Annotated in this window: 101 protein-coding genes and 1 pseudogene (2 of these 102 running past the window's edge); 72 read left to right on the top strand and 30 right to left on the bottom strand. The window is 48.8% G+C overall.

Going from position 1 to position 115,343, the window contains the following annotated elements:
• The 4 genes from NYE33_RS23445 to NYE33_RS23430 form a co-directional block, all read left to right on the top strand.
• Positions 1 to 530 carry the 3' portion of an HD domain-containing protein gene (locus NYE33_RS23445; protein ID WP_076246019.1) on the top strand. 85 nt of this gene lie to the left of the window's left edge, so only the last 530 of its 615 coding nucleotides appear in the window; its start codon lies off the left edge, out of view; its stop codon occupies positions 528 to 530.
• Between the two features lie 402 nt (positions 531 to 932).
• Complete coding sequence (locus NYE33_RS23440; protein WP_341067837.1) at positions 933 to 1,682, top strand: hypothetical protein; 750 nt, start codon at positions 933 to 935, stop codon at positions 1,680 to 1,682.
• A gap of 219 nt (positions 1,683 to 1,901) precedes the next feature.
• The gene (gene tnpB, locus NYE33_RS23435) at positions 1,902 to 3,041 is read left to right on the top strand and encodes an IS200/IS605 family element RNA-guided endonuclease TnpB (RefSeq protein ID WP_340945740.1); all 1,140 of its coding nucleotides are present in this window, start codon (positions 1,902 to 1,904) and stop codon (positions 3,039 to 3,041) included.
• Between the two features lie 268 nt (positions 3,042 to 3,309).
• Positions 3,310 to 3,441, top strand: a complete 132-nt coding sequence (locus tag NYE33_RS23430; RefSeq protein ID WP_256703943.1) for a hypothetical protein — start codon at positions 3,310 to 3,312, stop codon at positions 3,439 to 3,441.
• Between the two features lie 81 nt (positions 3,442 to 3,522).
• Here NYE33_RS23430 and NYE33_RS23425 read toward each other — a convergent pair whose 3' ends face one another.
• Positions 3,523 to 3,747 (bottom strand): hypothetical protein, encoded by a 225-nt coding sequence (locus tag NYE33_RS23425; RefSeq protein ID WP_341067835.1) that lies wholly within the window; start codon positions 3,745 to 3,747, stop codon positions 3,523 to 3,525.
• A gap of 98 nt (positions 3,748 to 3,845) precedes the next feature.
• On the opposite strand from NYE33_RS23425, the gene NYE33_RS23420 reads away from it, so the two are divergent.
• Positions 3,846 to 4,235 (top strand): DUF5071 domain-containing protein, encoded by a 390-nt coding sequence (locus NYE33_RS23420; protein WP_341067833.1) that lies wholly within the window; start codon positions 3,846 to 3,848, stop codon positions 4,233 to 4,235.
• Positions 4,236 to 4,254: 19 nt separating this feature from the next.
• Here NYE33_RS23420 and NYE33_RS23415 read toward each other — a convergent pair whose 3' ends face one another.
• Entirely contained in the window at positions 4,255 to 5,682 is a 1,428-nt protein-coding gene (locus tag NYE33_RS23415; protein WP_341067831.1) for an aldehyde dehydrogenase family protein, read from the bottom strand.
• A 173-nt stretch (positions 5,683 to 5,855) separates the two neighbouring features.
• Between NYE33_RS23415 and NYE33_RS23410 the strand changes: the two genes are divergently transcribed.
• The 6 genes from NYE33_RS23410 (at position 5,856) to NYE33_RS23385 (ending at position 10,061) form a co-directional block, all read left to right on the top strand.
• Positions 5,856 to 6,518, top strand: a complete 663-nt coding sequence (locus tag NYE33_RS23410; protein WP_341067828.1) for a TetR/AcrR family transcriptional regulator — start codon at positions 5,856 to 5,858, stop codon at positions 6,516 to 6,518.
• A gap of 9 nt (positions 6,519 to 6,527) precedes the next feature.
• On the top strand, positions 6,528 to 6,872 hold the full coding sequence (locus NYE33_RS23405; RefSeq protein ID WP_341067826.1) for a YojF family protein: 345 nt from the start codon (positions 6,528 to 6,530) through the stop codon (positions 6,870 to 6,872).
• 38 nt (positions 6,873 to 6,910) lie between these two features.
• A complete protein-coding gene (gene bshB2, locus NYE33_RS23400; protein ID WP_341067825.1) occupies positions 6,911 to 7,618 on the top strand; it encodes a bacillithiol biosynthesis deacetylase BshB2 in 708 nt (235 codons plus the stop codon).
• A 109-nt stretch (positions 7,619 to 7,727) separates the two neighbouring features.
• Positions 7,728 to 8,270 (top strand): GNAT family N-acetyltransferase, encoded by a 543-nt coding sequence (locus NYE33_RS23395; protein ID WP_341067823.1) that lies wholly within the window; start codon positions 7,728 to 7,730, stop codon positions 8,268 to 8,270.
• 51 nt (positions 8,271 to 8,321) lie between these two features.
• Complete coding sequence (locus NYE33_RS23390; RefSeq protein ID WP_171719522.1) at positions 8,322 to 8,630, top strand: hypothetical protein; 309 nt, start codon at positions 8,322 to 8,324, stop codon at positions 8,628 to 8,630.
• A gap of 99 nt (positions 8,631 to 8,729) precedes the next feature.
• Positions 8,730 to 10,061, top strand: coding sequence for a serine hydrolase domain-containing protein (locus NYE33_RS23385; RefSeq protein WP_341067820.1), 1,332 nt, complete (start codon positions 8,730 to 8,732; stop codon positions 10,059 to 10,061).
• 81 nt (positions 10,062 to 10,142) lie between these two features.
• On the opposite strand, the gene NYE33_RS23380 is transcribed toward NYE33_RS23385, so the two are convergent.
• Positions 10,143 to 11,522 carry an MFS transporter gene (locus NYE33_RS23380; protein ID WP_341067818.1) on the bottom strand — a complete coding sequence of 460 codons (1,380 nt, stop codon included), beginning with the start codon at positions 11,520 to 11,522 and terminating at the stop codon, positions 10,143 to 10,145.
• 113 nt (positions 11,523 to 11,635) lie between these two features.
• Between NYE33_RS23380 and NYE33_RS23375 the strand changes: the two genes are divergently transcribed.
• The 5 genes from NYE33_RS23375 to NYE33_RS23355 all read left to right on the top strand — a co-directional run bounded on the left by NYE33_RS23375 (position 11,636) and on the right by NYE33_RS23355 (position 15,865).
• A complete protein-coding gene (locus tag NYE33_RS23375) occupies positions 11,636 to 12,517 on the top strand; it encodes a LysR family transcriptional regulator (RefSeq protein WP_341067816.1) in 882 nt (293 codons plus the stop codon).
• A 15-nt stretch (positions 12,518 to 12,532) separates the two neighbouring features.
• Positions 12,533 to 13,207 (top strand): bacillithiol biosynthesis deacetylase BshB2, encoded by a 675-nt coding sequence (gene bshB2 / locus NYE33_RS23370; protein WP_341067813.1) that lies wholly within the window; start codon positions 12,533 to 12,535, stop codon positions 13,205 to 13,207.
• Between the two features lie 48 nt (positions 13,208 to 13,255).
• A complete protein-coding gene (locus NYE33_RS23365) occupies positions 13,256 to 13,729 on the top strand; it encodes a MarR family transcriptional regulator (RefSeq protein WP_042137278.1) in 474 nt (157 codons plus the stop codon).
• Between the two features lie 151 nt (positions 13,730 to 13,880).
• Positions 13,881 to 15,116, top strand: coding sequence for an MFS transporter (locus NYE33_RS23360; RefSeq protein WP_340945710.1), 1,236 nt, complete (start codon positions 13,881 to 13,883; stop codon positions 15,114 to 15,116).
• 140 nt (positions 15,117 to 15,256) lie between these two features.
• A complete protein-coding gene (locus tag NYE33_RS23355; protein WP_042137280.1) occupies positions 15,257 to 15,865 on the top strand; it encodes a sugar O-acetyltransferase in 609 nt (202 codons plus the stop codon).
• On the opposite strand, the gene NYE33_RS23350 is transcribed toward NYE33_RS23355, so the two are convergent.
• The 3 genes from NYE33_RS23350 to NYE33_RS23340 all read right to left on the bottom strand — a co-directional run bounded on the left by NYE33_RS23350 (position 15,862) and on the right by NYE33_RS23340 (position 18,706).
• On the bottom strand, positions 15,862 to 16,536 hold the full coding sequence (locus NYE33_RS23350; RefSeq protein WP_341067812.1) for a LutC/YkgG family protein: 675 nt from the start codon (positions 16,534 to 16,536) through the stop codon (positions 15,862 to 15,864). The two genes, NYE33_RS23355 and NYE33_RS23350, sit on opposite strands and share 4 nt — an antisense overlap.
• Positions 16,533 to 17,894, bottom strand: coding sequence for a LutB/LldF family L-lactate oxidation iron-sulfur protein (locus tag NYE33_RS23345; RefSeq protein ID WP_418793857.1), 1,362 nt, complete (start codon positions 17,892 to 17,894; stop codon positions 16,533 to 16,535). The genes NYE33_RS23350 and NYE33_RS23345 overlap by 4 nt, the downstream gene beginning before the upstream one ends.
• A gap of 62 nt (positions 17,895 to 17,956) precedes the next feature.
• Positions 17,957 to 18,706 carry a (Fe-S)-binding protein gene (locus NYE33_RS23340; RefSeq protein WP_042137285.1) on the bottom strand — a complete coding sequence of 250 codons (750 nt, stop codon included), beginning with the start codon at positions 18,704 to 18,706 and terminating at the stop codon, positions 17,957 to 17,959.
• 168 nt (positions 18,707 to 18,874) lie between these two features.
• On the opposite strand from NYE33_RS23340, the gene aldA reads away from it, so the two are divergent.
• The gene (aldA, locus tag NYE33_RS23335; protein WP_256703944.1) at positions 18,875 to 20,320 is read left to right on the top strand and encodes an aldehyde dehydrogenase; all 1,446 of its coding nucleotides are present in this window, start codon (positions 18,875 to 18,877) and stop codon (positions 20,318 to 20,320) included.
• A 65-nt stretch (positions 20,321 to 20,385) separates the two neighbouring features.
• Here aldA and NYE33_RS23330 read toward each other — a convergent pair whose 3' ends face one another.
• Positions 20,386 to 20,805, bottom strand: a complete 420-nt coding sequence (locus NYE33_RS23330) for a GNAT family N-acetyltransferase (protein ID WP_042236440.1) — start codon at positions 20,803 to 20,805, stop codon at positions 20,386 to 20,388.
• A gap of 215 nt (positions 20,806 to 21,020) precedes the next feature.
• On the opposite strand from NYE33_RS23330, the gene NYE33_RS23325 reads away from it, so the two are divergent.
• The 10 genes from NYE33_RS23325 (at position 21,021) to ltrA (NYE33_RS23280) (ending at position 29,525) form a co-directional block, all read left to right on the top strand.
• Entirely contained in the window at positions 21,021 to 21,764 is a 744-nt protein-coding gene (locus NYE33_RS23325; protein WP_197073119.1) for a metal ABC transporter ATP-binding protein, read from the top strand.
• Positions 21,757 to 22,599, top strand: a complete 843-nt coding sequence (locus NYE33_RS23320) for a metal ABC transporter permease (protein ID WP_144026133.1) — start codon at positions 21,757 to 21,759, stop codon at positions 22,597 to 22,599. The genes NYE33_RS23325 and NYE33_RS23320 overlap by 8 nt, the downstream gene beginning before the upstream one ends.
• The gene (locus NYE33_RS23315; protein WP_341067807.1) at positions 22,596 to 23,519 is read left to right on the top strand and encodes a metal ABC transporter substrate-binding protein; all 924 of its coding nucleotides are present in this window, start codon (positions 22,596 to 22,598) and stop codon (positions 23,517 to 23,519) included. The genes NYE33_RS23320 and NYE33_RS23315 overlap by 4 nt, the downstream gene beginning before the upstream one ends.
• 220 nt (positions 23,520 to 23,739) lie before the next feature.
• Complete coding sequence (locus NYE33_RS23310; protein WP_445669790.1) at positions 23,740 to 24,471, top strand: SDR family NAD(P)-dependent oxidoreductase; 732 nt, start codon at positions 23,740 to 23,742, stop codon at positions 24,469 to 24,471.
• 225 nt (positions 24,472 to 24,696) lie between these two features.
• Positions 24,697 to 25,245, top strand: coding sequence for a GNAT family N-acetyltransferase (locus NYE33_RS23305; RefSeq protein ID WP_341067804.1), 549 nt, complete (start codon positions 24,697 to 24,699; stop codon positions 25,243 to 25,245).
• A 170-nt stretch (positions 25,246 to 25,415) separates the two neighbouring features.
• The gene (locus NYE33_RS23300; RefSeq protein ID WP_341067803.1) at positions 25,416 to 26,171 is read left to right on the top strand and encodes a carboxymuconolactone decarboxylase family protein; all 756 of its coding nucleotides are present in this window, start codon (positions 25,416 to 25,418) and stop codon (positions 26,169 to 26,171) included.
• A gap of 22 nt (positions 26,172 to 26,193) precedes the next feature.
• A complete protein-coding gene (locus NYE33_RS23295) occupies positions 26,194 to 26,349 on the top strand; it encodes a hypothetical protein (RefSeq protein WP_179093565.1) in 156 nt (51 codons plus the stop codon).
• Positions 26,321 to 26,689 (top strand): SDR family NAD(P)-dependent oxidoreductase, encoded by a 369-nt coding sequence (locus NYE33_RS23290; protein ID WP_144026134.1) that lies wholly within the window; start codon positions 26,321 to 26,323, stop codon positions 26,687 to 26,689. Before NYE33_RS23295 ends, NYE33_RS23290 begins: the two co-directional genes overlap by 29 nt.
• Positions 26,690 to 26,782: 93 nt before the next feature.
• On the top strand, positions 26,783 to 27,640 hold the full coding sequence (locus NYE33_RS23285; RefSeq protein WP_076245856.1) for an aldo/keto reductase: 858 nt from the start codon (positions 26,783 to 26,785) through the stop codon (positions 27,638 to 27,640).
• 493 nt (positions 27,641 to 28,133) lie between these two features.
• A complete protein-coding gene (gene ltrA / locus NYE33_RS23280; protein ID WP_081969805.1) occupies positions 28,134 to 29,525 on the top strand; it encodes a group II intron reverse transcriptase/maturase in 1,392 nt (463 codons plus the stop codon).
• A 70-nt stretch (positions 29,526 to 29,595) separates the two neighbouring features.
• Here ltrA (NYE33_RS23280) and NYE33_RS23275 read toward each other — a convergent pair whose 3' ends face one another.
• Positions 29,596 to 30,585 (bottom strand): NADP-dependent oxidoreductase, encoded by a 990-nt coding sequence (locus tag NYE33_RS23275; RefSeq protein WP_341067800.1) that lies wholly within the window; start codon positions 30,583 to 30,585, stop codon positions 29,596 to 29,598.
• 171 nt (positions 30,586 to 30,756) lie between these two features.
• Between NYE33_RS23275 and NYE33_RS23270 the strand changes: the two genes are divergently transcribed.
• Both NYE33_RS23270 and NYE33_RS23265 read left to right on the top strand, forming a co-directional pair.
• Positions 30,757 to 31,344 (top strand): TetR/AcrR family transcriptional regulator, encoded by a 588-nt coding sequence (locus NYE33_RS23270; RefSeq protein WP_341067798.1) that lies wholly within the window; start codon positions 30,757 to 30,759, stop codon positions 31,342 to 31,344.
• A gap of 46 nt (positions 31,345 to 31,390) precedes the next feature.
• Positions 31,391 to 31,816: a MaoC family dehydratase gene (locus NYE33_RS23265; RefSeq protein ID WP_039307901.1), complete on the top strand. Its 426-nt coding sequence runs from the start codon at positions 31,391 to 31,393 to the stop codon at positions 31,814 to 31,816.
• A 6-nt stretch (positions 31,817 to 31,822) separates the two neighbouring features.
• Here NYE33_RS23265 and NYE33_RS23260 read toward each other — a convergent pair whose 3' ends face one another.
• Positions 31,823 to 32,971: an epoxide hydrolase family protein gene (locus NYE33_RS23260; RefSeq protein WP_341067796.1), complete on the bottom strand. Its 1,149-nt coding sequence runs from the start codon at positions 32,969 to 32,971 to the stop codon at positions 31,823 to 31,825.
• A gap of 141 nt (positions 32,972 to 33,112) precedes the next feature.
• On the opposite strand from NYE33_RS23260, the gene NYE33_RS23255 reads away from it, so the two are divergent.
• The 8 genes from NYE33_RS23255 (at position 33,113) to NYE33_RS23220 (ending at position 41,123) form a co-directional block, all read left to right on the top strand.
• The gene (locus NYE33_RS23255) at positions 33,113 to 35,368 is read left to right on the top strand and encodes an excinuclease ABC subunit UvrA (protein WP_341067795.1); all 2,256 of its coding nucleotides are present in this window, start codon (positions 33,113 to 33,115) and stop codon (positions 35,366 to 35,368) included.
• 536 nt (positions 35,369 to 35,904) lie between these two features.
• Positions 35,905 to 36,342, top strand: coding sequence for a hypothetical protein (locus tag NYE33_RS23250; protein ID WP_341067794.1), 438 nt, complete (start codon positions 35,905 to 35,907; stop codon positions 36,340 to 36,342).
• 32 nt (positions 36,343 to 36,374) lie between these two features.
• A complete protein-coding gene (locus NYE33_RS23245) occupies positions 36,375 to 36,704 on the top strand; it encodes a low molecular weight protein tyrosine phosphatase family protein (RefSeq protein ID WP_042236460.1) in 330 nt (109 codons plus the stop codon).
• Positions 36,705 to 36,751: 47 nt separating this feature from the next.
• On the top strand, positions 36,752 to 37,456 hold the full coding sequence (locus NYE33_RS23240) for a class I SAM-dependent methyltransferase (protein WP_042137305.1): 705 nt from the start codon (positions 36,752 to 36,754) through the stop codon (positions 37,454 to 37,456).
• Positions 37,457 to 37,693: 237 nt separating this feature from the next.
• Positions 37,694 to 38,932, top strand: coding sequence for an FprA family A-type flavoprotein (locus NYE33_RS23235; RefSeq protein WP_340786127.1), 1,239 nt, complete (start codon positions 37,694 to 37,696; stop codon positions 38,930 to 38,932).
• Between the two features lie 16 nt (positions 38,933 to 38,948).
• Complete coding sequence (locus tag NYE33_RS23230) at positions 38,949 to 40,163, top strand: NAD(P)/FAD-dependent oxidoreductase (RefSeq protein WP_341067793.1); 1,215 nt, start codon at positions 38,949 to 38,951, stop codon at positions 40,161 to 40,163.
• 26 nt (positions 40,164 to 40,189) lie between these two features.
• The gene (gene rd, locus NYE33_RS23225; RefSeq protein ID WP_039307922.1) at positions 40,190 to 40,372 is read left to right on the top strand and encodes a rubredoxin; all 183 of its coding nucleotides are present in this window, start codon (positions 40,190 to 40,192) and stop codon (positions 40,370 to 40,372) included.
• A gap of 40 nt (positions 40,373 to 40,412) precedes the next feature.
• A complete protein-coding gene (locus NYE33_RS23220) occupies positions 40,413 to 41,123 on the top strand; it encodes a Crp/Fnr family transcriptional regulator (RefSeq protein ID WP_042137310.1) in 711 nt (236 codons plus the stop codon).
• A gap of 67 nt (positions 41,124 to 41,190) precedes the next feature.
• On the opposite strand, the gene NYE33_RS23215 is transcribed toward NYE33_RS23220, so the two are convergent.
• A complete protein-coding gene (locus tag NYE33_RS23215) occupies positions 41,191 to 42,099 on the bottom strand; it encodes a ketopantoate reductase family protein (protein ID WP_042137312.1) in 909 nt (302 codons plus the stop codon).
• A gap of 163 nt (positions 42,100 to 42,262) precedes the next feature.
• Between NYE33_RS23215 and NYE33_RS23210 the strand changes: the two genes are divergently transcribed.
• From NYE33_RS23210 to NYE33_RS23200, 3 genes are all read left to right on the top strand, one after another.
• Positions 42,263 to 42,841 (top strand): TetR/AcrR family transcriptional regulator, encoded by a 579-nt coding sequence (locus tag NYE33_RS23210; protein WP_341067792.1) that lies wholly within the window; start codon positions 42,263 to 42,265, stop codon positions 42,839 to 42,841.
• A gap of 13 nt (positions 42,842 to 42,854) precedes the next feature.
• On the top strand, positions 42,855 to 43,217 hold the full coding sequence (locus NYE33_RS23205) for an NUDIX domain-containing protein (RefSeq protein ID WP_341067790.1): 363 nt from the start codon (positions 42,855 to 42,857) through the stop codon (positions 43,215 to 43,217).
• A 97-nt stretch (positions 43,218 to 43,314) separates the two neighbouring features.
• The gene (locus tag NYE33_RS23200; protein WP_042137318.1) at positions 43,315 to 44,226 is read left to right on the top strand and encodes a glycerophosphodiester phosphodiesterase family protein; all 912 of its coding nucleotides are present in this window, start codon (positions 43,315 to 43,317) and stop codon (positions 44,224 to 44,226) included.
• Between the two features lie 131 nt (positions 44,227 to 44,357).
• On the opposite strand, the gene NYE33_RS23195 is transcribed toward NYE33_RS23200, so the two are convergent.
• Together NYE33_RS23195 and NYE33_RS23190 are read right to left on the bottom strand one after the other, a co-directional pair.
• The gene (locus tag NYE33_RS23195) at positions 44,358 to 45,509 is read right to left on the bottom strand and encodes a serine hydrolase domain-containing protein (RefSeq protein ID WP_341067788.1); all 1,152 of its coding nucleotides are present in this window, start codon (positions 45,507 to 45,509) and stop codon (positions 44,358 to 44,360) included.
• Positions 45,510 to 45,685: 176 nt separating this feature from the next.
• Positions 45,686 to 46,648, bottom strand: coding sequence for a helix-turn-helix transcriptional regulator (locus NYE33_RS23190; protein WP_336100404.1), 963 nt, complete (start codon positions 46,646 to 46,648; stop codon positions 45,686 to 45,688).
• Between the two features lie 100 nt (positions 46,649 to 46,748).
• Here NYE33_RS23190 and NYE33_RS23185 point away from each other — a divergent pair, with 100 nt between their 5' ends.
• The 3 genes from NYE33_RS23185 to NYE33_RS23175 all read left to right on the top strand — a co-directional run bounded on the left by NYE33_RS23185 (position 46,749) and on the right by NYE33_RS23175 (position 48,327).
• A complete protein-coding gene (locus NYE33_RS23185) occupies positions 46,749 to 47,228 on the top strand; it encodes a GyrI-like domain-containing protein (protein WP_042137324.1) in 480 nt (159 codons plus the stop codon).
• Between the two features lie 24 nt (positions 47,229 to 47,252).
• The gene (locus tag NYE33_RS23180) at positions 47,253 to 47,717 is read left to right on the top strand and encodes a hypothetical protein (protein ID WP_042137326.1); all 465 of its coding nucleotides are present in this window, start codon (positions 47,253 to 47,255) and stop codon (positions 47,715 to 47,717) included.
• A 118-nt stretch (positions 47,718 to 47,835) separates the two neighbouring features.
• Positions 47,836 to 48,327, top strand: coding sequence for a pyridoxamine 5'-phosphate oxidase family protein (locus NYE33_RS23175; RefSeq protein WP_042137328.1), 492 nt, complete (start codon positions 47,836 to 47,838; stop codon positions 48,325 to 48,327).
• Between the two features lie 90 nt (positions 48,328 to 48,417).
• Here NYE33_RS23175 and NYE33_RS23170 read toward each other — a convergent pair whose 3' ends face one another.
• Together NYE33_RS23170 and NYE33_RS23165 are read right to left on the bottom strand one after the other, a co-directional pair.
• Positions 48,418 to 49,152, bottom strand: coding sequence for a hypothetical protein (locus tag NYE33_RS23170; protein WP_336100402.1), 735 nt, complete (start codon positions 49,150 to 49,152; stop codon positions 48,418 to 48,420).
• A gap of 761 nt (positions 49,153 to 49,913) precedes the next feature.
• Positions 49,914 to 50,507 (bottom strand): TetR/AcrR family transcriptional regulator, encoded by a 594-nt coding sequence (locus tag NYE33_RS23165; protein ID WP_042137331.1) that lies wholly within the window; start codon positions 50,505 to 50,507, stop codon positions 49,914 to 49,916.
• A gap of 218 nt (positions 50,508 to 50,725) precedes the next feature.
• On the opposite strand from NYE33_RS23165, the gene NYE33_RS23160 reads away from it, so the two are divergent.
• A complete protein-coding gene (locus NYE33_RS23160) occupies positions 50,726 to 51,835 on the top strand; it encodes an NADH:flavin oxidoreductase (RefSeq protein ID WP_341067785.1) in 1,110 nt (369 codons plus the stop codon).
• A 109-nt stretch (positions 51,836 to 51,944) separates the two neighbouring features.
• Here the strand turns inward: NYE33_RS23160 and NYE33_RS23155 are convergent, their stop codons facing one another.
• Entirely contained in the window at positions 51,945 to 53,171 is a 1,227-nt protein-coding gene (locus tag NYE33_RS23155; RefSeq protein ID WP_042137335.1) for an MFS transporter, read from the bottom strand.
• Positions 53,172 to 53,213: 42 nt separating this feature from the next.
• Entirely contained in the window at positions 53,214 to 54,008 is a 795-nt protein-coding gene (locus NYE33_RS23150; RefSeq protein ID WP_042137336.1) for a TrmB family transcriptional regulator, read from the bottom strand.
• Positions 54,009 to 54,302: 294 nt separating this feature from the next.
• On the opposite strand from NYE33_RS23150, the gene NYE33_RS23145 reads away from it, so the two are divergent.
• Together NYE33_RS23145 and NYE33_RS23140 are read left to right on the top strand one after the other, a co-directional pair.
• Positions 54,303 to 55,106 carry an AAA family ATPase gene (locus NYE33_RS23145; RefSeq protein WP_341067783.1) on the top strand — a complete coding sequence of 268 codons (804 nt, stop codon included), beginning with the start codon at positions 54,303 to 54,305 and terminating at the stop codon, positions 55,104 to 55,106.
• A 181-nt stretch (positions 55,107 to 55,287) separates the two neighbouring features.
• A complete protein-coding gene (locus NYE33_RS23140) occupies positions 55,288 to 55,716 on the top strand; it encodes an NUDIX hydrolase (protein ID WP_341067779.1) in 429 nt (142 codons plus the stop codon).
• A 426-nt stretch (positions 55,717 to 56,142) separates the two neighbouring features.
• Here NYE33_RS23140 and NYE33_RS23135 read toward each other — a convergent pair whose 3' ends face one another.
• The 3 genes from NYE33_RS23135 to NYE33_RS23125 all read right to left on the bottom strand — a co-directional run bounded on the left by NYE33_RS23135 (position 56,143) and on the right by NYE33_RS23125 (position 58,763).
• Positions 56,143 to 57,075, bottom strand: a complete 933-nt coding sequence (locus tag NYE33_RS23135) for an AraC family transcriptional regulator (RefSeq protein WP_076245882.1) — start codon at positions 57,073 to 57,075, stop codon at positions 56,143 to 56,145.
• Positions 57,076 to 57,096: 21 nt separating this feature from the next.
• Positions 57,097 to 57,948: an aldo/keto reductase gene (locus tag NYE33_RS23130; RefSeq protein WP_042137343.1), complete on the bottom strand. Its 852-nt coding sequence runs from the start codon at positions 57,946 to 57,948 to the stop codon at positions 57,097 to 57,099.
• 266 nt (positions 57,949 to 58,214) lie between these two features.
• The gene (locus tag NYE33_RS23125; protein WP_340945647.1) at positions 58,215 to 58,763 is read right to left on the bottom strand and encodes a TetR/AcrR family transcriptional regulator; all 549 of its coding nucleotides are present in this window, start codon (positions 58,761 to 58,763) and stop codon (positions 58,215 to 58,217) included.
• A gap of 231 nt (positions 58,764 to 58,994) precedes the next feature.
• On the opposite strand from NYE33_RS23125, the gene NYE33_RS23120 reads away from it, so the two are divergent.
• From NYE33_RS23120 to ppsA, 7 genes are all read left to right on the top strand, one after another.
• Positions 58,995 to 59,393: a cupin domain-containing protein gene (locus NYE33_RS23120; protein WP_340945645.1), complete on the top strand. Its 399-nt coding sequence runs from the start codon at positions 58,995 to 58,997 to the stop codon at positions 59,391 to 59,393.
• Between the two features lie 28 nt (positions 59,394 to 59,421).
• A complete protein-coding gene (locus tag NYE33_RS23115; RefSeq protein WP_340945641.1) occupies positions 59,422 to 60,402 on the top strand; it encodes an aldo/keto reductase in 981 nt (326 codons plus the stop codon).
• Between the two features lie 44 nt (positions 60,403 to 60,446).
• Positions 60,447 to 61,481, top strand: coding sequence for a zinc-binding dehydrogenase (locus tag NYE33_RS23110; protein ID WP_340987125.1), 1,035 nt, complete (start codon positions 60,447 to 60,449; stop codon positions 61,479 to 61,481).
• A 260-nt stretch (positions 61,482 to 61,741) separates the two neighbouring features.
• Entirely contained in the window at positions 61,742 to 62,344 is a 603-nt protein-coding gene (locus tag NYE33_RS23105) for a lysozyme inhibitor LprI family protein (RefSeq protein ID WP_052421871.1), read from the top strand.
• Positions 62,345 to 62,721: 377 nt separating this feature from the next.
• Positions 62,722 to 69,117 (top strand): rhamnogalacturonan lyase family protein, encoded by a 6,396-nt coding sequence (locus NYE33_RS23100; protein WP_341067774.1) that lies wholly within the window; start codon positions 62,722 to 62,724, stop codon positions 69,115 to 69,117.
• A gap of 751 nt (positions 69,118 to 69,868) precedes the next feature.
• Positions 69,869 to 71,140: a BNR-4 repeat-containing protein gene (locus tag NYE33_RS23095; RefSeq protein WP_341067771.1), complete on the top strand. Its 1,272-nt coding sequence runs from the start codon at positions 69,869 to 69,871 to the stop codon at positions 71,138 to 71,140.
• 278 nt (positions 71,141 to 71,418) lie between these two features.
• A complete protein-coding gene (gene ppsA / locus NYE33_RS23090) occupies positions 71,419 to 74,031 on the top strand; it encodes a phosphoenolpyruvate synthase (RefSeq protein WP_341067768.1) in 2,613 nt (870 codons plus the stop codon).
• A 47-nt stretch (positions 74,032 to 74,078) separates the two neighbouring features.
• Here the strand turns inward: ppsA and NYE33_RS23085 are convergent, their stop codons facing one another.
• Positions 74,079 to 74,567, bottom strand: a complete 489-nt coding sequence (locus NYE33_RS23085; protein WP_052421872.1) for a MerR family transcriptional regulator — start codon at positions 74,565 to 74,567, stop codon at positions 74,079 to 74,081.
• A gap of 125 nt (positions 74,568 to 74,692) precedes the next feature.
• On the opposite strand from NYE33_RS23085, the gene NYE33_RS23080 reads away from it, so the two are divergent.
• Together NYE33_RS23080 and NYE33_RS23075 are read left to right on the top strand one after the other, a co-directional pair.
• Positions 74,693 to 75,826: an NADH-dependent flavin oxidoreductase gene (locus NYE33_RS23080; RefSeq protein ID WP_042137355.1), complete on the top strand. Its 1,134-nt coding sequence runs from the start codon at positions 74,693 to 74,695 to the stop codon at positions 75,824 to 75,826.
• A gap of 2 nt (positions 75,827 to 75,828) precedes the next feature.
• Complete coding sequence (locus tag NYE33_RS23075) at positions 75,829 to 76,149, top strand: ABC transporter substrate-binding protein (RefSeq protein WP_042137356.1); 321 nt, start codon at positions 75,829 to 75,831, stop codon at positions 76,147 to 76,149.
• Positions 76,150 to 76,312: 163 nt separating this feature from the next.
• Here the strand turns inward: NYE33_RS23075 and NYE33_RS23070 are convergent, their stop codons facing one another.
• Positions 76,313 to 76,675 carry a YmaF family protein gene (locus tag NYE33_RS23070; RefSeq protein ID WP_341067765.1) on the bottom strand — a complete coding sequence of 121 codons (363 nt, stop codon included), beginning with the start codon at positions 76,673 to 76,675 and terminating at the stop codon, positions 76,313 to 76,315.
• Positions 76,676 to 76,776: 101 nt separating this feature from the next.
• On the opposite strand from NYE33_RS23070, the gene NYE33_RS23065 reads away from it, so the two are divergent.
• From NYE33_RS23065 to NYE33_RS23050, 4 genes and pseudogenes are all read left to right on the top strand, one after another.
• Complete coding sequence (locus NYE33_RS23065; RefSeq protein WP_341067763.1) at positions 76,777 to 77,046, top strand: hypothetical protein; 270 nt, start codon at positions 76,777 to 76,779, stop codon at positions 77,044 to 77,046.
• 428 nt (positions 77,047 to 77,474) lie between these two features.
• Positions 77,475 to 78,633, top strand: a pseudogene (locus NYE33_RS23060) (IS4 family transposase).
• A 170-nt stretch (positions 78,634 to 78,803) separates the two neighbouring features.
• On the top strand, positions 78,804 to 79,727 hold the full coding sequence (locus NYE33_RS23055; RefSeq protein ID WP_042137362.1) for an alpha/beta hydrolase fold domain-containing protein: 924 nt from the start codon (positions 78,804 to 78,806) through the stop codon (positions 79,725 to 79,727).
• A gap of 98 nt (positions 79,728 to 79,825) precedes the next feature.
• Positions 79,826 to 80,176 carry a hypothetical protein gene (locus NYE33_RS23050; RefSeq protein ID WP_341067761.1) on the top strand — a complete coding sequence of 117 codons (351 nt, stop codon included), beginning with the start codon at positions 79,826 to 79,828 and terminating at the stop codon, positions 80,174 to 80,176.
• Positions 80,177 to 80,265: 89 nt separating this feature from the next.
• Here the strand turns inward: NYE33_RS23050 and NYE33_RS23045 are convergent, their stop codons facing one another.
• Entirely contained in the window at positions 80,266 to 81,564 is a 1,299-nt protein-coding gene (locus tag NYE33_RS23045) for an alpha-glucosidase/alpha-galactosidase (RefSeq protein ID WP_336100381.1), read from the bottom strand.
• Positions 81,565 to 81,746: 182 nt separating this feature from the next.
• Here NYE33_RS23045 and NYE33_RS23040 point away from each other — a divergent pair, with 182 nt between their 5' ends.
• Together NYE33_RS23040 and NYE33_RS23035 are read left to right on the top strand one after the other, a co-directional pair.
• The gene (locus NYE33_RS23040; protein ID WP_197074374.1) at positions 81,747 to 82,610 is read left to right on the top strand and encodes a helix-turn-helix domain-containing protein; all 864 of its coding nucleotides are present in this window, start codon (positions 81,747 to 81,749) and stop codon (positions 82,608 to 82,610) included.
• Positions 82,611 to 83,214: 604 nt separating this feature from the next.
• On the top strand, positions 83,215 to 87,141 hold the full coding sequence (locus NYE33_RS23035) for a collagen binding domain-containing protein (RefSeq protein ID WP_341067758.1): 3,927 nt from the start codon (positions 83,215 to 83,217) through the stop codon (positions 87,139 to 87,141).
• Between the two features lie 130 nt (positions 87,142 to 87,271).
• Here NYE33_RS23035 and ltrA (NYE33_RS23030) read toward each other — a convergent pair whose 3' ends face one another.
• The 4 genes from ltrA (NYE33_RS23030) to NYE33_RS23015 form a co-directional block, all read right to left on the bottom strand.
• Positions 87,272 to 88,663 (bottom strand): group II intron reverse transcriptase/maturase, encoded by a 1,392-nt coding sequence (gene ltrA, locus NYE33_RS23030; RefSeq protein ID WP_081969899.1) that lies wholly within the window; start codon positions 88,661 to 88,663, stop codon positions 87,272 to 87,274.
• Between the two features lie 464 nt (positions 88,664 to 89,127).
• A complete protein-coding gene (locus NYE33_RS23025) occupies positions 89,128 to 89,613 on the bottom strand; it encodes a hypothetical protein (protein WP_341067755.1) in 486 nt (161 codons plus the stop codon).
• A 55-nt stretch (positions 89,614 to 89,668) separates the two neighbouring features.
• Complete coding sequence (locus NYE33_RS23020) at positions 89,669 to 90,430, bottom strand: hypothetical protein (protein ID WP_042137370.1); 762 nt, start codon at positions 90,428 to 90,430, stop codon at positions 89,669 to 89,671.
• A gap of 37 nt (positions 90,431 to 90,467) precedes the next feature.
• Positions 90,468 to 91,034 (bottom strand): papain-like cysteine protease family protein, encoded by a 567-nt coding sequence (locus NYE33_RS23015; RefSeq protein ID WP_341068738.1) that lies wholly within the window; start codon positions 91,032 to 91,034, stop codon positions 90,468 to 90,470.
• Between the two features lie 296 nt (positions 91,035 to 91,330).
• Between NYE33_RS23015 and NYE33_RS23010 the strand changes: the two genes are divergently transcribed.
• A complete protein-coding gene (locus NYE33_RS23010) occupies positions 91,331 to 92,989 on the top strand; it encodes a DUF6138 family protein (protein ID WP_341067752.1) in 1,659 nt (552 codons plus the stop codon).
• Between the two features lie 175 nt (positions 92,990 to 93,164).
• Positions 93,165 to 94,094 carry an NAD(P)/FAD-dependent oxidoreductase gene (locus tag NYE33_RS23005; protein ID WP_341067749.1) on the top strand — a complete coding sequence of 310 codons (930 nt, stop codon included), beginning with the start codon at positions 93,165 to 93,167 and terminating at the stop codon, positions 94,092 to 94,094.
• Here the strand turns inward: NYE33_RS23005 and NYE33_RS23000 are convergent.
• Complete coding sequence (locus NYE33_RS23000; protein ID WP_341067746.1) at positions 94,078 to 94,857, bottom strand: ankyrin repeat domain-containing protein; 780 nt, start codon at positions 94,855 to 94,857, stop codon at positions 94,078 to 94,080. The two genes, NYE33_RS23005 and NYE33_RS23000, sit on opposite strands and share 17 nt — an antisense overlap.
• Before the next feature lie 159 nt (positions 94,858 to 95,016).
• Between NYE33_RS23000 and NYE33_RS22995 the strand changes: the two genes are divergently transcribed.
• The 3 genes from NYE33_RS22995 to NYE33_RS22985 are packed head-to-tail and all read left to right on the top strand — an operon-like array spanning position 95,017 to position 97,316.
• The gene (locus tag NYE33_RS22995) at positions 95,017 to 95,772 is read left to right on the top strand and encodes a TetR/AcrR family transcriptional regulator (RefSeq protein ID WP_341067745.1); all 756 of its coding nucleotides are present in this window, start codon (positions 95,017 to 95,019) and stop codon (positions 95,770 to 95,772) included.
• 27 nt (positions 95,773 to 95,799) lie between these two features.
• Positions 95,800 to 96,546, top strand: a complete 747-nt coding sequence (map, locus tag NYE33_RS22990; RefSeq protein WP_341067743.1) for a type I methionyl aminopeptidase — start codon at positions 95,800 to 95,802, stop codon at positions 96,544 to 96,546.
• A 23-nt stretch (positions 96,547 to 96,569) separates the two neighbouring features.
• Positions 96,570 to 97,316: a cyclase family protein gene (locus NYE33_RS22985; protein ID WP_341068735.1), complete on the top strand. Its 747-nt coding sequence runs from the start codon at positions 96,570 to 96,572 to the stop codon at positions 97,314 to 97,316.
• A gap of 376 nt (positions 97,317 to 97,692) precedes the next feature.
• Here the strand turns inward: NYE33_RS22985 and NYE33_RS22980 are convergent, their stop codons facing one another.
• On the bottom strand, positions 97,693 to 98,979 hold the full coding sequence (locus NYE33_RS22980; protein ID WP_336100366.1) for an MFS transporter: 1,287 nt from the start codon (positions 98,977 to 98,979) through the stop codon (positions 97,693 to 97,695).
• Between the two features lie 31 nt (positions 98,980 to 99,010).
• Positions 99,011 to 101,233: a B12-binding domain-containing radical SAM protein gene (locus NYE33_RS22975; RefSeq protein WP_341067741.1), complete on the bottom strand. Its 2,223-nt coding sequence runs from the start codon at positions 101,231 to 101,233 to the stop codon at positions 99,011 to 99,013.
• A 387-nt stretch (positions 101,234 to 101,620) separates the two neighbouring features.
• Between NYE33_RS22975 and NYE33_RS22970 the strand changes: the two genes are divergently transcribed.
• Positions 101,621 to 102,709, top strand: a complete 1,089-nt coding sequence (locus NYE33_RS22970) for an NAD(P)/FAD-dependent oxidoreductase (protein ID WP_076245915.1) — start codon at positions 101,621 to 101,623, stop codon at positions 102,707 to 102,709.
• Here the strand turns inward: NYE33_RS22970 and NYE33_RS22965 are convergent.
• Positions 102,693 to 103,604 (bottom strand): ketopantoate reductase family protein, encoded by a 912-nt coding sequence (locus tag NYE33_RS22965; protein WP_341067739.1) that lies wholly within the window; start codon positions 103,602 to 103,604, stop codon positions 102,693 to 102,695. The genes NYE33_RS22970 and NYE33_RS22965 overlap by 17 nt on opposite strands.
• A 147-nt stretch (positions 103,605 to 103,751) precedes the next feature.
• On the opposite strand from NYE33_RS22965, the gene NYE33_RS22960 reads away from it, so the two are divergent.
• The 5 genes from NYE33_RS22960 to NYE33_RS22940 form a co-directional block, all read left to right on the top strand.
• Positions 103,752 to 104,303, top strand: a complete 552-nt coding sequence (locus NYE33_RS22960) for a TetR/AcrR family transcriptional regulator (RefSeq protein ID WP_341067737.1) — start codon at positions 103,752 to 103,754, stop codon at positions 104,301 to 104,303.
• Between the two features lie 140 nt (positions 104,304 to 104,443).
• Positions 104,444 to 109,258, top strand: coding sequence for a sugar-binding protein (locus tag NYE33_RS22955; protein ID WP_341067735.1), 4,815 nt, complete (start codon positions 104,444 to 104,446; stop codon positions 109,256 to 109,258).
• Positions 109,259 to 109,424: 166 nt separating this feature from the next.
• Positions 109,425 to 112,181, top strand: a complete 2,757-nt coding sequence (locus tag NYE33_RS22950) for an alpha-mannosidase (protein WP_341067733.1) — start codon at positions 109,425 to 109,427, stop codon at positions 112,179 to 112,181.
• 13 nt (positions 112,182 to 112,194) lie between these two features.
• The gene (locus NYE33_RS22945) at positions 112,195 to 114,003 is read left to right on the top strand and encodes a sensor histidine kinase (protein WP_341067732.1); all 1,809 of its coding nucleotides are present in this window, start codon (positions 112,195 to 112,197) and stop codon (positions 114,001 to 114,003) included.
• Between the two features lie 4 nt (positions 114,004 to 114,007).
• Positions 114,008 to 115,343, top strand: the 5' portion of a protein-coding gene (locus tag NYE33_RS22940) for a response regulator (RefSeq protein WP_341067729.1). 293 nt of this gene lie beyond the right edge of the window; the window shows 1,336 of its 1,629 coding nt (coding positions 1-1,336); its start codon is at positions 114,008 to 114,010; its stop codon lies off the right edge, out of view.

Here is a 115,343-nt window from a genome sequence, read left to right as displayed (position 1 = left end):
ATTATCATTGTCAGCGGGTAGCCAAGATTGCTCTAAGCTTAAGAAAAGAATTGTTCCCGGATGAAGGTACAATGGACGATATCATGTATGTTGCCTCAATCTTCCATGACGTTACCAAAGGAATTGAACCCCACCAGGAGACCGGCTCTGTTCTGGTCAAGTCACTGCTGAAGGATGAATGCTCCCCGGAGCAGCTGGAATTCATATCTGATATTATTGCATTACATAATATTCGCAATCATGAGGAGCTCCCGTACTACATAAAGCTTGTACAAGATGCTGATATGCTGGATCATTTCGGAACCATGGATATATGGATGAAATTCTTCCATAGTGCGCATGAAGAGGAGAATGTATGGGATACTATCCGGTTCTGGGAGAGTGAAGAGTTCGATAATTATCTTAAGAAGTCACGAGGTCAGCTGAATTTCGACCGCTCGAAGCAAATTTTTGATACTAAGCTGAAGTTTGAGCTGCAGTTCCAGGAACGTTTCAAGGCAGAGTGCAATGGAGAAGTAGATTTCAACTAACGAAGCAGATAAAACAGCAGGTACCCCGGAAAATTTTCCACAGGTGCCTGCTTTTTTATGGCTGTAGACAACAATGTTGTATGTTTTACAACTTTGATTCATGGGTAACCGTGGGTTTGGAAAGATTGTTGTATAAAATACAAGAATAATCCTGCTAAGTCGCTTAAATAGGGTGAAATCCTGCCTTTTATACAACAATTTTGGATTTGGGCTGATATTACGAGGAAAATGTTGTATTCTGTGCAGGATTTTATAAAAGTCACCAGATCTCTGCTACAGAAAGTCGATGATTCAAGGAATTTTGCAGGAAATAATTAACTTATTGCCGAATTTACTGGTTTGGGCTAATCCGGCGTACAGCCAGGGGCAGCTTACATACAATGGGGGAAGGAATTCGAACATATGAAAAAGATTGTATTACTGCTCATCACGCTGTTGCTCATGATTGGGCTGGGGTATCCGGGAGGCACCGGACAGGCAGCGGCAGCCGCAGCACCGAAGTACACGGAGATTTCCACATTTGTGGACGGGACACTTATGATCTCGGCATCCAAGTCTGTACTCGTCAATGGTTTGGCTTATGTACCTGTGAAGCTGCTGAATCAGATTCCCGGCTTTACCGTTGCTACCGCAGCCTCTGTTGTGACCCTCACCGGAAGTAAGGGAAGCGCAAAGTTGAACAAGGACAACTCCATACTCTACAAAAACTCCAACTATGTCGCGTTCAAAACACTGCTTAAGCTTGGAGCCATAGACGGCAAATATGCCACCAGTTCGTATTCGCTGTTCATCTGGAGTACGGAAGAAGGCAAAATAAAGAGCAACAGTATGCTCTACGCCATCAGCAAGCTGCCAGGAACAATGGGCCAGGCTGTGGGCAAGAAGGTCTATCTATATGCACATCCCGGCAGCCACTGGGTGACAGATGTTCAATACGAGGATGATACCAATACTTCTACGTTCACCATGCTGAGCGAAGCTGGACTAACCTGGACGCTGGATCTGGACGACAGTGAGATCGACACGTTGTACACGGAAGAGAATCTCTTTGCTTTCAAAGAGAATTTCAACGGTGATTCGGCATGGGCTGTAAATGCAAAGATTCCGGACAGCCCTTTTAACAAAAAGTTGTCAGAATTCCCCCACTTCTAAAGTGGCTGGATTAATGACAACGGTTTGGACTTGGATTTTAAAGGGATTTCGGTTATGCTAGGGAAAGCGAATGTATGTTCCTGTAATGGTCTTGTCCGATTTGTTCGTGGATTGCGTCCATGGTTGATTTGGCCAGCCGGAACTTTGTTCTATTTTGCGGACTCGCCTTCGGGTTGAACAGCAAATCGAAGGCGCACCACGTACATAGGAGGCATTCTTGTGCTCAAAGCATTCAAATATCGCCTGGAACCCACAACACAGCAGGCGGAACTATTCGCCAAAACCTTCGGCTGCGTACGCAAAGTCTACAATCTCATGCTCCATGACCGCATCGAATCGTACCAAAAGCATCAAGAAACTGGTGAGAAAATCAAGTTCAAGGCACCCGCGCAATACAAAAATGAATTTCCCTTTCTTAAAGAAGTCGATAGTTTAGCTCTGGCTAATGCGCAACTCCACCTGAATACCGCCTACCGCCACTTTTTCCAGCAGCCCGCCTCTGGTTTCCCCAAGTGGAAATCCCGCAAAAATCCCGTTCAATCCTACACCACGAATAATCAAAAAGGAACGATTGCAATTCAGGCGGGTCGCTATCTGAAGCTGCCCAAAATGAAGCCGGTACGTATCAAACTACATCGACAACCGGAAGGGGTGATCAAGTCAGCGACGATCTCCCGCACCGCATCCGGCAAGTACTTTGTCTCCCTGCTGTGCGAAACGGACATTCCGCCCAAACCCCAAACGGGTTCGGTGATCGGGATTGATCTCGGTCTTGCGCATTTTGCAATTTTCTCGGATGGAACAAAGGTACCGAATCCGAGAGTTCTCGCCCAAACCGCCGCTACCCTAGCGAAAGCGCAGCGCAAACTATCGCGCCGGGCGCAGCAGGCGAAGAAGGACGGACATCTGCTCAGCGAGAGCCGCAACTACCAGAAGCAGCGAATTCTGGTCGCCAAGCTGCATGAAAAAGTGGCCAACCAACGAAATGACTTTCTGAACAAACTCAGCACGGATCTCGTCAACAACCACGATGTGATCAGTGTGGAGTCGCTGAATGTCAAAGGGTTGGTTCGGAATCGCAGACTTGCCCGGTCGCTTCATGACGTCTCGTGGTCAAGCTTTCTATCCAAACTGACCTATAAAGCGGCGTGGTACGGCAAACAAGTCGTACAGGTGGACCGCTGGTTTCCTTCGAGCCAGCTGTGCTCGGCTTGTGGGCATCCAGGCGGGAAGAAGGCGCTCCACATCCGGGAATGGAGCTGCCCCAGCTGCGGTGTCCACCATGACCGTGACGTCAATGCGAGCTTGAACATTCGAACCGAAGGGCTTCGCCTGCTGCAAGGCACAGGAGTGCGTTAACTGGACCCCGAACCGCAGGGACTGCGGGGATCGCTTGGGTAGGGCGCTGAGCAGATGCGAAGGGAGGGGAAAAGCCGCTCCCTCCATTTGCTTAAGCGCGCAATAAATCTGACCGCTGCTCACGGATGTACGCCGTTTGAGCAAGTCCGGGTTGTTTCCAAGAAGCCGCCACCTCTATAGGTGGGGGTAGTTCACGAATCCTAGAACAGCTTATCCCAGCAGTGATGCCGTATGGGCTGCTATCCGGGATGAGCGGATCATTACCGACATGACGTTTGAACAAGTCTATCTGTCATGGGGAGAGCCCGACAGCTATAATGAAGATTTGGGATATATTGTTTACGGCCATCAATATCTGTATTTCGTTAATAACAAGCTGAAATATTATTATGAGCTGTAGATGATTGCGCCTAAGTCATTCGTAAATGGTACTACACTGAAAAAGCCTCACCGTTGAGGCTTTTTCTTTTGTAATATAAAACTAAGAATTCTGCAGGGACTGGTTGAATTTCAACCTTTGTTCATACCCGTGAATATAGTTGAAGCCTGAGTGAGTTAACTCACCTGAATTAGCATAACCGGCTTCGTGAATATGGGTCAGGGTAATCTTGAAATCTCTTTCGTCCATACCTATTTGGTTGAAGCGGGGTTCCTTCTCTTCTTCAAGCAACTTCAGAATCTGATATACCGGGTCCGTACGTAGCAATTCATTCAGCTTCCTTCCTGTAAGCAATATGGCTTTAGCATATGCATAAGGAGGGATGTTGGTGACCAACTAATTCTAAGAAGGGGGAAAATAAATAAATGAATGATTCGTTCACTCTATTGCCAAGAGACAAACACGATTTTGAGCGGGTACACGATCTGAAGAAGCTGGATAAAAAGGACCTCATCCCATTCATCCCGGAGTTGTTACAATGGCTGCAGGATATAAACTGGCCTATAGCAGAAGAAATCTCCAATTTGTTACTGACGGTTCCTAAAGAGACGGTTCCATACATAGAGGAGGTTCTAAACGGAGGAGATGACATATGGAAGACATGGTGCCTAGAGTGTTATGTTAGCCAATTGCCTGAGGAATTCAGACATCCATTAGAGAAGCAGATTCAGCGAATAGCCTATAACCCAACCAAGGGTGAGGAACTTGAAGAAGTCCATATTACAGCAAGAGAATTGCTCAAGGATTTCAGCTGAATTCCTTGAGCAATTGTAATTATTGCATACCGTGGCCCGTAATCGTCTTTGTCTCCAGACATTCCGCAATACCATATTCCCCGTATTCTCTGCCAAGCCCTGACTGTTTGTAACCGCCGAAGGGGGCTTTCATTTCCGGGCTGGCACCATTAATGCTCACAACACCTGCAGCAATTCTGGAGGCAACCCGGTTGGCCTGATCCAGGTCCGTGGAATGCACATAGGCCCCAAGCCCATAGTTGGTGTTATTGGCGATAGCAATCGCTTCTTCCACGGTCTTATAGGTGAGAACCACTAATACGGGTCCGAAGATTTCCTCTCTGGCAATCGTCATGTCCTCCGTAACATTTACGAACAAGGTAGGTTTAACGAAATAACCATGTTCTAACCCCGCAGGCCGGCCGGTGCCTCCGGTCACCAATTCTGCGCCTTCATCAATACCCGTCTGAATATAGCGCTGTACGTTCAGGAACTGCTTCTCCGTAACAATAGGGCCAAGCACCGTGTCTTCCTCCCAGGGATTGCCGATCTTCACTGCCCCGATAGCTGATTGTGCCAGCTGCTTCACTTCCTGGAGACGATGCTCCGGGACAAGAAGGCGTGTACCTGCTACGCAAGCCTGCCCATTATTCATAAATCCTTGAGCTACCGCTACTGGAATCACTTTGGTGTAATCGACATCATCCAGAATTATGTTAGGTGACTTACCGCCGAGTTCCAACGTAACCCGTTTCAGCGTTTCTGCTGCACCTTTCAGGATTTCTTTGCCGACACGGGTCGATCCGGTAAAAGAAATAAGCGCAACATCCGGATTGCGGGTGAATTCAGCACCCACGGTATGACCGTAACCATTCACGACATTAATGACTCCTTTGGGGAGTCCTGCATGGTGGAAGGCTTCCGTAATTCTTTCGGTCTGCAGGGCACTAAGCTCACTCGGCTTGATGACAACCGTACATCCCGCAGCAATGGCAGCCGCAAGCTTCGCCGTGATTTGTGAATAACTTGCATTCCAGGGCGTAATGATCCCGACGACACCGGCAGGCTCAGAGACTACCTTGGCAGAAGCGATATAACGGACAAACTCAAAGTTGTCCAGCGCCTGCTTCGTATCGAGGAAATTAGCGGCAGCCAGCTTCACGCGGCCGATGGCTGATTTTGTCGGGGCGCCATATTCCATAATATTCGCTTCCGCCATTGCATCCATATTCGCCAGTACAGCATCATGCAGCCGCTGTAGCATTTCACTACGCTCTTCCACAGAAGTCCGAGAGAAGGTTGCAAAAGCTTCCTTAGCCGCAGCAATAGCCAGTCGGGCATCCTCTTCATTACCGAGTACAACCTGACCTATCACTTTTTGGGTAGCCGGGTTGATCAGCCGCTGAATCTCCTTCCCTTGCGGTTCGATATACTCGCCATTCACATACATGCGATCCAATGTAAACATGTAGACATTCTCCTGTTCTTAAGATGGGATAGTATGAAGACGAGGAAATAATATCACGATAAGTAATCAAAGTAAACAATAAGCGCATAAAGTGTCTATAATGTTTATTTTGTTTCTTGCTATGAGATTTTCATGTATAATGGGTTCACTGGCCAACAGGAGGAAAAAACAGTATGTCCTTAGACCCAAAGAAGTCCCAGGCGCAAAGCAAGCTATTGAAAAAAATCATTCCAGCCGTTATGAAGGATGGCTTCCAGCAGCTGAAAATGGAAGAAATCGCGAAGCTGATGGATGTCAGCCGTGCGACTATGTACAAGCATTTCTCCTCCAAAGAAGAGGTCATTACTGGTGTAGTGTACATTTTTGTGGACTACATAGATCAATTGAAGCTTCCTTCCGTGCAGGTGGAGGAAGAATTCCTCGGGGTTTCTTTTCAGCAGCTGTTTGAGCAGTCAATTTCGCTCGCCGGTAAAATATCTGAGGTGTTCCTGAAGGAGCTGCAGAGCGCTTACCCGGAGCTGTCCGACAGCCTGAGGTCGGCATTATTGCAGCGCGAGCAGCAATCGCTGGAATTCTACCGCCATGGTATAGACAAAGGCATATTCCAGCCGCTCAACGAAAGGTTCATTCTGCTTCAAGATGAGCTGCTGCTGCGCGAGATTATGAATACGAAATATTTACTGCAGAATCAGACCTCCATTCAGCAGGTGCTGACGGACTATTATCACTTCAAGAAAATCCAGCTGTTCCGCCCGGAGAAGATGGGGCTCATCGATGATCATCTGATCATTCCGGTCATTAATCATGTCGCAGAGAAATACAATCGTACACTGTAGGAGGACAATATGCAGCTAATTCACCCAAAAGATATCCAAACTCAAATCGACCGGTTCACCGGTCAGGACCTTTATATACACCTGGAGCTCACAACTGGTGCTTATGCCAGTCACATTGACAGTTCGCGTCCGCCGGGATCGGCGTTCATCAGTAATGCACTTACCCGCTACACGCACGGCTCAATTTCGGGAACAGGTCCTTACCGGGTCGGCCTGAAGACAGAGCAGGGCTGGATTTATGCGGAAGGGCTTACCCATGTGGATGAGAACGAAACTGAGCGGCTAATCCTGGCCGGACATGATAATCAGGGCAAGCTGATTGTGGCATTGCAGCTTAGCCGGAACCCTTTTTAATGCAAATGGAGGATCAAGCAGCCGTGAATAGCAGACCTATGCGAAATAAGAAGATCTTAGTTGTACTTCCCCATCCCGATGATGAGGCGTACTTTGTATCCGGAACCTTGGCTATGTACATTGAAGAAGGGGCTGAGGTTACTTATGCTTGTCTGACCCTCGGCGAGATGGGCCGCAACATGGGGGTTCCATTAATAGCGAACCGGGTTACCCTGCCGGTGATCCGTAAGGAGGAGCTCGCTGCGTCCTGTCAAGCAATAGGAATTCAGGACTTAAGAATGCTCGGCTTCCATGATAAAATGATCGAGTTCGAAGACCCGGATCTGCTGGATAGTCAGCTTATGAAGCTGATTCAGGAACTGGCTCCTTCGCTAGTCATTACCTTTTATCCGGGGTACAGCGTTCATCCTGATCATGATGCCACCGGCGCTGCTGTTATTCGGACCATTGACCGGTTACCTCTGACAGAAAGGCCAGTTGTACATTGCTCCGCTTTCTCTAACAATCATGAGAAGATGATCGGGAAAGCGGATGTAACTATAGATGTGACCTCATTCCTCGCTGTGAAGATTAAGTCCATTCTATCGCACAGCTCCCAGTTCCAGGAGGACAAGCTTCTTGGCGGACGCGATATAACAGATGCTGTAATCCGCAGCAAATTCGGCACTGAACGCTTCTGGACCTATTCATTCGAGGAGCATGATACGACTAACTGGATTGGAGAATTGCTGTGTGCGCAGACATAAGTGCTAAGTACATAGAACAAGTTTCCGTTACCGAACCGGACTATATAGCCGTTAATCTCGAAGACGCAGTGAATTATGTGATGAATTTAGCTGGATAGGAGTGTTACTGATGACAGAACAACAAGTGTACATACGGTTTCCTGAGGATACAGATGCTGTTGAGCTGATGGCGATGTACAAGCGCAACCGGGAGTTTTTTGAAGAGCATTCGCCGGACGTTCCTGATGAGTTCTATACAGAAGAGTACCAGCGCGACAAGATTGCACAGTATAAGGAAGACAGGGCAGAGGACGAAAGATACGATTTTCTGGTATGTCACAAGGCAGATCACCGGATTATCGGCACCGTAGGGTTGTCTTTTGTGGTGCGGGGACCGCTGCAGAGCTGCATGATCGGGTACAGCCTGGATAAGGATTATAACGGAAAAGGCTACATGACTGAGGCTGTGAAGCAAGTAGTGGACTATGCCTTCGAGGAGCTGAAGTTCCACCGGATCACAGGGGAAGCTTCCCCCGCAAATCCCGGATCGATCCGTGTGCTGGAGAATGCCGGGTTCCACAAGGAAGGAATTGCCCAGCGCAACGTGAAAATCAGGGGAGTATGGGAGGATCATCAGATTCTGGCCATTCTCAATCCGTCAGATCTGATCTAACAGAAGTTATGCAGTCATAGCATTCATATTCTTAATTTCGGAGGTTCATCTATGAGTCAGCGTTTGCGTATCACCCGTTCGATGCAGGAAGGCAATGCAGAGCAAGCCATTACTTTGGAAGAGTGCACACAGTATTTTGCAGACAAACCCGATTTCTCGTATTCACAAGTCTTAACCGTAAAAGGACCCGAGAGCACGATGTCCATTGATGGTGACTTTTTCATGTGGAGCTATGAAGGGATGGAGTTTCCTTTCCGGTTGTACATGGGAGATCTGTACGTAGCCCTTTCCACAGAAGCCATAGTTCCTGTAATGCTCGAGGTTGCCACCGCCCTGCGGGCTGACGTAGTTGAAGGGTAGCTTAGGGAAAGTTCAGGTTAATCTGTTTATTACACATTAAGTAACCCCTGGTGATGTTATATTTATCCAATGAATACGGCACATTTAGGGGGCAATTGTATGAATACCTATCGGACGATCGAAAGTGCGTTGCACGCGATGTTAAGCGAATTTATTGAGAATGGACCGTTTACGGGATTAGCTATAGGAATTGTTAAAGATAACGAGGTTATCTTCACAGGTGAGTATGGAACAGCCAATGTGGCGACAGGCGAGCCAGTGGATAGCAGCACTTTATTTCACCAAGCTTCTGTCTCCAAAACATTCGTAGTTACGGCTGTTATGCAGCTGGTGGAACGCGGACAGTTAGAGCTGGATTCGCCCGTCAAGAACTATCTTCCTTATTTCAAAATGGAGGATGAACGTTATCTTCAGATTACTGTAGGGCAGCTGCTCAACCATACCTCCGGCATGCCGGATGAAGAGGATTATGCCTGGGACCGGCCTGAATACGATGAAGAGAGTCTCGAACGGTACGTGAAAAGCGTCAGCCGTCACAAGCTGCTGAGCGAACCCGGCACTCATTTTGCTTATAGTAATATCGCTTATGAGATTCTGGGAGATTTGATCGCCAAGGTCAGCGGTCTGAGCTTTGAGCAGTATATGAATGAGCATATTCTTGAACCGGCGGGGATGACATCCAGTTCATTTCTGAAGCAGGAGGTGGAAACGGCTCTGGCCGCTCCTCATGTGCTGAACAATTCAGCAGGGTACGGCCCCGGCGTAAGTGAGGTGTTTCCATACAACAGGGCGCATGCCCCCAGTTCCACGCTGTATACCAACGCCCAAGATATGTGCCATTATATGCTGATGCAGCTGAGCCAGGGGAAGGCCAAGGACCGGTATAATGCCTTACAGCCCGGCAGCTATGATCAGATGTGGAATCCTACTATGGCTACAGGCTGGGGACCTGAGCATGAGCAGGTCGGGCTGGGATGGTTCCTGGGCCAATATAAAGGGTTCCGGATTCTCTCGCATTCCGGATGGGATACCGGCTTTCTGAGTGACCTGATCCTGTTCCCGGATGACAATATAGGCATCTCTATAATGACCAACTGTGACTATGTATGGCTGGGCAGCGTAACCTACCCAATCCTTGATCTGCTGCTGGGTTCAGATATTAGTCAGCTCAAGCAGTCGATGGCACATTTCGTTGCCAAGGTTGCTGTAACCAATGGAGTCGATAAAGCACTTGAAGAATACCAGCGTATCAATAGTTTGGAGCAAGATAAGTATTATTATGTTGATTTTGAATTTGTTCGCGTTTCGGATACTTTAAGCTGGAGGGGCCACCGTGAAGAAGCTATCCGTGTTCTTACCTGTGCCGCCGCAATCTTCCCTGATAGTGAATCTGTTTCAGGCAGGCTGAAGGAGCTTATGGCAGAAGTGTAGACATTTGCAGATACTTAATAAGAACCTATCAAGGCCCCTCCTACAGCCACAAGGACTGCGGAGGAGCCTTTTTATAAGATTCTATAGTTGCTGCACTGAATCCATACGCCGCCAGCCCATGTACACCAGAGACAGGGCAACAACGGTGAGGATGATCCCCAGTACCCGGAATCCTTCGAAGCTGAACTGATTCCCCATCACGATGCCGATCAGCAACGAAGAGAGGATGGTCCCGAAGTATCTGGACGTACTGAATAATCCGGAGGATACGCCGATAATGTCTTTGGGGGAACTGTTGAACAAGGCGGCTTGCATCGCGACATTGTTCAATCCGTTACTGATTCCGAAGGCCGCCAGAGCGAGGCATATGCTGATCAACGGAGATGACGGATTCAACATCACGATCCATACTGACCCGAGTGTCATAAGGATTGCGGATACTACCATGGCTGGCCTTGGACCTGACACATCAATCCATTTCCCAGCCAGCGGAGAGACAACCAGTGAGCATAAACCCAGACTTAACATAAGAATTCCCGTGTGGAACTCGCTGACATGACGAACCAGCTGCAGGTAAGACGGCAAGCCGAAAAAGACAGAATAAAACAGAAGATTAACCAGCATGAACTGGAGATTGACCCAGGTCAGCGCCGGATAGCTCGCGAAAGTCCGCAGCGGAATAAAGGGTGATTTGGCGAAGAGCTCATGCCGCACGAAGACTGCAAGGAGAACTAGTCCGGCCAGGCCGGCTATAACATTGAATAAGGAGACATGTCCGGAGGATTTGGCAGACAGCAGTTGAGCTAGCAGGGCAACCAGACCTACAGAGAATAGCAGAATACCAGCTACATCCATACGGTTCATCCATTGGCGTACAGACAGCTTATTGGCAGCGGCCGCCAGCGGCTGGTCCTTCGGAATAGTCCTCCAGGCTAACACGAAGCTTGCCGTCACAAAGGGAACATTGATGAAGAAGATGGACGACCAGCCCCATAAGTGAATCAGTACCCCTCCGATAAAAGGCCCAATGGCTGCGGCTCCCGATGTGAACATAGACAGAACAGACAGCGCGGTAGCCTGCTTCTCCGTAATATGCACCCGTACAATGGCCATTCCTACCGCCACCACCATACTGGTTCCAACGGATTGTACAATCCGGAATACGATTAGCCACCCGAAGCCCGGGGCCAACGGAGCTAATATTGAAGCAACGAAGACGATAACCAGCCCGGTAAGAAAGATGGTCCTGCGTCCGAATATATCACTGGCTTTGCCCATGACAGGTTGAGCAACCGCGCTGGCAATATAGAATGAGAAGATAATCCAGGAGACTACGGTGTAATCAAGCTGGAAATGATGCTGTAATCGTGGTATAGCCACAGAAACCATTGAAGAGTTGAGCGGGTTTAGCAGGATTCCCAGCCCGACGGATATCATTAACCACCAGCTGCGGGTATTCATTGTAATTTCCCCCTATCATTGCGTTAGGGATATCGTACTTGAAATGGGTTATTTACTCCAACGCATTTTATGTTATGATTTCATAGACTTGAGGGAATGAATGGAGGCGGGTTATGGAACTTCTTCAATTGCAATATTTCATCGCAGTGGCCCGTTTGGAGCATATGACCGAAGCTGCGCTTACGTTGCATGTGACTCAGTCCTCACTCAGCAAGACCATCCAGCGCCTGGAAGAGGATCTTGGGGTTCCCTTGTTTGACCGGACCGGGAGGAAGCTGCGCTTAAATGAGTCCGGCTGCAGATTTCTTCCGCGTGCGGAGAAGGCCTTGTTTGAATTGGAGCAGGGGAGGCAGGAGCTTAGAGATCTGTCCAGTCTGGAGCCGGATACACTTGAATTAGCCGTCACTACCGCGAGCACATTGCCTAATATCCTCCGGGAATTCCGCAAAAAGCTGCCGGCTGTCCATTTTCACGTACAAATGCTGTCCATGCAGGAGATGATTACCCTTCTTCGAAGGGGAGAGGTCGATTTCTGTTTGTCCTCACCTCCGGTATGGGGAGAAGATATGGAGTGTCAAATCGTCTGCACCGACCCGATCTATGTTGCCGTTCCAGCGGGACACCGTTTGGCAGGCCGCCAGAGCTTATCGCTAATAGAGCTTAAGGATGAATGGTTTGCCGGTGTGAAAAAGGGCTACGGGATTCGTGATTTGGTGGACTCCGTATGCCAATCCGCAGGATTTACCCCACAGTATGTGTATGAAGGGGATGAACCGGCAAGGCTCGTCGCCCTGGTGGAAGCCGGGATCGGCTTAGCCTTCATACCCGGCACGGCCAAGAATGCCCAGGATAATATAGTGTTGATCCCTGTTGAGGATCAGGGACTGGTCAGGGAGATCGCCTTGTTATGGCATAAGAGCCGCTACATTTCACAGGCTGGACGGATATTCCGTGACGTCGTTATTGAATATTTTGATGGAAACAATGAAGAATGAAGGGGGCTGTGAGCCATGGATATTAATCAAGCTGAACATAAGCGCGTGCTAGTTGTATTTCCGCATCCCGATGATGAAGCCTTCGCTGCTGCAGGGACCCTGGCAAAGTACATAGACAGTGGTGCCGGGGTGACCTATGCCTGTCTGACCTTAGGGGAGATGGGACGGAACATGGGAATCCCGCCATTCGCGAACCGGGTTACTTTGCCGGAGATCCGCAAGGAAGAATTGATAGCCTCCTGCCGTGCGATTGGCATACAAGATTTAAGAATGCTTGGTTTCCACGATAAAATGATCGAATTCGAAGACCCGCAGCTCCTGGATAATACACTGCTGGTACTGCTCGAGGAATTGACCCCGTCACTCGTCATTACCTTTTATCCCGGCTATAGTGTCCATCCCGATCACGATGCCACCGGAGCCGCTGTCATCCGGGCGGTCGGCAGGCTCCCGTCTGCGAAGCGGCCAATAGTTCACTGCATTGCGTTCTCCAGCAACCATGAGCAGATGATCGGCCCGGCGGATGTGAACGTAGACGTGACTGCATTCCTAACGAAGAAAATGGCCTCGATTCAGGCCCACCGTTCGCAATATCAAGCGGCGGAGCTTGTGGGAAGCCGGGAGCTGACTGCGGAGGAGATTCAAACCCGGTTCGGACGGGAATCCTTTTGGACCTACCGGATGGAATAAGTGCTACAATAATAATGTTAATGCACTAAGGCGTCGGGAGGGCAGGCCATGAACAAAGAAGAACAGGTCCTGATGAATTTCAGGGATTTATTTAACAAGCTGAGCTGGCTGAATAAATCCAAGATGGAAGAGAGTCTTAAGGGGTACAAGCCCTCTGAGGTACATTGCATCGAATATATCGGGCAAAATGCGGATTCCAACGTGACCATACTTGCGGAGCATTTTTATATGACTAGAAGTGCTATAAGCAAAATAACCAAGAAGCTCATGGAAAAGGGCTATATCGAAAGCTACCAGAAGCCGGATAATAAGAAAGAAATCTATTTCAGGCTTACGAAGCAAGGGGAAGCGGTCAGCAAAGTCCATGAGGAGCTGCACCAGGAATTCCGCGAGCGGGATAAAGCTGTATTCGAGCAGGTAACCGAGGAGCAATATGACAACATGCTTGGCTTCATTGAGAAGTATAGCAGGCATTTGGATGCAGAAATCACAAAACTCGGTACAGATTTGAAATCGGAATGAATTGAATACTGATAATGAAACCTCAGGCAGCCGGGCTCTTTCGAGAACGGTTGTCTTTTTTATTGTATTTTTGTTGACGAGGAAACAAAAATGCAGTAGGATGATTATGTTTCCTAGGAAACATAATCATGACGTTTGAGGGGAGAATTACATGTTCAAATCCAGATCACACTCTACACAGAACACAGAACAAACCGTAGACAGACACGCTTTAATCTTCGGCCTTATCTCTGTATTTCTGTGCGGAATAGGCTTCACTATCATAGCGCCTGTCGTTCCATTCTTAGTGCAGCCGTATACCGATAATCCGGGAGAACAAGCGGTAATGGTTACGCTGCTGACCTCCGTTTATGCATTTTGCGTATTTTTTGCGGCCCCGGTACTTGGAGCACTAAGCGACAAATACGGCCGCCGTCCATTGCTCTTAATATGCCTGTTAGGTTCTGCGATCGGGTACTTTATTTTTGGTATAGGAGGAGCCCTGTGGGTACTGTTCGCCGGTCGGATCATAGAAGGTATAACAGGCGGGAGCATCAGCACGATCTTTGCCTATTTTGCAGACATTATTCCACCGGAGCAAAGAACCAAATACTTTGGCTGGGTGAGTGCGGTCGTAGGTGCAGGCACCATCATTGGCCCGAGTGTAGGCGGATTACTTGCCAAGTTTGGCTATGCTGTACCGATGTATTTTGGAGCGGCCATTACTTTATTGAATGTTATCTACGGATTCTTCTACATGCCGGAGAGTCTGAGCAAGAATAATAGACTGCAAGAGATTACCTTTGTTAGACTGAATCCATTCTCACAGCTGGCCAGTCTGCTCTCCATGAAAAACTTGAACAGGCTGCTTATTTCCGCCTTCCTGCTCTGGATACCTAATGGATCTATGCAGGCTGTGTTCTCACAATTCACAATGGATTCCTTCAGCTGGAAACCGGCAATCATCGGACTAATGTTCTCCATTATGGGTTTTCAGGATATCCTGTCGCAAGGCTTCATCATGCCCAAGCTTCTGAAGAAATTAAGTGATCAGCAGATCGCCGTACTTGGAATGGTCTCGGAGATTATAGGCTATGGGTTCATTGCCGTCTCGTCACTCTTAGCGTTCTATCCGCTTTTCATCGTTGGAATGTTCATCTTCGGCTTTGGTGATTCGATCTTCGGGCCTTCGTTCAACGGGATGCTATCCAAGTCTGTCGATTCGAGTGAACAAGGGAGGATTCAAGGCGGCAGCCAATCGATTCAGGCGTTGGCCAGGATGATCGGGCCTCTCATTGGGGGGCAAATCTATGTATCGCTTGGTCATTCTGCGCCTGCTGTTATGGGGATCATCCTAATCGCAGCGGCAATACCGGTTCTATACAAGAGAACGCATGTAACAATGTAAAATGTCTTGCAGCCCCGCCAATCAGTGGGGCTCTTGTTCTTCCTATATAATTATGGTATAACTTATTATAAGTCATTTAATAAGTGGTGATTGAGGTGCAGGTCGGCCGATTACTCTACAAGAAAAGGCAGGAACAAACAATGAACCAGAAAGAAAGAATGCTTGCAGGTCTCCCTTATAAAGCTTGGCTGGATGGATTAACGGAAGAGAGAACAGCTGCCAGACTGATGGTCCATCAGTTCAATCTGCTCCGTCCTGATGAAGAAGAGGAGAGAGCAGCACTGATCCGGAAGATTATCGGCAAGACAGGAGAGGTAATTCATATCGAAGCGCCCTTCCACTGCGATTATGGAACCAACATCTCTGTGGGGAATAATTTCTATGCTAATTTCAACTGTACTATTCTTGATGTCGGCAGAGTCGTCATCGGTGATAATGTCATGTTTGCTCCGAATGTATCGCTCTATACCGCAGGACATCCCGTCCATCCCGATTCCCGGAATTCAGGCTATGAATATGGGATCGCTATAACGATCGGCAATAATGTCTGGATCGGCGGCAACGTGATCGTGAATCCGGGCGTAACCATAGGTAACAATGTAGTGATCGGGGCTGGCAGCGTGGTGACCAAGGACATTCCCGATAACGTGATAGCAGTAGGCAGCCCATGCAGAATTATCCGTGAGATCACCGAGGAAGACCGGAAATTTTATTATAAGGATAGAGAATTTGATGTTACGGATTACTAAATAAGCACATAGGTAGCTCTCAGCGGTCCATGCACACCCACCACGAGTTTCATTTCGATATCGGCGGAATTGGAGGGGCCGGAGATGAAATTAATTGATGAGCCCACCGGCTCACCGGCTTGAATTCTCCGGTTAAACGCTGCTGCTGCCTGAGTAGAACGGAGCACAAGCCTCTGCCGCTCAATCACCGCAATATAATGGGCAGGCAGGAAGTGAAGGGAGCGGCCCTGATCCGGGCGGCTCTCTACCACAACCGTTCCGGACTCAGCCAGCGCACAGTCGGCGAAGATAATCGCTGTATTCGCTGATTCAGCCCGCATAACATTCTCCTCTCTTCCTGCTGCTTCCTCCCACACGGCGGCATCCGGGAACTCCAGCCCGTATTCGGCAAACCGGGGATCTCCGGAAGTCATAACCAGCCCGCCGCCCTTCGCTTCTATAAGATCATCCAAGGTCCGCTGCAGAATCTCCGGATTCGATTCAATCACTTGAGTGTGAATGAAGAAACACTGCTCCTTAAGAATCTCTACCAGATCATCGTTAGTTAGCTCGCCATAGTTGTCCGGAATCAAGTCCTGTATAACAGGCCGCTGAACATTAGTCTTACGTTCCCGGCCCAGCTTAGCGGCAATTGTATTCAGAAAAGCCTCCTTATTCGAGGATACTGTCATTGCTCTGACCCTCCTTTACGTTTCTCCATCCATGCCCGGAAGCTGTCCTGCTGCTTGACGGGCTGCTTGAGGTCGCGGGCATGAATCCAGCCGTGAATCAAGGCTGGTCCTCTTACGATTCGCCCCTGTTTACTCATCAATCGGCTGGCGGAGTGTGCTAACCGCAGGGTCCGGCCGAATAGGGCAGGGGAGGACAGCAGCCGGCTGGCCGCTTTCATCTGAAGCCTGTCTGCGGCGCCGGTTCTTCGCTGCCCGACAATGTTCTGCCGGTGCATGATCAGCTGCTCATGCAGCGGAATCTTCACCGGGCAGACATCTGTACAAGCACCGCAGAGACTGGAGGCAAACGGCAGCTCCTTATAGTCATCGTACCCGCCAAGCAGCGGAGTGATTACCGCACCGATCGGGCCCGGATAGATTGATCCGTAGGCATGCCCGCCGATATGGCGGTAGATCGGGCAGACATTAAGGCAAGCACCGCAGCGGATACACTGCAACGCCTCGTTAAATTCACTTCCCAGAATATCGGACCGGCCGTTGTCGACAACAACCAGGTGGAATTCCTCGGGACCATCTGTCTCTCCGGCTGCAGAAGGCCCCAATACGGTAATGTAGCTGGTTAATTTCTGTCCGACGGCACTGCGGCAGAGCAGGTTATCCAGAACCTCCATTTCCTCCATGGTCGGGACAATCCGTTCCATACCCATCACCGCAATATGGGTCTTCGGAATGGCAGCCGTAAGATCACCATTGCCCTCATTGGTCACCAGATTGATCGCTCCCAGATTAGCTATGGCGAAGTTGCAGCCCGTAATCCCGACTTCAGCTTCCAGGAACTTCTGCCGCAGAACCGTCCGGGCGAATCCGGCCAGATTCTCCGGGGTTTCATCTCCCGTATATCCGAGCTTCTCTGAGAACACCCGCCGGATTTGTCTCCGGTCTTTATGCAATGCGGGAGCGACGATATGCGAGGGCGGGTCCCAATCATCCATTTGGAGGATATACTCCCCAAGATCCGTCTCAATCAGCTCACAGCCGGCTTCGATCAGGACATGGTTCAGCTCAATTTCCTCCGTGACCATAGATTTGGATTTTACAACCTTTTTAGCCTGCTTGCGGACGATCACATCTCTTATATAACTGCTGGCTTCTTCTTTGGTAGCTGCAAAATAAATATGGCCGCCTTGTCGCTCAACATTATCTGCGAGCTGGCCGAGATAATAATCCAGATTCTGCAGGGTATGCTGGCGGATAAGCTGGCCTGCGTTACGCCACTGCTCCCAATCCCCTAGTGCGGTGGCGGCAGACAGACGTCTAGTCTTGAGACTGTCCTGCGCAGAACCGACAGCATTTCGCATGAATGAATCCCCAAGACCTTCTGTAGTCCGTTCGCTGAAATTACGTTTATCGGTTTGCAGGCTCAAGTCCGGCTTCCTCCTCTGCTAACAACAGGCTGATGCTGATTCAGCACTTCAGCAATATGCATAATCTTGACAGGCTCACCCTTGCGGGACAGACGACCCCCGATATTCAGCAGGCAGCCCATATCTGCACTAATCAGAATATCAGCTCCGGTATCCTTGATACAGCCGCATTTCTCGTCCACCATCTGCTCGGAAATCTCGGGCATTTTGACCGAAAAGGTTCCGCCAAAACCGCAGCAGTTATCGCTGTTCTTAAGCGGCTCCAGCTGCAGTCCTCTGACGTGTTCAAGCAGCTGATATGGAGTTTCCTTCTCACCCAGCAGTCTTGTCATATGGCAGGAACGGTGGTAGGTGGCGGTTCCTTCAAGGCTTGCACCAACATCAGTGACGCCAAGCACCCTGACGATGAACTGCGTGAACTCATAGGATTTCTCCTTCAAAGCAACCGCTTTCAATTCCCACTGCGGATCACCTTTGAAGATCTTCGGGTATTCATGGAACATAGCAATGCAGGAGCCGGAAGGACCCACGACATATTCGGAGTTCTCGAAGGCAAGCATCATATTCTGCATGGCGAGCTTCGAATCCTTCAGATAGCCGCTGTTGTAAGTGGGCTGCCCGCAGCAGACCTGCGAAGCCGGGAAATCGATCTCACAACCCAGCCGCTCAAGGACTTCAACCATAGCAATACCGACCTCCGGGGTCATAAGGTCTACTAAACAAGTAGAGAAAATACTGACTTTCACAGCCGATCCCTCCAATCAATGTAACCCTATATTCATAGCTTAACTCAAGAAGTCAATGAAAAACAACATAAAAACAAATAGTAAATGTGAATCTTATTGACAATAAATATTGATAGCGTTTACACTATGGTTGGCAATTGTAATAATCTACCTTGAGGGGGAGAAACAGTGACCAAGCATTTGATGTATATCGATGGCCAATTTACGGAATCCGAAGGCAAAGAATGGATCGAAGTAACCAACCCGGCAACAGATGAAGTAATCTCACAGGTTCCCAAGGCTACAAGGAATGATGTCATACGTGCCATTAATGCAGCGGAAGAAGCCCAATTAGCCTGGGAGGAATCTCCGGCCGTCGAGAGAGGCAGATATTTGCATGCCATTGCAGACGGGATACGCGCGGAGGCGGACAGCATCGCCAGGCTGATCTCGGAAGAAGTAGGCAAGACATTGGAATTATCTGCGGTAGAGGTTAACTTTACAGCGGATTATTTGGATTATATGGCGGAATGGGCACGGCGTTATGAAGGGGAGATCGTTCAGAGCGACCGTGATAATGAGAATATTTTTGTGTTTAAACGGGCAATTGGTGTAACGACAGGCATCCTGCCCTGGAATTTCCCGTTCTTCCTGATCGCGAGAAAGATGGCTCCGGCGCTGATTACCGGCAATACGATTGTCGTCAAGCCAAGTGCGGAATCCCCGAACAATGCCGTGGCCTTCAGCCGTATTGTTGATAAAGCCGGCCTGCCCAAAGGGGTATTCAACCTGGTAACAGGCAGAGGCGGAGAAGTAGGCCATGAACTGGCCAGTAACCCGAAGGTCGGAATGGTCAGTCTTACAGGCAGTGTACCCGCCGGACAAAAGGTGATGGAGGCGGCCGCCGAGAATATCATCAAGGTCAGTCTGGAGCTGGGCGGCAAGGCACCGGCGATTGTCATGAAGGATGCCGATCTGGACCTGGCGATCAAAGCGATCGTAGATTCCCGGGTGATTAATACAGGCCAAGTCTGTAACTGTGCAGAGCGCGTCTATGTACATGAGGGCATTAAGGATGAATTCACCTCCCGCCTGGTTGAAGCTATGAAGGCAGTGAAATACGGAGACCCGCTCAAGGATAAGGATATTCATATGGGGCCGCTGATTAATAAGGCCGCACAGGAATCGGTTCAACAGAAGGTAGACCGTGCAGTACAAGAGGGGGCTACAATTGCTCTTGGCGGTAAAAAGGTAGAAGGTGCAGGCAGTTTCTTCGAGCCGACGGTCATCACGAATGCCACCAACGACATGGAGATTGTGCAGGATGAAATCTTCGGACCGGTTATCCCGGTCATTTCGTTCTCCACCCTGGATGAAGCGATCGCGCTTGCCAACGACAGTGAATTCGGCTTAACCTCGTCCTTATATACCCAGAATTTGAATGTCGCTATGAAAGTAATCAAACGTCTGAAATACGGAGAGACCTACATTAACCGCGAGAATTTTGAAGCGATGCAGGGCTTCCACGCAGGCTGGAGAAAGTCCGGGATCGGCGGTGCCGACGGCAAACATGGACTGAACGAATACCTGCAGACGCACGTAGTCTATCTACAGTATGACAAGTCAGTTAACTAAATGAACTCATAATTCTCGCAGATATAATAAATGCTCCCAGGCAGTGTGGGAGCATTTTTGCGTGGTTATTCAAGACTTTTCTTCAAATAATATTTCGTCTGGCCTTCCTGGGGACAATTATGGATCTCCCCGAAGACCTCGTACCCCAGCTTCTGATAAAAGTGCGGAGCCTGCCAGCTCATGGTAGTTAATTCACTCACCTTACAGCCGTGCGACCGGGCTCTGTCTTCCAGCTCCTTGAGCAGTATTCCGCCTAGTCCGTTGCCTCTATAGGCGGGATCGACGGCCAGCAGGTGAACATTTAGAATCTTCCAGACCATATCACCGGTAATGCCTCCTACATATGTATCACCTTCATAAGCTGCCAGCGAGATCACTTCGCGCTCATAAGGCGGAATGCTGTCATCCATCCGCCGGCTATGCTCCTCCAGTAATCCCGATATTTCCTGACTGTTCTGCTCCAGGTTCAAATCTGCGATTCTCAACCCAATCACTCCTTCTGCTGAAATTGTAACACAAATTTAAATTATTATTGACAATTTGCCCGCAGTTAAATATATTGTTCATAAGACTAAATGTTTCCCGCAGGAAACAATTATGTATTCAGAACTTATTGTTTCATTCAGGAAACAAAGAATATTCAGACTCATAATTACGTCATATTTCAGACAGCTATTAGCAGATAAGGAGTTAGCATATGATCGAGATTAAAGACCTAAATGTTGATTATTTCGGCAGTTCAGCACTGGAGAATGTGAATCTCGAGATCCCGTTCGGGCATACGGTGGGGATCATCGGACCGAATGGCGCAGGGAAATCAACACTGATTAAGGCATTATTAGAAGTGATTAAGAAGAGAACTGGCTCGGTCAGGGTTGAGGGCAGGGATATTTCGGAGTACAAACGGAAGATTGCCTACGTGCCGCAAAAAAATGATATTGATCTCACGTTTCCGATCACGGTGAAGGATACGGTGTTGACTGGAACCTACCCGAACCTGAGAATCTTCCAGCGCCCCGGCAAAAAAGACCGGGAACGGGCCGAGGAATGTATGGCGATGGTGGATATAAGCGATCTTGCGAATAAACAAATCAGCAATTTATCCGGCGGACAGCTGCAAAGGGTCTTTATTGCCAGGGCACTCGCCCAGGGAGCGGACGTTTTTTTCCTGGATGAACCGTTTGTCGGGATCGACATGGTCAGTGAGAAGATTATCGTGAATCTGCTTAAGCATCTTCGTGAAGAGGGCAAAACCATTCTCGTCGTTCACCATGATCTGCATGAGGTGGAAGAGTATTTTGACAAAATTATTATCCTGAATAAAAAACTGATCGCCTTTGGAGATGTGAAAGATACCTTCACTACCGACAATATCCGCGCAGCATATGGTGCCTCCTTGGGCAATGTGATCATCAAAGGGGCAGGAGGGACCGAATATGATTAATTATATGTCAGACTTGTTCAACATCCCGGTCTATGCGCTTAACGCCGGCTTATCCGCCATCATCCTGGGCATTGTATCGGGGGCGCTGGGCAGCTTCATTGTTCTCCGGAAGATGTCGCTGATGGGCGATGCTTTATCTCATGCTGTACTGCCTGGTGTAGCCTTGTCCTACATACTGGGGATCAACATCCTGCTGGGCGCATCCCTGTTTGGCCTGCTGGCCGCAATCCTTATCCAATTCATTACAAGCCGCAGTACGATCAAAAGCGACACCTCTATCGGCATTATACTCAGTTCATTTTTCGCCCTGGGGATTGTCCTCATTACTTTTGCCAAAAGCGGTCTGGATCTGACTCATATTCTGTTCGGGAATATCCTCGCCGTTCCGCAGTCTGAGTTAACGCAATCTTTCATCATCATGCTCGTTGTGATTGCCATTATTGTATTGCTGTATAAAGAGCTGCTGATCAGCTCGTTCGATCCGGTAGTTGCCAAGGCTTATGGTTTAAAAACAGGCTTCTATCATTATCTGCTGATGATGCTGCTGTCTGTAGTTACGGTATCCTCGTTATCGCAAGTGGGGATTGTGCTTGTCATTGCGATGCTGGTGATCCCGGCAGCCACCTCCTATTTATGGACCCATACGCTGATCCACATGATTGTATTAGCCTCTGCGGTGGGGGCGGTATCGGGAATTGTAGGTGTGTATCTCAGCTTTGGCTTTAATCTCCCGACAAGTGCCACGATAGTACTGGTGGGTGTGAGCCTGTTCGCGGTCTCCTTCATACTGTCACCCAAAAATAATTTCTTAAGGAAAGGGCTGAAGCAAGGATGAAACAACTCAAATGGCTATCCTCTATCGTACTGATCTCACTGCTCGCTGCTTGTTCTAATACTAATGAGGGGGAAGCGGGTGAGGATAAGCTGCAGATTGTTGCCACGTACTCCATCATCGCAGATATGACCGAGAATATTGTCGGGGACAAAGCTGAAGTATACAGTATGGTTCCCATCGGAACAGACCCCCATATGTATGATCCATTACCTGCCGATACGGGCAAGGTGTCCAGCGCAGATTTGATTTTCTATAACGGCCTGAATCTGGAGACGGGAAAAGGATGGTTCCAGGACCTGCTGAAGGTGACGAACAAGAATGAGGTTGCCTTTGCTGTCTCCGATGAAGTGACCCCGATGTATCTGACTGAGAAAGGCAAGGAAACGCAAGTGGACCCCCATGCCTGGCTGGATATCCAGAATTCCATTAAGTACGTGGATGTGATCACCAAACGTGTAATTGAACAGGATCCGGACAACAAGGAGTATTATCTTAACAATCAGACAGCCTACGTGAAGAAACTGAATGAGCTGGACCAATACGCCAAAGAGGAAGTAAATAAGATCCCGCAGGAACAGCGGATTCTTGTTACCAGCGAAGGGGCATTCAAGTATTTCTCGAAGGCTTACGGCTTCGAATCTGCTTTCATCTGGGAGATTAATACGGACAGCCAGGGGACGCCGGAGCAAATGAAACGGATCATTAGTATTATTGAAGAGAATCAGGTGCCTGCGTTATTCCTGGAGACGAGCGTGAATCCCAAGACGATGGAGACCATCTCTAATGAGACAGGAGTGCCCATACATTCTAAGATCTTCACTGATTCTTTAGCTAAAAAAGGGGAAGACGGCGACACCTACATTAAGATGATTCAATGGAATATCGACAAGGTCATCGAAGGGTTGTCACCTGATAAATGAAGGTAAGGCACATGAAGAGTGTCCAAAAAGCGGAATCCGCTGCTTGGAACACTCTTTTTAGGTTTCATGGTTTGCTGCGGATGCCCGCTTTGCGAGGTGTTTTGCGGACATTATTACATGAACTGCAAGCATTCCGTTATGGATATGCCACGCCTAGTCTCGTATAATCAACTGGTGTACTGCATTTTACTTACGAGAAATCGGGCAGGAGGTGAGCCTGTTGGAGAGTCGATGGGCTATAGTTACGGGTGCTGACCGGGGCGTTGGGCTGAGTCTGGTTAAGGCACTGCTGGAGCAGGGTTATCATGTGTTGGCCGGGCAGTATCTGCAGGAGAGCAATGAACACTTGGAACAGCTGAAGGCAAGCTATGAAGAGCAGCTGCAGGTGCTGAACCTGGATATAAGCAACGCAGAAAGTGTACAACAAGCGGTCGCGGCTATTGCAGCTTACACGGACCGGGTGGACATACTGATTAACAACGGGGCGATTCTGGGTGATATGAGCAAGACGATTCAGGATACGCTGGATTTTGATGAAATGGAGCAGGTCTTCCGGGTGAACACGCTAGGCTCGCTGCGGATGTCGAATGGCTTAATTGATTCTATTCTCCGGAGTGACAGCAAGCTGATCGTTAACATTTCATCAGAAGCAGGCAGTATTGGAACCTGCTGGCGCAACAGCTGGTACGCTTACTGCATGTCCAAGGCCGCGCTAAATATGCAGTCTCAATTAATTCAGAATCAGATTGCGGCGCAGGGCGGCAAGGTTATGGTTCTCCATCCGGGTCATGTCCAGACTTATATGCAAGGAAAGCTGGATATAACCGGAAGCCTCACCGCTGATGAATCAGCCGGGTCTATTCTGCAGCAGATCGCGAATCGCCTGAAGTCGGATTACAAGCAGCAAGAGCTTACTCTGATTGACTATGCCGGTAATACGCTGCCCTGGTAAGTGGTGAAGATCCAATTTCATTTTAAAATCCTGCACAAATTGCAACAATGTGCTCATTTTTCCGGCACCAATCCGCCATTGTTGTATGAAATGCAGCATTTCTTCGCTTCCCAGCGGCTAATTATAGAAGAAACTTGCCTGAAGTTTAGCTTTCGGGCTTTTTTAATGGGATCGTATAATATGAAGCTGAGAGCCCGTCAGCAATTATATGTGGAGGTGTGTGTAATGGCAGAACAGAAGTACAGGCCGGAGGTAAGCATTGAACCTTGGGATGCCGGAGATTTCGGATTGCTGCAGCAATTGAATTCTCCCGAGATGACAGTGTTCCTTGGAGGACCGGAGACGGAGGAGAAGCTCCTGTCCCGTCATAAACGTTACTGTGAGATTGCCGGAACTGGAACAGGGAGAATGTTCAAGATCCTGTTGCAGCCAGAGCTAGAAGTAGCCGGCAGTGTAGGTTACTGGGATCAGACTTGGCATGGGGAACCGGTGTATGAGATCGGATGGAGCGTGTTAACTGCTTTTCAAGGGCAAGGTATAGCTGCAGAAGCAACCGTTAAGGCCCTAGCTAGGATCCATTCAGAGCAGAAGCACAAGTATATTCATGCTTTCCCCAAAATCAGCCATCCTGCTTCTAACGCCATTTGCAGTAAGCTTGGCTTCACATTTATGGGTGAATGTGATTTTGAATATCCTTTAGGCACGATGATCCGGTGTAACGACTGGAGAATAGCTCCGGACCTGAAAGTTAATTTTAATAGACATTTTCGTTAAAATAGTACATTACTGTACTTTTTAGGCGAAATCATAAATTGTATTATAAAGAGACTCAAGTATAATAATAGACATGAATTCATTTAAATAAAGGGTTAGCCAACTTGTTTGGTTGACCCTTTTTGGCGGAAGAATAATAAGCGTCCAGAAATAATCAGGAGGAGTACACAATGGAGATTACAGATGCCGCAAAGAAATACCACGAAAGAATGTTTCCGGGCTACGAATCCAAGCTTCAAGTAACCGATCCCGAGTTTATCGAGCGGTTTGATAATTTTGCATTTGATGAAGTGGTTCATCAGGATGATTTGGATGACCGGACCCGTATGATGGCCATTCTATCTGTATTAATCGGCTGTCAGGGAATCGATGAGTTCAAAGCTATGCTGCCCGCAGCCCTGAACTTTGGCGTTACACCGGTAGAAGCCAAGGAAATAGTCTATCAGTCCGTCGCTTATCTCGGTATTGGCAGAGTTCTTCCTTTCCTGCATGTCCTGAATGATGTATTGACTGCGGGAGGTGTGGAGCTTCCTCTACCGGGGCAGGCCACAACCACTATGGAAACGCGTCTTAAAGCGGGGATTCAGGCGCAGGTGGATATTTTTGGCGAGAGCATGCAGGAGTTCTGGAAATCAGGACCGGAGGAGAGCCGGCACATCAATCAATGGCTTGCGGCTAATTGCTTCGGCGACTACTATACCCGGCAAGGACTGGATCTCAAACAAAGAGAGATGATTACGTTCTGCTTCCTGTATGCCCAAGGCGGTTGTGAACCGCAGGCGACCAGTCATGCCGCAGCCAATATGAGGCTTGGAAATGATAAGGAGTTCTTGATCAAGGTCATTTCTCAATGCCTGCCTTACATCGGTTATCCGCGCAGTCTGAATGCGCTGCGGTGTGTGAACGAAGCAGCAGCGAAATCATAGTTAACAGGAGGATAGAATGATTATGCACAAAAGAACATGGCTGATTACAGGTGTCAGCAGCGGGTTTGGTTATGTGATGACGCAGCAGCTCCTTGAGCAAGGGGACAAGGTAATCCTATGGCGGACAGGTTGCCTTCCCGGGCAATTCAATGTACCATGCTACCAAATTCGGCATTGAAGGCTTCTGTGAATCTGTGGCCCAGGAGGTCGCTGCTTTTAACATCGGGATTACACTCGTAGAACCGGGAGGAGCCCGTACCGAATTCCGCTATGGCAGCGCACAGGTTGCTTCATTAATGCCAGAATATGAGGGGAATCCTGCGCACGGCTTTTTGAGCATGCTGGACGGTTCGAATGGACTGGCTCCCGGCGATCCGGCGCGTATGGCTGCCCGTATTATCGAGAGTGTGAACGTAGAGCCTGCACCGATGCGTATGGTGTTAGGCTCCCAGGCATTGGCCGCCACCCTGTCGACCCTTATTAAGCGTGTTGCTGATTTTGAGAAGCAGACCGACTAGGCTGCCTCAACGGACTTTCCGGCTGGTGAATAACCGGCACTAATCAGACGGGGTTAAAATCACTTGTAACTATTAACTTTGGAGGAATTACAAATGGAGTATGTAACGTTAAACAACGGAGTACAAATGCCGATTCTGGGCTATGGAGTCTATCAGATTTCAGATCACGCGGAATGTGAGAAATGTGTGCTGGATGCCCTAAGCGTAGGCTACCGTTCCATTGATACCGCACAAGCTTACCGGAATGAGGAAGCCGTTGGCCGTGCTATTAAGAAGAGCGGAGTTCCCCGGGAAGAATTGTTTATCACAACCAAAGTATGGATCTCTAATGCAGGCAATGAACAAGCTAAAGCTTCTATTGAAGAATCCCTGCGAAAGCTGCAGCTGGATTATTTGGATCTGGTCCTGATTCATCAGCCGTTTGGGGATTACTACGGAACGTACCGTGCATTAGAAGAGCTGTATAAGGCCGGTACCCTCAGAGCAATTGGTGTAAGTAATTTCTATCCGGACCGATATATCGACCTTGTGCAGTTTACTGAAGTAGTGCCGGCTGTAAATCAGGTGGAGACCCATGTCTTCAACCAGCAGGTCAAAGCTCAGGAAATCATGGAGAAATACCATACGCAGATTGAATCCTGGGGTCCTTTTGCCGAAGGGAAAAATAATTTGTTCACCAACACCACCTTACAAACGGTGGCTGATCAATATCATAAATCCACGGCCCAGGTGGCGTTGCGCTATCTGATTCAGAGAGGCGTGGTAGTCATTCCCAAAACAGTTAGCCGAAACAGAATGGAAGAAAACATGAATGTATTTGACTTCGGACTGACGCCGGAGGACATGGCTAAGATCGCTGCACTCGATACAGGCGAAAGCGCATTTTTCTCCCACTACGATCCGCAAGTCGTTGAGAACCTCACTGGCTACGGGAAACAGGGTCTAGAATAAAACGCAGATCCAGTATAGATAGCCAGACATGGGCAGTTAAAAGAGAAGGGCAGCTTCTTAACGGGAAGCTGCCCTTCTTTTAGTACGCCCAGCATGGGCGTCATCTTTAGGGTGAAAGTCCCGAACGGGGGCTGGCGAGCGCCTACCGTTAGCCAAGGGCAAGGGTGTCCACCGTGAGGTGGAATCTGAAGGAAGCCGGAGGCAAAAGCACGGGCCAAGGTACACGAACTGGATTTGAGGCTGTGTCAGTCGGATGAGTCACCTAAACATGACGAAATCCAAAGCCGCCAAGGGCTGGCGCGGTATACTCCAGTGGTCGCGGGCAGACAGATGACGTTCTTATCTGGGGAGACCTGTCAGATAAGCAAGAAAAAAAAACTTGTAACCGTAGCTGAGAGGCTGCGCTGAACTGGCAGGAGTCAGCAGAAGCCATAGTACGTAAGCTGTTGCAACAATTTACGGAAGGGCTGAACCGAAAGGAGAGAGGAAAGCGATGCGTTCGCATGAAGAGCAACGACAGCAGAATATCTCGCAAGGGAGCTTGCGGCAAAGAGAAGCGGTGAAGCCGTCAGGGTATGCCGGAGCGCCGAGTTCTTCGTCGGCACAAGTCGTCCCTTCCTCTCGCGAAGACCAGAACAACTTGCTGGAGCAAATGCTCAAAGGAGATAACCTTCGACTCGCTTACAAACGAGTGGTGCAAAATGGAGGAGCGCCCGGTGTGGACGGTGTAACGGTAGCGAATCTACAAGTTTACCTGAATACGCACTGGACATCGGTGAAAACTGAACTTCTGACGGGAACTTACAGACCTGCGCCAGTCAAACGGGTGGAAATCCCCAAACCTGGAGGCGGTGTACGGCAGCTAGGCATCCCGACTGTGATGGACCGTTTCCTCCAGCAAGCACTTTTACAAGTCATGAACCCGATCTTTGACGCACAATTCTCGTGGTACAGCTACGGCTTTCGGCCGGGGAAGAGCGCGCATGACGCCGTTAAACAAGCCCAAAGATATATCCAAGGCGGCCTCAGATGGGTCGTGGATTTGGATCTGGAGAAATTCTTTGACAAGGTAAACCACGACATGCTAATGGCAAGAGTGGCGCGGAAAGTGGAGGACAAAAGAGTGCTGACGCTAATCCGTGCTTACTTAAACGCCGGAGTTATGGTGGATGGAAAATGGGAGCGTAGCCGGGAGGGAACGCCACAAGGCGGTCCGCTTAGTCCGCTTCTAGCAAACATTCTATTGGATGATCTGGACAAGGAACTGACCGGGCGAGGTTTGCGATTCGTACGCTACGCGGACGACTGTAATATCTTTGTGGCGAGTAAACGAGCAGGCGAGCGTGTCATGGAATCGGTAAGTCGGTTTGTAGAAGGAAAGCTAAAACTGAAAGTAAACGGGGAGAAAAGTGCGGTAGCGAGACCTTGGCACCGAAAGTTCTTAGGATTCAGTTTCCTGAGCCAGAAACAGGCAACGATTCGGATTGCTCCGAAGAGTCTCGCAGCTTTTAAAGGGAGAATTCGAGAGCTAACGAAACGTACCTGGTCCATTTCCATGGAAGAAAGGATTTACCGACTGAACCGCTATCTGATGGGTTGGCTCGGTTATTTCCGTCTAGCCTCGGCGAAGACACACTTCCAAACACTGGACCAGTGGATTCGGAGGAGACTTCGAATGTGTCTGTGGAAACAGTGGAAACGAGTACGTACACGAATCCGCGAGCTTCGAGCACTCGGGGTTCCAAAGTGGGCTTGTTTTAAGATGGCCAACTCGCGGCGAGGCGCGTGGGAAATGTCCCGGAACACGAATAACGCCCTTTCGACTTCCTATTGGGAAGCAAAAGGGCTGAAGAGTTTACTTTCACGCTATCTGGAACTTTGTTAACCTTTTGGAACCGCCGTATGCGGACCCGCATGTACGGTGGTGTGAGAGGACGGGGGCTTGCCGCCCCCTCCTACTCGATTATTTCTTTTGAAATCACAATTTTTCCCCGTCTGGGTTGTTTCTCGCTTGTGCGGTACGCTTCAAATAAACCTTGAGTGGTAAATGGATACCTATGATCTACATGAATGTTGAGCTTCCCCTCCTGCATGTGAGTGGAAATTACATTAAGATCATCCCGGTTTGGACGGGCACGGAAAAATAGCGAGTCAATATTGCGAACGCCTGGATAGGTTCCAATACCGAAAGAGGTTATGGAAATATATTTCCCGCCATCCTTTAATATGTCATAGCTATAATCCCCGAACTCGCCTGGAAGTCCAGTTTCTAATTCTTTTTTCCCTAGCATAGCTGTATCAAGAACCATATCTACAGGTGCGGATAACCTTGTCACGAAATCCGGTTGTGAATAATAGTCAATGACTTCATCTGCGCCTAAACCCAGGACAAAGCCATGATTATGCTCTCTTGCAGTTGCAATTACATAAGCACCATAATGTCTGGCTAATTGAATGGCCGCATGTCCAACACCACCGGCACCCCCATGAATGAGAATACGCTGACCTGGCTGAAGCTTACCATGCTCAAAAAGTGCCTGCCAGGCCGTCAAGGCTACCGTAGGCGCAGCAGCGGCTTCTTCGAAGGATACATTGTCCGGTATCATCGTTAAGGTATCCTCATCGGCAGCCACTTGATCCATATAAGAGCCTCCACGGACCATCCCCATAACGCGGTCACCTGCTTTAAAGTGCTGTACCCCCGTACCCACACCTCTTACAACACCGGCAACATCACCTCCAAGAAAATACGGGAATTGAATGGAAAATTGCCCGCCTACCGGGCTCTGTAATAGCTCACCCGAACGTAAATGATTATCTCCAGGGTTAATTGAGGAGGCATACACCTCCACCAGTACTTGTGTCTCTTTAATTGCAGGAACAGCTAGTTCATACTCTTCAAAAGACTCAGGGATTCCAAAGCCGGTTATACCCATTGCTTTCATAGCGCAGCCTCCATTTGTATTATTGAACATTCGTTGAAAAACCAACGTTTGTTTGTTAAAATCACATTACAAAAAAGCAGAGAATTGTACAATCCCCAAAGCGATCCCTTATGTTGATTAATCAACACACACCTTAGAAATGTTCAATTCTGACTCATGAAGGAGAAATATATGGATAGACGTATACAGAAATCCAAACAGGCTATTATGGATGCTTTTTTAGCATTAATGTCGGAAACAGATATTGAAAATATCACTGTAAATAAAATTGCTGAGCTGGCCAATGTTAACCGTGGAACGGTTTATTTACATTTTCTAGATAAATATGATCTGCTTGATCATTGTTTGGAAGAACAAATTAACCGCTTAATCGACAAATGCGCGCCTGACAGTGAGGTTACCGGTAAATTCACTTCGAAATCCACATTGCTTCGGGTTTTTGAATATTTGGAACAGAATTCCGGGTTGTATTCTAAGATGCTGAGAAACCGGGGAGTACCTGCTTTTAGAAATCGTTTGCTTGTCGTTGTCCGGGAAAGTCTTAGCAGACAATTCGATTTAATCGCTGCCGGGCCAAATTTCAACAAGGAAATAACCGTACAGTTTCTAGCTTCTGCGGTAATAACCTCTTTCGAATGGTGGATTAGCAATTCTATGCCTTATCCAGCTTCAGTGATGGCTGAACAGATATGGGCATTATTAGACCGGACGATGATTAGTTTGCCCCTGTCTAACCAAAATTCCGGATCTGTGATATAATCCTACTCTAAAATAAACGAGCAAAATTACTTCAAGAGGTGCAATCATGCGGTTTCATGAATTTTATATCGGACAAGTATTTAGAACCAAATCTCTAACCTTATCGAAAGAGGATATCACCAGATTTGCCGGCGAATTTGATCCGCAGTATATGCATCTGGATGAAGAGAAGGCAGCGCAAGGCCGATTCAACGGAATCATTGCTTCAGGAATTCAGACCCTGGCTGTGTCGTTTAAGCTGTGGGTGGAGACAGGCAGTTATGGGGATGAGGTTATTGCCGGAACTGCGATGAACAACATTAAATTCATGCGCCCCGTCTATCCGGGTGATGAATTATATACCATGGTTGAAGTGACCGGGGTAGAAGAGAAGCGGAATGGAACAGGCCTGGTTACGGTGTTATTATCAACGTTCACCAGCTCAGACGATCAGGTTTTTGAGGGCGAGTTGTCTGTGCTGGTGAAACAGTGAAATCTTTTATCCTCTTAATGCTCTGAAGAATTCACGGATGTCTTCAGCCAGAGGCGCGGGATCTTCCATGGCTGTGAAATGTCCGCCGCGGGGCATGGTTGTCCAGCGGGTGATATTCAGATTGCGGTCAGCCCATTCCCGGGGCGGCAAGGCGACATCTCCCGGGAAAATAGCTATTCCGGCGGGCACCTCAATGCGCCCCAGAGGCGGCAGTGAATGTGTGTTCTCGTAATAGATATTCGCTGTTGACCCTGCTGTATGGGTAACCCAATAGATCATAATATTCGTAAGCAGTTCATCCTCGCTAAAGCTGTTCCTTAGGTCACCCTTGCAATCACTCCATGCATGGAATTTCTCAATAATCCAAGCTGCCAATCCTACAGGTGAGTCGTTCAGTCCGTAGGCAAGCGTCTGTGGCTTCGTCGATTGAATCGACATGTACCCGCCTTCATCAGCCATCCATTGCGAAGTATTCTTGATGTACAGGAGCTCTTCTTCAGACAGCCCTGACTTATCCTGCACAGCCAGAAGATTCCGGATGATGCCGATGTCGGTAAGATGTATGCCGGTCAGAAGTTCAGGATGATTGAATGCCAGATACCGTGTAACACCAGAGCCGATATCTCCGCCTGCCGCAGCGAATTTCGGGTAGCCCAGATGTTCGGTCATTAGTCTGGCCCACAGCTCAGCAACATAGGCATTATTCACACCAGCGCGTTTCAGGCCATTAGAGAAGCCGAATCCGGGCACGGAAGGGACAATGACATCGAAGGAGTCTTCGGGATTCCCGCCATAACGTTCAGGGTCCGTAAGCATAGGGATAATCTTCTCGTATCGCACAAAGCTGTCCGGCCATCCGTGCGTAAGGATAATTGGCTGCGGATTAGGCCCTTTGCCGCGCTCGTGCACGAAATGCACATCGATTCCATCGACGTTACAGCGAAAATGTGACAAGCGGTTCAACTCGGCTTCTCTGGCACGCCAGTCAAACTGCTCCCGCCAATACGTAACGAGCGACCGTAAATAACTCTGATCCGAACCCCGTTCCCAGTCAGAACCCTCTAATGGATCGGGCCAGCGGACATGATCCAGTCTGTATTTCAGATCTTCAAGGATTTCATCAGACACATGGATTTGAAACCGTTCAATCGGCATATTGCTCTCTCCTTAAGTGTATTAGCTACAGCAACGATATAACTATAATATATCTTTTCAAAATCATGAGGCAATGCCGTAAACAAAAGCTAAGGATAATAGAAACAAAAGAAATCTATACCACCTGGAGGGATGCTAAGCATGAACGAAATGAATCAGGAGTATATCGTGATATCCGGTGCAAGGGAGAACAATCTTAAGAACGTATCCTTGCGTATCCCGAAACGAAAAATTACCATCTTCACCGGAGTATCCGGCTCCGGCAAGTCATCCATCGTCTTCGATACGATTGCTGCTGAATCCACGCGGCTGCTGAACGAGAACTTCAGCATGTTCGTGCGAACCTTCCTTCCGCGTTATCCGCAGCCGGATACAGACGGGATCGAGAACCTGAGCATGGCTGTTATCGTAGATCAGAAGCGGCTGGGCGGCGGTTCTCATTCCACGATGGGTACGATAACCGACATCTCGCCTATTCTCCGTCTGCTGTACTCCAGGGTGGGACAGCCCCATGTAGGCGGAGTGAACATGTTCTCGTTCAACGATCCGCAAGGGATGTGTCCCGAATGTAACGGGATCGGCCGCAAGCTGGGGGTCGATATGAGCCGGGCCGTGGACATGTCCAAGTCGTTGAATGATGGAGCCCTCATGCTGCCGGATTATGCAGTCGGCGGCTGGGATTGGAACATGATCGTGCAGGCGGGTGACTTCGATCTGGACAAGAAGCTAAGCGAATATTCAGATGCGGAGCTGGAACAGCTGCTGCACGGCAAGGCCAGGAAAGTGAAGATGGATTTTGCCGGGAAGGCAACTAACATTACGGTAGAAGGTGTTATTGAGAAGTTCACGGGCAAGTATATCAAACAGGATGTGAAGACCAAATCTGAGCGTACGCAAAAAATGGTCGCCCCGTTCATCACCGAAGGCACCTGCTCCAGCTGCCATGGAGCAAGACTTAGCCAGGCTGCGCTCAGCTGCCGGATCAATGGAAGGAACATTGCGGAGCTGTCCGCTATGGAAGTCGGGCAGCTTATCCGCACCATCCGGGAGATAGAGGAACCTGCCGCAGCTCCGGTCGTCAAGTCGCTGGCGGAGCGGCTGCAGCATCTGGTCGATATCGGGCTGGACTACCTGACGCTGGACCGTGAGACCGATACGCTATCCGGCGGAGAATCACAGCGCGTCAAGATGGTGAAGCATCTAAGCGGCAGCCTGGTGGATGTCACCTACATCTTCGATGAGCCCAGCGTAGGTCTGCACCCGCGGGATGTCCACCGGTTAAATGAGCTGCTGGAGAAGCTTCGCGACAAAGGGAATACCGTCATTGTCGTTGAACATGATCCCGATGTTATCAAGCTGGCGGATCATATTGTCGATGTCGGGCCTCACGCCGGCAGCCGGGGCGGTAATATTGTTTATGAAGGCAGCTTCCAGGGGTTGCTGGAATCAGGAACGCTGACAGGCACTCATATGAAACGTCCGCTTCAGCTGAAGCAGGATTGCAGGGCGTCTTCCGGCAGGCTGTCCATCCAGAATGCCTCTCTGCACAACTTGCAGAATGTAAGTGTGGATATTCCTACAGGAGTACTTACAGTGGTAACAGGTGTCGCAGGCTCGGGCAAAAGTACGCTGATTAATGATGTCTTCCTCAGTCAGCATCCGGATACGATCGTTATTGACCAATCGGCGATTGGCGTCTCAACACGCTCCAATCCCGCTACCTACACGGGGATTATGGATGATGTCCGCAAGGCTTTTGCCGCAGCCAATAAGGTAAATCAAGGGCTGTTCAGCTTCAACTCCAAGGGCGCCTGCGAGAATTGCCAGGGACTTGGTGTCGTGTACACAGACCTTGGTTTCCTCGACAGCGTGAAGCTGCCCTGCGAAGTGTGCGGAGGCAGACGGTTCAAGGAGGAAGTGCTTGCCTACAAGCTGAACGGCAAATCCATTGCCGAGGTGCTGGAGATGACTGTTGAACAGGCTCTTGAGTTCTTCCAGCTCAAAGAGGTGGTGCGCAAGCTTCAGGCTATGAGTGATGTGGGGCTAAACTATATTACACTCGGCCAGCCGCTCAGCACGCTCTCGGGCGGAGAATGCCAGCGCATTAAGCTGGCCAGCGAGCTGCATAAGAAAGGCAGCATCTATGTGATGGATGAGCCGACGACCGGCCTGCATATGTCCGACATCGGCCACCTCATGGAGATCATGAACCGGCTGGTGGATGCCGGCAATACGGTGATCGTCATCGAGCATAATCTCGATGTGATCAGCCAGGCAGACTGGATCATTGATATGGGACCGGACGGAGGCAGTAAAGGCGGCGAGGTCATATTCGAGGGCACACCTTCGCAGATTGTTCTTGCGGAGCATTCGATTACGGGAAGATATTTGGCGTAGTTATCGTCTGGAACCCGCATATAATGCGGGTTTTTCTTTATAATGCTATAAATTATTATAGATAACCCCATCTTAAGAGCCAGAAATGAGATTGACCGTAGATAAATAGAAAGATACCATAGAGTTGATGCAATCACCTTTTCTTGGAAATGTGGTTATGTTAGACGTTAACACATGAAGTATAATTCTATTTCACTAAATAAATCGAACTTAAAAATGTCCTGCTCTTTAGAAGCCTACGCCTTCAAATCTATTGAGAGTAAGTAACTAATGTGGAGTCCATAGCAAATAACTGTACTTCGTACAGTTAAATCATGGAGATAAACCTGATTTGACGGTTTAATTGTATTCTGTACAACTAAAAATAGCGGAAAGTCTTCTCTTACGAAATATGATGATTCTAATTGTAGAAAATACAATTAAAACACTCTCAACGCAATAATCGATCGCTTTAGTTGTACATAATACAGTTAAAGCTTACGTGCATGCTCGTTACGGCCAGCCTGCAGTTCAAGCAGGGAATAGGAGGAGTGATAATGTCTAATTACATTGTAAAAATCATACCAAAGCATGAGAAAACCATCCCCGGCGAAAAAGAGAGAAATGCAATTAAAAATCAAATGAGATTAATGACCGTTAACAAAGAAATAAGTGAACAGCTATATAATGAAGTAACATTTATAGATAGTGGATCGAATTTTGAAGGGATTAGATGCAATCATTGTATGACGTATTTACAACCCGATTGGTGGGCTGAGCAAATGGATACAAAAAGCTCCAACCAGTTTAATGATTTATCAATAATTTCACCTTGCTGCGCCTCGGCCTTATCATTAAATGAATTGTATTATATTTGGCCAATGGGTTTTGCAAAATATGTTATTGAGATCATGAATCCCGAAGAAGATGAAGTGATTAGGATTGAACAATTCATAGAAAATATAAACTACAAATTAATAAGAGCGCATTACTAGAAATCCCAAAGTAAATATAGAGGCGATACAACATTAAACTACTCTTTATCTGCAGCCGGAATAAGTGGCGCAGTTTGACTGCTGAGAAGATTTTTGACGGATATAACGGTTACGAAGCAAGGTCGGCAGGCACGGAAGAAGGAGCAAGAATACAGGTGACCGAAGGACATATCGGATGGTCGGATCTGATATTCGTAATGGAGAAGAAGCATACAAGAAGGCTAAGGGACAAATTTGCAGACTCCCTAAGGAACAAACAGGTAATCTGTCTTGATATCCCGGACGACTATAGATTTATGGATGAAGAACTAATAGAAATCCTGAAATCCAGAGTATCCGAATATATTGAAGTTCCTGAATAAAGCAAATACAGAATGAAGTGGAATCGTTGAAAGCGTAAGGTGAACCAATGGACAGAATAGCCAACATCAGATCCGAAGAGAAGAAATATCATGATGACTGTTACGATACATACGACTTATTCAAGCCAGGGTCCTGGCTTCACAGGCCTGTTAAGACGGTGATCAGCCTTTTAGAGGAATATAAGGAGCGGGAATACTTAAGTGTGCTGGATTTGGGATCGGGGATCGGCCGGAACAGCATTCCTATCGCTGAATCTTTGAAGCACAGAAATGGTAAAGTGGTATGCGTTGACCTGCTGGAATCGGCTATAGATAAACTATATCATTACAGTAAGGAATTTGGAGTTGAGCAATACATAGTGGCAAGGTTATCCGATATTGAACAGTTCACCATTGAACCAGATGAGTATGATATTATCGTAGCCGTATCTTCTTTAGAGCATATCAGTTCAGAGCAGGCACTGGAGCGGAAACTGCAGGAAATGAATGCCGGTACGAAACAAAATGGAGCGAATTGTATTATTATCGCGTCGAACATTCATGAAGTTAACCTCGCACAAGCGGAAGAACTCGATCCCATGTTTGAAGTGAATCTAACTACGGCAAGAATGTTCGAGCTGCTGGATCAGCAGTATGCCGGCTGGGAAGTTGAGCAACGCTTCGTAAAACCGCTGGAATATGAAATCAGCAGAAAAGGTGAACCTGTCAGGCTGACTTCGGATTGTATAACGTTTGTGGCTAAGAAGAGCTGATCTCATGGGGATTGGCTTTTTATTTTGAACGCTGACTTGCAAGAGAAATTTCATTATTTCTGTCCAACTGTGACCATACGCACCACCCCTTCTGTTCAATCGTCTACATTAAAAGTATACGGTTGAGTTGTTTCATAAACTTCCGGAATTTGATTTGAATCCTCCTTTTTGTACGGCAGCCGTAATAGAATGAGGTTGCTGATAAGGATTATCAATCAAACATTGGAGGTTAACAAAATGAGTACACAATTCAAACAAATCGCCGGGGATACTTACTGGGTAGGCAAAATAGATAACCGTCAGGTTCCGTTCCACCGCCTGATTCTGGCTAAAGGAACAACCTATAATTCCTATCTGTTAAAAACGGGCAAGCCGACCGTGATTGATACGGTAGATATGGAGTTCGGCCGTGAATATGCCGAGTGTCTCGCCGGTATGATTGACCTCATGGATATTCATTACATCGTAATTAACCATACGGAGCCCGACCATTCCGGCGGCCTGGCAGCCCTTGCATCCCAGGCGCTAAATGCCACGATCGTGTGCACGGAAATCGCTGTGCCGGAACTGCAGGAAATGTATAAGCTGCACAGCCGGAACTTCCTGGTCGTTAAAGATGGCGATACGCTGGATATCGGCGGGAAAACTCTGCTGTTCAAAGAAACGCCGTACCTTCATACTGCCGAGACGATGATCACGTATTGTATCGAGGATCAGATCCTGTTCCCCTGCGATATCTTCAGTACACATGTAGCTGTGGAGAATCTGTTCAGTGATGAAGCGGGATTTGATATCACCGAAGATTACAAGGGCTATTATGCCGCCATTATTCATCCGCACAGAAGATATGTAAGAACACTGCTGGAAGCGGTCAAGGATCTGGATATCCGCATGATTGCCCCATCCCATGGATTCCTGATCCGGGAGGATATCCGTAAATTCATTGATCTGTACGCCACGATGAGCCGCGAAACAACTCAGGGTAAAAAAGCAGTCATTGTATATACCACCATCAAGAACAGCACGAAGAAAATGGCCAAAATCATTCAGGATTGCCTGCAGGAGAATAATATTGGAACAGAAGTCTGGGATGCGGATAAAAGCAGCACTGCGGATATTCTGAACAGCATTGCTTCTGCAGACGCGGTCTTTATCGGCAGCTCTACTAAATATGCGGACATGATCGGTAACCTGGAGGATGTGCTGAAGGAGCTGCAGCATATGAATCTGGAAGGCAAGCTTGCGGCATCTTTTGGCTCGTACGGCTGGAGTGGAGAAGCCATCGAGGTCATTCAGGACTATCTGAACGGAACGAATATGACCGTGCAAAGCACTTCGGAGGTCATCAAAACCACCGGCATGACACATGTTGAATTCCCGGTTAGAGTAAGATTCTCCCCTAAAGAGCCAGAGAAGGTCCAGAAAATTAAAAATGCGGCTGAATTTGTATCGGATCTGCTGCTGAGCTCAATTTAGGGAGGAGGAACAACTTATGACGAAGCATTATGTAATTGTTGGCGGCGGCGTATCCGCCGTCCATGCAGCCAAAGCAATCCGCGATCAGGACGCGGAAGCAGAAATATCGATTCTAGGTGAGGAAAGCGGGCTACCGTATAACCGGATTAAGCTGACCAAAGGCCTGTTCACCGACCTGCACAGCGAGAAGGTGCTGATCAAGAAAGAGAAGTGGTACCGGGATAACCGTATAAACGTCAAGACCTCAACCCGGATCACCTCGATCCAGCCGGATCGCCGGATGGTAGAGACAGAAGACGGCCAGCGGGTGGAGTATCATAAGCTGCTGTTGTGTATGGGCGCGAAGAACCGCGCACTCTCTATCGAAGGTGCCGGACTTCACAATGTCCATACTATCAGAGACATGAACGATGCGGACCGGTTAAAAGATAGTCTGCAGGATGGAAGCCGCGTAGCCGTAATTGGCGGAGGTGTCCAAGGCATCGAGACGGCTTGGGCCTTGTTCGAAGCAGGTTACGAGGTAACCGTGATCGAAGCAGCCCCGTCCCTGATGGGCAGACAGCTGGACGGGCACTCCTCCAGCCTGCTTAAGGAGACTCTGGAACAATCCGGAGTGAAGGTGATTCTGCAAGCAGGAGTAACCTCTATTACGGGTACAGACTATGTTACCGGGATTACGCTGGACGATGGTTCTAATCTCCCGTGTGACCATGTTGTATACTCTATCGGAATTGTCCCGAACACGGCGCTTGTAAGCGGATCGGCTATACAAGTCCGGAACGGCATTATTGTAAACGAACAATTGCAAACCAGCGATCCGAACATCTTTGCTGCCGGTGATGTTGCTGAAATTAACGGGCATGTTGAAGGACTATGGGGCGGTGCAATAGAACAGGGAAGGATTGCCGGCAGCAACATGGCTGACAGTCTGACCATTTACCGCCGAGCGGTTCCGGTTACTTTGTTTAATGCTTTTGGGATTTCTCTGTTCTCCATTGGCAACACAGATGAACGGCAATGCGATGTGGCGGTCAGCGGAGAAGAGAATGGCGCCTATACGCGGATCTATGTGAAAGTTAATACAATCACCGGTGCGTTATCCTGGCAAGGAGCCGCCGCCTCCCTGGCGTATAAGTCGGCTGTAGAACAGGGGATCAGCCTGACCGGAATTCATCTTGCCGGCAATAACATAGAAGCCATTATGGCTGAAGTACAAACCCGATTGAACTAAAAACAAACTATTAGGAGCTGAGAAGAATGAAGAAATACATCTGTACACCCTGCGGCTATATCTATGACCCGGCAATAGGCGATCCTGATGAGGACGTAGCCGCCGGCACCGCGTTTGAAGATTTGCCTGAAGACTGGGTATGTCCGGTCTGCGGAGAGGATACAAGTCACTTCGTAGCAGTTGAAGATAAGAAATCTGTTACTCATTAGAGTAAACAGCTTCTAAATACTACATTTCAGGGGGAACGGTATGAAAGAGCACTCCTGCCAGCACGCCGCAGAACCTTGTACACGCAAGGTACCGATTTTTGCTGCATTGACGGACGATGACCTCACCAGAATTAGCGCCATGATTAAGCACCGCAAGTTTACCAAAGGTCAGCCGTTAATTCTTGAAGGGGCGCCGTCAGATACGCTGTACATTATTCAACAGGGGCATGTGAAGCTATCCAAAATGACTCCTGAAGGCAAGGAACAAATCCTGCACATTCTGACGAATGGGGATTTCTTCGGAGAGCTCAGTATTTTTAACAGTGATGAGCTTAGTAATTTTAACGCATATGCCCTGAAAGACACTAATATTTGTATGCTGACCCGGAATGATATGGAGCATTTAATGACGGATAATCCGGAGATCTCTCTACGGCTGCTGAAAAGTGTAACCAAAAGACTCGCCCATACGGAGAATCTGGCGCAGAGCCTGGCGACCAAAGATCCGGAGATCCGGATTGCCTGCATGATCATGGAACTCAGTGACAAATACGGCAAGCGGCATGGAAGCCGTATTCATATTGATCTTCCGCTGTCCCGTGAAGAGCTGGCTAGTTATGTCGGGGTGACCCGCGAGACCATTAGCAGGAAGTTCTCCAGGTTTGAGGATTCGGGCCTGATCAAGCTGATTGGTAATAAACAGATGGTGCTCATGGATCCGGCCGGTGTGGAGAAGTATATGGGAAATTGAATCATAATAAAAGCGGCATTTCCACCAGTAGATAATGGGGAGATGCCGCTTTTTAAGCATGAAATAGTTAGGATGTAGTCTGCTGCAACAATTGTCCATCCCCAAACGCTATGTCCAGCAGCATAATCTCTGCTCTTCTGCTGACAGCCTGATTCCCCAGCTTAACATCAATGATGAAGTCATTGCTCAGCATCTGGCGGTACCGGGCGATAATGTCCTCTTCCGGCAATTCAGCCATCTGTTTCGTTTCCGGCGGGATGACCTGTATTCCGGACTGCTCAACTTGCCTAATATTGCGTTTAATATCAGCAGCAAGCTTGCTCAATGTACTGTCGCTTCTTGCAGTCTCCAAATCCACCATACCCGTACCATCCTCCGTATAAAAGTGCTTGTTGACTGCTGCCAGGGCAGCGTGTGAGATATGGAAGGCCTTTATATCCGGTTCGATTATATTAGTTAGACCTGCCTGATCAAGTAGTCCGGCAAGACGATTCACTCTTTCGGTCGTCTGTCCATTGATTTCACCAAATATAGTCCCTTGCCCAGGCTCCGTTCCAAACTGGGCGTAGAGCACACCGTCTTTGAGGTCTCCGCCAGCACCAGGGAAGCCTGGGAGCAGCCGCTCGCCTACGATTTCAAGCCAGGATTCATAACCTACCGTGTTGGTCAACGTAATAATGGTTTGGCTTCTGTTATTCTTAATCGCCTCAAGAGCAGACTCCGCCTGATCATACCGGACCGGAACAAAGATGAAATCATAGATGTCATCGTTATCGAGCTCCGCAATTACCTTCACCGGAATTTGCTGTATCGTGCCTTTCTCATTGTATTGCAGACCCTTCTTCTGGAGGGCATTCAGCCGCTTGCCCCGGGCCAGTAAGGTAACGTCAAGTCCTGACCGTGCGAACCGGAGTGCGTACACACTGCCAATCACTCCAGCGCCAACGATTAATATTCTGTCTGATTGTATATTCAAGTTCATCTGTCCTTTCAATTAGGTAACACACATTGTTTAAACAACACATGTCTGATACGATTGATGATAGTCCGGCATCCTGTTGAATTCAATCGGCAGACTCGGGGATAAGTCGGTTAAACAACATAGATTAAGATTTGATGTCTAAGAGGGGAAGTTAGCGATGGTTAACCAGATAGATCCAAGGGTTGTGCGCACAGGGCAGCTGATCAGAGAAGCCTTCCGTGAGTTGCTGCGGCTGAGAAGCTTCGATACAATCACCATCAAAGATATCGCAGAGAGAGCTACCATTAACCGCGCCACATTTTACACTCATTACGAGGATAAATATGCGTTGCTGGATGAAATCATCGAACAGGCTTTCCGCAAGATGATTCCCGGACCCGTGGAGCATGCGCTGGAGTTCACAGATGAAATATGTAACGAGCTGATCCTTATGACTTACCGGTACATTTTGGATTTTTATGAGATCTGCCGGATGGATTCCAAATCGATTGCTACGCTGGTGGACGAGAAGATCAAGCAGCTGCTGCAGCAGATTATTGAGCGCATTTTTGTAAAAGGAGATCATCCCCATACAGCAGACCCCAATCAGACAACAATCCTGGCGGCCATGACAGGGTCAGCGATCTATAGCGCAGCGTATCAATGGTTCAAAGCCGGGGAGAAGGAACGGACGGATCTGCTTGTTGATCTGGTACGCCCCTATGTGATGAACGGTCTGGGCCTACATTATATATAACAATAAGCTGCTCGTGTTCAGGCACAGGGACTACCCGCAAGCTGGTGTGCAGGTTCCTGCCGGGACTGTAGAATCGGGCGAGAGTGTAGTAACGGCATTATTCCGGGAGATACTGGAGGAATCAGGAATAACGAAGGATGAGCTGCGGCTAGTCAAGCATTTGAAGACGTATCTGTACTACGCGGCGTATAAACAACAACATCATGAAAGACATGTGTATCAGTTAGAGTTAATTCAAGAGCGCCCGGCCCGGTGGGAACATACTATAGAAGCATCCGGAGAAGATTCGGGTCTAACCTTTGAATATTTCTGGATTCCGGTACATGAAGATGAACTCGCCGGCGGGCAGGGAGACGGTTTAGAATTATGCTGTTAGATTGCGCTGTAATTAAAAATGTGGATTTCAATGACCCTAACTGTTAATATAATAATATTTGCAAAAGTTAAGGTTACAGGAAAATGAGGACGACGGAATGAAGAAGATTGTCAGCCATAAAGCTTATTTTATCGGAATGCATGTACTAATATTTATCCTCTTATTTACAACACTGTACGCTTCCTTCCCGGCCATCCGGGTTAAAGTGAAAGAAATCATCGATCCGGCGGAAAAAGTATATACGATCGCCCACCGTGGTGCGTCCGGATATGCTCCGGAGAACACGATGCCGGCCTTCGAGCTGGCGCGTGAAATGGATTCCGACTCGATTGAGCTGGATATCCACCTGACCAAGGATCAGATTCCTGTTGTCATCCATGATGATACAGTCAACCGCACGACCAATAGCAAAGGGTATGTAAGGAACATGACGCTGGAGCAGATCAAACAGCTGGATGCCGGATCGTGGTTCAATAAGGCGTATCCGATGTTTGCCAGAGAAATATATGCAGGGACCACCATCCCCACCCTCGATGAGGTATTCGAAACCTTTGGCAAAGAGATCAGCTATGTTCTTGAAATCAAGGAATCAACGCCGAAGATTAATATTGAAGTCCTCTTGAATGAATACATTAAGAAATATGATCTGGAAAAAGTAGTGGCCATACACTCTTTCAGCGCAGCCAGTCTGCGGAAGTTCCATTCCATCAACCCGGATATTCCGTTGTACCAGCTCGTATGGAATGATTATACCTCGGTAAGACTTACTGAAGCTTATCTGGCAGATGTGAAGTCCTATGCTGTCGGCATCAGCCCGAATTTCCAGGGGACCAGCGCGTCTTATGTGGCGCAGATAAAGCGGGCGGGACTTAAGGTCATGCCCTATACCATTAATTATCAGCTCAATATGGATAAAGCTTATTCTTGGGGTGTAGATGGAGTCTATACCAATTTTCCTGACCGTTTCCATGAAGTCATTGAGACGAACAGGAAGAACGCGAACTGGTAACTTAGCAGAGCGTGTGGAGAGAGCGTAGTGAAAATGCGAATTTCTCATTTCATAGCACAGGGTCCAATTCTTGTTCTTAACGGAGCAAGAGTTGGACCCTGTGTGTATATTGGACAAGAAGAGCAGGTTTCTTACAACGAACTAAACACAATATTACGCAGCTTGCGAGTGACCGGCAGTGTGCCGGCATCTTTTTTCTGGATCATGAACAGGAAGGTCAGGCCGTCCTGCGGACTGTTGGTGAAATAAGCTCCCAGCCAGCCGTCCCAGCCGTATTCACCCTGGCCGCCGATCACTCCGGCTTTTCCGGTGTCTTTCAGGATACGCATCTGGTTGCCATAGCTATACCCCTGCAGGGAATGCCAGGTATCGAAGCCTTTTTGCTGCCCATCGCTTAGAACAGCTGTAGTCATATATTGAACGGTTCTAGGCTTGAGCAGCTGAACGCCGTTCAAGCTGCCCTGGTTCATCAGCATGGTGGTGAACTTGGCAGCATCGTCAATCGTTGAGACCAGGCCCGCTCCGCCTGACTCGTAGGCCGGTTCCCGGTCCATATGATGGTAGATGCCCAGATGGCTCTCCGCATACAGCTTCAAGCCGCCTTCGCCGTCCTCCTGGTAGACTCTGGCCAGGCGGTTTCCTTTGTCTTCAGGCAGCCAGAAGCCGGTATCCTGCATTTGCAGCGGGCTGAATATTTCCTTCTGCAAAAATTCTCCGTACCGCATGCCGCTAACCGCTTCCACAATGGCTCCCAGAACATCCGCTGAGGTCCCGTACTGCCAGAACGAACCCGGCTCGAACGAAAGCGGGCCTTCACCCAGACGGGTGGCGAATTCCATGGTGCTCATCCGGTTATCGCCGTGCAAGCGGCTGTCCAGCTCCTGGAACAAAGCCTCCGTATGCAGAGCGGCTTTGTCTGTTCCTCCTCCGTATACCAGTCCCGAGGTCATATTCAGCAGATCATGAATGACAACCTCCCGGCTGACAGGCACCAGTTCTCCGTTCTTTTCGACCAGCTGGTTCTTGAACCCTGGAATATAACGGCTTACCGGATCGAACAAATCGATCTGTCCGCGCTCAAGCAGCAGCATGATGGCGGCAGATGTAACCGGTTTCGTCATCGAGTATAGACGGAAGATCGAATCCCGGGTGATAGGACGTCCCGCTTCGACATCGGCTAAGCCGTCTTCGTGATAGAACACCTCGCGGCCGTCCTTGATGACCATCAGGTTCGCACCTGCAATTTCCTGGTTACCGATACTTGCACTCAATGTTTTTTTCAATAGGCTGGTTGTGTTTGAATCTAGCATGTTTCTAAAGTCTCCTTTTCCGGATAAGTTCCCTGAAGCCAAATAAGATATTGTCATTACACTCCTTGAAAATTTTAAACTCTTTTGGACAGGTTGTATAGAGGCCAGAATTTCAATCTGAATATCCGGTACATTTGGTGGCACACTGATTATAGGTATAATAAACGCAGTCTCTCTTTTAACCCTTTCCAGATTTCCTCCGGCGCTTCCTTAAGTCTGATATCCCCGCCCAGGAAAAGCAGCCAGTTTATGATTTCCGCCAGTTCGTCGGGCATATCCGCATGGATATACGTCTTGAGAATGGCTGTGCTCTGGTAAGGATTCGTATAGGAGAGCGATACCTTCAATGGATGATATTTTTTGAATTGGGCAATCGCCTTGGGGCCGAGTTCAAGAACGAGGTTGACTTCTTCTTCCTGACTCTTCAGTTTTTCCAGGATCTTTTTCCTGCTTAATCTTTTTTTATCCGGATTTAGGACAACATCGGTGACTTGGTCCACAGGAATAATCCGCTTCCTTTCATCGTTTAAGTCGAAGGCCTCGATCAGCCACTGGCTTTTCTCACGATAGAGGCGCAAAAGATAAACGGGATAAGCTTGGATGATCCTCGCTACTTCGCTGGAAATCAGCAAATAGCGGTCCACCAGCAGGATCTGGATCAGCTTCTCCAGCATGGGGTGGGGGAGATCAGACAGATCAAGCAGGTCAGGATTGTTCGGGTTGGTCCCTTCAAACAGCAGAATTTGATTCAGAAGAAACAGGTCCTCCTGCTGGTTCTCCGAGACGAGTCCGAGTAATTTTTCCGTTAGAGACTGACGGCTCTTGAGATAAGGGAGCTGCCCGTTTCTTGTGGCCATGAAGGCAATGAACAGGGCTTTGAGCTCATTATCTGTAAACCGGACCACGGGAAGGACAGAATTGCGCATCACAGAATACCCGCCATCCCGTCCAACTTCAGCGACAAGCGGCATCCCCAGCGCCTCGATTTCCCGGATATCCCGAATCGCAGTCGAACGGGAGATATTAAATTCCTGCATGATTTCAGTAATAGTAAAGTGGGCCCGGTTGTTAATATACCGCATGATCACATTTACCCGTTCAACTTTTTTCATCGCGTCTCCTAAACAGTTTCATTTTATGACATGATTTAAGACTATCATATACATATCAAGACAAGAAGACAAATTTCAAATACAAAGGATGGTTGCAGACATGGCAAATTACACGTTAGAGGAAAAAGACAGCTTCATCGTTATCGGCTTGGGCACGGAGCTTAAGAGCGATTACACGGACTATGCAGGTATTAACAAAGAAAAGTCAGACTTCTGGCAGGCCGTCAGTGAAGATGGAAGGCTCGATAAGTTGAAGGCGATGGCCGTGAACGACTATATTTTTGCCGTGAGTGAAGCGGTGAACAACAAAATGATGTATTATGCGGGTGTCATGACCGAAGCAGCTGCGCCGGAAGAGGCCAGAGTTATCCAGTTTCCTAAGGGTAAATACCTGGTGGTTAGAGGGGAAGCGGCAACGGCTGATGAACTGAATAATAAGCTCGCCGGAGTTGCTTTTGGTCAAGCTCTGCCGGAAGCGAAGGATGTCGCCTATGTGGGCGGGCCCAATACATCGGTTGAGATGGGGCAGCAGGATGGACAGGTTGTAGGTGAAATGTGGATTCCTGTTGTAAGTAAATAACGGGTTAGCCGAGGAGGAAGTGCAATGTCTTATATCGTTGATTTCAAAGAGGTGTCTACGGCCGGCTTGGAGTCGTCACCTGTAGTGGATGCACTTGCAGGATTGCGTGCGAATGAAGCGCGTTACTTCATGAATAAGTACAAGCATGAGTTCACGGTTGTCCCGGCCAGCGAAAGCCAGGAGACCCTGGATTATGTGAATGGAATTCTGAAAAAAGAACGTGATCTTGAATTTTCGGCCAAGCCTTTGGAGACCTCGCGGTTTCAGGTAGAGAATATCCGGTTTGCTTACGTCTTTTATGAGGACGGACTGGCGCTTAACGTGATGTATACCGTGGATGATCCCAAGAAGCGGGCTGTCGGATTCAAGCTCTCTGAGGGCATGGAGATTCCCAAGGAGCTGGAGACAAAGTTCAAATTCGCCAGGCAGAAGTCTAAGCTGGCCGGAACGATCCGGGGCTCGTTCTTCGTCATCAAAGGCGAATACTGAACCAGCTGATAAAGCTGTGACTGAACCGTTAAAGATAGGTTTTCGCCTAATCGGGTTAATAATAGGTACGCATTTGGATATCCTATTCCCATAACCCGGAAGAAACGAGGCGATAAGCATGTCAACTTTGGATAAAAGTCATCAGGAAGCTGTCGAGACGGTCAGAGACCTTATCAAAGGGATTGATACAGCGATGTTCACGACGATCTCACCCGAAGGCCTGGTATCCCGTCCCATGAAGACACAGGAAGTCGAGTTTGACGGAGACCTGTGGTTCCTGACCAAGAAGGACACCAGCAAGTTCGATGAGATCCTCCATGATCCGAGGGTTAATGTTGTGTATGCTGACAAATCCTATGTCTCCATCCGCGGAACCGCCAGGATTGTCGAGGATCTGGAGAAGAAAAAAGAATTCTGGAGTGCAGGCTATAACACGTTCCTGAAGACCACCTATGATGACCCGAACGTGATCCTGATTCAGGTTCATGCCGAAGCTGCTGAATACTGGAAGAGCGGTAATCTGGCCGAGATGGCGACTTATATGTTCAAACGAATCACCAATCGGGACACAGAGAAGTCGGATCTGAACAAGACGGTTGAATTGGAATAACGGAATCAGCGGAATCCGTCAATTCCCCACCTCGACCACACATTTTTTAAAGTTGAAGGCTATTAATACTTCAGACTAAAAGAAGGAAGCTCATAATGAGTTTCCTTCTTTTGTAATCTCTATTTTAAACGGCTCTAATTTCCCATTAACAAATGCATATCTAATGATTGCATCCCCTAAATAATTACCTGTTGAAATCTGAATGGGTAGCTCCGCAATAAGCTGATTATCCTTTATTCCAAATCTCAATATATTCTGAACCGTCGGTTGCTCAAACCAATCGTTTGAATCGCTCTCACTGAATTCAAATAAGTGCTCCTGACCATCAACTGAAACTGTATACTGTCGAATTTCCTTATCTGTTTTTAGATCAACGTTAAGATTGCTTAGAACGAATTCTCTTGGATCTGAAACTGATATTTCTGTAAAATCTGATTTAAGCACATGCACTTCCGAATCATGTACTCCAGTCCCTGCGCCTTTTGTCAGAACAATGACAATTTCATCTTCTCCATCTGCATCTAAATCAATGACCGATATTTGAGGATAGAAGGAGGGGTTCGTTACATTGATCCAATTGAATGTTTTCGTTTCTCCATTTATTACAACATCTAATGACGAAAATATGTCTTTTTGTGATTTTTCTTGAACACCATAAATAGCAATTTTCTTATCTAAAGTCTCGGATAGTAGTGTATTGGGAATTGATGTAGCTGGTGTTGACGCATTTCCATCAATCTTTACCGGACTTGAAGACTGATTATTTGCCCCACATCCGGATAACAAAATAGCTCCTACCATTGTGACAATCATGATTTTTTTCAAAAATATATCCTCCATTTACATTTTTTTAAGTATATACATTCTTATAATTCAATAAGTTTAAAAAATGTATTTTGTTTTTTAAAAAAAAGTAACATTTCAATTTACGCTTACTTGTAATTGCCAGAAAAGATGGCTGTTTTTCCGCCTTAGAGCCGGTAGGTAAAAAGAAAAAGACTTTCCCCTGAAGGAAAGTCCTTTTAGTGTGTACGATAGAGAATCTAACCTCAAGCCCCAACCGACACCATGCCCCATTGTGGTAAGTGTAGTCATAATAGGAGTCGCAACAACTGATTCTATACCGGTGAATGGGGAGTCTTAGGTAAGGAAGGAAGAAGTAAGGAAGTAAGGAAGAAGTAAGGAAGTAAGGAAGAAGTAAGGAAGTACTGTAAGCATAAATGTTGTACGTTTTACAACTTTGATTCCTGGATTGCCGGGTGTTCGGGAGGATTGTTGTATGAAATACAAGAATATTCCACCAAGGTTGCTTGAAAAAGGAAATATGTTGTATTTTGTACAACAATCTTGGTTTTGAGCCGATTTATCCAAGAAAATGTTGTATTCTGTGCAGGATTTGATAGCACTCGCTCCCTCCTAACGTAAATCAAGGTGATCTATCTACCGTGTGCGCGACAACCTTCACCATTCAGCGATTATGTATCTCGATATTGCCCCACAACGTCGGCTCAATATAAACAGCGGCAGCCCAGGACATGATTTTCACGTCCGAGGCTGCCGCTGATTTTACACCTGGGCCAGTCTGATTAGGAAACTTGCGGATTGAACATGGGGAATCCGCCCGTGATCAGCGGCATGACCCGCTCCGCAAGTTCGGAGGGAGACTCCGCTCTTCCTTCCACATTCCAGCGGTAGGTTACGCCGTATAAGGACCAGCTTAGCAGGGTGGCCGCAGTGGCAAGCGGCTTCGAATCTGCAGCTGAGTCTGATTCGCAAATAAGCTGCAGGATAAGCTTCTCAAGATGCAGCTTGATATTCTCCTCAAGCAGGAGCGCTACGGAATCATATCTTTTGAAGCAGCGGTGGCTGGTTTCATGATAGTTACATAAGGCTACGATGAGCTCCTGAAGCGTCTTTTCGGTCAACGGTCCTGTTGCATCGACTTTATGGAGGACCATATTCGTAAAGGCGTCTAACAAAAAGGCTTCGAACAGCGCATATTTATCCTGGAAATGTGCATAAAAGGTGGTCCGGTTAATAGTGGCTGCTTTGGTAATATCGCCGACGGTTATCGAATTGAAGTCCATGATATTCAATTGCCGGATGAAGGCATCCAGAATTAATTGACGGGTCCGAATCACCCGCGGGTCGTTCGGGTTGGGGGGGAGTATGCCAGCCATCCAAGGAACACCCCTTTCAGTAGAGAGTAGAATCCCTTTATTATAATCACCTTATTGGCAGACAACAAATAGGATCTGCCAATACGACAGTTTTTCCGGCTTCTAGCTTAAGCAACAACTTGGGCAGATTGTTGGTTGAAAGGGGGACTGGAGCTTGTTACTATTGCATTCATACCCCGCTTTGAGAATAATCATACAATCTACAGGAGGCGTTAACCATGGCTAAACAGCAGGAGCAAATTCATTCACTGGAGACCTTATTTGAACCTTATACGGTTCAACAATTAAATATACCCAACCGGATCGTAATGTCACCGATGGCGCGTGCTTTTGCACCTGAGGGTATTCCAGGGGAGGATATGGCAGCGTATTACCGCCGCCGCGCTGAGAATGGGGTGGGGCTGATCATCACCGTTGGTATGATTGACCATCCGGCGGCGAGCAGTGATCCGGGACTTCCTAATCTGTTTGGCGAAGCCGCTCTGAGCGGCTGGCGTGAAGTCGTCAGACAGGTTCATGAGGCCGGCGGGATTATTTTTCCACAATTGTCACATATGGGAATGATTCGTTCCACAGGTTCCCAGCCTTACCCGGATGCACCATCGATCGGGCCATCAGGCCTCGATATGCAAGGGAACAAGATAAGCGAGCCGATGACAGAAGAAGAAATTGCCGGCGTCATTCAAGCCTATGCCGATGCGGCAGTGAATGCACAGCAGGCTGGCTTCGACGGGATAGAGCTTTCCGGCGGCCACGGCTTGTTGATTGACCAATTCTTCTGGGAACAAACCAATCAGCGGACGGACCGCTATGGCGGCGATTTCCTGAAGCGCACCACATTCGCAGCCGAAGTTGTCGCGGCCGTCCGCGCTGCAGTCGGACCGGATTATCCGATTTCCATCCGGTTGTCCCAGTGGAAAATGACTGATTACACGGCGAATCTGGTAGATACACCCGAGCAGCTGAAGCAATTCCTGGATGTGCTGGTACAGGCCGGCGTGGATATTTTCCATATCTCGACCCGCCGGTTCTGGGACCCGGAATTCGCGGGCTCGGAGCTGGGTCTCGCCGGATGGGTGAAGAAGCTCACCGGGAAGACAACGATTGCTGTTGGTTCCGTAGGCATGGACAATGATCCCGCTGAAGGCGGGGAAGCGGATCATCAAGGGATGGATGAACTGCTGAAGCGGCTGGACAATCAGGAGTTCGATCTGGTAGCCGTCGGACGCGCGCTGCTGGGTGATCCGGCATGGGCAAAGAAAATCCGCGAGGGCAGGGTGGAGGAGATTCAAGCCTTTACTCCTGAGGCGGCTGCCCAACTGTATTGAAGCATAGAGTGTCTATAAACGCACAAATAAGGCTGCCCTTGGGCAGCCTTAACTTTATTTTATTTAGACCATTATCTACAGGTGAATAATTTCCAATATCAGCTCTCTATTACCCTTTCTCCGCCATATAGGTCTTCTGCGTCCGGAGGACCGGGAAGAGCCAATACATCCAGACAACGGTGATGACGAGTGTACCAAGCCCGCCAATAACTGTCGCTGGTACGGCACCGACCAGACCGGCCATCGTACCGGACTCGAATTCGCCCAGCTGGTTCGAGGTGCCGATGAACAGGGAGTTGACGGCGTTGACCCGGCCCTGCATCTCTTGCGGTGTGTTGACCTGAACCAGCGTGGAACGGATTACGACGCTTACGACGTCGGAGGCGCCGATGAGGAACAGCGCGAAGAGCGAGAGCCAGAAGCTGTGGGACACCCCGAACAGAATCGTCGCCAAGGCGAATACAACGAGGGAGGCGAACAATGTCTTGCCGATTGCTTTCTCCACCGAATATCGGGTTAGAATCAGCGAGACAAGGATCGCCCCGACCGCTGGCGCAGATCGCAGCAGCCCCAGACCGAGTGAGCCGGTCTTCAGGATATCCTCGGCGAAGATCGGCAGCAGAGCAGTCGCACCGCCAAGCAGCACGGCGAACAGATCAAGCGAGATAGTGCCGAGAATGATTTTGCGGGCAAAGACAAACTTCAAGCCGCTGAGGAACGTGTCCATATTGACGGCGTCCAGCTTCTTCACGAAGTGAACGGTCTTGACGAAGAAGATGAGCACGGTCGAGATCAGCAGCGCTGCCAGTGAGGCAATGTAGGCAGCGGCAGTACCCCAAACGACAAGCACTCCTCCAAGTGACGGGCCGACGATCATCGCGGTCTGCATTGCGGAGGCAGACCAGGCTGCGGCCTTCGGCAGCTGTTCCCGGTCCACGATGTCCGGCACAAGCGCAGCAGAGGCTGGGCCTTCGAAGGTACGGCAGGCGCCGAGAATGGCGGCGGCGACCAGCAGATGAAGCGAGCCCAGCCAGCCTTGCAGACTGCCGAGGACGAGCAGCAGGACAACTACGCTCTCCATCAGCTGGCAGAGGTAGACGATGGTCCGGCGGTCGTACCGGTCAGCGGTCTGTCCGGCCGGCAGTGTCAGCAGGAGCATCGGCAGGAATTGCGCCAGGCCGACAAGACCCAGCTGGAAGGCGCTGTCAGTCAGCGCGTACATCTGCCAGCCAATGGCGACAGACAGCATCTGAAAAGCGCTGGTCGAGAATATCCGTGCGATCCACAGGTGCAGGAACGAGCGGTTATGTAGTACGGACGAGCCTTTTGTATTCAAAACATGTCATCCTTTCTAATTCACAGGTATACATTAAATTCATTACATGCCGGAGTTCTTCGCATGCATCTCGGGATGCTCCCGCCGGATCAGTGCATAATCCTTCCCGTACCGGTCCTCCAGCTCACTGGCAAAATCTTTCTCGATCCGCATCATCACAACATCGTGGAAGTACGAGGTCTGCAGTACGTTCAGCACCGCCGGGTGGTTGCTCTCCAGCGCCGATACCGGCGCGTGCCGGCTGAAGCTACCGATGACCGCCGTTTCCTTATCCAGCAGCATGGAGAAATTGCGTGTCCGGTGCGGTCCCCCCGGCGGCACACTATGTACGATGACATGTTCAAGCTCTGTCGGCGTTTCACCGATGACCATGAGATGAACGGCGGTACCCCGGTGCTCGGCTGAGAGCAGCGATTCCTCGACCCAGTGCAGATCCTCTGCCCAAAGATCGACCAGAATCTCCTCTCTGGCATTGGCGGCGAGGCGGCGGATCGCCAGATCCACCTGCTGATCTCCTTTCCAGTTACTGAAGAAGGGCGGCGTATCCGGCAGGGTAGTCAGCTCACTCTCCAGTAAGCGGGCAGTGCGTTCGAACTCCGATTGCAGCAGCTTCACAACTTGCCCGATTGGGATTGCAGCGAAGGTAATCGGATCACCTTCCTCAGCACGACAGACACCTTTCTCTACAAGGCCGCGCAGCGCAGCATAGACATTGGAGCGCGATACTGACACTTGCTTAGAGACTTCGTAGCCTGAAGAAGGGGGCTGACCGTGCAGCGCCAGATAACAGCGGGCTTCAAGATCGGACAAGCCGAGTTTCCTTAGAGCATCAATCATAGGGGGCCTCCTTAGTATTCGATGATCTTCCAGGAACGTTAGAAGTATTCCAAAATACTACTCCTGACTTGAGTAGCTGTCAAGACTGCCGCATCATAATTTTGCCAGCCCCATTCATCCTCAAGCTCCGTTGGGGATGATTAGAAACTCTGAGGGCCGCTGGTTGACAACGCAGGTAGTGAGCAGGTATATTGATTAAATAGTAATTATTACGATTAAATAGATGTCACTATAAAGTATTAACTGCACCGGATATGTAAACTCATGCTACATTTAAGGAGCTTCCAGACAACAATGAATAAAAACAGCAGCAATCAGCGTCTTCCCAGAGCGAAGGGTATAGATATGGGGACTTATTACACACCAAAAGAATGTGCCAGAAAAATAAAGCATCTCGTGCTGCCCCCGATGAACCGGAAGATTGTTGAGGAGTTCATTACAATACTTGGGATGCGGGCGACATTCGAAGAACACAACGTACCCATTCCCAATAAAGTGGTCATGTATGGTCCGCCAGGCACCGGGAAAACATTGACCGCATTCTATATGGCTCAGATGCTGGAGCTTCCGCTTATTCTGGTTCGGCTGGATGCGGTTATTCATAGCCATTTGGGGGAGACCGGCAGCAATATCCGCAAAATATTCGAATATGCCAAAGCAACACCCTGCGTCCTCTTTCTGGATGAATTTGATGCGATTGCAAGAACACGCGAGAGCAATGATGAAGTCAAAGAGATGGCACGCGCGGTAAATACCCTGCTGCAATGTCTGGATGACTTTGGCGACAGCAGTATTTTTGTAGCGGCAACGAATCTGGAGAATGAACTGGACCGGGCGATCTGGAGAAGATTTGATACGAAGATGACTTATTCGCTGCCGGATGAATCCAGCAGGCGTCAATATATCGAGCTATTGATCAATGGATTCGAAGGGGAAGCGGGGTTGACGGAAGAGGTATGCGGGCGCCTTGACGGATGCAGCTTCGCAGATATTGAACAAATTGTCTTGAAGGCCAAACGCAAGGCGGTCATAGAGCATAGCCCGCTAACACACGAACATATTGTGCTATCCTATGAGGAATATAGTCCGTCCTTATAAAAAATAGAGTGTAATTTGAACGTCCCGGATGATGCTTGTATAGATCAACGGGACGTTTTGATTTGTGAGCGAGAACAGCCCGTTTCGTGATATGTTGGATGCAATACGTCGCAGGACGATAACCACTGTAAGTTCTATCACATCTTATTTACATAAAATGAAATCCGGAGGTTGAATGATCGTGCCCAAATTAACCGGAGCAGCAGCAGTGATTGTAGAATCTGACGGTAAAATATTATTAGTGAAGCATAGCTACGGCAAAAACAACTGGGAATTGCCCGGCGGAAAAGGGGAGGACAATGAGTCCGCAGAGGAAACCGCGCAAAGAGAGGTGTTTGAAGAGGTGGGGCTGGAGGTTAGGATTGAAGAGTTGACCGGGGTGTATTATGAAGCGGTGCATGATATGCATCATTTTGTTTTTATAGCAGATAACGTCAATCATCAAGTGCCACAGCCCACTTCTCCGGAGATTCTAGAATGCGGCTTCTACTCCAAAGATGAACTGCCCAAACCGATCAGCGATTTTACTTGTAACCGTATTGAGCATGCTCTGAATCCTGATCGGAAACAACTATTTCATACGGTGGGGCCTAGACAATGGTTTGAATAATACAGAATACTACAGTGCATGAGAAAAGGAGTACATTGCAACGGCAATCTGCTCCTTTTCTCATGCTCACAAGTAAGCGTTAGTGGAATCCACTTTAGCAAATCGCTTGCTAAGGGTTTGAAGTGACCCAACTATGGGATATGCCGGGAGTATGCGGTATGCTTAATTGCACTCTGTACAACTAAATCAACTGATTTACAACCGATTCTCCGTTTAGTTGTATTTCGTACAATTAAACTGCCATTGTACCTCGGTTCTCAGCCATTGGGGCAGATTTAGTTGTACAGAATACAGTTATAAGAGGAAAGCCTCCCTTTTCGCTATTTTTAATTGCACAAAATACAACTATCACTGAATTCCTGCCTGATACTGAATACATCAATTGCTGCATTGTTGAATAACTCACTTCTATGCGCTGATGTTGTACTAATCTCCCAAGAAAACCATGCTTTTCGCAGGATCGTACATTTCCTTTAGCTGCTTCACATCGGATCTCGGGGGAGAGCCAAACATCCGCGAGTATTCACGGCTGAACTGGGAGGCACTCTCATAACCTACACGGAATGCGACTTCCGCAGCTTCTGCAGATTCTGAGAGCAATACACGCCGTGCTTCCTGCAGCCTAAGCTGCTTCTGGAATTGAATCGGGCTCATACCAGTCACTTCCTTAAAGTTGCGATGGAAGGAGGAGAGACTCATATTCGCGGCTTCGGCAAGCTCTTCAACACGCATAGATTGAGTGAAGTGGGTAGTAATCTGATCAATGGCTTCCCTGATCCGGTATGCATTGCTGCCTTCCATTGCGATTTGGCCTAAGGTAACCCCGTAAGGACCTTTTAGAAGAGTATATAGAATCTCCTTAGTGATCAGTGGAGCAAGGAAAGGGATGTCCTCCGGACGGTTCTGCAATTCTACGAGTCTTAATGTTGCATCCATTAAAGCATGCTCCATATCACCTACAAATAAGGCGCGTTTGGCATTGTCATTCGGTACGATCCGGATGTTAGCCTCGTTAATCACCTCTAAAATTTGGTCATGCGTAAATTCTAATTTTAAACTCAGATATGGAATCTCGGCTGAAGCCTTTATAATCTGGCCGACCACAGGCAGATTCATCGAAGAGATCAAATAGTTGGCTGACCCGTATTCGAATCGTTCCTGAGCCAGAAAAACCTCTTTGGAGCCTTGGGCAATCACACAAAAAGCGGGCTTGTACACCCTGTACGCAGGTTCGGAGATTTCTGAATATCTAATAATGAACAGATGGGGAATTGCTGTTTCAAGTACACCATCCGCTGGTGAGAAGTGTTGAATAAGCTTTGCCAATTCTTTTTGTTGTTTGAAGATGGCCTCCAGCATGACGATTCCTCCAGATTTCTATCAGATATCCAGTTTACGGCTGGCAAGCCACTTGACCATTTCAGGATCACGGTGGGAGAAGAACAGGCTCTCTTTCGTATCCAGCGCCGTAATGGAGTTCATATCCCCGCTGCTCAATTCAAAGTCAAAAATATTGAAGTTCTCGGCCATTCTTTCCTTGCGGACCGACTTGGGAATCACGACAACATCTCTTTGAGTCAGCCAGCGCAGAACGACCTGCGCAACGGATTTATGATGCTTGTCAGCGATTGAGGATAGCAGTTCATTCTGGAACAAGTTATTCTTCCCTTCGGCAAAAGGCGCCCAGGACTCGATCTGAACCTTGTTCTCATTCATGAAGGCTGCACTTTCGACCTGCTGATTGAATGGATGTGTCTCCACCTGATTCACGGCAGGGACGATTTCATTATGAAGAATCAGATCGATCAGACGGTCCATATGGAAATTACTGACTCCGATCGCCCGGATTTTCCCTTCACGGTTCAGCTCCTCCATCGCCCGCCAGGAACCATACACATCACCAAACGGCTGATGGATTAGATATAAATCGAGATAATCGAGCTGCAGCCGCTTCAAAGAGTTCTCCACCGCCTGCTTGGTCTTCGCATAACCAGTGTCCTGCACCCAAAGCTTCGTAGTAATAAATAACTCGTCTCTGGCTACGCCGCTGCGTCTGATGGCTTTGCCTACCGCTTCTTCATTCAGATAGGAGGCAGCTGTATCTATCAGCCGGTAACCTGTTGAGATCGCGTCAAGCACGCTTTGTTCACACTGGCTTTGATCGGCAATCTGATAGACTCCGAACCCTAGCACCGGCATTTCCACACCATTGTTAAGAATGACTTGCCGCATATAATTACCTCCATAGGTTGTGAAATATTGTCTCTCTATCGGGACAAGCTGTCCGTTACCTACTTATTATGCTGCAGATCACAAGAGAAGCGTTAGACCAATCCTGCCATATGATTGCCTAATCCTCTTATTGAATACGTTTTGCTGGTGATAGGATTAGGCAATCATTTAGCATTTATGATCTAACGCCTGCACTTTTATTTATAGGATAATAGAAATTGGGGGAAATTGGGGAGGGAGGCGCCACGAAATATTGAACTTATTTACTACTCACAGATTCTATCCAGCAAGGCTCCCAGCTGATCTGCCAATACCAGATAAGATACAGGTCTGTCGTTCATGAACCACCACTCGACAACGCCAACATACGAGGCGGCCACAAAATTCACGACCAGATCCTGATTTAATCCTTCATTCTTTCCTTTGGTGTTGTCCACCTCATCCTGGAACTCATCCACCAGAAACTCCATGAACCGGCTGCGGAAGAACGGAGCCCCTTTACTGGCCAGCATCGTGGAGAAAAAAGCATAATGGGACTCGAAATATTCCGTCCACAATACAGACCCGGTTGCAAAATCCAGATCTGCAGCGGCTGCACATCTTACCCGTAACTCGTCAATATGAGTCTCAATCAGTTTATCCAGCAGGTCGTATTTATCCATGTAGTGCAGGTATATCGTTCCGCGGCTGACGTTAGCCCGATCCGAAAGATCCTGAATGGTAATATCGTCGAAACTCTTTTCCTTCATCAGGTCAATGATTGCAGCCTTTAAGGCTTCCTGGGTTTTAAGGATTCTCCTGTCGATCTTGGTCATATCATTCACCGGGCTTTCTAATATTTATACTTGGTTATAATTATAAACAATTGTATATTATTTTATCAAACGAATTCTTACGATACTGAACAAATTCCTGCATTCGTTTCAGTATTGTACAAAAACGGCGAAATCAACAATTGGAAAGTTACTGAAGGTTGTTATAATAATAGACGTGAGTACATTAACGTAAGTTGTCACAATCATAATAAATGAAAGAAGGAATCTACGATGGAAAATGAACACCTTAGCAGCAGCACCATTTTCCCGCTAGGCAACAAGGTTGAAGCTAATTTCACAGGCGATGCTTACCTGCAGATGATATTTACAGATCCGGCACCGCTGAATACGGCAATCGGTAATGTGACCTTTGCTCCAGGCGCCCGCAATAACTGGCACGCACATCAGGCCGGACAAGTTCTGCTAGTTACCGGCGGCAACGGCTGGTATCAGGAAGAAGGCCAACCGGCCCGGCTTCTCCAGACAGGTGATGTAGTTAACATCCCGGCTAACGTGAGACATTGGCATGGTGCAACCAAGGACAGCTGGTTTGTACATCTGGCTATGACCCCGGGACCAACAGACTGGTTCGAAGCTGTTCATGAAGAATGGTATGCTGAATTGAAATAGATAATTATAGGAAACGGAGGGTTTGGCTATGGAATATATTAAGTTCGGAAATACAGGGATGGATGTGTCGCGGATTTGTCTGGGTTGTATGAGCTTTGGTGAGGTGCTGCCGGGAGGCCATCAGTGGGTTCTGGATGAAGAGCACAGCCGGCCGATTATCAAAAGAGCCCTGGAGCTCGGGATCAACTTTTTTGATACAGCGAACGTTTACGCGAATGGAACAAGTGAAGAGATTACCGGACGCGCGCTGAAGGAATATGCGAACCGGGATGAACTGGTTCTCGCTACGAAGGTCTGGGGACGTATGCATGAAGGTCCGAATGGTGCAGGGTTGTCCCGGAAATCCATCATGAGTGAAATCGATAAAAGCTTAAAGCGGCTGGGAACGGATTATGTAGATCTCTACATCATTCACCGCTGGGATTACAACACGCCGATTGAAGAAACGATGGAAGCTATGCATGATGTAGTGAAGGCCGGAAAAGCCCGGTATATCGGCGCATCGGCAATGTTCGCCTGGCAGTTCCAAAAGGCCCAGCATGTGGCCGAGAAGAATGGCTGGACAAGGTTCGTCTCGATGCAGAATCACCTGAATCTCATCTACCGTGAAGAGGAAAGGGAGATGATGCCGCTCTGCGCGGATCAGAAAATTGCGGTCACTCCTTACAGCCCCCTGGCTTCAGGCAGACTGATCCGCGACTGGTCTGAAAGCACTCACCGGTCCGAGACCGACCATGTCCAGAAATGGAAATACGACTCTACAGCTGATGCTGACCGTCTGATCGTTCAGCGTGTGGCGTCTCTGGCCGAAGAGCGCGGTGTACCGCGCATCCATATCGCACTAGCCTGGCTGCTGCAGAAAGAATCTGTAGCTGCCCCAATTATAGGCGCAACGAAGCTGTCGCAGCTCGAAGATGCTGCCGGTGCACTGCAGGTGAAATTAACAGCTGAGGAGATTAATTTCCTTGAAGAGCTGTATGTTCCGCACAACGTAGTTGGAGCCCAGTAATTACAATAGGGCGGATAATTTAAGTGAAAAGGTGGAACTTAGAAATGAAAGCAAATATTATGTACGCTGCCGGTGATGTACGCGTAGAAGAGCTGCCCCTTCCGGAATTGAAACTACCAACGGATGCGATTATTAAGGTAGTGGCCGCCTGTATTTGCGGAAGCGACCTGCATCCTTATCACAGCATGCATGCCCATGAGCATGGCGAAGGTGATGCCATGGGGCATGAAGTGATTGGACGTATTCAGGAAATGGGTTCGGAGGTTTCCGGCTTCAAACAAGGCGATTTGGTTATTGTGCCATTTGCCGTCGGAGATAACACCTGTCCCTTCTGTCTGGAAGGACTGATGACCTCCTGTGTGCATGGAAGCTTCATGACCGGCTGTCAGGCAGAATATGTCCGGGTGCCGCAAGCACAGGGAAGCATGTTCAAGCTGCCGGATGAAATTAAGGATGACTCTCCTTTATTGCCGTCTCTGCTGACCTTGTCTGACGTATACGGTACCGGCTATCATGCGGCGGTGATGGGACGCGTGAATGAGAATACGACGGTAACCGTAATCGGTGATGGCGCTGTGGGACTGCTGGCCGTTCTGTCGGCGAAGAAGCTGGGAGCCAAGCAGATCATTCTGATGGGCCGTCACAAAGTGCGGACAGACCTCGGAATAGAATTCGGAGCCACAGATGTTGTTCCAGAACGCGGAGAAGAAGGCGTTGCAAGAGTACGGGCGCTGACGAACGGGGAAGGGACACATGTTGTTCTGGAATGCGTCGGGCTGATGCCTGCTTACGAGATGAGTATTGGAGCGGTCCGGGCCGGAGGCGTGATCAGCCGTGTAGGTGTTCCGCAGTATGAGGAGGCTCCTGTCGGTTTTGCCAGCTTGTTCGGACGCAATATTACGCTTACCGGCGGGCCGGCACCCACTCGTGCATACATGGAAGAATTGTTGCCGGATATACTTGACGGTACCCTTGAACCTGGACGTGTCTTCGACGTAACCGTTGATTTGGACGGGGTTCCGGAAGGTTACCGCGCGATGGACAACAGGGAAGCCCTTAAAGTACTGATCAGACCTTAAGGTGAGCAGAGAATATTTAATGACATAGTGTAGTTGAACTTAAGCTGCCATGATTCTGAACAATTAGGATCAGGGCAGCTTTTTGTGTTGAATGATGTTCTTTGTCGGCAGTTTATCATCGGCGAAATCTTCTTTTTGCTAGGTTGGCCCGGTAATGATTAGTAAGTGGCAGTTACAGGTAATAAGTCTAGAGGCAGTTGATTCCAGCCGGATCTGTGAAGTATGCTAACTACTATACCAAACCGACAGGATGAGGACTTATGAAAAAAGCAATAATAACGACACTGTTGATCTCCAGTCTGCTGTTAAGCGGCTGCGGCAATAATGAGGCCGGCAACGGCAATGCAGCGGCTCCTGAGCAGACCGGGGTGGAAACTTCTGCAGCGCCGGAGATAACACCCGCAGCGACAGCGGTTGCTACTGTGCAGCCCACTCCCGAAGCTACAACGACGGCAGCTCCCTCGCCGGAGACTACTGCTGAAGCTACTCCGGAGCCGGAGGAGTCCACGCGTCAGGCCTATTTTGACAAACTGGATGAGATTGAAGAGGGGTTGTCAGACCTGAAGGCTATATCGGATAAAGGCACAACGCTTGCAATGTCAACAGCGGCCGTTCAGGAGAACGAACGGTGGGACAAAGCGCTGAATGAGATCTACCAGGTGCTCAAACAGCAGCTCCCCGAAGCAGAAATGGCTAAGCTGAAAGAGGAACAGCGGAACTGGATTACACTCCGCGATGAGACGGCGGCCAAGGAGGCAGCCAAATACGAAGGAGGGACAGCGGAGGGACTGGAGTATGCCATCACGCTGGCCAGTGTTACCCGTGACCGCTGTTATAAGCTGGTTGAGTTGTATATGGATTGATGAAGGAGCTGTCAGAGGGGTACAAGGATAGGTAATAACATTTCAGAAATCTCGGTAGGCGGTTGCCTATCGGGATTTCTTTTTTTGTGCCTGTAAGAATGATTTATAACGTGAACTATATAAATCCTTATATTTTAAAATAGTCGATTCTGGGTTGAAAGTGCTTTTTTTTGAGCAGAATTGAATCCCATTATTTGATACACTTGTGCATATTTGGTGGGACCTAATGAAAGGGGATGATAACCTCTGGCTGAGCGGGTATAGCATATTGAGATTAAGAGGACTGCAGCAGGTGTGTTAAATGACAACTATGATGTGAACGTACAAGTTTCCCCCGACTTCTAAATGAGTTTAGAATAATAGGAGGAGTTAAGTACATGGGCAAAAAAGTAATTTTCGTCAAAAAATCAGTGTTCGCATTCTTATTATCATTACTACTGGTTCTCCCGCTTGCCATTCCGGCATCTCCGGTACATGCAGAATCAACGGGCAGCCTTCCCGCACGTCAGGCAGAATATCTGAACCGGGGGTTAGTAGCGGTCCTGGTTGATAACGGTGTCTACTTGAGCTGGAGGTACTTGAATACGGATTCAGATGAAATCGCTTTCAATGTATATAAAAACGGATATAAAGTAAACTCAGCTCCGATCAGCGGCTCCACCAATTACGTGGACGCCACAGGCGCAGACAGTTCCCAGTATCAGATTTCTACCGTCATTGCCGGTAAGGAAGAGATGCAGGCGGAGACCGTACCGGTGCTGCACAACGGTTATATGCCCATCCCGCTGGATAAACCGGCTGACGGCCGTACCAAAGACGGAGGCACCTATTCCTACTACGCCGGAGATGCTTCTGTAGGAGATTTGGATGGCGACGGTGATTATGAAATCGTTTTCTTGTGGAGCCCGAGCAATTCCAAGGACAATTCACAGGCAGGGTATACCGGCAACGTCTATATCGATGCGATTGAAATGGACGGTACGAAGCTATGGAGAATCGACCTGGGTGTTAACATTCGCGCAGGAGCCCATTACACACAGCTGATGGTGTATGATCTGGACGACAACGGCAAAGCTGAAGTCGTCGTCAAAACAGCGGACGGCACGAAGGACGGCCAAGGCACAGTTATCGGTGACGGCACGAAGGATTACCGCAATGAGAGCGGATATATCCTCTCCGGAGCAGAATATCTGACGCTGTTTGACGGTCAGACCGGAGCAGCCGTATCCACCGTGAATTACGACCCTCCAAGAGGAGAGGTAAGTGCGTGGGGGGACGGATACGGCAACCGCGTAGACCGCTTCCTGGCGGGGATTGCCTATCTGGATGGCGTGAAGCCAAGCGTAGTCATGGCCCGCGGCTACTATACACGAACGACTCTCACAGCTTACGACTATGTTGGCGGCGAGCTGGTGAAGCGCTGGAACTTTGATACCAATGAAGCCGGATCGCAATATGAAGGACAAGGAAATCACAATCTAAGCGTGCTTGATGTTGACAGTGACGGTAAAGACGAAATCATGTACGGATCCCTGGCGATTGACGATGATGGAACCCTAATCTATAGCACCGGACTCGGCCATGGCGATGCGATGCATGCCGGCAAGCTCGATCCGGGCCGGGAAGGTTACCAGATCGTGAGTGTGCATGAGCATACGAACGCTGAATACGGGCTGGAGATGCGTGATGCTGCAACAGGTGAGATTATCTGGGGCCAGTATACCGGTAAGGATACCGGACGCGGAATGTCTGCGGATATTGATCCGAACTACCCGGGATATGAATCATGGGCAGCCACGATTGTCGATGGTCAGATGGACCCTTTATCCCGCGGATATGCGGCTAATGGAGAGGTTATTTATGAACAGAATGAAGTGCCGCGAAGCGCCAACTTTGCGATCTGGTGGGACGGGGATCTTCAGCGGGAGCTGTTCGACCATGAATGGAATAACACTACAGCGAAAGGCATTCCGCTCGTTTACAAGTGGGATTATGAGAATAAGCAACTGAAGGAGATTTTCCGGGCAACCGGTACCTTGACCAATAATCATACTAAAGGCAACCCTGCCCTTCAGGCGGATATCCTGGGTGACTGGCGTGAAGAGCTGCTGCTGCGCAGCGAAGACAGCTCGGAGTACAGACTCTATACAACAACGATTCCCACAAGCTACAAGATTCCTGCGCTGATGCAGGATCCCGTATACCGTTTAGGGATAGCCTGGCAGAATGTCGCCTACAACCAGCCGCCGCACACCGGATTCTATCTCGGAGCGGAAGCGACCGAATTCCCTAAAGCGAATGTCACTCTAACCGGAGCACAAGAAACACCTCAGCAGGTTTATTACTTTGATTTCGGCACGGACCCGGCTGCCGGAGCAACAGCAGTTCAGGATACACCTTACACAGAGGCAACCGGATACGGCTTTGAGAGTACAAGCGGAATTACTCTGGACGCAAATCATGTTTCGCTTCCGGACAACACAAAGTTTGCTGTTGACCTGCCGAGTGCCAATTACAAGGTAACGCTCAAGCTTGGTGCTGATGCCCGGGATTCCAATATCGGCGTCAATTCTGAATTTGTTCAAAAGCTGGCCGTCACTGGTGTAAGCGCGGGAGCACCTCTGGTCTACTCGTATGATATTGCGGTGGTAGACGGTCAGCTGGAGCTCATTTTCTCCGGCACAGCCATTGACGTGCAGGAGATTATTATCGAGAAGTACCCGGAGAAGACGCAGGGAGCTGCAAAGACGATCTATATGGCCGGCGATTCCACGATGCAGTCTTATAGCAGTGCACAGGCTCCCCAGGAAGGGTGGGGCCAGCAATTCGGACGGTATTTTGCGAATGGTGCGGTGGTCAAGAACGATTCGATCGGCGGCAGAAGCAGCAAATCATTCATGGTTGACGGCCGTCTCGATACGATATTGCAGCGGATCAAACCGGGAGACTTCTTCTTCATTTCTTTCGGACATAACGATGCCAGCATAGGAATTCCTGACCGCTATGCCTCCCCGGCGGATTATAAAACCTACCTGGCCCGTTATGTGAACGGAGCCAAGCAGCGCGGTGCGACCCCTGTCCTGCTCACGCCGGTAGGACGAAGAGACTTCAATACAGTCACTCAGGAATTTAACGTAAGTTTCCCCGAATATGTGAAGGCGGCCAAAGAAGTAGCAGTAGAGCTGAATGTACCGCTGATCGATTTGAGCCAGTTAAGCATTGCGGATTACAATCGTATCGGCCTGGCGGCTACGGAGAAAATCTTCCTGTACGCTAATCCCGGCGAATATCCGAAGTACCCGAACGGCGTCGGCGATAATACGCATTTCAGCAGCTACGGTGCGCAGGTTATTGCCGGTCTGGTAGCGGGAGCAGTGAAAGATATGGGACTCAGCATATCACCCTTAGTCATCGATCCGGATATTACGGAACCGGAGCCAGAACCGGAGGTTCAGGTCTATGAGGAGAACTTTGAGGGTGATCCGGCGGCCGCTCAATATTCAATGGTGAATGCCACGGGTATAGCCGGGACAATGACAGGCACGGTCACCGAGCAAAGCGGAAACAAGGTGATGTCGGTTACCGGTTCCGGCTCCGGGAATCGCGCGAAAGTGTTCCGGTTGTTCGATGCGGTGAACGGGGACATCGTTAATGTTAATTTCAACTGGCATTCCGGCAACGTAGGTGCTACCCCGTCAGAAGGACATCTGACCTTGCAGGATGCAAACGAGAATATCATTCTCACACTGTTAACAAAAACAGGAACAACCAGTCCCGGTACAAAAATCCATTATTTTGTGGGCCCGTACACACCTGACTACGGAACCGGCACCACAGCTGTTCCGGATGGCGGAATTACGACGGACATTCTGAAGAACCAGTGGGTCAATGCCAATGTGAAGATTAATTTTGCCGAGAAGAAGATTGATCTGACATTGACGAGTCTGGCTGACCCCACTGTCACTCAGACGATCAAGGATATCCCGATGAGTCCCGGCGTTTATGCCAATAACGTAAGGGGATTCCGGTTCCTGGGAACGAGAAAGGGAGGCGGCGGCACGCTGAGCTGGACCACGCAGATCGATAATGTGAAGCTCGAAGGCAAGATGCTTCCACCGGTTGCAGGCGATCAGGCGGCATTGATTGCGCTGCATCAAGAAGTGAAAGCCTTGGATCTGTCAGCCTATACGGACGCATCCGTAGCAGTGCTGAATAAAGCGTTGGCGTCTGTGGAAGCAGTGCTGCGTACAGATGCCACACAGGCTCAAGTCGACCATGCAGTGAACCTGCTGACAGTCGCGAGGGAATCACTGACCAGTAGCCCGGCTGGTGATATCAGCGTATACAAATTTGATTTCGGCTCCGGAAGCGCTGAACAAGGCTACACCAGAGTAGATTCCAAAAGAGCTTATATTGAAGGGAATGGCTACGGCTTTACGGATACCGCGCTGGTACAGGATGAGAACCGCGAAACCGGAAATGCGCTGACAGAGGATTTCATCCGCATGAACGGCAGCAGCTTCCTGGTGGAAATGAAGCCGGCTAATTACCGTGTAACCATGACCATTGGCGATGCAGAGGAAGCGACTAACGCTGCTGTGGTTGTCGAACAGATGACCAAAGTTCCGGTTACAACCGTAGCCAAGGGCCAGTTTACCGAAGTAACCTATGATATTGCCCTGATTGACGGTGTCTTTGACTTTACGTTCTCCGGCAATTCGCCGAAGATCAATGCGCTGAAGATCGAGCGCCTGCCGGAGACCGGCGTAGCTGACCAGCCGACCCTCTATCTGGCAAGCGATTCCACGGTCGCCAATTATGCAGAAAGCTATCGCCCGCAGGCTGGATGGGGTGAGACGCTAGGCGGTTATTTCGATCTGGAGCAGATTCGTATTGACAACCGTGCTGTCAGCGGTTTAAGCAGTAAGACCTTCCTGGTTGGCGGATATCTTAACGACATTCTGCTGGGTATTCATGAAGGTGACTATCTGTTCATGCAGTGGTCGCATAATGATTCCACACCGTCCCGGCCGGAACGTTATCTTACACCGGAGCAGTTCAAGGTGTATCTGAAAGATTACATTAACGGTACTGTGCAGAGAGGCGCAATTCCGGTGCTGGTCACGCCGGTGAACCGGCGCGATTTCACCGGAGAAGTATTGAACAAGAGCTTCCCGGAATATGTGCAGGCGATGAAAGAAACGGCACAGGAGACTGGAGCCCTGCTGATTGATCTGAATCAAGCCAGCTGGGAATATTTCCAGGAGCTTGGGCCGGAAGGTACCAAATCCATATTTATGTGGGTGGGTACAACCGAGGACAACACACATCTTCAGATGAACGGTGCGGTAAAGGTATCCGGGATGGTAGCTAAGCTCGTGCAAAAGCTGGACATTCCGCTCTCTAGTCTGGTTACCCTTGAAGAAGAACCTTCGGACCAGACAGCGCCGCATACTACTGCGGCTATGGCAGGAGAGTTGCAGAATAACTGGTATACTTCAGCGGTAGAAGTAACGTTTACCGCAACGGATGAAGCTTCCGGAGTCGATTCGACTTACTATCAAATCGACGGCGGGGAGATCCAGACCGGCACGAAGCTGACGATAAGTGATGAGGGCAAACACACCGTCACTTACTGGAGCGTTGACCTGAACGACAATAAGGAGGCTGAACAGACACTTGCAGTACCTGTGGATCTCGCCCCTCCGGTCATCGATATTCAGGGCCAGACAGAATACACGATTGACCAGCAGGTAGAGATTATATATACAGCTTCCGATACCGTGTCCGGTGTAGCAGAACCAAGCGGCGTGCTGTTGAACGCTCCTGCTTATACGCTGGAGCCTGGCTTGCATGAGGTAACAGCTACGGTCTCCGACTTGGCGGGCCGGGAAACGAGTGTGGATTACAGTTTCGGCATTTCGGCTACCTTTGCAAGTTTGGCTGAGCTGACACGTACCTTCGCAGCGGCTTCGGATGATCCGAACGCCGGGGCACTTGCCGAACAGCTGGGAGGCAAACTGCAGCTGGCAGAACTAGCAGCGGGTGCACATGAAGGTGCGAAGGCACGACAGCTGCTCGCATCCTATGGCAATGATGTCAATGCCGGCAGGAATACGGTATTTACAGCGGAACAGGCAGATGTACTGGGTAAGTGGGCCGCATGGATCAGCCAGGGCACACCACTTGCGGACAGTGCCCCCGGCACTCCTGTATTGTCCGACAACAACGGCCATGATACTGGGCTGAGAGACGGAGATTACACCATCACCATGAATCTCTGGTGGGGTAACAACGGCACAAAGTTCAAGCTGTATGAGAACGGTGAGCTGATCCAAGAAGTGTCTCTGGCAGACCAGTCCCCTTCCGCCCAGTCTGTACAGATCGATATTACCGGCAAACGGAATGGTACGTATATCTATACAGGTGAACTGAGCAATTCATACGGTACAACGAAGAGTGCCCCGCTGAGTGTAACAGTCACGGATGCCTCTCCAGGGCAAGCCGTATTGTCTAACGACAACTGGGACGGGGACGGCAGCTATAATGTAAGTATGAATCTGTGGTGGGGTACGAATGCTACCGGATATGATCTCTATGAGAATGGAATTCTGGTAGATACCCAAACCCTGCAGGCACAGACACCAGGTGCACAATCGGCAGTCACTGCAATTTCCGGCAAAGCTCCGGGGACCTATGAATACGAGGTGGTGTTACGCAACCCGGCGGGTGAAACCAGAACGCCGAAGATGATCGTCACGGTACGGAAATAGACCGGTCAGGCTGATAGCCTGGCAGATGCTTAAGCTTCACATTCAGGAAAGTCCGGGTCGCGGACTTTCCTTTTTTATTGCATAGGAAATGATGCTACGCGTGAGCTGTGGACAATCGGTTACTTTGGAATTCGGAGCAGAGCAGATCTGGCAAAAGGACGAATGTGTTATTGTATCCGGAATCCCGCTGAATCCCCGGAAGTCGGGCCAAAGGAGGGACAATGTATGCGAAAAATCGAACAGATTGTGCTTGCGTGGAGGTAACTGGACCAAATGTATGCGAAAAATCGAATACAATGTGCATCCATGGAGGTAACTGGACCAAATGTATGCGAAAAATCGAACACATTGTGCATGCGTGGAGGTAACCGGACCATATGTATGCGAAAAACCGAATACATTGTGTTTTCCCGGAAGGAAGAAGATTATATCACTGGATGCTGCTCATGTCTGAATGGAGTAATGTATGGTAACCTTTGAATCTGCATCAGGTGCAAAGGCGCTTAAGCTCCAGCTTGATTCACCCGATAGGGTGATTTTGTCATGTTGAATTTTCTATCCTCGTACACAGTAATCTTGCAAAAGTACAGTAACAAATCCCGCTTCCGCGTGCTATTCTTGGTCAGAAATACTTGAAAGATCCTAGGAAGGAGGTACACCGGACAAAATTGAATGCGTTTACATTAGTGGATGGATGATTGAATGAATACTGCACTTTGTAAGAAGCATTTATCTGAAGGAGGCGGAAGGGTTGAAGAAAATTAAACAATGGAAGCTCGGACTCATGATGACAGTGCTGATGCTGATGCTGCCAGCAGGAACAGGTAGCGCAGCCGCTGTGTTGGAAGAGGTTCCATTTCCGATGGATTCCAGCAATCAGGCCGGATGGTGGTCTCCCCTTGCCACGTATGGACTGGGTTATGAGTATGCGTACATGGCCTATAATGCACCGGGAGCTATTGCCGGTAAACATACCGTAGCCATTGCCAGACGGGATAACGATGGGATCTGGAGCAAGCTGCCGCTCATGAACGGTACCGCACCTGCAGAGTATCTCGACGATCTGGGGCATAATCAGCCGTCGATGGCCAGAGACGGGAGCGGCCGGTTTCACGTATTTGCCTCCATGCACAGCAATCCGTGGCAGTACTTCCGCTCGGATACGGTAGGAGGGATTCCGCAGAATCACTCCGATGAGCTGCCTCAAGGCATGACGGTAACCTATCCGGTATTGGCGACAGCCCCGAACGGGGATTTGTATCTGATGGTGCGTGCTGACAAAGATCAGGCAGGCAAAAGAGAGGCCGTTCTGTTCCGCTGGAATAATACCGAATCTGTGTGGAGCCAGGTCAAGGTGATTGCCGCGCACCTTAACCGGTCTGTCTACCCTGACGATCTGGTCTTTGATGCCAGGGGAGATCTTCATATCTTGTTCGAGTGGGCGTATTTCGCTGCCAGCCCGCTGCGCCACCAGCTGTCTTATCTGAAATATAGTCCTTCCACGGGGGGATTCTCCAAAGCAGACGGAACGCCTGTGTCAGCTCCGGTCTCACTGACTACCGCAGATATTGTACAGCCTATGGCTCCTGGTGAAGCCTATGTACAGAGCGGCAGCGATCCCGGCGGACCGGGCGTTCAGAGCGCCAAGATGACGCTCGATACTCTCGGCCGCCCGGTTATTGCGTACCGCTATCGTGAAGAAGGCGCTACGAGCTTCTCGGTTAAGCAGGCCACTTATGGCACAGGGGGATGGGTGCTGCAGACGGTCTATAATGCAGCTCCGACTACAGCCGCGATTGATGTGACCTGGGCAGGCAATGCCGCAAGAATCTATTACGTGAAAAGCAGCGGCAGCGATCGTGCATTCATGGCCGTAAATACGGGCGCAGGCTGGACCGAAACATCGCTTGCGCCGGGTATCCCGGTCGAGCGGCTGGCGGTTGACCGCAGTCCCAAAGGTATCGATATCCTGTATCTGGTGGATGTGACAAACCTGAAGCTCTACTACGGGCGTAACGAATAGACGAATAGAGGAGGACTCAGATTCCTTTATTTGTGTTAATCAGGCGTTATTCGCGGAATCTCAGTCCGCTTCAATATAACTTCCCATACGTCAAAAAAAAGAACCTGAGCAGCAGCTCAGGTTCTTCATATTGCATATATACATACAGGATGATATAATCACTTCACAACTGTTTTTATTTGAAATAACAAAGTTAATGCATCTTATATATTTAATATAACATGCCGGAAATTTCTTGTCAAATTTTTTTTCAACTCAATAGTTAGGGGAGATATGGAATGGATGCTTTGGTTCTGGGTTTTGAGGAAATGGATAATACGCAGCTGCTGCTGGTTGGCGGCAAAGGGTTAAATCTGGGGATGTTATCAGGAATAGAAGGCATCCAAGTCCCCGAAGGCTTCTGTGTTACAACCGCAGCTTATCAGGAAGCAATCGTGCATAACGAAACCTATCATGTTCTACTGAATCGGCTAACCACACTGCGAGCGGACAACCGGGAGCAGATTAGAGAAATCAGCAGGGAGATCCGCCGGATGATTACGGAAGCAGAAATTCCGTCCGGGGTTGTAACAGCAGTTACACAGGTTCTCTCCCGGCTGGGGAGTGAACAGGCTTACGCGGTACGTTCCAGTGCGACTGCTGAGGATCTGCCGCATGCCTCTTTTGCCGGCCAGCAAGACACCTACTTAAATATTATCGGCGTTGATGCCATCCTCCAGCATATCAGCAAATGTTGGGCCTCACTATTCACGGACCGCGCGGTAATCTACCGGCTGCAGAATGGTTTTGACCACACTCAGGTCTATTTGTCAGTTATCGTTCAAAGAATGGTCTTCCCGCAGGCTTCGGGCATTCTGTTTACCGCTGATCCGGTAACAAATAACCGTAAGCTGCTGTCCATCGACGCCAGCTTTGGACTTGGAGAAGCATTGGTCTCAGGCCTGGTGTCTCCCGATTGTTATAAGGTGAAAGACGGGGAGATCGTCGATAAGCGGATTGCAGCCAAAAAACTGGCTATTTACGGACTGCCGCAAGGCGGTACTGAAACCCGGCAGCTTGATTCCGGCCAGCAACAAGCGCAGACGCTTACTGAAATGCAGATTTTGCAGCTCGCACATATCGGCAGACAAATCGAGACTTATTTTGGCTCACCCCAGGATATTGAATGGTGTCTGGCTGATGATACCTTCTATATTGTGCAGAGCCGGCCCATCACCACGCTATTCCCGATCCCTGAAGCCAGTGATCAAGAGAACCGCGCTTATGTATCTGTGGGTCATGGGCAAATGATGACAGATGCTATGAAGCCGCTGGGCCTGTCTTTTCACCTGTTAATAACTCCTGCTCCCATGCGTATAGCCGGCGGAAGACTGTTTGTCGATGTCACCTCCTATTTGGCTTCGCCCGCCAGAATGATGATCATTGATACCTTGGGGAAATCCGATCCGCTCGTCAAAGACGCGCTTATGACTATCGTGGAGCGGGGAGATTTCATACCCATCTCACCGCAAGCTGAAGCGGCCGCGCAGTCCGGCAAAAGCAATCCAGGTAAGCCGCCCGTTGGCGATCAAACACCTGCCGGCAGCGATCCGGCCATCGTTACGGAGCTGATCAAGAGTAATGCGGCATCGGTAGATGAGCTGAAACACAACATCAAGACGAAATCAGGCTCGGCTCTATTCGAGTTCATCCTTGAAGATATCCAGGAACTGAAGAGGGTTCTATTCGACCCGCAGAGTACGGCAGTGTTCATGGCCGCAATGGATTCTTCCGCATGGATTAACGAAAAAATGAACGAGTGGTTAGGTGAAATTAACGCGGCTGATACCCTTTCGCAATCAGTGCAGAACAATATTACTTCGGAAATGGGTCTGGAACTGATGGATGTCGCAGATGTGATTCGTCCTTACCCGCAGGTCATTGATTATTTGCAGCAAGTACAAGAGGAGGACTTCCTGGACGGACTGATTAAGATAGAGGGCGGGCAAGAAACGTATGACGCTCTTAATAATTATCTCAGCAAATACGGAATGCGCTGTACCGGAGAAATCGATATTACCAGAACCCGCTGGAGCGAGAAACCGGCGATACTGATCCCCATGATTCTTAGCAACATCAGAAACTTTGCACCGGATGTCAGCAGACAGAAATTTGAGCAGGGGCGGCAGGAAGCTTGGGAGAAAGAACAGGAGCTGTTAGACCGCTTGAAGCAGTTACCGGATGGAGAACACAAAGCCGAAGAAACCAAAGTAAGAATTGACCTGGTCCGGAATTTCATCGGTTACCGGGAATATCCTAAATACGGCATGGTTAGCCGTTACCTGGTGTATAAGCAGGCGTTACTGAAGGAAGCCGGACGCCTCGTTCAAGCAGGTGTTATCCACGACAAAGAAGATATATACTACCTCAATTTTGAAGAGCTTCACGAAGCCGTCCGCACGAATACAACCGATTACCAGCTCATCAATAAGCGTAAAGAGGACTATAAATTATATGTCAAGCTCACTCCCCCGCGTGTGATTACCTCTGACGGTGAAATCCTGTCCGGCCAATACAAACGGGATCATCTCCCGGCTGGGGCTATTGCAGGTCTGCCTGTTTCTTCCGGAATGGTAGAAGGCAGGGCACGTGTGATCCTCAACATGGAAGAGGCTAATCTGGAGGAGGGGGATATTCTGGTCACCTTGTTTACTGACCCCAGCTGGACCCCGTTGTTCGTCTCCATCAAAGGCCTAATTACCGAAGTCGGCGGACTGATGACCCATGGCGCAGTGATCGCACGGGAATACGGCTTACCGGCAGTTGTCGGAGTGGAGAATGCCACCAGACTCATCCAGGACGGGCAACGCATCCGTGTGCATGGAACCGAAGGGTATGTTGAAATATTGTGAGAAGAAAAATATTGACTTCGTGTGCACACGAAGCCCTAGACTAACTTTTAGGGTGAAACATGAGCCTTTGATGCTGAATGGATATGTTCCGGTATATCATATTTCTCACCGCATTCCGGATTATTGTTAACCGGATTCCAGGTGTCGTTCAATTGGCCAGCCAAGACACTATTGTAATAAGCCTTCTTTTCTTTAATGTGCATTAATTGAAGGTTGTACGCATGGATCTTTGCCTCTAGTTCTTTTTCTTGCTTTGCAACAAGCTCAGCCCTGTCAGGAATCGTCTCATCACCTTGTAAACACATAGCAATGTAATGTTTGACTTCTGAAATCGGCAATCCTGAAATACGAAAGGAGTGAACCATTCGTAGCCAATCCAGATCATGGTCAGAGAATAAACGGTTGTTTCTGCCATCTCTTGAAACGAAAGGAATTAATTGTTGGTCATCGTAGTAACGGATTGTATGTTTGGTAAGTCCGGTGATTTCTGCTACATCTTTAATCGTATATTTGGGTTCATGTAATGACTGATTCAAAATTTCGTACCTCCATGATATTGACTTCGAGTAACTCGAATACTTAATGAAGTTATTGTAACAATGTCGTTGCCGCTCATCAACTGGTAAGTTTAGAAATGAACTAATTAGAAAGAGGTAAGAAAATGAACACAAAATATAACAGCCTGTTCGAATCTTTCACATTCAAAAATGGGATTTCTCTTAGAAATAGGGTAGTAATGTCGCCTATGACCACCTGGGCCAGCAATGACGATTACACAATTTCAGATGGTGAAGTGAACTATTACAGAAGAAGAGTAACAGGTGTAGGTCTGGTTATAACAGGGTGTACACATGTTCAGCCTAATGGGATTGGTTTTACGAATGAATTTGCAGCCTATGACGATAAATTCATTCCAAGTTTACGTAGATTGGCGGATGCGGCAAAAAGCGGCGGAGCTGCTGCTGTGCTTCAAATTTTTCACGCAGGCAGCAAAGCACTCCCGGATCTTACCCCAAATAGAGATGTAGTTAGTTCAAGTGCTGTTGAGACGGAAGCTACAGGATTTGCTCCTTCCGTTATGCCGAGAGAGCTTTCGCACGATGAAGTATGGGAAGTCATTCATGCATTTGGAGAAACAACAAGACGAGCGATAGAAGCAGGGTTCGACGGGGTTGAAATTCATGGTGCACACGGATTTTTAGTTCAAAACTTTTTCTCTCCCTACTTCAACAGACGTGAGGATGATTGGGGAGGATCACTTGAGAACCGCCTTCGTTTTCCACTGGCAATCGTTAAGGAAATGAAAAGGGTTATTGAAAAGCATGCTGTTAAACCGTTTATTCTCGGTTACCGGATTTCTCCTGATGAACATCAAGAAGGCGGTATAAGGATGAAAGATACTTATGTATTGATTGACCGTCTGATTGAAGCAGAAGTTGATTATGTGCATGCTTCACTAGCTGATGCTCTATCCTCTAAGCCAGTTGATAGCCAAGATGATAGGACTTATCTTGAGTTGATCGTTGAACATGTGAATAGCCGGATTTCCCTACTGGCTGCGGGTTCTATGGTAACGCCCGATGATGCTGCAAAAGGATTAGATAAAGGACTTAACCTAGCTGTGATCGGACATGCGTTAATTACAGATCCAGATTGGATTGACAAGGTTCAAAGCGGACAGGAATCAGATATTCAAACAGCTATCAAGGCTTCCAATATTAATACCATTGATCTTCCGGAAAAACTATGGGCTGTCCTTCAAGCTTCAGGTCCGTGGTTTAAAATCGAAAATTAAACATGTTAAAACAACATTCCCTGTCTGAACAGTCTCGCTTTTCCAAACTTTTTGCCGCTCTACACATCGGGAAAGTCTTACGGCACGCGGGCATTTTCCACATTCTTTGGTCTTTCGAATATAAATGCCATTTCCTAATCATCAGCACGGGTAAAGAAGCTAAGGGGAACTTCGAAGAGCTGGAGAAGAATCCGGTATGGCAAAATCTAAAAGCTGTTAAAAACAATCATGTCTACCTCTTGGATGGACAAAAATGGCTCGATTACTCCTCCATTGGCCAAAGCATGGCGCTTGATGATGCTGAACATTTATTCAGCAAATAGCCCTATCACAAAAGATACTCCATCAGACAATATGTTTGATGGAGTATCTTTTTTTGTGGGCAAAAGCACACAGACTGATGGCTGGAGATGGTTTATTAGGCTATTTTATATAACCGAATTCAAACGAGTACACTTTCTCATGGGTAATATAGTCTTACTTTATTTAAACAAGAGGGGATTCAATCAATGTCGCAAAATTAAATGGATGTCTATGACCATCGTTTACTGTCGTTTGGCCCATTACAAAGTGTACATGTTTACCATTCCCCACTGGAATAGCCGGTCCTGTTCTAATCTTTTTCAGATTATGAAAATGGTTCAGAAAATCAGTTTTGTTGAGATCAATTTCATGAACATGACTGCTTCCTACCCGGATGGCTTGCCCGGTCACGCCTGCGAAGCGATGGTTATGGCGGTCTGCACCTGCTTCAGCCAGTTTTGTACTCCCCTCAAATTCATGCACATGTCTCTGCGCCCGTGTGGAGTACAGTACTTTCTTCACCAATTTAGGATTCTTCTTCTGCATCCGTTACCAGCCTCCTTAGGATTCTTCACTTCATAACATCCTATTAAGGGAAGCGAATGTACGTGCTAGGCAACTTTCAGAGAATATAATGAATATTACAGATGGTCACCAAAAAGCCAAAGTGGGAATATGCTATCCCCATAGAAATTACAGGAAGGATGTTGCACGGATTGATAAGCGCTGACCCTGTGTATCAAATTTTGAAATTGCTTGGAGCAGAAAAAGAATCTCGTTTTCAGGAGCTAGGGATGGATCAGAGAGATATTACTATTGTATTAAATCATATTCACCAAGCCCGTTATGCAACCGAAAGTGGATTAACTCAAGCCGGCCTTGATTACATTGTTCTCGCTCTTAAAAGAGGAATTTAACAAGAACAAAGACCAAAATCAGCGCCCCTGTAAATGTCATTATATTCGCTTGCTTATTTTTACTTTTCAGATAGTTATATCCTCGATTAAAAATCAATGTACCGCATAACATTACCATCGACCATTAGCGTCTGGCTTGATCAACTGCACTATAGTCATTCGTCAATAAAGACAAGCTTAGGCCAAGAGTTGCTGCAGCGAACGTATACTAAGCGTTCTAAACATTTTCTTCAAGCTATTTTCGACCACCTTCACATTTAAGTCTATCTGACTCAATTTTCGCAGAGTCAAAATCGAGTTGACCCCATACTGGGGTTAAGGTGGAGCATGTTTAAGTAAGGGTCTTGCCACCATAGAAAAACACTAATTCATTTGGTAAAGTGAGAGTGTCGAAGCTTCCACTAAACCACAGAAGATGTGTCCTACCCATGATAAAGCAAAAGCTGTCTCTAGATCAACTCCCGCCTGAAATGAGGCCTGCTTTTCAGGAGCTCGGTGTACTGAAGCACCTGAGAAAATCAGGATTCAAAAAGGCTTTCGGCTATACCTGTTCCCATCTGTTCCTGCTCGTTTTCGTGCTACTCTTCCATCAGAAAAACTGGTTTCGCCTGCTGGAAAGTGCCAAAGGTGAAATCTTTCCTGGCAAAGATACGGTCTATCGGTTTCTCAATCATAGCGGCTTCGCTTGGCGGCGCTTCTTGACTTCGCTCAGCAGTGACACTGTGTAGCGGGTCGAAACCCTGACTTCCGTCACGAGAACCTCCGTGTTCATTGTGGACGATTCCATGTTTGAACGAAATCGGAGCAAAACTGTAGAATTGTTGGCTCGTTTCAAGGATCACGCGACGGGTGCTTACTATAAAGGGTTTCGTATGCTGACTTTGGGCTGGTCGGACGGCCATACGTTTCTCCCTTTGGACTTCGCTTTGCTGAGTTCCATAAAGGCCGGACTTACCGGCATGAATCCGGGAATCGACAAGTGCTCCTGCGGGTACAAACGCCGGAAGGAAGCATTACTTTCTGCCCCACATCTGGTTTCCGAACTGCTGGATCGGGCCATCGATTCCGGGGTTTCTGCAGCTTACGAACTTATGGATATCTGGTTCACGCATACCCCCTAATCGGGCGGATTGTAGACTGAGATCTTCATATCATTGGTATGGTAAAAAACGAGTGGCTAGCTATTCTATCGACGGATCTGACGCTAACGGCACCGGAAATGATTAAAATCTACGCTCTTCACTGGGACATCGAAGTCTTTTTTAAATGCGCTAAATCCTTGTTACGTCTGCAAAAGAGTTTCAAGGTCGCTCCTACGGTTTGCTAATTAGCCATACAACGATTGTCTTTTCCCGCTATATTCTGCTGGTCTGGCAGCATCGGCAAAGTACCGATCAACGGACGCTCGGCGGACTGTTTTATTTGCTTTGTGATGAAGTCGGCACTTTGGACTGGGCCCTTGCTTTACAACAACTGGTGGAATTGATGAACGAAATCGCCAATCAACTCGGCAAGAAACTATTCGCCATGATTAAAAGTCAACTCCAGCACTGGATCTCCGCTCTGCCCAATTCAAAAAGGCGATAACGGATTCATTAGGCTGTCGCCTTTTTTGCGCATGGAATCAACGTTATGTTTAATTATTCTTAGGATTTTGCTAATGTCGAATCCAAATAGAATTTTTCTTGACCTTGAAGTATACATCAACCCTTATAATGCAAATACAGTAATCATTCAGCATGACAGGAGGGGGAACGATGAGTGTACAAGTATATACAAAAAAACGTTCAACTAAGAGTTTTCTGTTTGAGAAGTATTTAGCTTTACGAAACACAAAAAAAGGCTTTTCAAGTATTGAAAACACGACCCAGTTTGTAAAACGGGTAGGCCTAGAAAACAGTAAACCCTATATAATTGCTGATGTTAAATTCATCAGCGGAATTACGGAGGAAGTGTTTGAGGGAATTAAGGTTTTTACAATAAATGACCAACAATCCTTGACGCAAAAAGTAATTCTCTATATCCATGGCGGTGCTTGGGTCAACCAGCCTTTAAGCTTTCACTGGATGTTCATGGATAGAATGGCACAGTCGCTTAATGCGAAAATAATTGCCCCTATTTATCCTAAAATTCCTAACTTTAATTATAAGAATACCTATCCGAAGCTCCTTAACCTGTATAAAGATATTCTGGGAACCGTTCAAAGTCCGGAACAATTGACGATTATGGGCGATTCAGCAGGCGGAAACATCTCACTGGGTCTGGCCCATCTGCTCCAAATGAATGATATTCCCCAGCCCAAGGACATCATTCTATTGTCTGCCTGTGTGGATATGGGGCTTACTAACCCGCTTATTCCTGAATATGAAAAGAAGGACCCGATGCTGTCGGTGGGTGGAATGGAAGTCATTACAAGGATCTGGGCGGATGATAAAAGCTTAAGCGATCCTATAATCAGTCCCATCTACGGGGACTTTGAAGGCCTCGGAAGAATCACTCACTTTATCGGAACGCACGAAGGGCTATATCCCGATGCCATGAAACTGGATGACAAGCTAACCGGGCAGGGAATTGAAATCAATACCTTTGTATATCCCAAAATGAACCATGTGTTTGTGATCATGCCCATCCCCGAAGCGATAGATGCCCAGCGGAAGATTATTGAGATTATTAAGAGCTAGGAGATTGTTATTGCAGACTTAGTGTTGACTTCTATATTATGGTATATTTACCCCTATAGATCACCAGCTGGATAATGGCATTCTGGAGAGGGTTGTATATGAGACTAGCTAAATATTTGAAGTTATCAATGATTGTCTTATTCGTTCTAATGATTGGTTCAGCATGCCAAAACAACCAGGAAGGAGGGCTGGACGGTTATATTTCATTAGATGAATTAACGGATTTATCGGAAAAGGGCAACACATTGGATTGGAGCGATTTGAACAAATATTCTTTTGAAGATACCGGTTCAGGATTATATATAAGGAATTATCCCATTGAAGGAGGGCGCCAGCTTGTACTTACGGGTAGAAGCCTGGAAAGTCCGCCGGAGAGAGTATATGTGATTAATCAAAGCGGCAAGGAGTTAGATTTCAATCCAGACAACCTGAGCGAATGGAGTCGTTGAACTAAAATTCATCATAAGCAAAGAAGCCTCTCCTATAGCGTCCTATAGGGGGGCTTCTTTGCTTATAGCGATAAAACAAATTTCACCTTTTATTGATAGTCAGGCAGCCAGTCACCGTGGGCAGCGATCAGCTCATCACACATATTAATGATATCATCCATCGATAGCTCTGCTGAAGTATGCGGATCCAGCATGGCTGCGTGGTAGATATGCTCTTTCTTGCGTGTCATGGCGGCCTCAATCGTTAGCAGTTGTGTATTGATATTCGTCCGGTTCAGTGCGGCACATTGCGGAGGCAAATCGCCTACGTAGGTCGGAGTTACTCCACTGCGGTCAACCAGACAAGGGACCTCGACACAGGCTTCTTTGGGCAGATTAGGAATCAGTCCTGTGTTCATAACGTTGCCGCCGATCTTAAACGGCACATTAGTCTCCATCGCTTCCAGAATATAAGAGGCGTATTCATGTGAACGTTCATGCGCAAGCTCCTGATTATTCACCAGCTCCTCACGCATCTGTTCCCAGCGACTAATCTGTTCTACACAGCGGCGCGGATATTCGTCTAGAGGGATCTGGAACCGCTCAATCAGCTCGGGATAATTTCTTTTGATGAAATACGGATGGTATTCGGCATTATGCTCGGAGGATTCTGTAATGTAATAGCCGAATTTCAGCATCATCTCATAGCGGACCATATCACCGTGAGGCTCAAGCTGCTTCTCTGCAGCGAGGCGTTTGATCTCCGGGTACAAGTCCTTGCCGTCCTTGGTAACCTTGAGCAGCCAGGCCATGTGGTTGATACCGGCAATCGTCGCCTGTACACCTTCCTGTTCTATCCCGAGGTGACTGAATAATCCGGGGATACATTGCTGCACGCTGTGGCATAATCCCACCGTATTCACTCCGCCGTAAGTGTTCATCACATTCGTTAGAACGGCCATCGGGTTCGTGTAGTTCAGGAACAGCGCATCCGGACAGACCTCACGAATATCCGCAGCGAAATCGAGCATGACCGGAATCGTGCGCAAATTGCGGAATAATCCTCCGATGCCTGCAGTGTCCGCAATAGTCTGACGCAAGCCGTATTTCTTCGGAATTTCAAAATCTGTAATGGTGCATGGATCATATCCCCCGACCTGAATGGCATTGATTACATATTTGGCGCCGCGCAGCGCTTCTTTGCGGTCGGTATAGGCGATGATGGTACAGGTGCTGCCGCCGCTGTTCTTCAGATTCGTGAGCATATTCTCGGAGTCTTTGAGCCGCTGAAGGTCAATATCATACAAGGCAAGCTCGAACCCCTGCAGGGCAGGTGTAGCCATGATATCCCCCAGGACGTTTTTGGCAAAAACCGTGCTGCCGGCACCGATAAATGTAATTTTGGACATTAGAAATTAGCCTCCTGTAAGTTGCGGAATACGCTTCATTCATTTGGGAATATGAATCTTAATCCGAATGATAATCGTTGGTTTAGAAGCTTTTTCCGCTGTTTTCTTCTATAATCACTATAGAATAGAACCGAAGGCACGACTATGGAGAAAGACAAGATGAATATGGAGGAATGTTGCATATGAATCCGGACCATTATGATTTCACTTTAGGGATTAATCTTACACCTGAGGAGCAGGATCTGTCTGTCCTGTTCAGCGGGGAGGCAAGGCCTTATCCCGGCCATAAAATTGGACCTTCCGTTCACGATTTTTATTTGATACATACTGTCCTGGAAGGGGAGGGCCTGTTTCAAAGCGGGACGTTCTCTGCCGAGTGCAGGAGTGGGGACACCTTCGTTATTTTCCCGGGTGCGCTCTTCAGTTATCAGGCAGATGGGGATATCCCATGGCATTATGCGTGGGTAGCCTTACAGGGGATAGGCGTTCAAGAACTTCTATCGGCTGTAGGCATTACAAGGGAACAGCCCTTCATGCATTCCGGTAATGTCACAGAGCTTCACAGCTTGTACGAACGTATCCGGCATGCCTTCCAGCAGTCTGCTTACCCGCGGCTGGAGAGTCTGGAGGCTTCAGGCTGGGCACGGCTGCTGCTTCATCAATTCGGGCTGGGTAATTTAAGCGCGCTGCCCCTGCACCCTGCCGAAATGCCCGAGATTATTGACCGGCAGATTGACCAGGCTATCCGCTGGATTTCGCTGCAGTTCCACCAGCAGATTAGTATTGATCACCTGGCATCCTCACTCGGCTACCACCGGGTGCATCTGTCCAAAGCCTTCAAGCAGCGAACCGGCTTCTCGCCCAAACAGTTTCTGCTCAAAAAGCGGATGGACAAGGCCAGACAACTACTCGGGTCTCCCCTGACCATTGAGCAGGTGGCTTCGTCCGTGGGCTTCAATGATGCGCTGTATTTCTCCAAGCAATTCCGCAAGCACACCGGCATGCCGCCGAGCGAGTACCGGGCGGGTCTGAGAAGTGGGGAATAGCTGGGGCAAGGTAGAGATTGGTGGTGTTTGAGTATGAAAAACAGAGATTGGTTATTCGCAGAAGAGAATCGAATTCATAATTTCCGGAGCTCCGGAGTTTTGCTTCATGAGGGTAAAATTCAAACGGATGAATCCAGATTGATATTCCAGTGGGTTGATATCAACGAATTACTGGACTATAAGGTTTACCCTGAGTTTCTTAAGAATAAAATCTCGAATTTAGCAGATGGGGTGGAGCACTTTGTAACCCGTGACTAAGTAAAAGGGATAAGCCGTATACAAGTACCAAATACCTGCCGAGCCTTATGCTTGGCGGGTTATTTTGTTTTTTCACACGCAAATCCGGAAGCTGTTCAGAAATTGTTCATATGTCAGGTTTACAGTTACTTAAACTGCTGTCGGCGCAGTTCTCCCACAAGTTGCGCAGGCAATGGCATGAAGCTTCAAACACAATCGATGACGAAAAAGGAGGAAGTATTCATCAATGAAAATGAAAAAGATTAGCATTTGGCTCGTACTTATTCTATTGGTTACCCAATGGACAACAAGCTTTGGCTCTTTCACTGAACGTGCTCATGCAGAACCCAGTAAAATTACGGAAAATTTGATCACCAGCGTTTCTCTGGCCGTGTATACGGATGAGCACTACTCAGAGACAGTCACCGGAAATGTATATCAGCTGGATTCCTATTCCGAACTGAATTACACGTGGTCATTAGCAGACGGGCACGGTTATGAAGCAGGCTCCACTTTTGAATTTAATATACCCGATCCGTTTGAGCTTTATAGTGATTTGGATGGGGATCTTCTATTTGGTGGAGATACAGTAGGCACCTATCATGTCGATAAAGGTAATAATCATGTTGTCTTTACGTTTAATGAATTTATTGAACAATATGATAAAGTGCAGGGGACCTTTACTGTCCGTTCACTGCTTAGTTCTAAAAAAATAAAAGGGTCGACCACACAGCTTGTGGAGTTCCCGATCAATGGCGGCACCCAGGTAATTGAACTTCATTTCAAGCCTAACGTCAGTTCAACTGTAGAGAAGAAAGGTACTCCATTGCCTCAATTCTACAATCCGACGCAAATCGGCTGGACCGTCGATGTCAACAAGGTCTTGGAAAGTGTGGGCAACGCTGCTGTTACCGATGCGATTCCGGACGGGTTGACGCTTGATACAAGCTCCATTGTTGTCCGTGAACTTGAAGTGAAGCTGGACGGTACAGTTATAGCAGGTGACATTGTTCCGGGTAGCAGTTATGATGCCTCCGGGTCCACACCGGCGAAGCTGGAATTAAAATTTAAACAGAGCCCGATCACCAAGGCGTATCGTGTAGAATTCACCACCGATATTACAGCCAGCGGTGAGGATGCGGTCAGCTATGAGAATACAGCTATTTTTACGGGAGACAACGGATTATCTAAAGAATCGAAGACTACCGTAACCGTAGGACGGGGCAAGCCGCTTACCAAAGTAACAAACGGCTACGATCCTGCAACCCAGACTCTTGGCTGGGCAATTGAATTCAATTACAATGAAAAGTTTATTTCGGCAAACGACGCGGTTCTGAAGGATACCATTGACCTCAAACAGGAACTCATTCCAGATTCGCTGAAGGTGTACCCGGTGACTATTGCGGCCGATGGTAAAGGGGTCAAAGATGCCCAGCCTCTTCCGGATAATAAATACACGGTTACAGATTCAGTGGTAGATGGTAAATATCATTTTGAACTCAAATTCAATGATGATATTGATTCTGCTTACCGCATCGAATATAAAACTAAAGCGCCGGAACGTGTTTTTGAAAATGGCAAGGTCACTAATACAGTGACTTACGGTGAACATTCGGACTCAGCTTCCCAGAATATCACCCAACAAATATTGGTCAAGGGTAACAGCGAAAAAGATTATCTGAACAAGACAGTACGTTGGACAATTACGATCAACAAAGATTCAAAGACGATGGAAAATCTGAAAGTAACGGATACCTTCGTTAACGCAGGACTCAAGCTGGTAACGGGAAGCCTTACGATTAAACCGGTCGCTGGAGGTCCCGCAGTCGCCACTGAGGTTGTTTATACCGACCATGATCCTGTGGCGGTGAACGACGGGTTCACGATTACTTTTAAAGCTCCGATCTCTGAACCGTATACCATCACATACCTCACTAAGTTTAACTTTGATTGGTTGGCGGAGGATAAAAACCAGTTTGTCAATCAGGCATTGCTGGAATGGGTGGAGAATGGTCAGAGTCGGACCATCAAGACAACATCAACATTCGATCCAAGAGCAGAAGTGAAGAATAATGGACTCAAAAACGGATCGTACGATGCCATCAACAAAGAGATTACCTGGAATGTCGGGGCCAACTATAATATGAAAACCCTGACTAATGCTAAATTGGTGGACACGATTACCAGCGGTCAAGTTGTGGATCTGGATTCCGTTAAGGTATTCAAATGGATCTATGGCTCGAATGGTAACCCTTCAGAGGACGTAAACGTCGATGAAAAGGACTACAACGTAACTCTGAACGACGGGAAGCTTGAGGTAAGCTTTAACAAACCGATCAATTATGCATTTTACGTTACCTTTAAGACTACTTTCGCTGATAAGGTTATTGACGTAAAGACTGTCGATAATACAGCAGTACTATATGATGGTACCACCAAGGAATCCGCAGACCTGAATGCTTCGGTCAACATTCCTAATGGAGGCGAATATATCGCCAAGACAGGCGCACAAAACAACAATAAGATTGACTGGACGGTGTATATCAACCGTAATCAATCCGTTGTGAGGGATGCAGTAGTAACAGATATTCCTAGTGAGAATCAAATTCTGCTCACTAATACTTATCATCTCTACAAGACTAATGTTGCAGACAACGGGACGATAACACCCACTAGCGAGGAACTGACACGAGACACTGATTATACGCTGGACTTCTTGAAAGACAGTGAAGGCAAAGAAAGCTTCGAACTGAAGTTTACCAAAGAAATCTCGGAAGCTTATATTCTTCAGTACCAATCTGTGATCACTGCACAAAATAATGAAACAGTCAGCAACGAGGTAGAGCTCACAGGTAAGAATGTGAAAGAGGTTACCAAAGAAACCAATTCTGAAGTTAAAGTTCAGCTCTCGAGCGGTTCAGGCACAGGCAGTGGTGTCAGAGGCACGCTCAGCATTGAAAAGATTGATGCCAGTGATCCTAGCAATACGCTCAAAGGAGCTGCCTTTGACTTATTCCGCGTCATCGGCAATGAGCAGATTTGGATTAATGAGGGAGTAACAGATGATGCAGGTAAGCTTGAATTCACGAAACTACTTGGTGGCGATTATGCAGTAGTTGAAAAAATTGCACCTGCAGGTTATCTGTTAGATACGACACCTCATGCAGTTAAAATTAATTCAACTACAGCCATAGATCTGCAAATAAAAAACAAAACATCAGCGACGCCAACACCATCGCCATCGGCCACACCGACACCGACTGTTGCGCCAACACCATCGCCGACAGCGACACCAACAGTAGCGCCAACACCATCACCAACAGCAACACCATCGCCAACAGCAACAGCAACACCAACAGCAACGCCAACACCATCACCGACGGCAACGCCGACTGTTGCGCCAACACCATCGCCAACAGTGGCACCGACACCATCGCCGACAGCAACACCAACAGTAGCGCCAACATCATCACCAACAGCAACACCGACGGCAACGCCGACTGTTGCGCCAACACCAGTGCCAACCGTAACACCAACAGTAGCGCCAACAACAGTACCAACAACAACACCGACGGTTGCGCCAACACCAGTACCAACGACAACACCGACTGTTGCACCAACACCAGTGCCAACAGCAACGCCGACTGTTGCACCAACAGCAACGCCAGCTCCAACAGAACCAACGGCGCCAACAGCAACACCATATGTGCCGTCAACGCCGTCATCAACGCCAACAACTCCTTCAATACCAGGAGTCATAGTCACTCCGGGTCCAACAGTTGTTCCAACGGTGACACCATCAGTTTCACCATCGGCTTCACCAGAACCTACAAGTGAACCGACAAATGCACCGACAGCAACACCTGTAATTAGCAGTCCTCCAAGTCCACAGCCAACAGCTGTCAACACAATAGAGGACATTCCGGTCGAGGGTGAAATCCCGCTTGGGGGAATTCCTAGCCTTGGTGATGAGCCTGAACATGGAACCGTCGTGATTACACCAGACGGGAAATGGAAGTACACACCTGACCCTGGCTATACCGGAAAAGACAAGTTCACTATTATCGTTAGCGATAATGGAGAGGACCAGGAGATCGAGATCGAAGTAGTGGTAGATGAAGTGCCTAAAGGAACAATAGATGAACCTTCACAAAATGAACCAACGAATCAAGGCGGTCTGCCGGGTAAGCTGCCTCAGACCGGTGAAGAAAGTCCGATAGGCATGTACCTAGCCGGAATGGGTCTGATCATCCTTGGTTTCGTGCTCTCGAAGAGATTTAAGACACGCAAGTAGAAACGGCTTTGCAATCCTTTTTAAAGAACAGTTTTCAAAAAAAATAATGGTATCGAGTAGGAGGGGGCGGCAAGCCCCCGTCCTCTCACACCACCGTACATGCGGGTCCGCATACGGCGGTTCCAAAAGGTTAACAAAGTTCCAGATAGCGTGAAAGTAAACTCTTCAGCCCTTTTGCTTCCCAATAGGAAGTCGAAAGGGCGTTATTCGTGTTCCGGGACATTTCCCACGCGCCTCGCCGCGAGTTGGCCATCTTAAAACAAGCCCACTTTGGAACCCCGAGTGCTCGAAGCTCGCGGATTCGTGTACGTACTCGTTTCCACTGTTTCCACAGACACATTCGAAGTCTCCTCCGAATCCACTGGTCCAGTGTTTGGAAGTGTGTCTTCGCCGAGGCTAGACGGAAATAACCGAGCCAACCCATCAGATAGCGGTTCAGTCGGTAAATCCTTTCTTCCATGGAAATGGACCAGGTACGTTTCGTTAGCTCTCGAATTCTCCCTTTAAAAGCTGCGAGACTCTTCGGAGCAATCCGAATCGTTGCCTGTTTCTGGCTCAGGAAACTGAATCCTAAGAACTTTCGGTGCCAAGGTCTCGCTACCGCACTTTTCTCCCCGTTTACTTTCAGTTTTAGCTTTCCTTCTACAAACCGACTTACCGATTCCATGACACGCTCGCCTGCTCGTTTACTCGCCACAAAGATATTACAGTCGTCCGCGTAGCGTACGAATCGCAAACCTCGCCCGGTCAGTTCCTTGTCCAGATCATCCAATAGAATGTTTGCTAGAAGCGGACTAAGCGGACCGCCTTGTGGCGTTCCCTCCCGGCTACGCTCCCATTTTCCATCCACCATAACTCCGGCGTTTAAGTAAGCACGGATTAGCGTCAGCACTCTTTTGTCCTCCACTTTCCGCGCCACTCTTGCCATTAGCATGTCGTGGTTTACCTTGTCAAAGAATTTCTCCAGATCCAAATCCACGACCCATCTGAGGCCGCCTTGGATATATCTTTGGGCTTGTTTAACGGCGTCATGCGCGCTCTTCCCCGGCCGAAAGCCGTAGCTGTACCACGAGAATTGTGCGTCAAAGATCGGGTTCATGACTTGTAAAAGTGCTTGCTGGAGGAAACGGTCCATCACAGTCGGGATGCCTAGCTGCCGTACACCGCCTCCAGGTTTGGGGATTTCCACCCGTTTGACTGGCGCAGGTCTGTAAGTTCCCGTCAGAAGTTCAGTTTTCACCGATGCCCAGTGCGTATTCAGGTAAACTTGTAGATTCGCTACCGTTACACCGTCCACACCGGGCGCTCCTCCATTTTGCACCACTCGTTTGTAAGCGAGTCGAAGGTTATCTCCTTTGAGCATTTGCTCCAGCAAGTTGTTCTGGTCTTCGCGAGAGGAAGGGACGACTTGTGCCGACGAAGAACTCGGCGCTCCGGCATACCCTGACGGCTTCACCGCTTCTCTTTGCCGCAAGCTCCCTTGCGAGATATTCTGCTGTCGTTGCTCTTCATGCGAACGCATCGCTTTCCTCTCTCCTTTCGGTTCAGCCCTTCCGTAAATTGTTGCAACAGCTTACGTACTATGGCTTCTGCTGACTCCTGCCAGTTCAGCGCAGCCTCTCAGCTACGGTTACAAGTTTTTTTTTCTTGCTTATCTGACAGGTCTCCCCAGATAAGAACGTCATCTGTCTGCCCGCGACCACTGGAGTATACCGCGCCAGCCCTTGGCGGCTTTGGATTTCGTCATGTTTAGGTGACTCATCCGACTGACACAGCCTCAAATCCAGTTCGTGTACCTTGGCCCGTGCTTTTGCCTCCGGCTTCCTTCAGATTCCACCTCACGGTGGACACCCTTGCCCTTGGCTAACGGTAGGCGCTCGCCAGCCCCCGTTCGGGACTTTCACCCTAAAGATGACGCCCATGCTGGGCGTACAAACAAAAGACCGCCGCTTCTAATTGAAGCGGCGGTCTTTCAGGTCTTTCAGGTCACTCCGTTCGCTTACCGTACGTTTTCTTCCAATAGTCCAGCCATTGCGGATAAGCGGTTCTTTTTATCTCGTTCAATGTTTTTCCATCTATTGAATACTCTCCGCCCGCCATGATTAGATTTTTGATTTTACTTCTTGGACCGGAGGTTCCGCCTATAACATCACCGTCTACAAGCATGACAACCACAGAAATAAAGTAATCTTCCGGGCTAAACAACTTTTCCAGCGGATGATCCTTTACAAGAAAATCATAAGAGACGATTTCTTTCCCGAAATAGGCAGAAGGTTCTTTCTCCTGAACTGCCCAGAGCAGCATATAATCCAGGTTTTCAAGCATATTCTGCTCCAAGGTATATTTTGCGACCTCTCCTTCATCCGCAACAATTGTGTAACCAAGAGCTTGAAGATAATCGGCGGCGATTTGTTCGTGGGTCTTTCCCGCCGCGGAATCTTCATTGTTGCATCCTATCATTGTTATCAGCACAAGGCATAGAAGAGGGAATACCCATCCTTTTCGTCTCATTATATTCGGACCATTCTCATTCCAATGTGCCTGAGGCTCTTCTTCTTTGAGTCGGTATGGCTATTAGTGGAACAGCAAAGGCAAGAGATAATCCGAATAAAATAATTGGCAGAAGCAAAGAGGTCTGATTGTCAGAAGGAGAGACATTGGGGCCGCCACCGACTAAAATCACTCCGTCATTTGAATTTCGATTCAAATTATTAAGAGAATCCACAGACTCGCTGATAATATTCAGGATCTCTGCAGGACTTATACTCTCATCATTTGTTAAATTGATATATTCCTCATTAATCGTACTATTAGTATAGACATAATTTAGATTATAACGTTTATCATCAATAAGCTCGAATTTACCGTTTCCAGCATACTCAGCTTCGATCCGTTTAATTGCACTGTCAAAATCATCATGGTTACTGATGTTGAAAATTTTCCAGGCACCTGATTCAAAAGTGGCATCGACCACCGCAACCTGAGTTCCCTCTAAATAAAGCGGGAATTTATAACCAGTCAATTCATGTGAAAGTGAATCTCCGTGGACATTCACTTGATAATAGGCAACTCCTTCTCCCAAAGTTGCTTCATGAAAGCTTGCTTTGTCGCTGCCGTGAAAGCTAGTCTTCTGGGCTTCAAGAGTATCAGCATAATACTCTGTATATTCCCTAGCAATCGCCCCCTTGATATCTGCCCCAGCTGTCTCCAGACTTGAATCTGCATACACAACATTTCCCAATGTGAATAGAGCAAATAAAATAGTTAATATAATGGCGCGAATTTTCAAAAAAAACCCTCCTTAATTGATAGTGATTATTTTACAGTTAATTCACTTTTATATTGTTTACTGTATTGACCCAAGTATAGATAGAATTGCTCTTGAAAGTTGAGAAGCTTTGAATATTACTGGAAGCATCTGCTGGATCAATATAGTATAAGTTCTGAGTGCTGGTATCAGTGTTATAGTAGTAACCTTTAATCAAAAAGGCATGACCAAGCGTTGCTCCCGTTTTACTCATAAATGCGAGAACATTAGAGTTACGATTGATGTTACTCGTTATATTGTCGTAAGTTGGCACAGTTACAAGTGCAGTCGAACTTACACCATATGCTGCAAGACCTTTTTGGGCATCGTATACAGATCCGGCAGTGTCCATGTATAATCCTTTAGCGGCTGTTACTATGTTATACTGAGTCGCATTGGATTTCCCTAAGTATTGTCCTGCCATACTGGATACGGCCGCCCAGCATAAATAGCCTCCCTGTTGTTTCTGGGCACTTACGTCATGAATGCTAATGCCAGAAGCGGCGTATACACTTGCTGTAAAAAGTGAAGCAGAGATAATCGAACAAAAAAATATTGAAAGCGATCTCAATTTTATTTTTTTCACTTTTCTCAAACCCTTCATAAGAATTGAGCTCTCGGCCGAAAGGACTATAGATGATATTATCATAAAATACTTTATATGGAAGTATGGTAATTAAAGGATTTACCTTGAAAATTACAGATATCATTTTAAGAAACATAATCATTTCCGGTATCAATTAACGATTGATCATCAGACAGATACCCCCAACCGATTTGAACGGTAAATCAAGATACGGTAATATTTAATGTACATAATTTTAGAGTGGGCATGAACAACTTCACTGCCGATATCGCTGTGTAAAGGAGCATGTAATAGACATGGATTATACGCTGGAAGCAATTCTTGAAGAAATGAAAATGGAAATAGACAAGTGGCTCATCTATATCAGTGATAAAGAAGCAGAGAAAATTGTAAAACGGACCACCCTGCAGGCAGGCATTCACGGGTATGCTCTCCTCGAATATGCGGATGGCAGAGTGGATGTGACAGATAAATTGCTTGATTTAAACGAACCGGGTAAAAGCAAGCAGACTACCCCTGAGCAGCTGACAGAGGTACAAGTGCGGGAGCAGATCATCCCTGAGCTTGCTTCGTATATGCAGAACAAATTAAATGCATTGCCGCCGGCAGTTCTGGATTACCGGTTCAGGTTTGACGGGAAATTCAAGGTGAATGAAGGTGTTGTCCATGTGCACATTCTTGAATACGTAGATGAGGCGAAGAAGCAACAACTGCTGGAACAGATCCGCCTCTATACCTTAAACAAGCTAGATGCCGGCAAATATCCGACCAAGCCGCTGGAAACTTTTTTCCTGGCCCGGCATCTCCTGGATGAAGGACTGTATCCCGTCTTGGATTCCGGCAGAATCACCGCTGTGTATGACAAGATACAAGAGCTGAACAAGGGGAACAAGCATCTGGCTGAGCATCGCAATACTATCACCGTAGCACTCAGGAACTGGGTAGAAGATCATTGGTTGCCGCGTTATTTCGAGAACACAGGAACCCAGTGGCAGATGGGGTTTACGAAGAGGAACGATGCTGTGCTGGAAAATGTCGGGCAAGAAACGGTTGGGCTCGTGATCTATGCTGCAGTTTGCATCCTTAAATATGAGCCTTCCTACAGCAGAAGTACGGGGCTTGCCTTCCTGCAATGCGCGCTCGAACTCGGCAGTGTCCAGGCTGCACGGCTAATTAATTATGGCAGCGGTGCCTTTGCTGAAGAGGTTACGAGATTACGCAATGATCAGGTGGAATGTAGCGCTAATGATGTATTTGCCGAGGTACGCATCCGTATTAATCAGGAGTCAGAGGAGAGTTATGCGTTTGCGCTCCGGTATCTGACGAATCTGCTGAAGTCGGGCTTTCCAAAAAGCTATCAGATCAAGCTAACCTCCTCAGTTAAGCACTGGCTGCCGCTCAAAGGACTCGCCAAAACGGGCACGCACCGTTTCTTTGCGAATGCGCTTGAATACCCGAAGATACACCCGTTGCTTGAAGAATATGCCATCGCAGCGATGGAAACCGTCGAATGGTATACGGATGCAGAAGCGGAGAAATGCTGCATGCCGGGCAGCTATGCGGTCTTTGGACTGGGTCTCACAGATCAGGCATATTTCCCGCTGGTCCTTCAATATATGGAGAAGGTAGATGTTGAACATCAGTCTGTCCAGAATAGATTCACAGCTGCGTTAATCGAACAATACGGCATTAACAAAGAGATGCTTCCCGTGCTGTTGACGTGTATGCTGTACTGTACAGATTCATTAAAGCTGAAGATGACGCGAGAGTTGGAGAATGTGGGACTGCTTAGACTGCTGCTCGATCAGGTACACGGCCTGCATTACTACCAGGTGGAACATCTTGTCTACCTGATCTGGGGCGGGAAGAACAAGCTGCAGAAGCTTGCTGACAAAGCTGAGGGAGAGCAGAAGCAATACCTTGCCGGACTGATCCAAGCGGCCAATCGGAGCTGATACCACCACTGAAAGATAATATTAATTTAAAAATAATCATTGCAAAATAGTAATAAACCATCTATTGTGGACAAAGAAGCTCTTTGATATCTGTTTTATCGGGTCAAACAAGAAGTCCCAGGCTTCTTGCGGTATAATTGTAGACATTTCGAATCTATGAAGGAGGCTATTCATTATGGAGAAACAATATGTTGATGTGGCAATTATCGGCGGCGGACCGGCGGGTCTGAATGCCTCTTTGGTATTGGCGAGGGCGAAGAAAAAGGTAGCGGTGATTGATGAGGGGCGTCCACGCAATGCTGTAACTGGCGCGGTTCACGGGTTTATTACCCGTGATGGGATCACTCCGAAGGAGTTCCGGCGAATCGCACAAGAAGAGATTCTGGCCTATCCCACGGCATCATTCGTAGCGGATACAGTGATATCGATCGCAGGCACCAACGGTCAGTTTGAATTGAGCACGATGGAAGGACAAATGATAACAAGTAAAAAAATATTATTCGCTATCGGCATGAAGGATCAGCCCTTTTCTATTCCGGGCCTTAAGGAGGTATACGGAAAAAGTGCTTTCGTCTGCCCGTATTGTGACGGGTGGGAATTAAGGGATCAGCCGCTTGTCGTCATATCGAAGGGGACAGTCCTAATGCATTTCGCTCCGGTTGTTTCCGGATGGACAAGCCGGCTTACGGTTTGTACGAATGGTCCGGATGAACTGACCGAGGCTCAGCGCCAGGAGTTCCAGCACAATGATATTCCCTTGTTCGATTCACCGATCCGGCATATCGACTCGAAGGATGGTATCGTTCAACAAGTTGTATTGGAAGACGGGACGGTGATTCCAGCCAGGGGAATCTTTTTCAAACCTGAGCTGGCGATGGGCTCTGACCTTCCACGCACCATCGGATGCGAATTCACAGAAACAGGAGTACTCGCCGTTAATGAATCCGGACAAACAAATATCCCGGGCATTTATAGCGCCGGGGATGCAGCATCTATGATGCATCAGGCAATTGCTTCGGCTTCGGCCGGCTCATTTGTGGCTGCAGTCATGAATAATGAGCTGAATACAGAAGCTTGGCGGAGAAATATCAAAGAAGTCCGGTAGCGGATTTAGCACCCAGTCCGAGCAACCACTGTACCAGATCAGGGGAGGCACTGCGCTGAGCAGCATCCAAGGGAGTGAGGCCGTCCCACACAGAAGGCCAGTTTATATCCGCCTTGTGGCCGAGCAGGTATTCGGCTGCGTGTCGTTGTCCGCCGTGGCAAGCGCACCAGAAAGCGACGTTCACCTCGTCCGGAGGCGATGAGTGTCCAGCTCCCCAAGGGTATTGCTGTGAGAGCGGGTCTCCGGCAAAATGAGCTTTCATAGCATCTACCAGACCCAACGCGGCTGCATGCCAGAGAGAAGCTTTGGCTCCACGCTCAATTAATCTATGTGCTGCCCGCCATTGCGCGAATGCCACTGCGTCGTCGAGCGGCGTTCCGCCGGCTATGACGGCACCGGAAGCCTCGATGTCAGCACCGGCATCGAGAAGGAGGTCAAGCACTTCGACATCATTGCAGCTTGCAGCCCAATGAAGCGGGGTCTCGCTGTGCGGTCCAGTAAACCGGGCATTCACCTCCGCACCGGCATCAATCAACAGTGCAATTGTTACTGTATTGTTAGGGAAATGTCCGGGCCAATCAGTTGCAATATGCAGCATGGAACGCAATTCTCCGTTCCTTACAATTTTTGAGGCGGCCAACCCGGGATTCTCTTCAAGCAGCAGCTTCAGCAACGGGATATCGCCGGTATGAATCGCTGTAATTACCGAAATACCCAGCGAATGATCCTCTGGAAAGTAAGCTATGTTCTTCTCATCACTCATGATTAGAATGCCTCCCGTTCATAGGTATATCGCAATGGACTCCTTCACTAATCATACTTCATACGTATAGCCAACTTCAAAAAGATACTTGTTATTCCCGTGCCGATGTTTTATATTGACATAACAGCAGGTCAAAAATAAAAAAGGTGGATGGACGAGATGACTCCACGCACGAAGGAACAAAATGAGGATATCCGGCTGCGCCGGCTGGCGCAGATCCGCAAAGCCGCAGCCGATGTGTTTTTGGATAAAGGGCCATTACTGGAGATCCGCGATGTGGCCGCGCAGGCGGGACTCGGGTATGGTACGGTATATCACTATTACAGCAATAAAGGCGATTTGCTCAACGATCTGCTATGGGACGCACTGGACCGGGCCGGGGGATGGATGGGTGCTCAGCGGAAGGCTCCAAGGAAAATCCCATTGGAGGTCCTACGCGATTCTACTTCAGTGGAAGCAACGGCGGGTAGACATATGGGGTTGGCTGCTGTGGCAGATACCGTGAGCACGGGAGCCCCGGATTCCTTAAGCGGCAGCGGTGAAACGGCCGGTGCCGTAGAGTTTGACCCCGCCACCGCCAGCATCCGGCTGCTGCAGCTTTGGGCGGAGGACCACTCCGTATACCTGCTTTATAAGCTGGCGGGTGAGGGTTTTGCCTCGCTGCCTGAAGGGCGTTCTTCCCCGCTCTCGAACGCTTTCCGCCAGGAGGTGCTCACGCCGTTTGCCGCACTGCTGGAAACCGGAAGCGCGGCGGAGGGGGCTGCCGCTTCCGGCGGAAACGCAGCGGAATCACCGGATAAGCTGCAGCGAGCGGAAATGCTGCTGGCCGCGATGACCGGGTGCGCCTCACTTTCGCTTCGCCGCGGGAAACTGCACGAGGAGGCCGGGGATATCGCCCGGCTTCTGAAATTCTAGCAAGCATAAGGAGCGAATAAACCAAAGATGATTATTCTAAAATCCCCCCGAGAAATCGAAGAAATGAAACAGGCGGGTCAAATCGTGGCGGATTGCTACCGCGCGGTGGCCAACCTGATCGAACCTGGGATCACCACCCAAGAAATCAATGACTTTGTAGCCAGGCACATTACCAAGCTGGGCGGCAAGCAGTTCACGAAAGGTTATAACGGGTTCCCCGCAGAAACCTGTATTTCGATTAACGATGTAGTGGCACACGGCATTCCTTCGAATCGGGCGGTCATGGACGGAGACTTGCTGAAGCTCGACATCGTCGCGGAATACGGCGGATGGTTCGGCGATTCGTGCGTGAGCTATGCGGTGGGCAACATCCGGCCGGAGGCGCAGCAATTAATGAAGGTGACGAAGGAATGTCTGGACCTGGGGATCGCCCGGGCGGTTTCCGGAGGCCGGCTCGGCGATATCACATCGGCGATTCAACAACACGCGGAAGCGAACGGTTATTCCGTTGTGCGTGATCTGCTGGCGCACGGGATCGGGCGGAGCCTGCACGAAGAGCCGAGCTATGAGCATATCGGCATCGCCGGCAAAGGCATCCGGTTAAAGGAAGGCATGGTATTTACCATCGAACCCATGATCAACGAAGGTACGTACCGCATCACGATTGACGATGATGAGTGGACGGCAAGAACAGCAGACGGCAAGCTGTCGGCGCAATATGAGCATACGATCGCAATCACGGCGGACGGACCGCTGATTCTGACTGCCCAGTAAGTGTTATTAGAACTTAATAACCGATTAACGTTAATCAGGGTGAACTTGTACTATGCCCAAAGAAACTACAGGAGAGTGTTATTATTTCAAAATACGTCGAAATCGGTTACCCGATTTATGCTGGAATGCCGGTTTTTCCAGGGCTGCCAGAAGTGAAATTAGATCCTCGTGAGCGCTTGAGTAAAGGAGACGAATGGAACGGAAGTGTATTAACCATTTATCTTCATGCGGGTACCCATGTTGATGCACCGTGGCATCATTTGAATAACGGTAAGGGCATAGATGCTGTTCCAATTGAAGACTTCATCTACAGAAGCCCGCTATTAATTGACTGCCCGCTGGGCGCTGACGGTTTCATTACAACCGCTATGCTTGAGGCGTACGAAGAGCTTCATGAAGCAGATATTCTAATCTTCAATACGGGCTATTGGAAATACAGGGATACGGATTTCGAGCAATACGCGAATCATTTCCCGGCCGTCTCTCCCGAAGCTGCCGAATACATCCGGACGAAGCTGCCAAACTGCAAAGCCGTAGCTATTGATACCTTAAGCATTGAAAATATGACGGAAGCCAAAAGAACCGGATTTTTTGTCCACCATGCCTTTTTAGACCATGAGAAGTATAAAGAGCCGACGATGCTAATTTATGAAGATATTAATCCAGCGCCGTTAATTGATAAAAAACTCATTTCCGCCTTCGCGGCACCCCTTCGTATTAAAGACCATGACGCTTCGATTATTAATATCATTGTTGAAGTAGAAGCTTGATCGATTATGAAAAACTGGTGAAGCTTACTGCTAAAATAAAGACTGTATACTCGTAAATGAGTTGCAGTCTTTATTTTGTTTACCGAGGAACTTGGGATTCTCAAAAACCGTTAAGTCTGAATATTAATATATCAATCACTCAGCTTGTATTTATGTAGAGTTGACCTGACCAGACCCTAGCAACAGTAATTGTGGCAAATGGTTGAGTGATGAATGGCAGTAACGCAATGCAGACTGGTTTCAGCTGAACTGGTATTCAACGAAATATTTGAATGAAATAAATAACCTGGCCCGGCAGGTTTTACCGGTCCTACCGGCATGACTGGACTTACCGGCGTACCGGGTCACGAAGAGATACAAATATGTAGAAGATTACTTATACCGACTGACTGGTCTGAGGTGATGGGGACGACTGTGGAGCCTGGATGTCGAGGCTGCGCAGATGATGATTGGTCAGCCCGATGATCAGACAAACGGCGAACAAGGCAGCGGCAAGACCGAAGCATACTTCCACGCCGATTCTGTCAGCCAGAATACCTACTCCGCCATAGGTTAACGGGATGGAGATGTTAAAGGCCATGGAGCTGATGCTGTTGACACGCCCCCGAAGCGGAGACGGAACCAGCAGCTGGAACAAGGTGCTCATCGGGATCACCGTGACTGTTACGCCAAAGCCCAGGATCAAGTTGCCGAAGCAAGCCGGCCAGAGAGCGGAAGATAAGGCGATCACACACATGCCAAGGCCTTGAACCCCAAGGCCGCAGGAGAACCAGACACCAATTCTCCGGGGAGACCTGCTGCCGACGAACAGTCCGCCCAGAAGCAGCCCCACAGCTATAGCTGCATTGAAAATACCAAGCTCGCCGGAACCGCCTTCCAGCAGCTCACCGATCAGCATGGGGGGAAGCACATTGCTTGGCCCTAAGGCAATATTGCTGAGTGTACCGAGAAGGATAAGCACGAGCATGGCCGTTTGTCCCCGCAGCCATTGCCAGCCCTCGCCGATTTCCGCGAAGATGGACAAGCCGGTGGCGGCACGGGAATTCATCCCGGCCTTGCCGCGTTGCTTAATTTGCTGGATCAGAGCAAGCGAGATGATAAAGGTTACCGCATCCACAATCACAGCCCCTGAATTTCCGATAGAGGCCACCAATATTCCACCCGCAACTGTTCCGAGAATACGGGTGATTTGCAGGGAAACGGACAGCAGTGAATTGGCTGAGATGAGATAGGTTTTATCCGCGATGAGCTCAGGCAGGAAGGAGCTCTGCGAGGTAGCAAACAGATTGCCCATAATCGATAAGCCAACTGTGATCAGATAGATATGCAGCAGCTGAAGCTGCCCGGTGAGCATGAGTACAGCAAGGGTTACGGTGAGCAGAGCCTGAGCGGCATCGGCGATCTGCATCAGAATCTTTTTGTTCAAGCGGTCTACCCAGGCGCCAATGAATAAACCTAGTATCATTTCCGGCAGGAACTTGGCAACAATGACCAGCCCCACCTGGAGCGAGGAGCCGGTCATCGAGTACACGAGCCAGCTGATAGCCAGATTGTATAAGGAATCCCCGAAGACGGAGCTGGCACGGGCCAGCCATAGATAGCGGAAATCGGCATTATGTTTTAACAGGAGTCTGTAATTAGGTTTGCTGGTTGCGGGGTTCAAGGAATAGCACACCTCCTTCATAAAGCGATCTTCAAGCTTCTGCTGCCGGTAACCGTTTCAGCCGCAGAAACCGGTTCGAGATACAGTGTTGCCATAGCTCAGTATGGAACTCATGCTGCGCCGATTGCTGCAGCAGCTCTGTCAAACTTAAGCCAGGCACGAAATTCCGCAAAAACTCGATCATGGGTACAGGAAACGGAAAAAGAGTGCCATCCCGCCGGACGAACAGCTGCTGCTCTTTGGGCTGCGGGTAACTGGAGCAATCCGGGTTCCATTGCCCGAGAAGTTCTGTTATATTTTGCGCGGTGACTGCCTTACCTTCGCATTCGGATCTGTCAAGGATGTTATCCAGGTTCTTTTTGTTAAAAAGCTTGTGGACCGGAAGGTAATAATGTCCCTCTAGAAGGTGTCCGTTTAATTCCAAAATTGAGTTCTCGTTAGCTGCCGTCTGAGTTGTCCCCCTGATGACCTGGAGGACCTTGTTCCCAAACCGGTCGTGATAGAACATCGAATGCGCAGTATCCACTCCCCCCACCCAGGGACGGTCAAAAAGGTTGCTTCTGAGGGATGCTTTGGCCTCTGTCAGCTCCTTCGGTCCCCAACGGGAAGTGTTGGCAAGCAAGTGCGTTTGCTCACTGTAAAACAGCCTCCAGGCGACATCTTCGCCCTCAAAAGGCCGGAGATCCTGAATGCCGAAGCGCTCCGGTTCTTTGGCAATAATGGCACCTTTGGTTAACACGAACTGGCCAAGCCCGCCAAAAGTCCAGTGCCTGCTGTTATGCTGCAAAAAATCAACTGAACTCAGGGCATCGTCAACCGTTTCCGTAGGAAATCCGGTAAATCCCATAATTTGTACGCCGATGCCGGCTTCGCTGAACATTTGGATTGTTTCCTGCAGCCGGTCCACCTTGGTTCCTTTATTAATCAGATTCAATATCCGCTGGTTGCCGGATTCAAATCCGACCGAGATGGCGGTACATCCGCTTTGCTGAAGCAACGCGCAGCGTTCCGGTGTCCAGTATTCCTCTAACCGGATCTCCGCTCCCCAGCGGATGTCGAGTCCTTCTTCCAGAATCGCTGCCGCCAGCTTAAGCAGCAGGGCCGGAGATAACACGTCCACTGAGAAGTAGATATATTTGTAGGTGACGGCGAGCGTCCTCAAATCTTCCATAATCTTATCCAGCGGGAATTGCCGCCAGGGACTGGTAGGCGAATCGGTATTGAGGCCGTAATCACAAAAGGTGCACCGGTTCCAATAACATCCCCGTGAAGGAGAATAGTAAATGAACGGAAAGGGGGATAAGTATTTCTCCCAGGGCAGCTTGCTGTACTCCGGCACCGGAAAGGAGCAGATATCTTCGTATTTGATTTCCAGAGCGGAGGCACCATGCACCGCCTGGTACCGGGGATGCAGTGCAATATTCGGTGACGCAGGCAGCGGCTTATGGTGCTTCAATGCCTGGAGGATAGAGACCAGTGCACTTTCACCTTCGCCGATAATGCAGGCATCTGCAGAGTCAAATACAGCATAGAAATCGCTTATGTTCAAAATATATTTCCAGTAATCTGAGACGGCAGTCCCGCCAAATATAATCCGGGTTTCCGGGCAGCTCTCCCGGATGTGCTGCGCCATGCTGAGCGCGAAAGGAAGCTGGGCGACATAGGTGATGCTGATCCCGACGAGGGAATAACCGCCAGTGATGATGCCGGGAATCAATTCGTTCCTGAAATAGTCGGTGAAAGGTCCGGAGATCACTCCGGTAATTCGGGTATCGCGCATATCCAGGGAGTTAAATACATTGAAGAATCCGCTGGTGGCTAAGCTGAACCCTCTGAACTGCCCCGGGAAGCCCTTTAGAGATAAGGCATCCATCCAGAGCATTACAGTCTCAACGGCGCTGGTATACAGCCTGTAGTCAAAAAATTCTGTTTCATCACGGAAAGTATGCAGCGCGGCTGGCAGCGCCCCGGCAAAATTCATGCCTTGTACTTTGAGCGCGTAATAAAGCTCCATCTGTTCAATGGGCGTAGGTTGTTCCAGTGCCTGAAGCTGCGCGGTCCGTTCATTTATATATTGCATTGTTCTTCCGATTTGCCCAGGCGTTACGGTATACAGCCAAGAGTCTATATTACTATCAATAATATCAATATCTTCAAAGCCGAATTGCCGCGCATAGCCCGCCAAGCAACATAGGCTGTGATAACCTGAAGTAGGATCGCTGACCGGAGGGTATATTAGCGCAGTTTTTACCATTCCAAAACCTCCATTATGAAGAGAATTCCTCCTCATTGGAAGATTCAATGAGGAGGATGGGCTGCGGAGAGTTACTTAGTGAATGTTATTGACGTTGTTCTGGCGTGTAACATCGTTATCAGATGCTTCGGTAACTTCCAAAATCGCTGCAAGCAGCTCTTTTTCTTCCTTTTTCATGTAAATTCACCTCCTTTAGCTAATTAAAGAGATTATATGCTATAAAATACCACTAGACCTATGAGTTAGCAGATTGACGATGAAATTAATTACAGATAAACTATTAAATTGGGTATTTCTGTGTAAAATCGCTCAAGCCTAAATGAATACTCACTCTGCTGTTACGGGAAGAATGTATGCAAGAGAATGTCTGGAAGGAGTGAGCTCTAGATGAAAGTTGCAATCATGGGGGCAGGAATATCGGGGCTTGCCTGTGCCATTACACTTGAGAAGCATGGAATAGAACCCGTAATTTTTGAGAGCCGCAGTATGATTGGAGACCGGTTTGTGAATGCCGAAGTGCTGCTCTCCATGTTCACCCGTCCCGTTAACGACAGTATCGCTTACTTATCGGAGCAATACGGTATATATCTTCATCCGGCTGCCGGCATTTCAAAGTTTACATTTTATTCGAAGCATGAGCAGGCTATTCTGGAAGGGCAGCTAGGCTTCACGAACATTCGTGGAAGACATAAGAATTCTTATGAAGCACAGCTGGGGAGGCAGGTTAAGTCAAAAATCCATTATAGATCTGACAAAACATATGAGGAACTGCTTGCAGACTATACGCATGTGGTGCTTGCAACGGGGGACAGCGATTACGCGAAGAAAACCCGCAATTTCAGGGAAGATCTGACGGTTTCGGTCAAAGGAGCAACGGTTGAGGGCCAATTCGATCCGTATGAGGTTAAGGCTTGGCTGGATTACGACCTCGCACCTTTCGGATACGGATACCTGATTCCATTCTCGGAGAAAGAGGCTAACCTTGTCATTGCCATTCCTGATCTCCCTGAGATGAATACCGGTATAGAAACTCTATGGGAGCGTTATTATCTCAAGGTACAAGCGGAACTCCAGCAAGCGCTGCCCATCACAGACCAATTCCAAATCACCGGTTACCCCCTAGGGGTATGTCACTCCGGCAGGATCGGCAATACATTTTATGTCGGTAATTGCTTTGGGGCAATGATGCCGTTCATGGGGTTCGGACAGCATGCCTCCTGGATGACAGGGATTTATGCCGCCCGGGATTTATGCGGTTTGGGTGATTATGAGGAGCTTACCAAGCCGATCAGAGAGAGTTATGAGAACTCGATTGTTCTGCGCAGGACGATGGAGCATCTCTCGGATGAGACCCTGGATCTAATTATCCGTAATCTCGACAGCTACTTGGGCAAAAAATTGCTAACAAGCCCAAACCTTAATCCTTTAAAAATAGCAAGTTATCTGCTTCGTCCCTATATTAAGCTGAAGAGCTAACTTTTTGGCTTAAGAGCTTCAATAAATCGTTCCTCAGCTGCACAATTTCCCTGTTTGCACTATCCGCGTAATCCGGCAGCAGCATATCCCGTACCATATTAGTCCGCAGCCATAGCATAAAGAAAAAATCCAAAATCAGGTTTGGGCATAAAAGCATAAATTTAAATACAGATGGATGAATAGCAACACCAGCTTGTTGGATGGCCCTTAAATACGTTTTTAAGGTGACTGTTATTTGGTGTGCCGTTTGTCTGGTTCTGACTGTTTTTTCGTCAATAATCTTATGGTCAGAGTGTAAACTACTAAGCAATGCAATGTCCGATACGGAATGTGTTATGAGATAAGCTCTCATATCCTTATTCATTTTGTAAGGAAGCTTTGCTGTTTTAAATAATTGTGCGAGGTTTTCTACACGTTCTGTCACTGAACCGTTGATTTCTCCAAATGTAGTAGCGAATAGCATCTTTGGCGGAAACCGGGCATACAAAATCCCCTCTTTAATCTGTCCGCCAGCCCCGGGAAAAGCCGGTAAAAGTCTGTCTCCCACAATATCCAGCCACGAAGCAAATCCAATTGAATTATTAGTCATGGTAACAATATTTTTGCTTTGATTGTCTTTGAGTGCTAACAACGCAGATTCGGCTTGATCGTAACGAACGGTTACCAAAATAAAATCATATACATCATCATTTTCAAGCTTATCGATGACTTTTACCTGTACCGCTTTAACGGCACCTTTCTCATTATATTGCAGGCCTTTCTCTATCAAGGCTGTAAACCGGTTAGAACGTGCAAACAGAGTAACATCCACCCCTGCTTCCAAGAATTTGATTGCATACGCGCTCCCTATAACACCTGCACCAAAAATCAAAATTCTTTTTTGTTTTACTGGCATAATAATCCCCCTATTATTTTAACATTCCGGTATTGACTATCCAACAGCGTGTTGTATGATGTGATCATAAATCTTTAGTCTTCCCTCATCAACCATCAGTTTTTCAGGATGTGTCGGATGATAATCTTGTCTGCGAAGGAGTATGGAATGAATAAACAGCCCGAAATCACGGAAAAAACGAGACAAAATTTCATAGATGTTTTTTGTGAGCTGTATAGCCAAAAGCCGATTGAAAAAATCTCGGTGCAAGAGATTGCGAAGAAGTCGGGATATAACCGCAGCACCTTTTATCAATACTTCACTGATATTTACGAATTGTTGGACTCTGTTGAGAATGATTTGTTGAATTACATCAAAGAAGAGTTGGCGAATAAAAAGCTGGCTGCCTATACTGTTCAGGATGCGCTTCATTGTCTGGAAAACCAGGAATATCTCTCGGTCCTCAAGGCCCTCCTGGGTGATTATGGCAGTATCCATTTTATTGAACGCTTGAAAAGAGAAATGATCCTGGATAGATTGGATTTAAACGTTCCGCACAACGATTCCTTAAAGCCATACCTGATTGAGTTTCAGATCTCAACCTCACTTTCTCTGCTTCGTCTATGGCTTCAGCGGGAAAAGGATTTACCGCCGGAAGAATTCCACAGGTTAGTGGACAACCTATATACTGCGGGGGTAACGGCCTATTCTCAGAACTGAAACCATGCCGATTTCTCAGCATTATTCGACTTGTTCAAATTTTAATAGCGCTTACATTAGGATATTCATAGGGTCCTTCGCTCCCCGTCATTATAATGAAGGTGCAATTACCTTAAAGATGAGGTGAGGTGGGGTTAATAATGAAGAGGAAGTCCGTTGTGTCATTGCTGCTTGTCTGGATGCTGATTGTCGCAGTCGTTCCGTCTTATGCAGGTGCAGATCCGGTACCGGGTCCGGTTAGTATTGTGCTGGGAGAGACGAATACAGAGAATGGAATAACGGCCTGGAACGGGGACGGTCCGGGAGGGGTCATCAAAGAGACGGTCCAGGGCAAATCCGGCTGGCGGACAGACCCGGCCGGGGGCGGGAAATATATTTACCTGAACGTGTCGGATGCCTTCATCCATGGCGGAACTAATGCGGTGACGGTCACATTCGAATATTATGATATGGCCGGCAGCGCAGACAACATCTTCGGATTCTCCTACGACTCCGTATCAAGTGCATGGGATTATAACGTACCTAAGACGTATCTGACAGGCAGCAACACCTGGAAGACCGTCACCTACACCTTAAAGGACGCTAACTTTGCGAATAGGGAGAATGGGGCTGATCTCCGGATTGACACCTCTGTCCCTGTCCTGTTCGGGAGCATCACTGTCGCGAAGAGTGCGGTAACTTCTGCAGCAACGGGGCTTCAGGCAGTTCCGGCTGCCGTAAGTCTGCCCATCGGATCAACCCGTACGATTGCTGCCGCTGTACTGGACCAGAACGGGTTCCTGATGAACAAGCTGACCCTCAGCTACACCAGCAGCAACGCTGCCATCGCCAAGGTTGACAGCACCGGCAAGATCACGGCCATGCAGCTGGGAAGCGCCGTTGTCACAGCGAAGTACGGCACCCTCACCACGAACATTCCCGTGACTGTAACCAAGGTGACCGGACCTGTAAGCGTTATCATGGGATCGGTTACACAGGAGAACGGATTGACGCCGTTTGCCGGAGATTCGAATGCTAAGACGATCCAGACTTACAATGGCATTACCGGCTGGCAGACGAATCCTGCCGCCAGCGCGCATTATATCTATTTCAAGGTAACCGATAATTACATTTATGGCGGCAAAAACACGGTCAAGGTAACGGTAGACTACTACGACAGCGCCGTGAGCGGAGAGAAAGGCTTCAAGCTTGCCTATGATTCATCACAGACGCAGTACGCTTACACAGACTTGACCGTACTGACCGGCAGCAATACCTGGAAGCAGGCGACTTACATCATCGAGGATGCCCAGTTCAGCAACCGTCTGAATAATGGCTCCGACTTCCGGATTGAGACCAGTATACCGGTCTGCTTCGCCAAGGTAACCGCTGAACTCATCCCCACCGTGTCGATGCGCGGGGCACAAGTCAAGACAGGCAGTGTTTTCAAGGAGACGGAAGCATCGGGCGTCAACCTGGTTTTTGACAATCAGTTCGAATCCGGCAGGGCCCTGCATGTGAAGTACAGTCTTCTTGACTATTCGAATATCACGGTGGATGAAGGTGAGTTCGATGTCAGCCTGAATCCGGAGCAGAAGGGCTTCATCAAGCCGCTGAATTTCGGTATTCTGAACAAAGGGACGTATACCATATCCGTAGACGCCGCCAGTGCAGATGGGACGATTCAGCTTCATGAAGACCTGCATCTCGGAACAATCACCGATCTGACGGGTAAACCTGTCCAATCGTTCCTGGGCATGAACACCCATTTCAGCAAAGCCTATGGAGGCTCAGATATCCGGCTTCCGCTGGCTGTCCAGGCGGGCGCTGTATCGATCCGGGATGGCTACAATCCGGGCAACCCAACGACTTACATTGATAACGCAGCCGCAAACGGATTAAGCACATTCATCGTGACAAGCACAGATCCTGTTGTCATAGAACAGACGGTGACTAGTCTGCAGGGCAAGGTGAACGCTTTTGAAATCGGCAATGAACTTAGTACCCAGCTGACACCCGCGCAATATCTGGCGATTCTGCAGAACGCGTATACGATTATCAAAGGCGTGAATCCAAGCCTCAAGGTAGTCGGCGGTGTCACCTTGAACTATGATGAGCCTTGGCTGAAGCAGCTGGTCGATCTTGGGGCCACGCAATATCTGGATGTGATGTCCTTCCATGTGTACCCTTCCTACAATCCTGAACAAGGGGAGACGCTTGCTGAATTTCAGGATCTGGACAGTTATATTAAAGCTTATCAGAGTAGTCATGGGCTCACCAAGGATATTGAATTATGGCTGACCGAGATTGGCTGGCCGACAATGGATCAGAAATGGGGAGGGGTAACGGAGCTTGATTCGGCTTCTTATGCGGTTCAATTGTATGTAGCCAATCTGGCGAATAATAAGCTGATCGATCGAATTTACTGGTACGATTTCCTGAACGACTGTACCGACAGCACCTTCTATGAATGCAGCCAAGGTGTGCTGTACGTCGATAATTCGCCGAAACCTTCGTTCGTCGGGTTCAATGCCGTCTCGGAGCTGCTGGGCGGAGCCGCCTTCGTTCAGGCTTACAGTCTGACGGACAATGATGTAAGAGCCTATAAGTTCCACCGTGCGTCCGACAACCAGGATATCACTGTAATCTGGTCAAACACCGATAAGCAGATTGGTCTGCATACGGGTACCGCCGAGGTAGAGCTGAGAGATCTATTCGGTAATGCCCGTTCCTTCGATACGATCGGCGGCACGACGACATTCACGGCTTCGCAGGAACCCGTCTACATCGTCGGCAATCTCGCCGCGGCTCCAGTGCTGGATACGCCGACCTTTCAGGCGGACACTTCTGCTATAACGGCGGCACCGGGGGAAGAAGTTCAGATACAGGTCACGCGGGCAGGCGGGGCAGAATCACTCTCTGGAACTTACAGTCTGGCCCTTCCGGCCGGCTGGCAGCTGGTATCAGGAAGCTCCTTCAGTGCGGGATCGCCAACGGATACTTTAACCGTCAGAGCCCCGGGAACCCCCTCCACCGGCAGCGCACGCATCTACCCGACCGGTGCGTCCGGCGAACAGTACGGCAGTCTGACGCTGGAAGTTCTCATGAAGGAAGCTGACGCTGTGCATGTCTCTCCGGTCGTGAACGCAGCCGGAGACGGCTGGGATCTGGCGGTCACGATTGACAACCAGAATGCACTCGGGCCAATGGATGGGGGAACAGTCACCGTGCTGGAACCCTCAGATATGGCCGGAACGCTACCTTTTGCGCCTGTTGCGCCTCATTCGAGTACAACTCTTGTCATTCCGGCTCCGTCGCTAAGCAAGGACGTTCCATTGTCTGTCAAGATCAAGGTAGACCGGGATGACGGGTTCTCGCAGCTCATCGAACGGAATATCAGCGCTCTGACAGCGGTCAAGTCGAACCAGCCTATTACGGTAGACGGAGTTATCGGTGCAGCGGAGTGGAGCCACGCGGAGTCATTCGTATTGGATCAGGCCTCGCAGGTCCGGCTCATGACGGATTGGGGAGGATTAGAAGATCTAAGTGCCACCGCCTATACCAAGTGGGACGCAGAGCAGCTCTACCTGGCGGTTCAGGTGACAGATAATACCCATATTAACAACAATCCTCCGGGCGATGCCTGGAAGGGAGATTCCATCCAGTTCGCAATCGATCCGGGCCGTCCCGTCGAGCCGGGTAAACTGGGCTGGAGTGAGAACATCGTCGCCTTGAATCCGGAGACACAAGCAATCATGAAAAGAGGCGGCATCGGCGGCAATAACCTGCAGAATTCATCCGTCGCGATCCACCGGGAAGGCACCCAAACCGTCTACGAGCTGGCGGTTAAATGGTCAGATGTGCTTCCCGCCGGAATGACGCCGTCTGCGGCGAACTCCATCGGGTTCTCTCTGCTCGTGAATGATAATGACGGAACAGGCAGACGGGGATGGATGGAGTATATGAGCGGGATCGGCTTCAGCAAGAATCCGAATCTCTTCGGGGATCTAATCTTAACAGACCGGACGAAGCTTGGAGCAGACCTCCCCGGACCGGCTTCGATTACGGTCGATCAGACCGAAGTCCAGATGCCTGTCGGGGGTACGTTTTCTGTAACGGCTGCAGTCTATGATCAGAATAACACGGTCATGAGCGGTGTCCAGGTTGCCTGGTCGAGCAGCAATCCGGCAGTAGCTTCCGTCGATGCGGCAGGGGTGATTACCGGGGTGTCGGCCGGAACATCTGTGGTCCAAGCCACGTATGAGGGCTTAACCGCAAATGTGGCGGTGAATGTTGAGGCAGTCACCTTGATCTCCGACGGATTCAGCGGAAGCAACGGAAGCGTGATTTCCGGAAGAGCACCGGACACGGCTAATCTTCCAGGAGGGACTTGGTCGCTGGCAAGCTTCCCTTCGAACGGCAATTTCTCCGCTTATGTGAATAACAGCCAGGGAAATCCGTTGCCGCAGGCACAGATCAATGCGGCCGGCAATTCCCGGGGCGCAATGGCCATTCCAATCGTCAGCTCCGGAGCCTACCAGAAGCCGGGGAAGATGCGTATTGAGGCGGATCTCTCCTTCCCGGTGAAAGCTACCGAGCATGTGGGACTCGGATTCTACGCCGCACTTCCCTCACAGAGCAGCGGGGAGCTTGCGGAGACTTATTTTACCGGCCTGAGCATCGACAACCGGACGGGCGCCATCACGCTTAAGGTGAACGGGCAATCTGCCGGGTCCGAGATTGCGTATACCGGAACCTGGAATCCGGAGAGCGGCTTCCTGCATCTGGCCTATACGGTTGATACCTCCACGGGCGCGATCTCAAATATAACCTTTACGGGGAGTACCAGCAATTACAGCTTCCAGACAGACGGATTTAACGGAAACGCCACTGCTTATGCGGCCGTCCTGATCGGGTCGACTTCCCAGCGGGATCACCGCGTGTATCTGGATAATTTCAAAATTAGCGGTTTATAGAACCAAGCAGGACAACAGCGGTGCGGGGAGTAGTCTCCGTACCGCTGTTTGGCATGGCCGTTTAAATTTTCATAGCGAGGAAGTATAGATATTCCATTCCCGCTCTTAGCGAAACTCTATACAATTACGCTGAGTCTACCGAAGAAACGACAAGGGGAGTGCCGCAATGAATAACATTGTACATGTCATATCCCATACACATTGGGACCGGGAATGGTATATGCCGTTTGAGAAGCATCACGTGAGACTGGTCGCTTTGATGGATGAATTGCTGGACGTGCTGGAACGGGATGCGGAATTCCGCAGCTTCCATCTCGACGGGCAGACGATCATCCTGGACGATTATTTACAAGTGCGTCCTGATCGCAGGGAAGAGCTTGAGCAGCGTATAAGAGAGGGCCGTATCCTGATCGGCCCCTGGTATATCCTGCAGGATGAGTTCCTGACCAGTCCGGAAGCCAATGTGCGGAACCTGCTGGCCGGCTGGCAGGCCGCGAAGCCCTATGGCCGCTGGACGAGGATCGGTTATTTCCCTGATTCCTTCGGGAATATCGGGCAGGCGCCGCAGCTGATTGCGCAAGCGGGCATGACAGCGGCGGTATTCGGTAGAGGGGTGAAGCCGACAGGTTTCAATAATTACACCCAGCAATCAGGCAGCTACGAATCGCCTTATTCCGAGATGTACTGGGAGTCGCCTGACGGCACGAAAGTCCTGGGCATCTTATTCGCGAACTGGTACAACAACGGGATGGAGATACCGGTCCGGAACGAAGAGGCTACGGCCTATTGGGACGAACGCATAGCAGCGGCAGGGCAGTATGCCTCGACACCTCACCTGCTGCTCATGAACGGCTGCGACCATCAGCCGGTCCAGGCCGATCTGTCCGCAGCGCTTGCGGCCGCACGCCGGTTATATCCGGATACCCGGTTCGTACATTCTGACTTCGAATTATATATCGAACAAGTCCGGGCTGCGGCACCGGAGAAGCTTAACATCATCCAAGGAGAACTGCGAAGCTTACGCAGTGACGGCTGGTATACACTAGTCAACACGGCTTCAAGCCGGATTCATCTGAAGCGGCAGAATGCCCTGGGCCAATCAGAGCTGGAGCGTGTTGCAGAGCCGCTCGCAGCCTTCGCATACCTGCAGGGGGATGCCTACCCGCATCACTTGCTTGCTTATGCGTGGAAGACGCTGATGCAGAATCATCCTCACGACAGCATCTGCGGCTGCAGTGTTGATGAGGTTCACCGGGAGATGGTAACACGGTTCGACAAAAGTCTTCAGGTGGCGGAATCGATCGCCCTGGACAGCGCGGAGGCACTGGCGGGCAGGGTGGATACCTCTTGCTTCGCAGCATACGGTAACGCCTTGCCGTTCGTCGTATTCAACACGTCCGGCTGGCCCAAGCACGGTGTCGTCACGGTGGAACTGGAGACCCAGCGGTTGTATCTGGCTGAAGGCAAGCCGGCTGAGCTGAAGCAAAGACTCAGCAGCCTGCCCTTCCGGCCGGGATACGTCATTACGGATTCGGGCGGGAACCTTGACGCGCAGGTGGAGGACCTCGGCGTCCGCTTCGGCTACAAGCTGCCGAAGGACCGGTTCCGCGAGCCTTATTACGCCCGTATCATCCGCTTGACCTTCTTAGCCGGCCAAATTCCGGCTCTCGGATACCGGACATTCGCCTGGGCAACGGATACGCTGCCAGCTGCATCTTTCCCGCCGTCTTCGCTGGTTACAGGTCCGCGATCAATGGAGAATGAATGGATTCGGGTGGATATTGCAGATAACGGAACGTTCACTTTGCTGGATAAGGCATCGCAGACAACCTATCCCGAACTAGGCTATTTCGAGGATACGGGCGATATCGGCAATGAATACGTATATACCGCACCACAGGGACATTCTGCGCTGACGACGGAAGACAGCCCGGTGTCTTCCTGCGAACTGGTGGAGAATTGGGCCGGTGCAGCCACGTTCGAAATCGTTCACCGGTGGGCTGTTCCGGCAGAAGCGGATTCGCTGCTGCAGGAAGAGATCGATGCGATGGTTCCATTCATGAATCGGCAAGCCCAACGCGGCAAGCGCGAGATTCCGCTCATCCTCAGGATGAAGGTGACGCTGGAGCGGGGAGCGAGAAGCTTGAAGCTATCGGTCCATTACGACAATCAGGCGAAGGATCACCGGCTGCGTATCTGCTTCCCGGCCGGCATTCAGGCGGACAGCCATTACGCGGAGTCAGTCTTCGAGATTGCGGAGCGCAGTAATATACCCGACCCCGAATGGGTCAATCCGAGCTACTGCCATCCTCAGCAATCATTCTCCGGCATCGATTCAGTGGAGGCCGGTCTGATGGCGGCTGGCCTCGGGCTGCACGAGTATGAAGTGCTGCAGGACGGCCGTAACACGCTTGCCGTCACGCTGCTTCGGGCCGTGGGCGAATTAGGGGACTGGGGCGTGTTCCGCACACCGGAGGCACAGTGCCTGGGAACGCATACGGCCCAGCTCAGCCTCATTCCGTATTCGGGTAAGCCGTTCCGGACTGAAGCGGCGGCGGAAGCCTATCGCCAGTCGGTTCCCTTTATGGTAATTCCAACCGGGTTGAAATCCGGAGAACTTCCCCCTACCCATTCTTGGCTGCAATGGGAGGGAGACGGATTGTTACTAACCTCGGTCAAGGTTTCGGAAGAAACCGGCGATCTCGCCGTCCGCTGGTTCAATGCGTCTATGCAGCCTGCGGTCTTATTGCTGGATGCACCTCCGGGAGGCGGGGGCGTATGGAACAAAAGCAACATTATGGAGGAACGTCTGCATAGGCTGACCCAAGGGCAGGATGGACGGGTTCGGTTGCCGGTCCGGCCTGCCGAAATTGTGACGGTGGTTTATGAGAGAGACGGTCAGGAAGGACTCCCTTTAGCGTAATAATCGGATTATAATGAATTATGGGAAAAATTATGATCTGGGGGCGATGGCCATACTCTCGTTAATCCATTCGGTCACAAAGGGGATTATGGCTGTATTCGGCTATTTTTCACGCTCCCTTTTCCGTAAAATGCTGCTCGCCTTATTCGCGATCATCACGATTACGGTATCAACGCTTGGCTTATATACCTACGATCATACTTCCTCCGATATCAAGCAGCGCGAGATCCAGAATATGGAGCTCTTCAGTTCGCAATCAGCCACCAACCTGGAGACGCAGATGGTCAATATCAAGAGTACCGCATGGAATTACTTCTCTGACCCGAGATTCCAAAGCTTCGTGCAGACGTTAGGCTCCGATCCGCTGGCTTATAGTGAATTCTCCGGCAACTTCAGTCAATTCGTGACCGATCATTCCGCAGTCGAATTCATCGTGGTTACACAGCTTGAGGGCAATCGCTTGATCAAAGGAAATCTCAATAACACGGATGTAGTCGATTTCGAAGATTTGAAGGAGATCGCGGTGGCGAATAACGGCAAAGGCGTCTGGGTCCCCTCGATAGCTTTTGACCGGCGTACAGGGCAGGAGGTTAGCACGCTGACTTTCGTACAGGCAGTCAAGAATATCAGCACGCTATCCAAGTTCCCCATTATCGGTGTCCTGATGGTCCAGCTGTCTTATGAGTATCTGAAGCAATGGCTCTCAGGACTTGGTGAGACGGAAGGCGTGGACTTTCTGCTGGTGGATGCAAGGGAAGAGACGGTCCGGATCTCTGCCGATTCCTCACTGCCCGGTAAACCGCTGGAGCGCCGTAATGATTCGGAAGTGCTGTACGTTTCCCAGCCTTTGGCGAATACGTCATGGGTACTGGTGGGCATCGTTAATGTCCGTACTCTGCTCAAAGAGGTGAACGGATTGGCGCGGGATACGATCTTGATCGGAATTGCCTGCTTATTGGGAGCCATGCTGGTGGCAATTTTGCTGTCCTCACGAATTCTTACTCCTCTCAAAGAGCTGAAGAAAGGCATTCTGGCCGTTGAGAAGGGCGATTACGATATTATTCTGCCTATCCGCACCAAAGATGAAACCGGTTACATCATTCACCGTTTTAACCACATGACTGAGGAGATCAAGTCGCTGATCCGGAAAGTGTACGAGGCAGACTTAGTCCGTAAAGAAGCGGAAATCAAGGCGCTGCAATCGCAGATCAATCCTCACTTTCTCTACAATACACTAGGCATAATCGATAGCCTTGCTACCCTGCATGATGACGACCGTATTAGCCTGATCAGCAGATCACTGGCAAAGATGTTCCGTTACAACATAAGTGCTGCCCGGACGTCAACGATACAGCTTGAGCTGCGGCAGATCGAATTGTACCTCTATATTCAGCAGCAACGGTACGGGAACCGGTTCAAATATACGATCGAAGTGGAGGATTCAATATACGGCTTCTCCATTCCGAAGCTGCTGATACAGCCCTTGGTGGAGAATTGCTTCGTGCATGTCTTCGACAGAATGTCTGCGCAATGCGAGCTGCGAATCCGGGGCTGGAGACTGTCCGATCAGGAAATCTATCTCAATGTATGGAACAACGGCCCGCCGATTGCAGCGTCAAGACTGGCGGAGCTCAACATGCTGCTGAGTCAGGATATCCAGCAGCGGCGTGACGAGCTGCCGCCATCCTCCATCGGACTGATGAACGTGCAGAACCGGATCAAGCTGCTGTATGGAAATGAATATGGTCTTACCATTACCAGTGAGCAGGAGCAAGGCACTGAAGCCGTTATTCATCTAAGAAAACTGGGAGAGGAGGAGTAGTGGGATGAAACTGCTCCTGATTGAAGATGAGCCTATCTTACGGCAAGGCCTGATCCGGATCATCGAACGGATGGGGCTGCCGATCGGGGAGATTGGCGAAGCCGCGAATGGTATTGAAGGCTTGCAGCGTCTGGCTGAGCTCCGGCCGGATATCGTCATTACGGATATCCGGATGCCGGAGATGAACGGGCTGGATTTCATCCGCGAGGCCAAGGAGGTCGACGATAAACTGCAATTTATCCTGGTCAGCGGCTATGAAGAATTCGAGTTCGCCAAAAGAGGCATCCAATACGGGGTTGCCGACTATCTGCTGAAGCCGGTCGAACCCGAAGAGCTTCGGGACTGCCTGATCCGGATCATGGCGAAGATCGAGCAGGACCGACGGCATTCCACGCTCGGCGATGAGCTCCAGCTGCTTCAGCAAAGAAGCGAGGAGACTTCGCGTGAGCGGCTGTTGACCCAGCTGATCCAGCAGGGAGACGAGGGCTTTGCCTTCGAGCAGGACAGGGAGCTGGCTTCCATGAACACTTCTTGCCGCGAGTTCGTAATCGTCCTGTTCGAAGTCACACGGCCCGACTTGCCCTATAGCTCTTTCCTCCAGGGAGACGAAGCTCTGCTTGGATTTGCAATCTCCAATGTCATCTCCCAGCTGATTGAATCCAGGGAGCGGGAAGGGATGTTATTCCGCCATTCCATCTATCACAAAGAGCTTGTCTACCTCCTTGGAGACGGCAATTCCATCGGCCTCACCTCTATAAAGCATGAGCTTGAAGGGGTGATGACGGGGATTCACCGCTATCTTAAGCTTGAGGTGACCATCGGCTTCGGCCTGCCGGTGCGGAATATCCGCCAGATCCATCAGTCCTATCAGCAAGCCAAGCAAGCGCTGCGGGACCGGATTATCCACGGACGGAATAAAGTATACGGCTTGACACCGGCAGCCGGCGGTCAGGGTAACGGGAGCTCGGTTCTTGCGGAAGAGGATGAGCGTTTTGTATTCCGCCTTTTGAACGATGGCAATGCCGCAGCCTTAATCAAGTGGCTCGGCCCCCGTATCGAAGCACTCGTGGAGTACGAAGCTTCCAGCTTCAATCAGCTGGAGAGCTTCTGCATTGATCTCCATCTTCTCTACCGCAAATATCTGCTGCTTAAGACAAGTATCCCGGAATGGATCATCGGTGAGGTCGGCGATCTCCTGAGCTGGCTTCACGGGGTGGAGAGCTGGACGGAGATTGAGGTCAAGCTTGCCGCTATGACCCATAATATGATGGATCACTTAAACAGGATGCGGCATTCCTCGAATCCCGATCTTATGGATGAAATCAAGCTCTATATAGACA

The organism is Paenibacillus sp. FSL R10-2199 (genome assembly GCF_038000235.1).
Lineage (GTDB): Bacteria > Bacillota > Bacilli > Paenibacillales > Paenibacillaceae > Paenibacillus_AQ > Paenibacillus_AQ phytohabitans.
Note: the sequence above shows the minus strand (reverse complement) of the source record. Positions and strands in the feature narration are given on the sequence as shown.

Excerpts from the sequence above, each read along its gene's own strand:
- NYE33_RS23430 (WP_256703943.1), top strand. The coding sequence starts at position 3,310 with ATGACGTTTGAACAAGTCTATCTGTCATGGGGAGAGCCCGACAGCTAT.
- NYE33_RS23315 (WP_341067807.1), top strand. The coding sequence starts at position 22,596 with ATGAAACAACTCAAATGGCTATCCTCTATCGTACTGATCTCACTGCTC.
- NYE33_RS23230 (WP_341067793.1), top strand. The coding sequence starts at position 38,949 with ATGACGAAGCATTATGTAATTGTTGGCGGCGGCGTATCCGCCGTCCAT.
- NYE33_RS23185 (WP_042137324.1), top strand. The coding sequence starts at position 46,749 with ATGGCAAATTACACGTTAGAGGAAAAAGACAGCTTCATCGTTATCGGC.
- NYE33_RS23130 (WP_042137343.1), bottom strand. The coding sequence starts at position 57,948 with ATGCGGCAAGTCATTCTTAACAATGGTGTGGAAATGCCGGTGCTAGGG.
- NYE33_RS23080 (WP_042137355.1), top strand. The coding sequence starts at position 74,693 with ATGAACACAAAATATAACAGCCTGTTCGAATCTTTCACATTCAAAAAT.
- NYE33_RS23440 (WP_341067837.1), top strand. The coding sequence starts at position 933 with ATGAAAAAGATTGTATTACTGCTCATCACGCTGTTGCTCATGATTGGG.
- NYE33_RS23270 (WP_341067798.1), top strand. The coding sequence starts at position 30,757 with ATGGATAGACGTATACAGAAATCCAAACAGGCTATTATGGATGCTTTT.
- ppsA (WP_341067768.1), top strand. The coding sequence starts at position 71,419 with ATGGATGCTTTGGTTCTGGGTTTTGAGGAAATGGATAATACGCAGCTG.
- NYE33_RS22970 (WP_076245915.1), top strand. The coding sequence starts at position 101,621 with ATGAAAGTTGCAATCATGGGGGCAGGAATATCGGGGCTTGCCTGTGCC.
- NYE33_RS23065 (WP_341067763.1), top strand. The coding sequence starts at position 76,777 with ATGGTCACCAAAAAGCCAAAGTGGGAATATGCTATCCCCATAGAAATT.
- NYE33_RS23040 (WP_197074374.1), top strand. The coding sequence starts at position 81,747 with ATGAATCCGGACCATTATGATTTCACTTTAGGGATTAATCTTACACCT.
- NYE33_RS23415 (WP_341067831.1), bottom strand. The coding sequence starts at position 5,682 with ATGTTTACATTGGATCGCATGTATGTGAATGGCGAGTATATCGAACCG.
- NYE33_RS23070 (WP_341067765.1), bottom strand. The coding sequence starts at position 76,675 with ATGCAGAAGAAGAATCCTAAATTGGTGAAGAAAGTACTGTACTCCACA.
- NYE33_RS23000 (WP_341067746.1), bottom strand. The coding sequence starts at position 94,857 with ATGAGTGATGAGAAGAACATAGCTTACTTTCCAGAGGATCATTCGCTG.
- NYE33_RS23420 (WP_341067833.1), top strand. The coding sequence starts at position 3,846 with ATGAATGATTCGTTCACTCTATTGCCAAGAGACAAACACGATTTTGAG.
- NYE33_RS23075 (WP_042137356.1), top strand. The coding sequence starts at position 75,829 with ATGTTAAAACAACATTCCCTGTCTGAACAGTCTCGCTTTTCCAAACTT.
- NYE33_RS23295 (WP_179093565.1), top strand. The coding sequence starts at position 26,194 with ATGCACAAAAGAACATGGCTGATTACAGGTGTCAGCAGCGGGTTTGGT.
- NYE33_RS22955 (WP_341067735.1), top strand. The coding sequence starts at position 104,444 with ATGAAGAGGAAGTCCGTTGTGTCATTGCTGCTTGTCTGGATGCTGATT.
- NYE33_RS23135 (WP_076245882.1), bottom strand. The coding sequence starts at position 57,075 with ATGCTGGAGGCCATCTTCAAACAACAAAAAGAATTGGCAAAGCTTATT.
- NYE33_RS23105 (WP_052421871.1), top strand. The coding sequence starts at position 61,742 with ATGAAAAAAGCAATAATAACGACACTGTTGATCTCCAGTCTGCTGTTA.
- map (WP_341067743.1), top strand. The coding sequence starts at position 95,800 with ATGATTATTCTAAAATCCCCCCGAGAAATCGAAGAAATGAAACAGGCG.
- NYE33_RS23010 (WP_341067752.1), top strand. The coding sequence starts at position 91,331 with ATGGATTATACGCTGGAAGCAATTCTTGAAGAAATGAAAATGGAAATA.
- NYE33_RS23405 (WP_341067826.1), top strand. The coding sequence starts at position 6,528 with ATGCAGCTAATTCACCCAAAAGATATCCAAACTCAAATCGACCGGTTC.
- NYE33_RS23290 (WP_144026134.1), top strand. The coding sequence starts at position 26,321 with ATGTACCATGCTACCAAATTCGGCATTGAAGGCTTCTGTGAATCTGTG.
- NYE33_RS23190 (WP_336100404.1), bottom strand. The coding sequence starts at position 46,648 with ATGAAAAAAGTTGAACGGGTAAATGTGATCATGCGGTATATTAACAAC.
- NYE33_RS22995 (WP_341067745.1), top strand. The coding sequence starts at position 95,017 with ATGACTCCACGCACGAAGGAACAAAATGAGGATATCCGGCTGCGCCGG.
- NYE33_RS23145 (WP_341067783.1), top strand. The coding sequence starts at position 54,303 with ATGAATAAAAACAGCAGCAATCAGCGTCTTCCCAGAGCGAAGGGTATA.
- ltrA (WP_081969805.1), top strand. The coding sequence starts at position 28,134 with ATGCGTTCGCATGAAGAGCAACGACAGCAGAATATCTCGCAAGGGAGC.
- NYE33_RS23360 (WP_340945710.1), top strand. The coding sequence starts at position 13,881 with ATGTTCAAATCCAGATCACACTCTACACAGAACACAGAACAAACCGTA.
- NYE33_RS23115 (WP_340945641.1), top strand. The coding sequence starts at position 59,422 with ATGGAATATATTAAGTTCGGAAATACAGGGATGGATGTGTCGCGGATT.
- NYE33_RS23050 (WP_341067761.1), top strand. The coding sequence starts at position 79,826 with ATGAGACTAGCTAAATATTTGAAGTTATCAATGATTGTCTTATTCGTT.
- NYE33_RS23125 (WP_340945647.1), bottom strand. The coding sequence starts at position 58,763 with ATGACCAAGATCGACAGGAGAATCCTTAAAACCCAGGAAGCCTTAAAG.
- ltrA (WP_081969899.1), bottom strand. The coding sequence starts at position 88,663 with ATGCGTTCGCATGAAGAGCAACGACAGCAGAATATCTCGCAAGGGAGC.
- NYE33_RS23055 (WP_042137362.1), top strand. The coding sequence starts at position 78,804 with ATGAGTGTACAAGTATATACAAAAAAACGTTCAACTAAGAGTTTTCTG.
- NYE33_RS23355 (WP_042137280.1), top strand. The coding sequence starts at position 15,257 with ATGAACCAGAAAGAAAGAATGCTTGCAGGTCTCCCTTATAAAGCTTGG.
- NYE33_RS23320 (WP_144026133.1), top strand. The coding sequence starts at position 21,757 with ATGATTAATTATATGTCAGACTTGTTCAACATCCCGGTCTATGCGCTT.
- NYE33_RS23100 (WP_341067774.1), top strand. The coding sequence starts at position 62,722 with ATGGGCAAAAAAGTAATTTTCGTCAAAAAATCAGTGTTCGCATTCTTA.
- NYE33_RS23260 (WP_341067796.1), bottom strand. The coding sequence starts at position 32,971 with ATGCCGATTGAACGGTTTCAAATCCATGTGTCTGATGAAATCCTTGAA.
- NYE33_RS23120 (WP_340945645.1), top strand. The coding sequence starts at position 58,995 with ATGGAAAATGAACACCTTAGCAGCAGCACCATTTTCCCGCTAGGCAAC.
- NYE33_RS23160 (WP_341067785.1), top strand. The coding sequence starts at position 50,726 with ATGGCTAAACAGCAGGAGCAAATTCATTCACTGGAGACCTTATTTGAA.
- bshB2 (WP_341067825.1), top strand. The coding sequence starts at position 6,911 with ATGCGAAATAAGAAGATCTTAGTTGTACTTCCCCATCCCGATGATGAG.
- NYE33_RS23285 (WP_076245856.1), top strand. The coding sequence starts at position 26,783 with ATGGAGTATGTAACGTTAAACAACGGAGTACAAATGCCGATTCTGGGC.
- NYE33_RS23045 (WP_336100381.1), bottom strand. The coding sequence starts at position 81,564 with ATGTCCAAAATTACATTTATCGGTGCCGGCAGCACGGTTTTTGCCAAA.
- NYE33_RS23375 (WP_341067816.1), top strand. The coding sequence starts at position 11,636 with ATGGAACTTCTTCAATTGCAATATTTCATCGCAGTGGCCCGTTTGGAG.
- NYE33_RS23110 (WP_340987125.1), top strand. The coding sequence starts at position 60,447 with ATGAAAGCAAATATTATGTACGCTGCCGGTGATGTACGCGTAGAAGAG.
- NYE33_RS23175 (WP_042137328.1), top strand. The coding sequence starts at position 47,836 with ATGTCAACTTTGGATAAAAGTCATCAGGAAGCTGTCGAGACGGTCAGA.
- NYE33_RS23365 (WP_042137278.1), top strand. The coding sequence starts at position 13,256 with ATGAACAAAGAAGAACAGGTCCTGATGAATTTCAGGGATTTATTTAAC.
- NYE33_RS23150 (WP_042137336.1), bottom strand. The coding sequence starts at position 54,008 with ATGATTGATGCTCTAAGGAAACTCGGCTTGTCCGATCTTGAAGCCCGC.
- NYE33_RS23200 (WP_042137318.1), top strand. The coding sequence starts at position 43,315 with ATGAAGAAGATTGTCAGCCATAAAGCTTATTTTATCGGAATGCATGTA.
- NYE33_RS22960 (WP_341067737.1), top strand. The coding sequence starts at position 103,752 with ATGAATAAACAGCCCGAAATCACGGAAAAAACGAGACAAAATTTCATA.
- NYE33_RS23240 (WP_042137305.1), top strand. The coding sequence starts at position 36,752 with ATGGACAGAATAGCCAACATCAGATCCGAAGAGAAGAAATATCATGAT.
- NYE33_RS23250 (WP_341067794.1), top strand. The coding sequence starts at position 35,905 with ATGTCTAATTACATTGTAAAAATCATACCAAAGCATGAGAAAACCATC.
- NYE33_RS23005 (WP_341067749.1), top strand. The coding sequence starts at position 93,165 with ATGGAGAAACAATATGTTGATGTGGCAATTATCGGCGGCGGACCGGCG.
- NYE33_RS23255 (WP_341067795.1), top strand. The coding sequence starts at position 33,113 with ATGAACGAAATGAATCAGGAGTATATCGTGATATCCGGTGCAAGGGAG.
- NYE33_RS23220 (WP_042137310.1), top strand. The coding sequence starts at position 40,413 with ATGAAAGAGCACTCCTGCCAGCACGCCGCAGAACCTTGTACACGCAAG.
- NYE33_RS23385 (WP_341067820.1), top strand. The coding sequence starts at position 8,730 with ATGAATACCTATCGGACGATCGAAAGTGCGTTGCACGCGATGTTAAGC.
- NYE33_RS22945 (WP_341067732.1), top strand. The coding sequence starts at position 112,195 with ATGAATTATGGGAAAAATTATGATCTGGGGGCGATGGCCATACTCTCG.
- NYE33_RS23345 (WP_418793857.1), bottom strand. The coding sequence starts at position 17,894 with ATGCGAAATGCTGTCGGTTCTGCGCAGGACAGTCTCAAGACTAGACGT.
- NYE33_RS22975 (WP_341067741.1), bottom strand. The coding sequence starts at position 101,233 with ATGGTAAAAACTGCGCTAATATACCCTCCGGTCAGCGATCCTACTTCA.
- NYE33_RS23305 (WP_341067804.1), top strand. The coding sequence starts at position 24,697 with ATGGCAGAACAGAAGTACAGGCCGGAGGTAAGCATTGAACCTTGGGAT.
- NYE33_RS23180 (WP_042137326.1), top strand. The coding sequence starts at position 47,253 with ATGTCTTATATCGTTGATTTCAAAGAGGTGTCTACGGCCGGCTTGGAG.
- NYE33_RS23165 (WP_042137331.1), bottom strand. The coding sequence starts at position 50,507 with ATGGCTGGCATACTCCCCCCCAACCCGAACGACCCGCGGGTGATTCGG.
- NYE33_RS22950 (WP_341067733.1), top strand. The coding sequence starts at position 109,425 with ATGAATAACATTGTACATGTCATATCCCATACACATTGGGACCGGGAA.
- NYE33_RS23300 (WP_341067803.1), top strand. The coding sequence starts at position 25,416 with ATGGAGATTACAGATGCCGCAAAGAAATACCACGAAAGAATGTTTCCG.
- NYE33_RS23390 (WP_171719522.1), top strand. The coding sequence starts at position 8,322 with ATGAGTCAGCGTTTGCGTATCACCCGTTCGATGCAGGAAGGCAATGCA.
- NYE33_RS22965 (WP_341067739.1), bottom strand. The coding sequence starts at position 103,604 with ATGCCAGTAAAACAAAAAAGAATTTTGATTTTTGGTGCAGGTGTTATA.
- NYE33_RS23275 (WP_341067800.1), bottom strand. The coding sequence starts at position 30,585 with ATGAAAGCAATGGGTATAACCGGCTTTGGAATCCCTGAGTCTTTTGAA.
- NYE33_RS23350 (WP_341067812.1), bottom strand. The coding sequence starts at position 16,536 with ATGACAGTATCCTCGAATAAGGAGGCTTTTCTGAATACAATTGCCGCT.
- NYE33_RS23210 (WP_341067792.1), top strand. The coding sequence starts at position 42,263 with ATGGTTAACCAGATAGATCCAAGGGTTGTGCGCACAGGGCAGCTGATC.
- NYE33_RS23395 (WP_341067823.1), top strand. The coding sequence starts at position 7,728 with ATGACAGAACAACAAGTGTACATACGGTTTCCTGAGGATACAGATGCT.
- rd (WP_039307922.1), top strand. The coding sequence starts at position 40,190 with ATGAAGAAATACATCTGTACACCCTGCGGCTATATCTATGACCCGGCA.
- bshB2 (WP_341067813.1), top strand. The coding sequence starts at position 12,533 with ATGGATATTAATCAAGCTGAACATAAGCGCGTGCTAGTTGTATTTCCG.
- NYE33_RS23235 (WP_340786127.1), top strand. The coding sequence starts at position 37,694 with ATGAGTACACAATTCAAACAAATCGCCGGGGATACTTACTGGGTAGGC.
- NYE33_RS23380 (WP_341067818.1), bottom strand. The coding sequence starts at position 11,522 with ATGAATACCCGCAGCTGGTGGTTAATGATATCCGTCGGGCTGGGAATC.
- NYE33_RS23410 (WP_341067828.1), top strand. The coding sequence starts at position 5,856 with ATGTCCTTAGACCCAAAGAAGTCCCAGGCGCAAAGCAAGCTATTGAAA.
- NYE33_RS23265 (WP_039307901.1), top strand. The coding sequence starts at position 31,391 with ATGCGGTTTCATGAATTTTATATCGGACAAGTATTTAGAACCAAATCT.